Below are 114,228 nucleotides of genomic sequence, written 5' to 3'. Positions count from 1 at the left end.
TGCCGCAGGGTCGTTGCGTAGGCCATGCCGCTGTACTTCCAGGACAGCCGCTGGAACCGCGAGGTCATGGTGATCAAAACCTCCGGGTCGGCCTCCCTGGACGTCGCCGAGGACGCCACGTCCAGCATCGCCATGCGGTCACCGGGATCGTCGTTCACCAGAACGAGCCGATGCCCGACCGGGTCGTAGTAGTAGATGCCCTGGTCGATGCCGGTGCAGCGCTGGATGGTCAGGTACAGCTCCAGCTCGAAGGCCGAGCCCCCGTTGGGATAGGGGCGCGAGACGATCTCACTGCCCGGTTCGTCTCCCGGCGCCGGAACGTAATGGGTCCTGACCCTGGCGACCCGGTAGAGAAACTCGCCGATCTGCTCCGCTGTGAGCGGCTGCTCGCCGTAGCTGCGGAAAGACCTGCGGCCTTCCAGCACCGCCGTCAGACCGGGGTCGCGCCGCGCGATGTCTTCGAGGAGGGGGCGGTACAGCTCGACCGACGGCCCGTCGGGCGGAGGTTTGACCGCCGGGAGCGGATCGATCGTCCCCTTGTGCGGGAACACGCCCCCCAGGGGTTCGTCGAACCGTCCGTCGCGGATGCGTGAGTGGAACAGCAGGTCGTGAAAGTCCCACTGGCGCAGGACCGGATCCTCTTCCGCCTCGAAGTCCCCCTCCGCCGGACGTACATCGACGAATCCGGCGCCGGCCAGTACGCGCAACAGCGCGTGGATCTCGGTCTCCCCCAGGTCACTGCCGGTCGACTCGATCAGTTCACCGACGTGCCGGACGGCCGTGAGCGACGTCACGAACTCCCGGGCACCCCGATGGACCAGCAGCACCCTGATCCTTGCCAGCGGCGACTCCAGCACCAGTGTCCCGGACCTGCTGCGGCACAGGGCGAACCTGGACAGCCGCACGAAGCTCTCCGGGCTCACGGCGGCGGCCCGCGGCGCGGCGTCGTGCGCCGTGTGCTCGATACGGATCAGCTCCTGCCCGTCGGCCACGATGCCGGTCACGATCAGGCGTCCGATCCGGCCCAGCAGACGCTGGAACTGCGCGCGTTCGACGGGGCCGAGTCCCTCGAGTGCCTTGCCCACGGGAACGGGATTGCCGATGAGCAGTGAAAGCGCATCACGAATACGCCCCTCCGGAAGCCGCACGGCGAAGGTGCTCCCGGAAGTGATGAGGTTGACCGACGTGGCGTCGAACACGGCCCGGACATCGTCCCGGAAGCCCACGAGATACTCCATGTCGAGCCACGGGTCACCGGGTGGCATGCTGACCTCCGAAGATGCGGGTATGGCTGCCACATCGTCATCCACCCGATGCCGTCCATAGCAAGAATTCGATGACATCGGTCAGCTTCCCCGTGACATCGGTCATGACGTCGCCCGGCGTGCACAAAGCGGCTGCCGGAGTTCCTCTGTTCCGCGAACGATGATGATTGTCACCGGCCTGCGTGGGGCACTTGCGCCGGTCCTCCCGCCATCTCAGGATTTCAGCAGATCATGCGATGCGTCGGCCCCGGCTGGGTGAGTCGAGCTTCACCTGACAAGCGGATGGGGCGGGAATGTCTACTGCGCGGATAGTGAGTAGCCACACGACACAGACCCGGAAACAGACCCGGAACTATGTCCTGCGCATTCTGGAGGGGCTCGAAAGGGATCCGACGAGAATCGCCGTGCATTCCTGGGCCGGCGACCTCACCGCCGCGGAGTTCCGCGGGACCATAGCGGGCGCCGCGAGAGCCCTGGCGTGTGCCGGCACCGGCCCCGGTGACACCGTGGCCGTGCTCACCGAGCCGAACTGTGCCGTTCTGCTCGCCGCACGCTACGCCGCCCACCTGCTGGGTGCCACCGTGATCCACATCCGCTCCATGAACGCCCGGTCCGACGCGGAGGCACTGCCGGCGGCCGAACAGGAGCGGCTGCTGCGGGCTACGGGTGCGCGTGTGCTGGTGGTGGACGGCCCCAACGCGCCCTGCGGCCGCGCCCTGTGCGGGAACCGGGAGGGGACCACCCTCCTCACCCTCGCCGGAGACGACCTCGCGGACGTCACCGGCGATCTCCCCCCGGCCGCCTCCCACATGCCTCAGGAGGTGGCGGTTCTGGACCTCACCAGCGGCAGCACCGGCAGGCCCAAGCTCGTGCGCCGTTCGTTCGCAGTGAGAGACCGGCTCATCGACCTGTCGTTCGGCGCCCTGCCACCGGAACACCGGCCCACACTCCTGTCGGTCACGCCGGTCTGTCACACCACGGCGACGATGGCGGACGCGACGCTCACCGCGGGCGGCACGGTGATCCTTCACAACGGCTTTCGCACGGACGACGTGCTGCGGGCACTGACCGAGCAGCAGGTGACCGACGTGTACCTCGCGGTGCCCCACCTCTACCAGCTCATCAGCCGGCCCGGCATCGACGAAGCCGCCTTTCCGGCCCTGCGTCAGGTTCTCTACAGCGGCACGGCCGCCGCTCCCTCCCGCGTCGCTCAGGCCGCCCGGGTCTTCGGCAACAGCCTGGTCCAGCTCTACGGCAGCACGGAGGCCGGTGGCATCTGCACCCTGACGCCTCTGGACCACTGCGAACCAGAACTCCTCTCCAGCGTGGGCCGTCCGTTTCCATGGGTCGAGGTCGAGATCCGGCGGCCGGACTCCGGCGCGGTGGTGGAGCGGGGGGAAACCGGTGAGATCTGGGTCCGGTCGCCCACCGTCATGGACGGGTACGCCGGCGAGGAGGAGCCCGTCGCCCCCGTGCTACGGGAGGGCTGGCTCCAGACCGGGGATCTCGGCCACTGGGACAAGTACGGATACCTCCACCTGATGGGCCGAGTCGGCGACGTCATCAAGGCCAAGGGCATAAAGATCCATCCGTCGTCCGTCGAGGACGCTCTTCTGCGGCACCCGGACGTAGCGAACGCGGTGGTCTACGGAATCCGTGACACGGCGTACGTCGAGCACGTGGCAGCCGCCGTACAACCGCGAACCGGCGCACACTGCACCGACAGCGATCTGCGCACCCATGTAGCCGCCACGCTGTCGGCAGCGCACGTCCCGGAAGAGATTTCCTGGTGGGCGGAGATACCGCTCCATCCCTCGGGAAAACCTGACTTTGCACTGCTCAGAGGCCGAAAGGGTGCGCAATGAACTTCAACGGGCATTTCGCGCGGTCGTTGCGCTTGCGGCGGCTGTTCCGCCACTCCACGTCCGGACTGGTGATCACGCCCCTGGACCACTCGATCAGCGATGGTCCCGTCGTGCCGGGGAACAACTCGATCGACCGGCTCGCAGGGCAACTCACGGCAGGCGGCGTCGATGCGATCGTCGTGCACAAGGGCAGCGTCCGGCACATCCGCCCGGAGCGGTTCGCCGATATGTCGCTGATCATCCATCTCAATGCGAGCACAGGACAGGCACCGGACCCGGACGCCAAATACGTCGTCACCGAGGTGGAGGAGGCACTGCGCCTGGGCGCTGACGCGGTGAGCGTCCACGTCAATCTCGGCTCCGCCGACGAGCGTCACCAGATCGCCGACCTCGGCAGGATCTCCGACGCCTGCGATCGCTGGAATTTGCCGCTCATGGCCATGATGTACGCCCGCGGACCCCGCATCGCCGACCCGCACGACCCCGCGCTCGTGGCCCACGCGGTGACCATCGCGGCCGACCTGGGAGCGGACCTGATCAAGACGTCCTTCCCGGGCTCCCTGCCCGACTTGATGGCGCTCACCGGAGCCTGCCCCGTTCCGATCCTCATCGCCGGCGGCCCGCCACAGGCCACCGAGGAGGGCGTCCTCGCGTTCGTCGGCGAGGTCCTCGCGGGCGGTGCGCTCGGGGTGGCTATGGGACGCAAGATCTTCCAGTCCGCGGACCCGCAGCGGCTGGCGGGACGGGTGGCGCAGCTCGTGCACCGCTCGTCGGCCGAACAACCGGCAGAAGAAGTCGACCACCTGACGAGGGGACACCAGCGTGACGGACAGCAAACTGTGCTGGCTTGACATACGAGAAGCAGGCGACCTCGCGCCGGCGGTACTCGAAGAGGCCCTGCACCAGCGCATCGACGCCGTCGTCGCCGCCGACATGACGATGCTGGCCGATCTGCCCCCCACGATCCGCCGGGTCCTCCTGCACGACGCGGGCGAGCCGACAGACGGATTCACCGGTGCCGACCTGGTCCTGGTCGCCGGCGGTGCCGAGGACCGCGCCAAGCTGGCCCAGGCGCACCCGTCGATCGAATTCGGCCGCTACGTGGAGATCACCGATGCGGACAGCCTGGAGACGGCCTGCCTGTCGGCCCGGACGGAACAGTGGAGCCTGCTCGACTTCCGTGACCCCACGAAGATCCCGCTGGAGATCGTCCTCGCGGCTGCGGCCGGGTGTGAGGGGACCATCGTGACCACGGCAGCCGATGTGGAAGAAGCCCGGATCGTCTACGGAGTGCTCGAACTCGGTTCCGACGGCGTGCTCATGCCGGCGCGCGCCGTGGGCGACGCCACCGCGCTGCGGCAGGCCGCCGGAAGCACCGCGGGGCAGATCTCACTCGTCGAGCTGGAGGTCACGGCGACCACGCACATCGGCATGGGAGAGCGTGCCTGCGTCGACACCTGCAGTTACCTCGGCAAGGACGAGGGCATCCTGGTCGGCTCGCACTCGAAGGGCATGGTCCTCTGCGTCAGCGAGACACACCCCCTTCCGTACATGCCGACGAGGCCCTTCCGGGTCAACGCGGGAGCCATCCACTCCTACGTCGTTTCGCACCACGGTCGCACTCACTACCTCAGTGAACTCGTCGCGGGCAGCAAGGTGCTGGCCGTCGACACGCAGGGGCGCACCCGCGTGGTCAGCGTGGGACGCGTGAAGATCGAAACACGGCCTCTGATTTCGGTGGACGCGGTGGCGCCCCACGGGCAGACGGTGAACCTCATTCTCCAGGACGACTGGCACGTCAGAGTTCTCGGTCCCGGGGCAGCCGTACTCAACAGCACCGAACTTCGCCCGGGAGACAAGGTCCTGGGCCATCTGCCGACGGCTGATCGCCATGTCGGCTACCCCATTGACGAGTTCTGCCGCGAGCAGTGAATGCCGCCGTCGCAGCCTCTCCGGGACGGTGACGCCCGCGGGTGACCGACGCCGATCGAGTCCGCCGCCCCGTGGCCTCGTGGGACGTGCGAGGGCCGTGGCCGTCCTGCCCGTTCCGCCGAGCGCTGCGCATGGCGGAACGGGCAGGACGGCTCGGGCGCAGGCGGGTACGGCGCCGACGGCGATTCGCGTGAGAGCGCCGTAACGGCGGCTCATGCCGCGGCGAAGGGGCTCGGCGGGACCTGTGCCCCTTCGCCGCGGAGGCCTTTGCGGGTCGGTCGATCAGATCCAGCTTCGTTCGCTCGCGATGCGCACGGCGTCGTAGCGATTACGAGCCTCAAGTTTCTTGATCGCCGCCGAGGCCAGGTTGCGGATCGTTCCCGCGGACAGGTAGAGCTTCTCCGACATTTCCTTGACCGACGCTCCTGACGCCGTGAGGCGCAGCACTTCCGCCTCGCGTTCGGTCAACGGGCAGTCCTGACCACCCGCTACGGACAGCAGGCGTGGATCCATGAACACCTGCCCCACTGCCACGGCACGCACCGCCTCGATCAGTCGCTGCAATCCGGCGCTTTTGGGGGTGATGCTCAGCACGCCGGCCCTCAGGGCCCGATCCACGAAGGTGCGTGTGGGCGCGTCCATGGTCAGAGCCACGCCACAAGCGGGACGCGTCCGGTGTATTTCGTTTGCGACACCCAGGCAATCCCCCTCGATCCGCTCCGGGTCGATCAGGGCGACTCCCGCGTCCTTGCGCTCCACAGCTTCGAGTAACTTGCAGTAATTGCTGGCGACGGCCACCACATCAAGTCCTTGCACTCGGCTCAGTGAATCCGTCATCAGCTCCACCGTGAGCAATGATCTGCCGGCAATGACAATGCGACTGGCCATGTTGCTTCCCGTTTTGTGCGTGCGGCCTGTTACTTGAAAGCTCACAGACGACCCATGGCCACGCTAGGAGTTGGCGGTCATTTTGTCAGGACAATTGGAGAATGCTTTGCCAAGGTGACATCAGCGATTCACTTGAATTCATCCGAGTCACGGCGATACCCGCCGCGGCCGACGCGATGCCGGGTAAATGGTCCACTGTCGCCGGGTTCGGTGAAGTGTTCGCGGAGACTTGGAGGTGGACGTCGAATGCGGAAGTTTTGTTCGACAACGACGATCAGCATGCTCGTTTGCACGTCCGGCGTCGACGATCTCGAAGGGGCGTCTCCTGGAGCGTGCTCCCACACCCGGCGATCGCGCCCCCTCGGCGCCGGTCCGGCCTGCGGCAGCGTGGCACCGGCAGGTGCCCTGACGGCGGTCGAGGTGTCCCTGGAAATGCCGTACCGCATACGACGCCGGCCCGAGTCCTCCTCCGCGTACGACGACAAGTCACCGACGAGGTCATTTTTCAGTGGCAGTTCCCGTCTCGCGCCCGCCAGCCCCCGCCCGGACAGGGGGGGTAACCCCAGTGCGGCCGGCGCCCCGGCTTTCTACCGTGAGTGCCATGACCGGAATGGACGCGCGCGACACCGACCTGAAGAAGGAACTCGACGCCACCCTGCACGCGCGCAGGGATCTGGGCGAGGAGTACGAGTCCGCGCTGGTCGACTCGTTCCTGGAGAAGGTCGACCAGCGGATCGACGGCGCGGTGGAGCGTCGGGTGCGCCGGCAGCTCGCCGAGCAGCAGATGCAGACCGCCCGTGACTCCCGGGCACCGGGGGCCACCGACTCCTGGGGCGAGCGCTTCGGCTTCGGGATCGTCTCCCTCGTCCTCGCGATTCCGCTGTCCGCGATCGGCGGGGGCGTGGCCCATCTGCCCGGTCTGCTCGCCGCCTGGGCGGGCATCGTGGGCGTCAACGTCGTGCAGGCCGCCCGCACCAACCCCGGCCTGTTCGGCCGCCGCAGGTCCTCCCGGGACGGCGACTGGGAGGACTGAAACCGCTGCGGCGTCAGACCTGCCGGGTGGGCAGCGCGACGATCTGCCGCGGATTGACCCGCCGGGGCCGGCTCGTCACGTAGGCCACGAGGTCGGCGAGCTCGGGGATGCAGCTGATCCTGGACGGCATGGACCGCGACCCGGCCTACGTCCCGGACGCTCACGATCCCGGCGGCACCGGACCAGACGATCGTGGCCTGCACGCCGGAGCCGGGCTCGGAGACGGCGGAGCGGCTTGCGCTGCCGGGGAGCTGGGCGACGAGCCACGCGGGCTGACACCCCGTAGGGGAGAGCCGCTGCCCGTGAGAGACATGCGCGGGGACCGCCGCACCCCCTGAAAGGGGGGCGGGACGACGGCGGTCCCCGCGAGGGACGCGGGCCTGGTCAGGCCGGGCTTGCGCGTCTGTGACGTCGGTGGAGGTCCGGGAGCCGCTCCGGAGGTCCTTGACGCCAACGGCGCCGGCCGGGGCGGGGAGCCGCTCCCGCCCTGCCGACACCCACTAATGTGCAGGACCCGTGTTAAGCGGGTGCTGCGCGAACGTGTCGCGCTCGTACCACTTCCGCGAAGTCCACGAAGATCGCGGACGAACGGCAAGTTCACACGGTTCGCGGGCAGTTCACCGGACGTTCGCCGTCACTTCGCGGACCGGGCGAGGAAGGACAGCAGGTCCTGTCGGCTGACCACACCGGTCGGCTTGCCCTCGACGAGGACGATCGCCGCGTCCGCCTTGCCGAGGACGGCCATCAGGTCGCCGACCGGCTCACCGGAGCCGACCTGGGGCAGCGGGCCGGACATGTGCTTCTCCAGCGGGTCGTCGAGCGAGGCGCTCTTGCTGAACAGCGCGTCCAGAAGCTCGCGTTCCACGACCGAGCCGACGACCTCGGCGGCCATCACGTCGGGGTGGCCGGCGCCCGGCTTGACGACCGGCATCTGCGAGACGCCGTACTCGCGCAGCACCTCGATGGCCTGGCCGACCGTCTCCTCCGGGTGCATGTGGACGAGGGAGGGCATGCGGTCGCCCTCCTTGTCGTTCAGGACGTCGGCGACGCGGGCGCTGGGGCCGGTGTCCTCGAGGAAGCCGTAGTCGGCCATCCACTCGTCGTTGAAGATCTTGCTGAGGTAGCCGCGGCCGCTGTCCGGCAGCAGGACCACCACGACGTCGTCCGGGCCGAGCCGCTCGGCGACCTCCAGTGCGGCCACGACCGCCATGCCGCAGGAGCCTCCGACCAGCAGACCCTCCTCCTTGGCCAGGCGGCGGGTCATCTGGAAGGAGTCCTTGTCGGACACGGCGACGATCTCGTCCGCGACGGTGCGGTCGTAGGCGGTCGGCCAGAAGTCCTCGCCGACGCCCTCGACGAGGTACGGCCGTCCGGAGCCGCCGGAGTAGACCGAGCCCTCGGGGTCGGCGCCGATGACCTTCACCTTGCCGTCGCTGATCTCCTTCAGATAGCGCCCGGTGCCGGAGATGGTCCCGCCGGTGCCCACGCCCGCCACGAAGTGGGTGATCTTCCCCTCCGTCTGCTCCCACAGCTCCGGGCCGGTGGAGTGGTAGTGGGAGAGCGGGTTGTTGGGGTTGGAGTACTGGTCGGGCTTCCAGGCGCCCGGCGTCTCACGGACCAGCCGGTCGGAGACGTTGTAGTACGAGTCCGGGTGCTCGGGGTCGACGGCCGTCGGACAGACGACGACCTCGGCGCCGTACGCGCGCAGTACGTTGATCTTGTCAGTGCTCACCTTGTCGGGGCACACGAAGATGCACTTGTACCCCTTCTGCTGGGCGACTATGGCGAGCCCCACGCCGGTGTTCCCGCTGGTCGGCTCGACGATCGTGCCGCCGGGCTCGAGCGCGCCGCTCTCCTCCGCCGCCTCGATCATGCGCAGGGCGATACGGTCCTTCACCGAACCGCCGGGGTTGAAGTACTCCACCTTGGCCAGGACGGTCGCCCTGATGCCCTTGGTCACGCTGTTGAGCTTCACCAGCGGGGTGTCGCCGACGAGGCTGATCATCGAGTCGTGGAATCGCACCGTTGTCTCCGGATGCCGCGAAAGAAGTGGTCCTAGTGGTGCCGCCAGCCTAGGGCCTGGCCCGTGGTCCGTGACGGTCGTTCACTCCCCGTTGCGATTGGACCACGGTCCGTACGGGGCAAGCACTGGGTGTACGGCTTCGAGGAGGTGGCGGCGACGCATGTCGAGCATGTCGAGGGCGAGGGTGGCCCGGCGGATCGCGGCCGGTGCTGCGTACGGCGGCGGCGGGATCGGTCTGGCCGGGGCGGCCACGGTGGGGCTGGTGCTGGCGGAGCTGCAGCTGGCCCGTCGCCGGGTGGGCAACGGCAGGTCACCGCAGGTGCCGAACGCGGACGGGGTGTACGGGCAGACGTACACCACCGATGCGCCGATGCGGCTGACGATGCTGGGCGATTCCACGGCGGCCGGCCAGGGCGTGCACCGGGCCGGCCAGACACCGGGGGCGCTGCTCGCGTCGGGCCTCGCGGCGCTGGCGGAGCGCCCGGTGGAGCTGCGCACGGTGGCGATGCCCGGGGCCCGTTCGGACGACCTGGACCGCCAGGTGGCCCTGGTGCTGGCCGACCCCGGCCCGGTCCCGGACATCTGCGTGATCATGGTCGGCGCGAACGACGTCACCCACCGCATGCCCCCGACGCGCTCGGTGCGCTGCCTGTCCTCGGCGGTACGGCGGCTGCGCACGGCCGGCGCGGAGGTCGTCGTGGGCACCTGCCCCGACCTCGGCACGATCGAGCCGGTCCGGCAGCCCCTGCGCTGGCTGGCCCGACGGGCCTCCCGCCAGCTGGCGGCCGCCCAGACGATCGGCGTCGTCGAGCAGGGCGGCCGCACGGTCTCCCTGGGCGACCTGCTGGGGCCCGAGTTCGCCGCGAACCCGCGCGAACTGTTCGGCCCGGATAACTACCACCCCTCTGCGGAGGGCTACGCGACGGCGGCGATGGCGGTCCTGCCGACCGTCTGCGCATCCCTGGGCCTGTGGCCGGCCGAGGAGGAGCGTCCGGACGCCTCCCGCCGCGAGGGCTTCCTGCCGGTGGCGCGGGCGGCGGCGGAGGCCGCCTCGGAGGCGGGCACGGAGGTCGCGGCGGCCATGCCGACCGGCCCGAGGGGCCCCTGGGCCCTGCTGAAGCGCCGGCGCCGCCGGCGGGTACCCGAGCAGGAACCGGCCCCCGCCACACCCTCCAACTGACAACGGCAAAAGCAAGCGCTTGGAAACTGCGGTCAGGGTCACACCGCGACACCCGTGACCCAGGCCATACGTACGGGTAACTTCCCCAACAGCCCTGCCAGACCACCCGGTACGTCAATGGAGCCGTGATGCCCGAAGCCGTGATCGTCTCAGCCGCCCGCTCCCCCATCGGCCGCGCCGTCAAGGGCTCCCTCAAGGACCTCCGCCCGGACGACCTCACCGCCACGATCGTCCAGGCCGCCCTGGCCAAGGTCCCCGGGCTGGACCCGAGGGACATCGACGACCTGATGCTCGGCTGCGGCCTGCCCGGCGGCGAGCAGGGCCACAACCTCGGCCGCATCGTCGCCGTGCAGATGGGCATGGACCACCTGCCGGGCTGCACCATCACCCGGTACTGCTCCTCCTCCCTCCAGACCTCCCGCATGGCCCTGCACGCCATCAAGGCCGGCGAGGGCGACGTCTTCATCTCGGCCGGCGTCGAGATGGTCTCCCGGTACGCCAACGGCAGCTCGGACATGCCCGGCACGCACAACCCGCTCTTCGCCGAGGCCGAGGCCCGCACCGCCGCGACCGCCCAGTCCGAGGGCTCCACCTGGCAGGACCCGCGCGAGGACGGCCTGCTGCCCGACCCGTACATCGCGATGGGCCAGACCGCCGAGAACCTGGCCCGCGCCAAGGGCGTCACCCGCCAGGACATGGACGAGTTCGGCGTCCGCTCGCAGAACCTCGCCGAGGAAGCCATCAAGAACGGCTTCTGGGAGCGCGAGATCACCCCGGTAACCCTCCCCGACGGCACGGTCGTCTCCAAGGACGACGGCCCCCGCGCCGGCGTGACCCTGGAGGGCGTGCAGGGCCTGAAGCCCGTCTTTCGCCCCGACGGCCTGGTCACGGCCGGCAACTGCTGCCCGCTGAACGACGGCGCCGCCGCGCTCGTGATCATGTCCGACACCAAGGCCCGCGAGCTCGGCCTCACCCCGCTGGCCCGGATCGTGTCCACCGGTGTCTCCGGCCTCTCCCCCGAGATCATGGGTCTCGGCCCGGTGGAGGCCAGCAAGCAGGCTTTGCGGCGCGCCGGCCTGACCATCGACGACATCGACCTGGTGGAGATCAACGAGGCGTTCGCCGCCCAGGTGATCCCCTCCTACCGCGAGCTGAACATCCCGCTGGAGAAGCTGAACGTCAACGGCGGTGCCATCGCCGTCGGCCACCCCTTCGGCATGACCGGCGCCCGCATCACCACCACGCTCATCAACTCCCTCCAGTTCCACGACAAGCAGTTCGGCCTGGAGACGATGTGCGTCGGCGGCGGCCAGGGCATGGCCATGGTCATCGAGCGCCTCAGCTGAGCGCCTGACCGTAGCCGCCATAGCACGGACCGTGAGGCCTTGGCCCAGAACCCCGAAAACCCCGGGGTTCTGGGCTGTTTTGTGATCCAATCTCCCCCAGGATGTGACCTATCTCCCTTCACCCGGGGAGAACCGCAGGTCACAGGAGTCCCACCCTCTCCCCCGAGACCGAAGCCCTGTCCGTTTCGTGAGGTTACGCACTGACAGCTGGTTAGTCCGCCCTTCAAGCTGATGTAGGAAGTCGGGGGTCGACTTTGAACCGGGAGTACGTCAGTGAGCGCCATGCCGATCGCGTTGCTGGTCACCACGGCCGCCACGGGCGCCGTGGGCGTCGCCGTCCTGCGCACCGTGCTGCAGCTGCGCCGACAGGTCGCGGCCCTGCACACCGCGCTGGCCGAGAACCGCGCCGCCACCACCCGCGCACTGCTGCCCGCCGCCCGTACCTCTCCCGACACCGACGAGATACGGGCCGCCGTGGCGGCGGCACTCGCCGAGGAGCGGGAGCGTGAGCTCGCCGAGGCGCGCGCCTTCTGGGCCGCCCAGGAGGCACGTGACGCCTCCGACGCGCCGTCCCTGCTGGGCCTGCCCGACACCGATCTGTTCCTGCCCCGGCAGGCCGATTTCGCGGGTCTGGAGCCGGTGTCCGAACCCGGCGCGGACGCCGAGGAACCGGCCGGCGAGTCCCCGGAGCTGGCCGCGGCCCGCCGCCGTCACCCGTCCCATCCGGACTTCGTGCCGAACCCGTCGCCGGCCGTGAACGACCACGAGCGCACGGTCGCCACGTTGGAGGAACTGGCCGCCTCCCGCACCGAACTGACCGACGTCCGCCCGGGCCCCCTGGGCACCCTGGACGTCTACGTCTTCGCCGACGGCACGACCCTGTGCATGACGCCCGGCCACCGCGAGACCGCGGAACGCCTGGCCACCGCCCTCCGGGCGGGCGAGACCCCGACCCTCCTCGGCGGCTCAGGAGTCTCGGGCGCCTACACCCTGACCTTCGAGTGCGGCCAGGAGAACGTCTACATACTGGCCGACCGGGTCATCGCGTCCCTGTAAGGAAGCGCCCCAATGGGGCACGGGGGCTGTATCGATGTGCGGCTCCGCCGCGGAGGCGTGAGCTACCACAACGCACCCCGCCGACGAAACGGGTCACACCCCCGCCCGCTTCCGCGCCTCCTCGACCAACCGCACCGCTTCATCGACGTCGGCATCACTGGGCAGCACAACGGCCAGATCATGCCCGGCAACGGTGATCTGATCTGCGGCCGCGAACATCCCCGCATCGGGCATCACCCGAGGCTCCGCATCCGGAGCCTCCAGCACCTGCGCCCTCCGGGCCAACTCCCGGGCCAGCCCGAGAGCCTCGGCGGCAGCGCCCCGCTGCAACCGGCTCTGGGGCGCAGCCCGCAAACGATCGGCGAAGTGATCCACCGCACGGGTCAGAGGCGTCGTATCAACCACGCCGCGAGCGTACGCGTCGCACCGGGACTGTTGCCAACGGGCGAACACTCAGGCACGGTGACCTGAAGGACCGGCTTACATCCCAGCGTCCGGAGGCGCCGATGTCCCAAGTCTTCTCCGAAGAGACCCATCGCAATCTGCTCGCCCGCATTCCGCACTGCACCGGTCGTGAGATCTCCGACTGGCTCCGCACCGTCGAAGAAGGCCCGGCACTCTTCCGCTTCGAGGAAAAGGTCAGCTGGCTCCGGCACGAACACGATCTGGCGTACGGCCACGCCAAGGCGATCATCCACGAGTACGACCTGAGGAGGGCCGCGCGCAAACTGCTCTAGGCGCCCGACGGCCTGGACGACGACGAAGGGCCCCGGCCGGAGCCGGGGCCCTTCGCGCACGACTGGTCGGTGCTAGTCGTTGCTGTTGAGGATCGAGATGAGCCTCAGGAACTCCAAGTAGATCCACACCAGCGTCAGCGTGAGACCGAAGGCCGCGAACCAGGCCTCCTCGCGCGGGGCGCCGTAGGCGACGCCGTCCTCGACCTGCTTGAAGTCCAGGGCGAGGAAGCAGGCACCGAGGATGATGCCGATGACGCCGAAGACGACACCGAGCGCACCGCTGCGGAAGCCGAGGCCGTCACCGCCGCCGAACACCGCGAACAGCAGGTTCACGGTCATCAGCAGGATGAAGCCGAGCGCGGCCGCCATCACGAAGCCGTAGAAGCGGCGGTTGACGCGGATCCAGCCGGCCTTGTAGGCGGTCAGTACACCGGCGAAGACCGCCATGGTGCCGATCACGGCCTGCATCGCAGCGCCGTCGGCGATGCGGTTGTCGACGATGTTGGACACGACGCCGAGGAAGACACCCTCGAACGCGGCGTACGTCAGGATCAGCGCGGGCGAGGCCTTGCGCTTGAAGGACTGCACGAACGCCAGGACCATGCCGATCAGCGCGGCGCCGATACCGATGCCGTAGCTCCGGCTGATGTTGGCGTCGTCCACCGGCAGCAGGGCCCAGGAGAGCGCCGCCGTGAGGATGAGCACGCCGAGCGTGCTCGCCGTGCGCAGGACGACGTCGTCGATGGTCATCCGGCCGGTGGTGGCCGGGGCCTGCGGCGGCGCGCCGTACTGCAGGTCCTGCTGGGCGTAAGGGTTCTGGGCGTACGGGTTGCCTGTCGACTGCGCGTACGGGTTGCCCTGGGTGGCGACAGCGGGTCCCCCGGCCTGCGGCGCGGTGTTGAAGCCCGCGTAGCCGTTGTCGCGGCTGAACCCCCGTCGCGAGAAGACCGGGTTTCTGCTCCTCATTTCACTCCTCCATGGCCACACAGCATGGCCTTGGCTCAAGAGTAATAGGTAGGCAAAGGAATGACCCTACTGCCTGGGGAGGATCTTTCCCTCGTCGTGCAGCGCAACACGCTACGCCGCTTCCTGATTCCCCTGACCGGAGGGGCCCATTCATCACCGAGCTGCGACCTGTCCGGAACCGTTCGGTGATCATCCGCTGACGCGGGTCACACGTCTCACCCCAAGGGGAAGCCTGTGTACGCCTCGGCCAGGTCTGCCTCGGCGGAGCGGGAGGAGGCGATCCGCTCCAGCCGGGCGAGCTGGAGGCGGTCGTCGAAGGGCGTCGCGTCGGGGGCGCGGTGCAGCAGGACCGTCATGTCGAAGGAGAACCGCTCGGCCTGCCAGACGCGGCGCAGACAGGTCGCGGAGTAGGCGTCGAGCAGGTCCGCCGATCGGGTACGCCGCTGGTGGATCAGGGCACGGGCGAAGGTGACGACGTCGCCGACGGCGAGGTTCAGGCCCTTCGCCCCCGTCGGCGGGACGATGTGCGCGGCGTCGCCGGCGAGGAAGAGACGGCCGTGGCGCATGGGCTCGTGGACCCAGGAGCGCATGGGCGTGACCGACTTCCGGGTGAGGGGGCCGCGTGCCAGGCGCCAGTCGTCGTCGGTCTCGAAACGGCGCTCCAGTTCGTCCCAGATCGCCTCGTCGCTCCACGTGCCGGCGTCGGTGCCGTCGGGCACCTGGAGGTAGAGGCGGGAGACGGACGGCGACCGCATGGACAGCAGGGCGAAGCCGCGCTCGTGGCGGGCGTAGACCAGCTCGTCGTGGGAGGGCGGCACGTCGGCGAGGACGCCGAGCCAACCGAAGGGGTACGTCCGTTCGAAGACCTGGGTCAGCTCGGCGGGGATCGCCTTGCGGGCCACGCCCCACCAACCGTCGCAGCCGACGACGTACTCGCACTCCAGGACGTCCTCGCGGCCCGCGTACCGGAAGCGGATCCGCGGGACGTCGGTGGCGGCGTCCTCCACGGCCAGGGCCTCCGCCTCGAACAGCAGGGGGCCGCCCTCCCGCAGCTGCAGGGCGATGAGGTCCTTGCACACCTCGGTCTGGGCGTAGACCATCACGGACCGGCCGCCGGTGAGGGCGGGGAAGTCGACGCGGTGGCGCCGGCGGTCGAAGCGCAGTTCGATGCCGTCGTGGCGCAGCCCCTCCCGGTCCAGGCGCTCCCCGGCGCCGGCCGCGCGCAGCGCGTCCGCCGTCCCCTGCTCCAGGATCCCGGCGCGCTGCCGCTGCTCGACGTAGGCGCGGTCGCGGCTCTCCAGGACGACCGAGTCGATGCCGGCGTTGTGGAGCAGCCGGGCGAGGAGGAGGCCGGCCGGGCCCGCTCCGATGATGCCGACGGTGGTGCGCATCGAACGCCCTCTTCCCGTACGTTCGTCAGGTGAAGTTTTTTTCACCATTGAGTGGATGCGAGTCTCTGACGGCATGCGACCGCTGTCAACGGGCACGCCGCGAACTTCTCAATGGACCACACAGGGATCGGAAGGTGCCCGGAGCCGGACTCGAACCGGCACGCCCGCGAAGGGGCAGCGAGGTTTAAGCTCGCCGTGTCTGCATTCCACCATCCGGGCAGGCCATGGGCTCCGCATCCAGGTCCCGAGACTATCGGGACAGGTCCCCCGAACAGCGGAAGCATGGACCGATGTTGTCTTATTTTATTGACGTCTGAGGGTGCATCAGCACACGGAACGCGCCATCCGCACTTGCCAATAGCCTTGCGTGCGACGCTCGGCCGTGTATGCGGAATGACGGAATTTCACCGCTTGAACGAGGGCACTCCACCTGTTCTCGACACTCGGAGGCGTTCTTTCCCCAAACGGCGGGGTCCTTAAGGGGTGTTCGTCATCCCCAGGTATGACACCGCCCCGTGCGGTCAGACCGCAGTACGCCGTCGGAACCGGAACAACGGGTGACTACACGGCGTCGTGGGACCCGGACGATGGAACACGTCCTTCCCCCGTACGCCGTCCGACAGGAGAGCCATCCCGTGACCACCGCATCCCTCGCCGACCGGGCCACCACCGCGGCCGCGCGCGCCGCGGATCTGTCGAAGATCTACGGGCAGGGTGAGACCCAGGTGGTCGCCCTGGACCGGGTCTCCGTCGACTTCCGGCAGGCCGAGTTCACCGCGATCATGGGCCCCTCCGGCTCCGGCAAGTCCACCCTGATGCACTGCGTGGCCGGACTCGACACCTTCTCCTCGGGATCGGTGCGCATCGGCGACACCGAGCTCGGTTCCCTGAAGGACAAGCAGCTGACCAAGCTGCGCCGGGACAAGATCGGCTTCATCTTCCAGGCGTTCAACCTGCTGCCGACCCTGACGGCCCTGGAGAACATCACCCTTCCGATGGACATCGCGGGCCGCAAGCCGGACAAGCAGTGGCTGGACTCCGTCATCGCGATGGTCGGTCTGGCGGACCGGCTCGGTCACCGGCCCTCCCAGTTGTCCGGCGGCCAGCAGCAACGCGTCGCCGTGGCGCGGGCGCTGGCCTCCCGGCCCGAGATCATCTTCGGTGACGAGCCCACCGGAAACCTCGACTCGCGCTCCGGCGCCGAGGTGCTGGGCTTCCTGCGCAATTCCGTGCGCGAGCTGGGCCAGACGGTGGTGATGGTGACGCACGACCCGGTGGCCGCGGCCTACGCGGACCGGGTGATCTTCCTCGCGGACGGCCGGATCGTCGACGAGATGTACCGGCCGACGGCCGAGTCGGTCCTGGACCGCATGAAGGCGTTCGACGCCAAGGGCCGCACCAGCTGATCCCCCGTCAGGACCGACAGGACTGAGAAGAAGAACCCATGTTCCGTACCGCCTTGCGCAACGTGCTCGCGCACAAGGCCCGGCTCCTGATGACCGTCCTCGCCGTGATGCTCGGCGTGGCCTTCGTGTCGGGGACCCTGGTCTTCACCAACACCATCTCCGACGCCTTCCAGAAGAGCTCCGCCAAGGGCTTCGACCAGGTCGACGTCGCCATGACGGCGGACTACCGGGAGGCCGAGGGCGACCAGGTCGGCAAGCCCCACGACCTGACCCAGGCCGTCCTCGACACGAGCGAGCGGGTTCCCGGGGCCGCGTCCGCCATCGGGGTCGTGCAGGGTTTCACCGCCATCGCCGGCAAGGACGGCAAGCTGATCGGCGACGGCTTCCAGTCGCAGGGCGGCAACTACTGGGGCTCCAAGGACCCGCGCTACCCCCTGGTCAGCGGGCACGCCCCCAAGGGCCGGGGCGAGATCCTCATCGACTCGGCGACGGCGAAGCGCACCGGATACAAGGTCGGCGACACCGTGCGGATGTCGGTCGACGGGCCGGTCCTGACCCCGAAGATCACCGGCATCTTCACCACCGACGACGGCAACGTCGCGGCCGGCGGCAGCCTCACTCTGTTCGACACGACGACCGCCCAGAAGCTGTTCGGCAAGGCGGGCGTGTACGACCAGATCGACGTCAAGGCGAAGCCGGGCGTCACGCAGGCCGCGCTGAAGGCGGAGCTGGACAAGACGCTGCCCGAGGGCACCGTCGAGACCACCACCGGCAAGGAGCTCGCCGACGACCAGGCGGAGGCGATCGCCCGGTCGATGAGCGGCATGCAGACGGCCCTGCTGGTCTTCGCCGGCATCGCCCTGTTCGTCGGCACGTTCATCATCGCCAACACCTTCACCATGCTGGTCGCCCAGCGCACGAAGGAGCTGGCGCTGATGCGGGCGGTCGGCGCCTCCCGCCGGCAGGTGACGCGATCGGTGCTCATCGAGGCGTTCGTGGTCGGCGCGGTCGCCGCCGTGGCCGGGCTGGTCGCGGGCATCGGCATCGGAGCCGGACTGCGCTCCCTGATGGGGACGTTCGACGCGACCGTGCCGGACGGTCCGCTGATCATCAAGCCGGCCACGATCCTCGCCGCGCTCGCGGTCGGCATCCTGGTGACCATGCTGGCGGCGTGGCTGCCGGGCCGCCGGGCCGCGAAGATCCCGCCGGTGGCGGCCATGAACAGCCTGCACGCCAAGGCCACGACGAAGTCGCTGGTTCTGCGCAACACACTGGGCGCCCTGGTCTCGGCCGCGGGCATCGCGGTGGTCCTGGTGGCCTCGACGATGGACGGCTCGGACGGCCAGGTGCCCATGGGCTTCGGAGCGGCACTGCTGATCATCGGTGTGTTCATCCTGACCCCCCTGCTGTCCCGCCCGCTGATCGCCACAGCGGCGCCCGTGCTGCGCGCCTTCGGCATCTCCGGCAAGCTGGCCCGGCAGAACTCGGTGCGCAACCCGCGCCGCACGGCCGCCACCGCCTCCGCTCTGATGATCGGCCTGACCCTGATCACCGGCATGACCGTGGTGGCGGGCAGCCTCCAGCAGGCCATCGAGAAGATGGCGGCGGCTTCGATCAAGGCGGACTACGTGGTGTCCATGGCGAACGGCAACACGCTGTCGCCGGACGTCGAGAAGAAGCTGGAGCGGACCGACGGCGTCACCGCCACCAGCCCGATGCTCAACGCCGACGCCCGGATCGACGGCCGGACCGAGTACCTGACCGGCGTCAACGGCGCCGCGATCGGCGAGCTGGCCGGCCCGAAGGTCGACGCCGGTTCCTTCAAGGTCGGCGGCACCCAGGTCGTCGTGGACAGCGAGACCGCCAAGTCCTACGGCTGGAAGGCCGGTTCCTCCTTCACCGCCTCCTTCGAGGACGGCAAGAAGCAGAAACTGACGGTCGCCGGGACCTACGAGAGCAACGACTTCCTGAGCGGCATCCTGCTCGACCGGTCGATCCTCGCCGCACACGTGTCGGACCCTTACACCTTGAAGGTCATGGTGAAGACCGCGGGCGGCACGTCCGGCGCGACGCAGGACAAGCTGGAGAAGGCCCTCGGCGCCAACCCGGCCGTCAAGGTCCAGGACAAGCACGACATCTCCAACGAGATCGCGCAGATGTTCACCCTCATGCTGAACATGGTCTACGGCCTGCTCGCCATGGCGGTGATCGTGGCGGTCCTCGGTGTCGTCAACACCCTGGCCATGTCGGTCTTCGAGCGCTCCCAGGAGATCGGCATGCTGCGGGCGATCGGCCTGGACCGCAAGGGCATCAAGCGGATGGTCCGCCTGGAGTCCCTGGTGATCTCCCTGTTCGGCGCGGTGCTGGGCATCGGGCTCGGCGTGTTCTTCGGCTGGGCGGCCGGTGAACTGCTGGCCTCGAAGATGGCGACGTACGAACTGGTCCTGCCCTGGGCGCGGATCGGCGTCTTCCTCCTGCTGGCCGCGACGGTGGGTGTCCTCGCGGCACTGTGGCCGGCGCGGCGGGCGGCCCGGCTGAACATGCTGGAGGCGATCAAGGCGGAGTAGCGGGGACGCGCGAGGGCCCCTTCCCACCCGGGCGGAAGGGGCCCTCGGTCGTTCTCAGTTCCAGGTGCGGGCGCGCAGCGGCATGCCCGCCCCCCCGGCTTCGGGGGTGCGGACGGCCAGGACCTGGTTGACGCCGATGCGGTTGCGTTCGAAGGCGAGCGCGGAGGCGGCCATGTACAGGCGCCAGACGCGGGCGCGGCCCGGTCCGGCGAGCTGGACGGCACGCTGCCAGTCCGCCTCCAGACGGGCGACCCATCGGCGCAGGGTGAGGGCGTAGTGCTCGCGGATCGACTCCACGTCGCGCACCTCGAACCCGGCGCGCTCCAGCTGGGCGACGGTGATGCCGACGGGCTGCAGCTCGCCGTCGGGGAAGACGTAGGAGTCGATGAACGGGTCGACGCTGTAGGCCGTCTCGTCCCGCTGCGGGCGGCGGGCGATCTGGTGGTTCAGGAGCCGCCCGCCCGGCTTGAGCAGGGAGTACAGGTCGGCGGCGTACTCCAGGTACCGTTCGGCACCGACGTGTTCGGCCATGCCGATGGAGGAGATCGCGTCGTACGGCCCGTCGCGGACGTCGCGGTAGTCCTGTACGCGGATCTCGACCTTGTCGGTGAGGCCCTCGCCGGCGACGCGCTTGCGGGCGTACGCGGCCTGCTCATGGGAGAGCGTCACGCCGATGACGTTCACGCCGTACTCGCGGGCGGCGTGGACGGCCATCGAGCCCCAGCCGCAGCCGACGTCGAGCAGCCGCCGGCCGGGGCTCAGGCCGAGCTTGCGGCAGACGAGTTCGATCTTGTCGTGCTGGGCCTGTTCGAGGGTGCTGTCCGGAGCGGGCCAGTAGGCGCAGGAGTACACCATGGACGGGCCGAGGACGATCTCGTAGAAGTCGTTGCCGACGTCGTAGTGGTGGCTGATGGCGCGTCTGTCGGTGTGCTTGGTGTGCAGGTGGCGGCGGGGGCTGCGGGTCTCCTCGCGGGGCGGGGCCGGGGGCAGCGGACTGCCGGCGAGCTTGACGAGGCCGCGTACGGCGGAGCGCACCTCGGGGTCACGCAGGGCCTGAGCGAGGGTACGGGCGTCCTCGCCGCGCTCCCAGACGAGGCCGGCGAGCAGGTCCAGGGTGGTGTAGAGGTCGCCCTGGATGTCCAGGTCGCCCGCCACCCAGGCGCGGGCCAGGCCCAGTTCGCCCGGCTTCCACAGCAGGCGGCGCAGGGCCCGGCGGTTGCGCACGACCAGCATCGGCGCGCCCGGCGGGCCCGCCTGTGAACCGTCCCAGGCGCGGATGCGCACGGGGAGTGGTGCTCCCAGCACCTGTGCGAAGAGGCCCTGCAGCCGCTGCGCGGCGTCTGCCATGGTGTACACCTCCATGACGGGGAATCCCGGAATGTCCGACACCACGTAAACACCTGCGGCGCTTCACCGCAGCCCCCGGCACGCGTCATGACCGGGCGAAGCCGGTTCTTCCCCCGCCCGGCGGCGGGGCCCGGACACGCCGAAGGACCTCCCGCACCACGGATGGCGGGAGGTCCTTCGTCAGGCGGGTGCCGGACCGGAGGTCAGGAGGCCTTGGCCTTCTCCTCGGTCTTCTCCTTGGGCGCGGCGGCGACCGGGGCCGGCTTGGCGGCCTCGTAGAACTCCTCGCGCGGGGTCTCGATCGCGCCGAGGGAGACGACCTCGCGCTTGAGGAACATGCCGAGAGTCCAGTCGGCGAAGACGCGGATCTTGCGGTTCCAGGTCGGCATCGCCAGGCCGTGGTAGCCCCGGTGCATGTACCAGGCGAGACGACCCTTGAGCTTGATCTTCATCTTGCCCATGACGATCATCGCGACGCCCTTGTGGAGGCCGAGACCGGCCACCGCGCCCTTGTTGGCGTGCGCGTAGTCCTTCTGCGGGAAGCCCCGCATGCCGGACACCACGTTGTCGCCGAGGACCCGGGCCTGGCGCAGCGCGTGCTGGGCGTTCGGCGGGCACCAGGCGTTCTCGTTGCCCGCCTTGCGGCCGACGAGGTCCGGGACCTGCGCGTTGTCGCCCGCGGCCCAGATGTAGTCGGTGCCCTTGACCTGGAGGGTCGGCTCGCAGTCGACGTGTCCGCGGGGGCCGAGAGGCAGGCCGTAGCGCGCGAGGGCCGGGTTGGGCTTGACGCCGGCGGTCCAGACGATCGTGTTGGAGTCGACCTCGAGGCCGTTCTTCAGCACCACGTGGCCGTCGACGCAGGAGTCCATGGAGGTGGACAGGTAGACCTCGACACCGCGGCCCTCGAGGTGCTCCTTGCCGTACTTGCCGAGCTTGGGACCGACCTCGGGGAGGATCTTGTCGGCTGCGTCGACCAGGATGAAGCGCATGTCCTCACGGGACACGTTCTTGTAGTACTTGGCCGCGTCGCGGGCCATGTCCTCGACCTCGCCGATGGTCTCCGCACCGGCGAAGCCGCCGCCCACGAAGACGAAGGTGAGCGCCTTGCGGCGGATCTCCTCGTCGGTGGTGGAGTCGGCCTTGTCGAGCTGCTCGAGGACGTGGTTGCGCAGGCCGATGGCCTCCTCGATGCCCTTCATGCCGATGCCCTGCTCGGCGAGGCCGGGGATCGGGAAGGTGCGGGAGACCGCGCCGAGCGCGATCACCAGGTAGTCGAAGGGCAGCTCGTAGGCCTCGCCGACCAGCGGGGAGACCGTGGCGACCTTGCGGTCCTGGTCGATGGTGGTGACCCGGCCGGTGAGGACCTCCGCCTTGGGCAGCACGCGTCGCAGCGGGACGACGACGTGGCGCGGGGAGATGTTGCCGGCGGCGGCTTCGGGGAGGAAGGGCTGGTAGGTCATGTACGACCGGGGGTCGACGACCGTGACGGTCGCCTCGCCGTAGCGCATCTTCTTCTGGATACGCCGAGCTGCGTACAGGCCTACGTACCCACCGCCTACTACGAGGATCCTGGGACGCTCCGTGGTGCTCATGCCATCGAGTATCCACCCGCTTCAGGGGGGTGGCTCGTGCGCCCCTTCACAAGCTTGTCCAGGGTGTGTGCTATCCTCCGCGGCTCGCGTGATCCACGTCATGGTGACAACCGGGCTCCTTTGTGCACCCCGGACCGTTGTCAATGCCGCGTGAGCTGCCTCTCTGGCTTCGAGGACCCCCCGTGAACCCACCTCCGGAGGGCTGCCGGAACGCCCTCCCGGGGACCTCCATACCACGCTTCTGAACATGTTCAAAGGCCTGCTCAGCCCCCGGACGGGTCAACGGGACCCTTCTGATCGCCCGGAGGGGCCGAATTCCTTGTGAAGAACTTCACGAACTTTTCCGACGGACCGTCGCCGGGGGATCCCCCGAACCCCCCGGACGCGCTCATCCGTGATCCGTGCCTGCTCAGAAGCGGGCTAGGCCACCGACCACGCGATGCCGTCGAGGATGTCGTGCTCGCTGACGACGACCTCCTGCGCGCCGGTCCGCTCCATGATCGCAAGGAGCACGAGGGCCCCCGCTCCGATCACGTCGACCCGGCCCGGATGCATGGACGGCACGGCCGCCCGCTCGGCGTGGGTGGAACGCAGCAGCCGCTCGGTGATCTCGCGGACCTTCGCGTGGGAGACCCGGGAGTGGTGGATGGCGGTCGAGTCGTACTCGGGCAGTTCCTGGGCGATCGCCGACACGGTCGTCACGGAACCGGCCAGGCCGACCAGGGTGCGGGCCTCGCGCAGCGGAACCGTCTCCGCGGCCACGTCGAGGGCGGCCTCGATGTCGGCCCGCATCGCGGCGATCTGCTCCTTGGACGGCGGGTCGCTCACCACGCCGTCCCGGACCAGGTGCCGCTCCGTCATGCGGACGCAGCCGATGTCCACCGAGCGGGCCGCGCGGACCCGGTCGTCGCCCACGACGAACTCGGTCGAGCCACCGCCGATGTCCACCACCAGGTAGGGCTCGGGGAGGTGGTCGCCCCCGGCCAGCTCCTTGGTGGCGCCGGTGAAGGAGAACTCGGCCTCCTGGCTTCCGGTGATCACCTCGGGCTCCACGCCCAGGATGTCCAGCACCCCGCGCACGAACTCGTCGCGGTTCTCGGCGTCCCGGGAGGCGGAGGTCGCCACGAACCTCAGCCGCTCCGCCCCGTGCTCCTTGATGATCCCGGCGTACTCGCGGCACGCCGCGAAGGTCCGCTCCAGGGCCTCGGGGGCGAGCCGGCCGGTGCGGTCGACGCCCTGCCCGAGCCGCACGATCGTCATCCGGCGGTCCAGGTCGGTCAGCTCACCGGTGGCCGGATCGGCATCGGCGACCAGGAGGCGGATGGAATTCGTACCGCAGTCCACGGCGGCGACACGGGTCACTGTCCGTCCTCCTCGACCGGCTTGACGGCGAAGTGGCCCGAGTCCGTGCTCTCCACCCGCCATCCGTCACCGCTCGGCGGTCCGGCGGTCGTCACACAGGCGCCCTTGCGCCACCATTCCGGCAGCATGGCCAGCGCCTCGTCACCCAGCGGGTTCACGCCCGGCCCGGCGGCCAGCGAGTGCGCCACCAGTACGTGCAGGCACTTCACCCGGTCCGGCATGCCGCCCGCGCTCGGGAAGTTCCTCAGTTCCTCGATCTCGTCGCGGCGCCGGACGTAGTCCTCGTGCGCCGCCCGGTACGCCGCCGCCAGCTCCGGATCCGCGGCCAGGCGCTCGGTCATCTCCTTCATCACGCCGTTCGCCTCCAGCGTGCCGATCGCCGAGTTCGCCTTCGGGCACGTCAGGTAGTAGAGCGTCGGGAAGGGCGTGCCGTCGGGCAGGCGGGGGGCCGTCTCCACGACGTCGGGCTGTCCGCAGGGGCAGCGGTGCGCGATGGCCCGCAGGCCGCGCGGGGGCCGACCGAGCTGCTGCTTGAAGGCCTCGACGTCCGCGTCGGTGGGCTCGGTGCGCGGGGTGGTCGGCGGGGGCGTTTCCATGACTGTCTTCAGGCTGTCTTTCTCTGGGTGTTCTCTCGGGTCACGTTCACTGGTCGGAGGCGTCGGCCTCGTCGACCCCGTCCCAGACGTTCGCGTACCAGGGGCGGTCGGCCGCCCCCAGGTCGCTGCGCGACTGTTTCGCCGCGTGCGGGTCGACGACGATGAAGCCCGTCTCCCCCGGCATGACGTAGTGCAACCGCTGCCGGATCTGCTGCTCGGCGTACGCGTCGTCCTGCCAGCGCGCCTTTTGGTCGCGCAGTTGTTCGACCCGCTGCCGGGCCTGCTGCTGTTCCCGCTGGAGGTCCTCGATCTCGGCGCGCTGGGAGACGTACTGCCGCATCGGGTAGGCCAGGGCCACGATCAGCGAGCACATCACCAGGGCGAGCAGCGCGGCCCGGCCGGTCAGCCGGGAGCGGCGGGCCTGGCGCCTGGTCTGGGAACGGTAGACCCGGGCCGCGGTCTGCTCGCCGAGCAGCCGGATCCTGGTCGTGGTGGAGAAACGGTCCCGGTCCTTCACGGCCATGACTGTCCGCCTCCCGTTCCACCGTCATACGCGCGTACGTCCCCGGACACGGTACGGGACCGAGTACGGGGACGTACGTACGACCGGCGCAAGCCTTGACCCGGGCCGGGGACCTGCTTGACCCGGGGCGCGCCTTCTCGCGGTCAGCCCTTGAAGCGGGGGAAGGCGCTGCGGCCGGCGTAGACCGCGGCGTCGTCGAGGATCTCCTCGATGCGCAGGAGCTGGTTGTACTTGGCGACGCGCTCGGAGCGGGCCGGGGCGCCGGTCTTGATCTGGCCGCAGTTGGTGGCGACGGCCAGGTCGGCGATGGTGACGTCCTCGGTCTCGCCGGAGCGGTGGGACATCATGCACTTGAAACCGTTGCGCTGGGCCAGCTCCACGGCGTCCAGGGTCTCGGTCAGCGAGCCGATCTGGTTGACCTTGACCAGCAGGGCGTTGGCCGCGCCCTCCTCGATGCCGCGGGCGAGGCGCTCGGGGTTGGTGACGAACAGGTCGTCGCCGACGAGCTGGACCTTGTCACCGAGCTTGTCGGTGATGGTCTTCCAGCCCTCCCAGTCGTCCTCGAACAGCGGGTCCTCGATGGAGACGAGCGGGTACGCGTCGACGAGCTCCGCGTAGTACTCGGTCATCTCGGCGGCCGAGCGGTTCTTGCCCTCGAAGGTGTAGACGCCGTCCTTGTAGAACTCGGAGGCGGCGACGTCGAGCGCCAGGGCGATCTGCTCGCCGGGGGTGTAGCCGGCCTCGTTGATCGCCTCGAGGATGAGGTCGAGGGCCTCTCGGTTGGAGCCGAGGTTCGGGGCGAAGCCGCCCTCGTCGCCGAGGCCGGTGGCCAGGCCCTTGCTCTTCAGGACCTTCTTCAGCGTGTGGTAGACCTCGGCGCCCCAGCGCAGGGCCTCGGAGAAGGACTCCGCGCCGATCGGCGCGATCATGAACTCCTGGATGTCCACGTTGGAGTCGGCGTGCGAGCCGCCGTTCAGGATGTTCATCATCGGCACCGGCAGCAGGTGCGCGTTCGGGCCGCCCAGGTAGCGGAAGAGCGGCAGGTCGCTGGCCTCGGAGGCGGCGTGGGCGACGGCGAGGGAGACGCCGAGGATGGCGTTGGCGCCGAGGGAGCCCTTGTTGTCGGTGGCGTCCAGGTCGAACATGGCCTGGTCGATCAGGCGCTGCTCGGTGGCGTCGTAGCCGACCAGCTCCGGGCCGATCTGCTCGATGACCGCGAGGACGGCCTTCTCCACACCCTTGCCGAGGTAGCGGTTCGAGTCGCCGTCGCGGAGCTCGATGGCCTCGAAGGCGCCCGTGGAGGCGCCGGACGGGACGGCGGCACGGCCGGTGCTGCCGTCGTCGAGGCCGACCTCGACCTCGACCGTGGGGTTGCCTCGGGAGTCCAGGATTTCCCGGGCTACGACGACGTCGATGGACGGCACGAGCATCTCCTTCTTCATGTGACGCGGATACGCGGGTCACGTGGACCCGGCGAGGCGCGGGCCTCGGTGGCTCGCGACATGAGCCTAACCGGCTCCGGGCGATCGGCCACCGCGTCGCCCACCCCATGGACAGAACCGAGAGTAAATTGTTTCCGAACGGAACAAAGCCGTATCGCAAAGACCGGCGGAAAGAACCCCGCCCCGGTGCGTACGGGGGAGGACGCACCGGGGCGGGGAGCCCGTGAGGACGGGGGCGGGCCGCTGCTTACTTCAGGTGCAGCTGCTGGCCCGGGTAGATGAGGTCGGCGTCGTCGACGATGTCCTTGTTCAACTCGTAGAGCTTCTCCCAGCCACCCTTGACCTTCTTCTCCGTGGCGATGGTGCTGAGGGTGTCACCCTTGACGACCTTGTACTCGCCGTCGCCCTTCTTGACCTTCTTGCCGGTCGGCGTGGTGACGGTCTGCTTGGCGGCCGGGCGCTCCTCGGAACGGGAGGCCGGCTGCTGCTCCGTCTGGCGGGTCTCGGTGCTCTGCTGGTTCTGCTGCGAGGAGCTGCCCGAGTCGCTCGAGGAGCCGCCACCGGTGTAGCCGGCACTCGACAGGCCCTTGCCGCAGACCGGCCAGGCACCCTTGCCCTGGCTGGCGAGGACCTTCTCGGCGATCTCGATCTGCTGGGCCTTGGTGGCCTGGTCGGCGGTGGAGGCGTACTTGGTGCCGCCGTAGCCGGACCAGGTGGAGGCGGAGAACTGCAGACCGCCGTAGTAGCCGTTGCCGGTGTTGATGGACCAGTTGCCGCCGGACTCGCACTGGGCGACGGCGTCCCACTCGGAGGCGGTGGCGGCGGAGGCGTTGCCGGCCGCCATCAGCGGCGCGGCGACGGCGGCGGAGGCGACACCGGCGACGGCGATGGCACGGGTGGCCTTGGACGGACGACGGTGCTTGCTCTTGCCGGAAAACAGCATGAATGGATCCCCTCACCGACGCCTGCGAGGTGAGCTGTCGGGTTCGGGCCGGTCGAGTTGCCCGGCCACGTCCCTCACGGGACGCGGCTTCACCCCTAGCCCTTCCGGCGCAACTGGCCGGTCGGGCGCCTACCTTGGGTCCCCCGCTCCTGCCTACGGCGCTTTGACGCGACGACTGTTCCCGTGCGGCCGCTGGCAGGATTCGGCGTTGCGGCAGCCGGGGCTCGCGGTGACGAGCGATCACGACCGTAGACACGCGATCGCCGGAATTTCAAAGACGATCAGGGCTTCTGAGATCTATCTCTCACCGCACTTATACGGGACATTCACCGCGAATGGTGACGTGAACTCGCACGGTTTCGGGGCGACTTCCGCCCTCGTTTCCGCACTGCCCGAACGGCTACTCCTCGTCCGCTTCGACCCTTGTCGTGAGCGTCTGACCGGGGCGGATGAGGTCGGGGTCGGAGCCGACGGCCTCCTCGTTCCCGGCGTACAGCACGCGCCATCCGCCGCGGAGGTCAAGGGAGTCGGCGATGGACCAGAGGCTGTCGCCGGGGCGGACGGTGTAGGAGCCGTCCGAGAGCGCACGGGAGACGCCGTCGCCGCGCGAGGCGTGCCGGCCCGCGGAGTCGCCCGTACGGCCCATGCGGCTGTCCCCGGTCGCGGAGTCCCCGTCGGCGCTGGGTCCGCGGTGGCGGCCGGAGCCGATGTCGGTCAGGGCCGAGGAGTCGCTGCTCTGCCGCGAGTTGCCCGACTTGTCACTCTCGGGGGTGGCCGAGGGGGAGCTTTCAGCGTCTTGGTCCTGCGGCGCGGAGCTCTTGAATTCGAGCGACTTGCCGGACTTGTCGGTTTCACCCTGCTCGGTCGACCGGGCGTCGGAAGACGTGGATGCCGACGGAGAGGGCGACGGCGACGACTCGGAGGAGTCGAGCAATCCGGGCGAGTCGGTCGGCGTGGACGAGTCGGATGATTCAGAGGTGTCCGACTTCGAGCCCTGCTGGAGACCGGAGAGCAGTCCGCAGGTGCGCCAGGCGCCGACCCCCTGGTCGGCGAGGATTCTCTCGGCCACGGCTATCTGCTGGGAACGGCTTGCCAGGTCGGCGCTCGCGGCGTAGTCGAGGCCCCCGTGGTTCTCCCAGTCCTCCTGGGACAGCGCGAGGCCGCCGAAGTAACCGTTGCCGCTGTTCTGGCTCCAGGCGCCGCCGGTCTCGCAGTCCGCGACCCGGTCCCAGGTGGTGCCGTCGGCCGCGCTGGCACCGGAGGCCCCGAGGAGCGGGATCGCGATGGCGGAGCCGGTCACTCCGGCCGCGACGAGGAGAGCCGGAGCCTGGCGGGGGCGACGGTGCCGACCGTTCCCGGAGAGCATACGGAGACCTTTCGCGAGACAGCAGTGATCAACGCGGCACGAGTCCCGGGCCGCGTTGATGGGTGAACGTATCGGCACACGATCACTTGTCACAAGTTCATGCCGCGCAGATCACGTGAAGATCACAGACATGACGGCGTGTCATGTTTGGCCGATTCACTCGCTGGTCATGGCGGCCGTCACGCCGGTGTGAACTCGACGGGCAGGGTGCGCAGCCCGCGCATGATGAGGCCGCCGCGCCATCTCAGCTCGGCCGGGTCCGCCGCGAGCCGCAGGTCCGGGAGGCGGGTGAGGAGGGTGGCGAGCGCGGCCCGGCCCTCCAGGCGGGCGAGCGGAGCACCGAGGCAGTAGTGGATGCCGTGGCCGTACCCGAGGTGCTGGTTGTCGCGGCGGGAGAGGTCCAGCACGTCCGGGTCGGCGAACCGCTCCGGGTCCCGGTCCGCCGCGGCCAGGACGACCAGGACCGGGTCGCCGGCCTCGATGCGCTGCCCGCCGATGGTGAGCGGCTGCGTGGCGAAGCGCCAGGTGGCGAGCTCGACGGGGCCGTCGTAGCGGAGGAGTTCCTCGACGCCGGTGGCCAGGAGGCCGGTCTCCCCGGCGGCGAGGGAGGCCTGGAGCCGGGCGCGCTGCCCGGGGTGGGTGAGCAGGGCGTAGGTGCCGTTGCCGATGAGGTTCACGGTGGTCTCGAACCCGGCGAACAGCAGGATGAACGCCATGGCCGCCGCCTCGTTCTCGGTGAGGTGCTCACCGTGGTCGAAGGCGCGGATGAGGCCGGAGATGAGGTCCTCGCCGGGGGCGGGTTCGGCGGGCAGCGCCTCCCGCTTGCGGTGGATGAGGTCGGCGAGGTAACCGCGCATCTTCTTCACGGACCGTGCGACGCCGCCGCGGGGCCCGCCCTGGTGACGGATCATCATGCCCGCCCAGTCGCGGAAGTCGTCCTGGTCCTCGCGGGGGACGCCGAGCAGGTCGCAGATGGCGTAGATGGGGAGCGGGAAGGCGAACTCGTGGATCAGGTCGGCGGACCCCTGCTCCGCGAACTTGTCGATGAGCCCGTCGGTGAGCTCCTGCACCCGTGGCGCGAACTCGGCGACCCGGCGGGGCGTGAACGCCTTGGACACGAGCCGCCGCAACCGGGTGTGGTCCGGCGGGTCGATGTTGAGCAGATGCGTCATCAGCTCCGCCTTGCGCTCACCGGGGATCCCGGTCCTGCCCTTGGCGTGCGCGGGTTCGTCGTGATGCGCCGGGTTCTTGGAGAGCCGGTTGTCGGCGAGTGTCTGCTTGGCGTCCGCGTATCGCGTGACCAGCCAGGCCTCCACACCGCTGGGAAGCCGCGTCCTGTGCACGGGGGCGTGCTCACGGAGCCAGGCGTAGGCGGGGTAGGGGTCGGTGGCGAATTCCCACGAGAACAGTTCGGGCGCCCCGGGCACTTCATGTTGCATGCCACGACCCTACGCAGCGGCCGGTGGGGCGGTGGTCGCCGCTGTCAGCGGCAGGGGCTGTGAGCTACCTGGGCGCTTCGGCAACGGGAGGCGCGGTGCCAAGGCCGCGCGACCCGGGCGGGCACAGTGCATGGACCCCTGAGCGGCCCGCCGGGCCCGGCCTCACGGCCGTCGCTCTCCGCCTTCGGCCTCCCTGATCGCGTCCCGGTACGCGCGGGCCGCTGCCCGCAGGGCCGCCTCCGGGTCGACGCCCTCGGCCTCGGCGCGGACCGCGAGGGCCAGGAGGTCGTAGCCGATCCCCTCGACGGGCGGGAGGGGTACGTCGAGGGCGGCCGTGCGGGCCCGGGAGGCCAGCTTGGCGGCGAGGGCCAGGCCGGGCTGGCCCAGGGGTATGCCCTCGGTGACGGAGGTGCGCTGCTTCTCGACCGCCTTGGTGCGCAGCCAGTGGGCCTTGACCTCCTCGGGGGTCGTGGCCGTCTCGTCGCCGAAGACGTGCGGGTGGCGGTGGATGAGCTTGTCGACGATGCCGCCGGCCACGTCGTCGATGGAGAAGGGCGCCTCCAGGTCGTCCTCGGCGATCCGGGCGTGGAAGACGACTTGGAGGAGGACGTCACCGAGCTCCTCGCGCAGCTCGTCGCGGTCGCCCTCCTCGATCGCCTCGACGAGTTCGTACGCCTCCTCGATGCCGTACTTCGCCAGGCCCTTGTGCGTCTGCCGGGACGACCAGGGGCATTCGGCGCGGATGCGGTCCATGACCTGGACGAGGTCGAGGAGGCGAGCGCCCGGCAGGTCGTAGGAGGCGGGGAGCAGCTCCAGCTCGGGCATGGCGACACGGCCGCTGCCGGCGAGGCGGGCCAGGCCGTCCGTCAGGGCCGGCTCGCCCTCGCCGGTCGCCACGACGACCACCGTGCGGCCGCCGGCGCAGGCGTCGACGAGCTCCTGGGCGGTGGGGGACGCCTCGTCGACGGTGACGCCCGCCTCGCGCAGATACGGCAGCTGCGGGTGCGTGCCGTCGGCGCACAGCACCTGGTCGGCCGTGTGCAGTGCCTGCCAGGCGGGCCAGGAGAGCAGGCCGGGGGCGACGCGGTGGCTGGTGGTGAGCAGGACGATGCGGCCGGGGGCGGCGGCCGCGCCGGGGGCGGTCCGCTCGGGGCCCGGGGTGGCTTCGGGGCTGTTGGCGTTCACGATTCGAAGCTATCCCACGCCGCCGACGGTCCCGGAAGTCGTCCGCAGTCCCCGGAGATCGCCCTACATGGACTGCTGCGTCTGCGCCGCCGTCACGTCTCGTACCCACGGCGTCTTGGCGTCGGCGCGGCTGCTCTTCTGGACGTCCCAGGTGCCGTAGCGCGGGTTGAGGTCGATGTTCAGGTCCTTGGAGGCCTCGGACAGGGCCTTCCAGAACTCGGGCCGGTTCGTGTCGGTGCCGAGCTTCTCGGCGAGCTTCTGGGCCTCCAGCTGGAGGCGGAGGTTCTCCTCGAGGCGCTGCGGCGGGATGCCGTACTGCTGGAGCCAGGTCGTCTCCAGCGCCTTGGCGCCGCCGGCCTGCGCCTCCAGGCCGGAGCGCATCTGCTGGATCTCCCGGCGGGTGACGCTCACCCCGGCGTCCTCGGCGGCACGGTGCAGCACCCGGTCGAGGAGCATGGTGTGCAGGGTGTCGCGGGTGAGGGTGCCGGTCCTGGCGATGGCCTGCTGGTACTGGGCCTCGTCCCGCACGGCCGCCCGCTGGGCCGCCCGCACCTCGCCGACCCGCTCCTCCAGCTGGGAGACGGTGATCCGCTGGCCGCCCACCACGGCCGCCGCGCCGGGATGCGCGTCGTTCCCGCAGGCGGTGAGGAGGGGCGCCGCGGCGGCGATCGCGGCGGTGAGGACGAGCGCGGTGCGACGGCGGCGGTGCAAGGAGACCTCCTGAGGAGATTGCAATGACAGGTGCGGCGCGCAGCGCCTCCGCCAGGGGTGGTGGTCGGGCGACGGGCGGACGCACAAGGTCTTGCGATGATCGATGGTAGGCAGTGGACAAGCTCTGGCCAACCCATTCGACCAACGATTCACCGGGACTTCCGGCACCGCCGCGCCGCCCGCGATGCGGCCGTCAGCCCCGCACCTGCCCCAGCCAGTGGAGCGTCCTGCGGATCTCCGCCCCGAGCGGGTGGCCGGGGCCGTGGGTGCGATCCACGTCGTGCAGCAGCCGGGCCAGGGTGTCGTGGGCGGCGCCGCGGTCGCCGAGGGCGAGCAGCAGGTGGCCGATGCGGCGGCGGACGTCGTGCGCGAGCTCGGGGCCGCCGGCGGCGACGTACTGGTTCTCGTAGTACGGCAGCACCGCCCGGTACTCGGCGAGCGCAGCCGCCGGTTCGCCCAGCTGTTCCAGGCACTGGGCGGCCTCGTAGCGGAACCGCAGGCACTGCGGGTCGGCCTGGCCGGCCTCGGCGGCGCGTTCGTCGGCGAGGCGGCGCAGCTCGGGCAGGGCGCGCCGGTACTGGCCGTCGTCAAGGAGCGTGGCCGCGTACTGCCTGCGCAAGGTGCGCACGACCGGGGAGTGCTCGCCGTGCTGCTCGGCTGCGACGGGCAGGATCGCCCCGAGGATGTCGACGGCCTGGGTGATGCGGCCTTCGCCGAGGAGCCGTTTGACCTCGTCGACGGCCCGGGCGATGTCCGTGTTCCCAGCGGTCCCGGTGACGGGTGCTGCGGGCGAGGGCTGGGGCGCGGGGGTGCGCGCACGGTCCGGCCAGGGCGCGTGCGGGCGCAGGAACGGGCGGGTGGGGTCGAGGGGCGCTCCGGTGGGCGTGCCGCGCGCGGGCAGGAGCGGTTCCAGGTGCTCGTAGACCTCCTGGGCGGAGGCGGGCCGGTGCTGTGGGTCCTTGGCGAGCAGGCGCAGGACGAGGGTCTCCAGGGCCTCGGGCACTTCGGGGCGGATGCGGCGCACCGGCAGCGGCGGTTCGTACAGGTGCCGGTGCAGGACGCCGAGGGCCGTGGAGCCGGAGAACGGGACGTCGCCGCTGAGGAGTTCGTGGAGCACCACGCCGAGCGCGTACAGGTCGGTGTACGGGCCGACCGCGCCGCCCATCGCCTGCTCCGGTGCCATGTAGGCGGGCGAGCCGATGGGGGTGCCGGTGTGGGTGAGGCGGGTGGTGTCCGCCTCCATGACGGAGGCGACGCCGAGGTCGAGGACGGTGACCGTGCCGTCCTGCTTCACCATGACGTTGCGCGGCTTGAGATCGCGGTGGACGATCGGCACGGCGTGCACGGCGCTCAGCGCGGCGCACATCTGCGCCGCGACCGCGACCGCCCACAGCCAGGGGTACGGGGTGTGCTCGGCAAGGTGATCGGCGAGGTCCGCGCCGTCGATGTACTGCATGACGAGGAACAGCTCCTCGCCCTCGCTGCCCGCGTCGTGCACGGTGACCAGGCCGGGATGAGCGACCTGCGCGGTCACCCGGCACTCGCGCACGAAACGGCGGCGCAGTTCCTCCGCGTCCTGCCCGGCCACCTTGTCGGGGCGCAGCAGCTTCACCGCGACGCGCCGGTCGAGCCGCTGGTCGTACGCGGTCCAGACCTGACCCATGCCGCCCTGTCCCAGGAGCGTGGACAGTTCGTAGCGGCCGGCGACGACACGTCCTGCCGCCCCGCTCACCTGCTGCCCTCGGAGTCACCGGGGGTGCCGTCCGGCCGGCCTTCGTGCCGGCGCAGATAGTCGCTGAGTTCGTCGAGTTCGGCGCGCACCTGGTCGATGCGGGCGGGCGCGGGGCGCTGGGGAGCCGGGGGCCCGGGGTGCTGCGGCGGCTGCGGGACGGGCGTGGAGGCGGGTGCGTAGGGCGGCGCCGGGTGCGGATAGCCGTACGGGGTCTGTGAGGAGTGGACGGTAGGCGCCTGGGACGGCGGCGGGTGGCCGGCGGACCGGCGCGCCGCGCCGTGGTGGCCGATGTCCACGATGAGGAAGTGGATCGCGGCGCCCAGGCCGAGCAGCAAGATCACAGCCAGCGCTATGTCGGTGCGGTGGTCGCCCTCCGGCAGCGCGCCGATCACCACGAAGCAGGCGATGGACAGGGGCAGGCTCACCCAGGCCGCGACCCAGTCGAGTACCTTTCCGCGCAGGACGGCGACCCGGAACAGCGGTACGCAGGCCAGCACGCCGCACGTGAGGAATCCGGCTGCGGCGAACAGCACGCGCAGTGAGATGACCGTTGCCGCGCTGCGGGAGGGCGGCGCCGCGCCGTGGCCGTACATGACTGCTCCTGGACCGGTGTAGCCGATGGGAAAGGGACGTGCGAGTGGCAGAGCACGGATGGGAGTCCGAGCGTATAGCTCGACACGGACAACCGGTCACGGGTTGTACCGAACCGTTGTCGTGCTGATCACTTCGCCTGTCAGGAGCGGGGGCGGGACCTGGTGGGGTTCCGGCGCGTTCAGGGGAGGGCCCTCCCCGCAGGACACGTGGGGCCCGGGGCTCACAGGGCGTGCCGCATCCACACGTTGGGCTCGACGTACACCGCGTACCCGCGCTCCGGTTCGCAGCGCACCGGCACCAGACTGCCGGGCACCTCGATGTCGCCCGCGGTGTCGAAGGGCAGCCCCGTCCAGCGGCGCCAGTCGGCCAGGGAGGCGGCCACCGTCATGGACGCCGGTGCCACGGAGTCGATGGTGGCGCCGGCCCGGGCGTGGACGCGCAGCCACGGGTCCTGGGGCAGCCCGTCGGGGCGGACGCGGCGGGCGTACTCCTCCATGGGCGTGTGCGGTTCCAGGTGCTTGGCGTTGGGGCGGACCGGGGCGACGACCTCGCTGAAGCCGCGGGCCCTGGCGTTGTCGCGCATGGCCGAGAGCATCACCGCGGACAAGCCCCGGCCCTGCGCGTGCGGGGCGACGGAGACCGAGATCGCGCTGACCGTGTCGGGCCGGGCACCGCGGCGCAGGTCGGAGAAGGCCCACACGAGCACCGTGTCCCAGCCGCCCGCCGGCAGTTCGCCGCGTCCCGGGGCGCCGAGGGCGAAGGGCACGCTGTAGGCGCTGGCGACGACCTCGCCCCGCTCGTCCTCGGCGAACAGCACGTACTCGGAGAGTTCGGTGGCGATCCGCGGATAGTGCGCGGCGCCCACGAGGTCCTGGATCACGAACTCCGGCCAGCTGTCCGCCATTCCGACGACCCGCTCCAGCATGTCCGGGCGGTCGGCGAGGCTCGATATCTTCGGCTGCATGCGGTCACGGTAGGCACGCCGGACGCACGCCCGGAACCGAATGACCGTACCGGGGCCCGGTCCGCCGCCCGGGCCACCTGGCCAGGAGCCCGGCGATCAGGAACTCAGGCCGATGCCGAATCCGCCGGGTGCCGGCGCGCTGAGTCCACTCGGTGTCCGTCCCGCTCCCCGATCGAGCTCGACTCGGCTGATTCCTCGGGGACTTGCTGTCACCCCTCCGGGGCCCTACCCGCCGCACTGCCTCAGCATCATCTCCTTGTCCGCTGCCGTCACCGGAAGGTCGTACTTCAGCGACACCTGGGCGAAGCGCACCGAGTAGGCGCAGCGGATCCGCTTGTTGGGCGGCAGCCAGGAGGCCGGGCCGGAGTCTCCCTTCGAGCTGTTGGTCGGTCCGTCCACCGGTACGAGGTTGAGGGGGTCGTTGGCGATGGCCTCACGCTCGTCCTTCGTCCAGCGCGAAGCGCCCATCTGCCAGTCGTACGACAGCGGCATGACGTGGTCTATCTGGACCTCGGTCGCCCGGGACTTCTTCCACTCGATGACCTTCCCGGTGTACGGCTCGTGCAGCGTCAGCGAGACGACGATGCAGTCCGAGCCCGACCGGAAGCGAAGGTCCTCCCCGTCTCGCTTCAAGAGGTCGTTCCGTGAGTCGCAGCCGTTGTGCGAGTAGGGGACGTCGCGTGGCGCCGAGTCCGTCCAGGCGTAGCCGAACTTGTCCCGTTCGTATCCCGTACGGGGCCCGCGGCCCTTCGTGTCCACCTTCGCGATCAGGGCACGTGCCTTTGCCTTGTCCGCGGATGAAGTGATCGCCGCCAGCCCCGGCTTGGTGCCGTCCGGGTTGTCCAGCGGGTTCGCTGCGCGCCCGTCACCGGCGGCCGGGGCACCGGAACCGGAGGGGCCGCCGCCGTCCGCGGGCGGGGCCAGCCCCTCGCAGCCGGCCAGCGCCGACCCGGTGAACACCATCGCGACAGCCAGTGCCGCCCCGCCCCTCAGACGCCTCACCGTGCGCCCCTCCCTGCTTGCCGATTCCGCCTCCGCACGGCGGCCTGTGCCTGGTCCCACGGTAGCGGGACAGAGGTACAGACCACAGTGCGCTTCAAGGGGCGTTCCTCGCATGGCACGCGTATCGTCGGTTCTGAGTCACCTCCGGAAGGAGCTCTGAATGGGCATCTTCGACAAGTTCAAGAGCCAGGCGCGGAACAAGGGCAAGCAAGGCTCCGACACCGCGGAACAGAGGATCAACGAGAGGACCGGAGGCAAGCACGAGGACCAGGTCGACTCCGGCCAGCAGCGCGTCGAGGGCTCGCTGGGCATGGACCGCGACCGGAACCGGCCCGAGCAGCGGTAAGACCTCCGGTATGTCAGGCCGTCCGCGGAGACGCGCGCTCGACGCAGCTCCCGCGGGCGGCTTCTCGCGTGCGGAGCAGAAGCAGGGCGGTCCTCGCTCAGACCCTGCCTATGCCCAGCGTCGTCTCCGAGGGCAGCAGACCCGACGCCAGGACCGCGACCCAGAAGTCACCCAGCAGTGCGGCGAGGCGGTCGACACTCTCCGGGCCGAGCAACTGCCAGGGACCGGCGGCCAATCGGTCCGTCTGCCGCTCCACGCGGTGGCGCAGGGCGCGGCCCGCCTCCGTGGCCCCACCGTCCGCGTCGACCAGTCCCCTCGCGACCAGGCGGTCACGCGCGGCTGCCCACTCCTCGGGGCTCCAGCCCCGGCTCTCGAAGCGTGCCGCGGACGCGGCACCTGTCGCGGCGAAGGAGACGAGCGACTCCACCGGATCCAGGCCGGCCAGCAGCAGGGCCGCGAGATGGCCGTCGCCGCGGTGCTCGCGCAGGATCGTCGCCGCGTGCCACAACTGCAGGTGCGGGGCCCGGGGCCAGTCGAGCGCGGCGTTGGCCGCGGCGAGCGGGCGGGCGACCGCGTCCGCCGCTGCCGCCTCCGCCGCGCGCCTGGCGAGCGCGGACGCCTCCGCCAACTCGGAGCTTTCCACGCGGTCGCCGAATATGGCGCGGTAGGCCCGGTCTATCGCCCGCGCCCTCGCTGCGAGCACCGCGGCCGGGCTCGCGGTCCGCCAGGCCGGCTCGACGTACTCGGCTACCATGCGCGGACTGAAGCTGTAGAAGGCGGAGGCCACTCGCTCCGGACCGGCCTCCCCCAACGGGGCGGCCCGGTAAGGAAAGTAGCTCGGCCAGCGCTCCCCTGTGCCGTATCCGAGGGCGGCGGCCTCCTCGAAGGCTTCCGGCGCGTAGTACAGCACCGCGTGCAGGGGCTCCAGCAGGTGCCACATCTGCCGCACGCGCGCCGGCTCCACTGCGTCCTGCCCCGCCACCACGGCCTCGCCGATCTCACCGACCTGGTCGGTCTCGTCGACCTCGCCCATCCCGCCGAGATGTTCCGACATGGCATGCCTCCCGTCACGTCCAGCCCCCGTGGTGCACGCCCCCGTCACTTCCGCGGCCGGTCGCGCACAACTTGACACTGACAAGATTGCCGAGGCCTCCCGAACTTGTCAATGGCTAGATTCGGCGTAGGCTGCTGACCATGAGCTCCAGTGAGGGATCGGCGAAGGCCAAGCCCGCCGCCGGCCGCCCGTACCACCACGGCGACCTGCGTCGCGCCATCCTCAGCGCCGCCCTCGACGCCATCGCGGCGGACGGCCCGTCCGCGCTGAGCCTGCGCGACCTCGCCCGCCGCGCCGGCGTCTCGCACGCCGCGCCCGCCCATCACTTCAAGGACCGGGCCGGGTTGCTCACGGCGATCGCCGCCGAGGGCTTCGGGCTGCTCGCGGCCGCGCTCAGGGAGGCGGCGGATCTGAAGGAGGCGGGTGTGCGCTACGTACGCTTCGCGCGTGAGCATCCCGCGCACTTCCAGGTGATGTTCGCGCCCGGGCTGCTGCGTGCCGGCGATCTGGAACTGGCCACCGCCCGCGCCCTCGCCGGTGACGCCCTGCGTGAGGCCGTCACCGCCGTGCCGTCGGAGAGCCGTGGCAGCGACGCCCGTCTCGCCGGTGTCGCCGCCTGGTCCCTGGCCCACGGCTTCGCCACGCTGCTGCTCGGTCACAACCTGGACGACCCGGTGGGTGACCAGGATCCCGAGGAGGTGTTCCGCGAGCTGGCGGTGATGCTGTTCCGCAACACCTGACCGCGGCGGTCACCCACCCCGGGCCCACGCCCTTGACCATGACACTGGCGTCAGGGTCCGACGATCCCCCCATGGAAACCCCGAACCCGACGAGTCGGCGCGAGACTTCGCCCACGACCCCGCGAACCGTGATCGTCACCGGCGCCGGTACCGGCATAGGCCGTGCCACGGCCCACGCCTTCGCCGACGAGGGCGCACACGTCGTGGCGGTGGGCCGCCGCGAGGCGCCCCTGGCCGAGACCGCCGCCCACGACCCCTCCCGCATCACCCCACTGGTCGCCGACATCACGGCAGCCGACGGCCCCGGGACCATCGTCCGTACGGCACTCGAACGGCACGGCCGCATCGACGTCCTCGTGAACAACGCCGGGATCGTCAACACCCAGACCCTGCGCACGTACACGCGCGCGGCCGTCGAGCCGCAGCTCGCGACGAACCTCCTCGCCCCGGTCCTGCTCGCCCAGGCCGCGCTCCCGGCGCTGGAGGACAGCCGCGGGGTGATCGTGAACGTGACGACGTCGGTGGGGCAGCGCGGCTGGCCGGGCAACTCCCTGTACGCGGCCGGGAAGGCGGCCCTCGAAGTGCTCACCCGCAGCTGGGCGGTGGAACTCGCACCGCTCGGGATCCGCGTCGCCGCCGTGGCTCCCGGTGCGATCGACACCCCCATCGGCGAACACGCCGGTCACACCGCGGAGCAGCAGGCGGCGATCCGTGCCTGGCAGCTCGCGCACACGCCGATCGGCCGGGTCGGCCGCCCCGAGGAGGTGGCCTGGGCGATCGCCCGACTGGCCTCGCCCCGCGCCTCGTTCATCACCGGCGTGGTGCTTCCGGTGGACGGCGGCGCGGTCGTCACATGAGACTGAGGCACATGGCGGCACCTCGTATGCGGATCGGCGAACTCGCCGCGGTCACCGGCGCGACCCCGCGTGCCCTGCGCCACTACGAGCAGGCGGGACTCATCGCCTCCGAGCGGGCCGCGAACGGCTATCGCCTGTACGACGCCGGCGCGGCCGTCCGCGTCCGCAACATCCGGCAGCTGCTCGACATCGGGCTGACGCTCGATGACGTACAGGTGTTCCTGCCCTGCCTGGACGGCGATGTCACGGCCGGGCCCGCCTCGGACCAGGCCCTCCGGGTCGCCGCGGACCGTCTCGCGGTGCTGGACGCGCGTATCGCCGCGCAGGCCGCGGTCCGCGACCGCCTGGCGGAGGCCCTGCGCCAGGCCACCGGCGCACACGTGCGACCGGTGGCCTGACGGGCTTGGGCCATTGCCGCCCAGCCTCGCGAACCTCGGTCGACGGCCGACCTCAGGATCCCAGCACCGACGTCAGGAACTCCCCGACCCACGCCAGCAGGTCCCGCCCGACCAGCGGCTTCCCGCCCACCTTCGCGGTCTTCGGGCGCGGCACCAGCACCTGGTGCACCGCCGGCTTGATGACGACCCCCGGGTACAGCCGCTTGAGCCGCAGCTCCTGGGACTCGCGCAACTCCACCGGGGCGAACCGGATGTTGGTGCCCTGCAGCACGATCTCGCCGACGCCGCACGCCCGCGCGAACATACGCAGGCCCGCGACGAGCAGCAGGTTCTCCACCGGCTCGGGCAACTTGCCGTAGCGGTCGACGAGTTCCTCGCGTACGGCCTTGATGTCCTCCTCCGAGTTGGCGGAGGCGATAGCGCGGTACGCCTGGAGCCGAAGGCGCTCGCCCGGCGCGTAGTCGTGCGGGACGTGCGCGTCGACGGGCAGCTCGATCTTGACCTCGAGCGGCGGCTCCTCCTCGATCTCGCCGGTCTCCAGCTGGCGCCGGTAGTCGGCGACGGCCTCGCCGACCATCCGCACGTACAGGTCGAAGCCGACGCCCGCGATGTGGCCGGACTGCTCGCCGCCGAGGAGGTTGCCCGCGCCGCGGATCTCCAGGTCCTTCATGGCGACATACATGCCGGCGCCCATCTCCGTGTGCTGGGCGATCGTCGCGAGCCGCTCGTGCGCGGTCTCGGTCAGCGGCTTCTCCGGCGGATAGAGGAAGTACGCGTACCCGCGCTCGCGGCCTCGGCCCACCCGGCCGCGCAACTGGTGCAGCTGGGACAGGCCGAAGTTGTCGCCGCGCTCGACGATGAGGGTGTTGGCGTTGGAGATGTCGATGCCGGACTCCACGATCGTCGTGGACACCAGCACGTCGAACTTCTTCTCCCAGAAGTCGACGACGACCTGCTCCAGCGCCGACTCCGACATCTGGCCGTGCGCGGTGGCGATGCGCGCCTCGGGGACGATCTCGCGCAGCCGGGCCGCGGCGCGGTCGATCGACTCGACGCGGTTGTGGATGTAGAAGACCTGGCCCTCGCGCAGCAGTTCGCGGCGGACGGCGGCGCCGATCTGCCTCTCCTCGTAGGGGCCGACGAAGGTCAGCACCGGGTGGCGCTCCTCCGGCGGGGTGGTGATGGTCGACATCTCGCGGATGCCCGTGACCGCCATCTCCAGCGTCCGGGGGATCGGGGTCGCGGACATCGTCAGCACGTCGACGTTGGCCCGCAGCTTCTTCAGCTGCTCCTTGTGCTCGACGCCGAAGCGCTGCTCCTCGTCGACGATGACCAGACCCAGGTCCTTGAACTTCGTCTCGGACGAGAACAGCCGGTGGGTGCCGATGACGACGTCGACGGAGCCCTCGCGCAGGCCCTCCAGAACGGCCTTGGCCTCGGTGTCCGTCTGGAAACGGGACAGCGCCTTCACTTTCACCGGGAACTGGGCGTACCGCTCGCTGAACGTCCCGAAGTGCTGCTGCACCAGCAGGGTCGTGGGCACCAGGACGGCGACCTGCTTGCCGTCCTGGACGGCCTTGAAGGCGGCCCGGACGGCGATCTCGGTCTTGCCGTAGCCGACGTCACCGCAGATCAGGCGGTCCATCGGGACCGTCTTCTCCATGTCCTCCTTGACCTCGGCGATGGTGGTGAGCTGGTCGGGCGTCTCCGCGTAGGGGAAGGCGTCCTCCAGCTCGCGCTGCCATGGCGTGTCCGCGCCGAAGGCGTGCCCGGGGGCGGCCATGCGCGCGCTGTACAGCTTGATGAGGTCGGCGGCGATCTCCTTGACGGCCTTCTTCGCCCGGGCCTTGGTCTTCGTCCAGTCGGCGCCGCCCAGGCGGTGCAGGGTGGGGGCCTCGCCGCCGACGTACTTGGTGATCTGCTCCAGCTGGTCGGTGGGGATGTACAGGCGGTCGCCGGGCTGGCCGCGCTTGGCGGGGGCGTACTCGACGACCAGGTATTCGCGGGTGGCGCCCTGCACGGTGCGCTGCACCATCTCGATGTAGCGGCCCACGCCGTGCTGCTCGTGGACGATGTAGTCGCCCGGCTCCAGGGTGAGCGGGTCGATGGTCTTGCGGCGGCGGGCCGGCATCCGGGCGCCCTCGCGCCCGGAGGCTCTCTGGCCGGACAGGTCCGTCTCGGTCAGGACGGCGAGTCCGAGGGCCGGATCGACGAAGCCGTGCTCGATCGAGCCGCACGCCACGTGCACGACCGACGGGGAGATCTCGGCGAGCTCCGCGTCAAGGCGGGCGGCGATGCCCTCGCCGCCCAGCACCTCGACCGTACGGGCCGCGGGGCCGTGTCCCTCGGTGACGAACACCGTGCGCCAGCCGTCGGCGAGCCAGCCCTTGGTGTCGGCGAGGGCCTTGGCGGTGTCCCCGCGGTAGGTCTCCGGGGCGTGCATGCCGAGCTTGAGGGTGTCCTCGTCGAGCTCCTCGTCGGCGGCGAACGGCGACACCGACCACCACATCATGTTCAGCTCGCGGGCCCGGTCCCGGACGTCCGCGATGGACCACAGGGAGGCCGCGCCGACGTCGATGGGCGCCTCGCCGCCGCCCGCGGTGGCCGCCCAGGAGGCCTGCAGGAACTCCTGGGAGGTGGCCACGAGGTCCGACGCGCGCGTGCGGACCCGCTCCGGGTCGCACACGACGGCCATGGCGCCCGCGGGCAGCACGTCGAGCAGCAGCTCCATGTCGTCGACGAGGACCGGGGCGAGGGACTCCATGCCCTCGACGGCGATCCCCTCGGCGATCTTGCCGAGGAGTTCGCCGAGCTCGGGGTGCTGTTCGGCCAGGGCACGCGCACGCGTGCGGACGTCCTCGGTGAGCAGCAGTTCGCGGCAGGGCGGCGCCCACAGGCCGTGCTCGGCGACCTCGAGGGAGCGCTGGTCGGCGACCTTGAAGTAGCGGATCTCCTCGACGTCGTCGCCCCAGAACTCGACGCGCAGAGGGTGTTCCTCGGTGGGCGGGAACACGTCGAGGATGCCGCCGCGCACGGCGAACTCGCCGCGCTTCTCCACGAGCTCCACGCGCGCGTAGGCGGCGGCCGCGAGGGCTTCGACGATCTCGTCGAGATCGGCGCTCCGCCCCGACTTCAGGGAGACCGGCTCCAGGTCGCCGAGGCCCTTGACCTGCGGCTGGAGCACGGATCGGACGGGCGCGACGACCACGGAGACGGGGCCGGTCTCGGGGTCGTCGGGACGGGGGTGGGACAGGCGGCGCAGCACGGCCAGGCGGCGGCCGACGGTGTCGCTGCGGGGGCTGAGCCGCTCGTGCGGGAGCGTCTCCCACGACGGGTACTCCACGACCCCCTCCGGCGGGAGGAGGGAGCGCAGGGCGGCGGCCAGGTCCTCCGCCTCGCGGCCCGTCGCCGTGACCGCCAGCACCGGGCGGCCCGTGTCACGGGCCAGGGCGGCGATCGCGAAGGGGCGGGCGGCAGGGGGGCCGACCAGGTCGACGTGCATGCGGTTGCCGTCTGCGGCCGCCTTGATCGCTTCCGCGAGCGCGGCGTCCTTGGCTACGGCGTCGAGCAGACCGTGCAGGCTCATTCGGGGCTTTTTCCGTCCAGGGGTGGGCAACACGACGGGCCCGACGCGCGCTGCGGGCCGGGGGTCTCCAGCGTACGACGATGCGCGCCCGCGCGGCGGGCCTGTGGATGACGCCCGTTCTCCCCCGGGGCCCGTCCCCCGGCGGATCCGCGGGGCCACCGCATGCGGCCGGGCCCGCCCCGGAGGCGGAAACCTCCGGGGCGGGCCCGTCCCCCGCAACCCCCGTGTGCGGTGGTTTCCGGGCGGCTACTCGGTCGCGATCGCGTTGAGGACGTTCATCCGGCCCGCCCGGAACGCCGGGATCAGTGCCGCGAACAGGCCCACGAACGCCGAGCTGATGAAGACGCCGATGATCGTCGGCCAGGGGATGTCCAGGACCATCAGGCCCTCCAGGGCGAGCAGCTGCTGCGCGGTGGCGCCCCAGCCCATGCCCAGTCCGAGGCCCAGCAGGGCGCCGAAGAGGGCGATGACGACCGACTCCATCCGGATCATGCGGCGCAGCTGGCGGCGGGAGAGGCCGATCGCCCGCATCAGGCCGATCTCCCGGGTGCGCTCCACCACCGACAGTGCCAGGGTGTTCACCACGCCCAGGATGGCGACGATGATCGCCAGGGCCAGCAGGCCGTAGATCATGTTGAGCAGCTGGCCGATCTGGTCCTTCAGGGCCTCCTTGTAGTCGGTCTGGTCGCGCACGGTGTACTGCGGGTAGTCGTGCAGCGCCGACTTCAGGGACTTGTAGGCGGCGTCCTGCTTCCCGTCCTTGGCGCTGGCGAAGACCAGCGAGTCCAGCGGCATCTTGTCGGCCGGGACGTACTTGGCCATCGTCGAGATGGACGTGTACATCGCGCCCGCGTCGATCACGACGTCGCTGCTGGTGATCGCCCGGACCGTCAGGTCGGCCGCGGAGCCGTCCTTGAAGGCGACCTTGATCTTGGACCCGAGGCTGATGCCGTGGTCCTTGGCGAACTTCTCGTGGACCGACATCGAGTCGGGCTTGTAGGCGTCGGGGAGCTTGCCGGCGACGGTCTCGGTGCGCAGGTCGGTCGCGTACGACGGGTCGGCCGCCGTGATCGCCGTGTCCTTGAGCGTCTTGCCGTCGGGGGTGGTGAAGTCGGCCTCGGTCCACTTGTACTCGGTGACCCGCGCCAGGTCCGGCGACGACTTCACGGCCTTGACCGCCTGCGGGGTGATCAGCTGGCCGCTGTCGGACTGGATGATGAAGTCCGTGCCCACGGTCTTGTCGAGCTGGTCGGTGGCGGACGCCACCATGGAGGAGCCGACCACGGACAGGCTCGCCACCAGGGCGAGGCCGATCATCAGCGCGGCGCCGGTCGCGCCGGTGCGGCGCGGGTTGCGCAGGGCGTTGCGCTCGGCCATGCGGCCGACGGGGCCGAACATGCGGAGCAGCACGGCGCCCAGGACACGGACCACGGCACCGGCGAGCAGCGGGCCGATGACGACGAAGCCGATCAGCGACAGCACGACACCGAGGCCGAGCCACAGGGAGCCGTCCTTGGCCTTGTCGGCCGCCGCGGCGAGGTAGAGGGCGAAGCCGCCGGTCCCGGTGAGGAGCGTGCCGATCGCGGCGCGGATCCAGCCGGCCTTGGCGTCCGCGGGGGCTCCCGCGTCGCGCAGGGCGGCCATCGGGGAGATCTTGCCGGCGCGCCGGGCGGGCAGGTAGGCGGCCAGCACGGTGACGACCACGCCGAGGACGAGGCCGACCACCGGGGTCGTCCAGGCCACCGTGAGGTCGTCGGTGGACAGTTCCATGCCCATCTGGCCCATGAGCTTCATCAGGCCGACGGCGAGGCCGACGCCCGCGCCGACGCCGAGCACCGAGCCGACGAAACCGAGCAGCAGCGCCTCGGCCAGCACGGAGCGGTTGACCTGCTTGCGGGACGAACCGATGGCCCGCATCAGGCCGATCTCCCGGGTGCGCTGGGCGACCAGCATGGAGAAGGTGTTGATGATCAGGAAGATGCCGACGAGGAAGGCGATCCCGGCGAAGCCGAGCATCGCGTACTTCATGACGTTCATGAAGCCCGCGACGTCCTTCTGGCCGGCGTCGGCGGTCTCCTTGGCCGTCTTCACCTGGAAGCCGCCGCCGAGTTCGGCCGTGACGTTCTTCTTCAGCTGTGCGTCGCTGACGCCGGCGGCCGCGGTCACGTTGACGTTGGTGTAGACGTCGCTCTCGCCGACCAGCGACTGCTGGGCGGTCCTGGTGTCGAGGTAGAAGATCGCGGCGCCGGGGTTGGTCACGGTGAAGTCGGCGATGCCGGAGATCTTCGCGGTGTGGGTGCCGATGGCGCTGATGACGCCGATCTCGTCGCCGAGCTTCAGGTCGTGCTTGTCGGCGGTGTCGGCGTCGACCATGATCTGGTCGGCGCTCTGGGGAGCCGCACCGGTGGTGATCTTCATGGTGCGGGCCTCGTTGGCGTTCCAGCTGCCGACGATGGTCGGGGCGCCGCTGGAGGGCGACAGGTTGTCCTTGTCGGCGTCGACGACGGTGACCGAGGTGGAGAACACCGAGCCCTCGGCGGACTTCACGCCCTGCACCTTGCGGACCTCGCCCAGCACGGAGGCCGGCATGACCGGCGGCTTGCCGTTGTCCGCGGTCGTCTCACCGCCGTCGGAGGCACCCTTGGCGCTCACCGTCACGTCCGAGGACGTGGCCGCGAAGAGCTTGTCGAACGTGGTCGACATGGTGTCCGTGAAGACGAGCGTGCCGCAGACGAAGGCCACCGACAGCAGAACGGCGATCGCGGAGAGCGCCATCCGCCCCTTGTGCGCGAGGAAGTTGCGCATCGAGGTCTTCATGACGGTCATGACGTGCGCCCCCGGGCGTCGAAGTCCTTCATGCGGTCCAGGACGGCCTCCGCGGTCGGCTTGAACATCTCGTCGACGATGCGGCCGTCGGCGAGGTACAGCACCCGGTCCGCGTAGCTGGCGGCCACGGGGTCGTGGGTGACCATCACGATGGTCTGGCCCAGCTCGTCGACGGACCGGCGCAGGAAGCCGAGGACCTCGGCGCCCGCGCGCGAGTCGAGGTTTCCGGTCGGCTCGTCCCCGAAGATGATCTCGGGCCGGGCGGCGAGCGCCCGCGCCACGGCGACGCGCTGCTGCTGGCCGCCGGAGAGCTGGGTGGGCCGGTGCTTGAGGCGGTCGGCGAGCCCGACGGTCTCCACGACCCGCGTCAGCCACTCCTTGTCGGGCTTGCGGCCCGCGATGTCCATGGGCAGGGTGATGTTCTCGATCGCGTTCAGCGTCGGCAGAAGGTTGAACGCCTGGAAGATGAACCCGATCCGGTCCCGGCGCAGCTGCGTGAGCTTCTTGTCCTTCAGACCGGTGATCTCGGTCTCGTCGAGGTAGATCTGGCCGCCCGTCACGGTGTCGAGCCCGGCCAGGCAGTGCATGAGGGTGGACTTGCCGGATCCCGAGGGACCCATGATCGCGGTGAACTGGCCGCGTGCGATGTCCACGTCGACGTGGTCGAGGGCGACGACCCGGGTCTCACCGGATCCGTACGCCTTCACGACCTGTCGCGCCCGCGCGGCAACGGCCGTACGCCCTCCAGTACCCCCGTGCCTGGGAATGGTCACAGCCGAAGTCACGGTATGTCTCCTATATCGGTCAGCAGATGGTGAAGGCGGTCGCCCGTTCGGCAGCCGCTGTGCGCGGTGCCGGACCTGGAACCGGTCCGGCGTGTTTCAGTCTCGCGGCGGGGAGGGGTCCCGCGCCCTGGTGTTCAGCGCAGTCTTGTGCTGTGGAAAACCCCACCCCCGCCGGTGTGCCCACCGCCCCCCGGCGGCGTAAAGCCAGGTTAAGGACGGGCCCCTGCCCGTCTCGTCCTCCGCCGGTACGAACCCTCCCCAGGTCGTAGTACGGAGGTACCCCTAGGGGCACTCCACCGAAGGGTGGAGTCCGTCTCAGGGTCGGCTCCACCCGTGGGCTCACTCAGGCTCCACCCTCCCGCTGCGTCAGGGTCAAGTGGGAAGCTGTCCGCGGCAGGTAGGTGCAAGGGGCAGACATAAGCGACGGGGCCCGGGGCGAGGGTGTGGCCGGGGCGAGGGGGAGGACCGGGGTGGGCAGCACCAGTTCCGCGGAACGTGAGGCCGCACGTCCCGCCGCGGCCGGCCGGCGCGGAGCCGTCGTCGCGGCGCTGATGCTCTCGATGGCGCTGGCAGCGCTCGACGCGACCATCGTCTCGACCGCCGTCCCGCAGATCGTCGGGGACCTGGGCGGTTTCTCCGTCTTCTCCTGGCTGTTCTCCGGCTATCTCCTGGCCGTGACCGTCACCCTGCCCCTCTACGGCAAGCTCTCCGACACCTTCGGCCGCAAACCGGTCCTCATAGCAGGGTCGGTGCAGGCTCGGCGGCGCGGGCGACCTCGACTCGGTGACGCGGGCGCTCGACTCGGGCAGCGCGCCGGAGGCGACCCGGCGGGCGATCGCCGACGCGGTGCACGCGGTCTACCTGGGCTCGGCGTGCGCGGCGGCCCTGGCGTTCCTGGTGCTGCTGTTCCTCGCGCCCCGGAAATTCCCGGTGCTGAAGGACCGACCGTCCGTATCCTCCCGCGCATGGTGACCTTGGAGCCCTTGCGGGCGGAACACGCGGACGCGCTGCTGGCCTTCGAGCGGGAGAACCGGGCGTACTTCGCCCGCACGGTGCCGGACCGCGGGGACGCCTTCTTCACGGCGGCGGGGTTCGCCGCACGCCTCCGGGCGCTCCTCGACGAGCAGCACGCGCGCGTGTGCCGCTTCCACGTAGTCCTCGGGGAGGACGGCGAGCTGATCGGCCGGGTAAACCTGCTGGACCTGGTGGACGGCAGTGCCGAACTCGGCTACCGCGTCGGCGAACAGGCCGCCGGCCGGGGGGTGGCGACGGCAGCGGTCGCAAAGGTGTGCCGACTGGCCGCCACCGACTACGGCCTGACGTCCCTCACGGCGGTCACGACCCGGGACAACCCGGCGTCCATGACGGTCCTGGCCCGCAACGGCTTCACGCACGCGGGGGACACGACGGTGGGCGGCCGGCCCGGACTCCGTTACGAGCGCCGACTCCTGCCCGCCTGAACTCTCAACGCTCTCGCTCGAACCATGCCGTGCACTGCGGCAGGAACATCAGCACGAGCACGGGCCCTCCCAGCGCGATGCGCAGGGCGGCGTCGACGAACTCGCCCGGCGTCGCAGCACCGGCCACCTGCCTGAAGGAGCCGAGGAGGACGAAGACCATCATCACGACGGTCGTGATCCGGATCCCACCCCGCGCGCTGCCGTCGTAAGTCAGAGCGAGCAGCGCACAGACCCAGACAAGGAGCCACGGCGCCATCAGGCCGCCGAGCTCGTACGAGGTCGCCCCGCCCGACAGCGCCAACATCACGATCAGCCCGGAGAACGCCAGCACGTACACGAGCATTTGAGCGGCCCGGACCTGCCGTGGCATCACGGTCTCCTGGTGAACCTTGCTCATCATCAATCCCCCCTCGTGGCGCGGGAAGCCCCATCGAAATCCGCGCGCTCCTTGCCACCGGCCGTCAGCCCGGCCAGTGGCTGGTCACTGTCGCCCCGCTGACAGGCGGATGTCCTCCCCGGCTCGCGGTGCGAGCTGCCCGTCAGCCTGTGTCGGTGATTTCGGTCTGGCAGAGGTCAACCCTAGGCCGGTGGCAGGCGGTGGCGCACGAAGCCGACGGCAGACGAGCCCGGCCGGTCCCTCACGGCGCCCCGCCGCACGTCACTCGGCCGCCGCCTGCCCCGCCCACGCCGTCAGGCTGGTGTGGACGCGGTCGATGTGCTCCCGCATGGCGTCCCCCGACTCCGCGTGCTCGCGGAGCACCCGGTCCGTCTCCTGCTCGACGGACTCCGCCCGTCCCCGGGCCCGTTCCAGCAACTCGGCGGCACGCGCGCGTGCCTCGTCCTCGAGATGTCCGGCCGAGGCCTCCGCGTCGGCGAAGGCCTGCTCCGCCTCGGACACCGCGCCCTCGGCACGCGCCACCGCCTCCGCCTCGTCCGCGTCCAACGCCGCCCCCCGCGCGGCCTCCTCGTTCTCCGACTCCGTCCAGCGCTCGGCGCGTTCCTTCTCCTGTTCGGCCAGCATCCCGGAGGTGCGCTGCCGCATCTCGTGCAGCGCGGCCTGCGCCTCACCGCGCTGCTCCTCGGTCTCGCGCCGGGCCGCGCCCCGGATGTCGTCCGCCTCCGCGTGCGCCGCGAGCAGCCGCTGCCGGGCGCGTTCGTCGGCATCGGCGCGTACGGAATCGGCGTACTCCCGTGCGGACTCGTGCATGCCGGTCGCGTACTCGCGCGCCTCCTCCACGAGTTGACACGCCTCGCGACGCGCCTCCTCCCGTACGGCCGCGGCCTCCTCCTGCCCGAGCGCGAAGAGCCGCTGGGCCCGTTCCCCGAGTGACTCGTAGGCCTGCGGGGCCAGTCGCGCCACGGCCTCCCGCAGCTGCCCCAGTTCCTCCTCCATCCGCCGGGCGAGCACCGTCAGCCGGGCGGCCCTCTCCCAGGCCGCGTCACGATCCGCGGAGAGGGCCTCGGCGTACACGTCGACCTGCTCGGGACGGTAGCCGCGCCCCCGCACGGCCACGAAGCCGTGCGGCGACACCGATGCGCTGCTCATCCTGGGACCCCTCTCCACCACACCGACGCGCCGTCACACGAGAAATGGGACGATTTCGCGCACATCTTGGTGGATCAGACTGAAGTGCTCATAACGCGACACTCCGCACCGGGGTCACGGGCTCACGACCGGCCCGTACGGCGGTCAGCCCCACGTGGTGCCCGCGGGCTCCTGGATCGTCGTGTTGATGCGGTTGAACAGGTTCGTCAGCGCGACGGTGAGGATCAGCCCGGAGAGTTCCTTCTCGTCGAAGTGGTCGGCCGCCTCGTCCCACAGCGCGTCCGGCACCGACTCCCCCGAGAGGTCCGAGAGCCGCGTCATCGCCTCCGTCAGCCGCAGCGCGGCGCGCTCGGCGTCCGAGAAGAACGGCGCGTGCCGCCAGGCGACGACGGCCGCGATGCGCTCCTCGCTCACCCCGCCCTCGCGCAAGTTCGCGGTGTGCCCGTGGACGCAGGCACCGCAGCCGTTGATCTGGCTGGCGCGCAGCCCCACGATCTCCGCCAGGTCCTGCCTCAGGCCACCTTCCCCGATCGCCTGGAAGAGGGTGGCGATGCCCTTCATCGCACCGGGAAGGACGAACGCCGGGTTCTTCATCCGTGCCTGCATGATGCTGCCTCCTGCGTCGGCGGTGAGTCGCTGTCACTGCACTGACGGAGCGGCCGCAGAAGGTGTGACGGCACGACACGAGGATCTGCCGGTGCGGGCACGAAAGAGCCGGGCCCGGTCGTACGAGCGACCGAACCCGGCTCTTTCCGGCACGTCAGCGGCGGTGCGTCACAGCAGTCCGTCCCACATCTGCTCCAGCAGGACCGACCACCAGCTTTCCGAAGACCCCAGCGCCGCCGGGTCCAGCGCGGCCAACTGGGCTTGGAAATCAACGGTCCAGCGGCCCGCCTGCTCCTGGTTCAGCCCGAACCTGAGCCGCCACATCCGCCCGAGCAGCGCCAGGCAGCGCGCGAACTCCGGCAGCCCGGTGTTCACGAACTGCGGCGGTACGGGCGCCCCGCCCGGCCCGGCCTCCACCGGCACGGCGACGATGTTGGCCGTGCCGTACTGCACGCAGATCGCCTTGCCGAAGTCGCTGCCCATCACCAGATAGGCGCCCGCGTCCGAGGCCGGCTGCACACCGCGCTCGGCCGCCAGCTCCGCCAGCGTCGGAACGGGCCGCCCCGGCTGGGCCTGCGCCCAGAAGAACGGACCCATGTCCATCGGCAGACCGGCCGCCACCAACGTGTGCGCCACGACCGGCGGCACCCCCTGCCGGGACACCGCGGCCTGCTCGAACCGGAACACCCCCGGCCCGAACGCCGCCCCCAGCTCCTGCGCGATGCCCTCCGGCGGGATCGGCGGCGCCGCCTGCACCGGCGGCAGCGGAGCGCGCACCGGAGCCGGGCGCGCCGGGCCGTCCGCCACCTGGTGCAACTCGCCCTGGTGGGCCAGCAACTGCTGCATACCCTGCTGCCGGCTCGCGTGGTCCGTGCCGTACGGCGCGATGGACGTGATCCGCGCCTGCGGCCACTGCTCCCGGATCATCCGCGCGCAGTACGCACCCGGCAGCTCACACGACTCCAGCTCGGTGTGCAGCTCCAGTACCTGGTCCGGGGGCACGTTCATGGCGCGCAGCTCGTGGAAGATCTGCCACTCCGGGTGCGGCGTACCCGGCGCGGAGCGCCGGATCAACTGCTGCTCGGAACCGTCCTGCGCGCGGTAGCGCAGCACGGCCTGGTATCCGGGACCGACCGTCGGCAGCCCGGTGGTCTGCTGCGGATAGCCGTACGCCGGCGGCTGCCCGGGAATCGGCTGACCGGGCAGCGGCATCGCACCATGCGGCATCGCGCCCGGCGGCATCGGCGGAGCACCGGGCGCGCCAAGGGCACCCGGGGCGGCGGGTGGTGCGCCGGGGGCCTGCGGGGGCGGAGGCACGCCGGGGCCGCCCGCCGGGGGCGTGGCCAGCATGGTCTCCGCGTGGTGCACGGGCCCCGGGCCGCCGGGAAGACCGGGGGCACCCGGAGGCCGCGGCGCACCAGGCGTCCCAGGTGCGGAAGGCGCACCGGGCGCTCCCGGGGGGCCGGGCGGCTGCGGAGGCTGGGGCGCACCGGGGCCCGTCCGGCCCGGGTCGCCCAGCATGGTCGCGGCATGGTGGACACCGCCGGGGGGCGTACCGCCGGGGGCACCGGGCGGCTGAGGGGCGCCCGGCGCACCAGGGGGGCCAGGCGGAATCGGGGGCGGCTGCGGGACGCCGGGCGGCATCGGCGGCTGCTGCGGAGGCTGAGGCACGCCCGGGCCCTGGGCGACCCCGGCGCCCGAGGAACCCCCGGCACCACCGACACCACCGGCACCCTCAGAGCCCGGACCCCCCGGACCCCCCGGACCCTCAGGCCCGAGCGCCGGCACCATCTGCGTCGGCACGTACCCGCCCGCGGGCGTGCCCGGCGCCCCGGGCCCCGACGGCGGAAGCGTGCTGTCGGGTCGCGCGCCCGGCGTACCCGGGGCGCCCGGCGGAGGCGGCGCGGACGGACCCGCGCCCCGGCCGCGACCCGGCGGCGGTGCCGCCTTGCTGGTCGCGGCGTCGGCGATGTCCCCGGCGTTCGGGGCGAGCGGCCGCGAGGGCGTGGCATCCACCGCCCCCCGGGGGTGCCCGTACGACCCGCCACCCGACGTGGGCGCGGGCGCGCTTCCGTGCGGCACACCACAGGGCGGCGGCCCCGGCACACCACCGGGCAGCGTCCCCGGCAGGCCCTGAGCAGCGGAGGCAGCTCCCGGCCCGGGCGGATAGCCGTACCCCGGCCCGGAAGCCCCCGCCCCCAGCGCGTTCGGGTCGTCGATCGCCGGCGAGACCGCCGTCGGCGGGAGCCGGCTGCCGCCCGACATCAGGGCCGTCTTGGCGTCGGGCGTCGTCGACGGCGGCGTGTCGCCGTCGGCCTCGCTCAGCGGCGGCGCGAAAACCGTCGCGGGCAGCGGCACCGAACGGTCGTCGCCCGCATCGCCGTTGGTGTCCGTACCCGCCCAGGGCGTCGCCCCGGCAGGCGCGGCCGGAGCCCCGGAAGCACCCGGGTCGGCTCCCGCGTCGCTCCCCCCGGCAGCCGGCCACGCCGCACCACTCCCGGGCGCAACGGGCGCCCCCTGCGCCGAAGAACCCGAAGCAGCCGAAGCAGCAGGCTCCGGCGCGCGAGCCCCGGCAGCAGGAGCCGAGTCAGCGGCAGCACCCGAGCCGGCAGCGGGATCCGACGCGGCAGCCGCCCCGGAGCCATCGCCCCGCCGGTCCGGAATCCCCAGCTTGTCCGCCACGTCCTGCAACCACTCCGGCGGAGTCAGCAGGAACGACGTCTGGTTCAGATCCACCCGCGCGGCAGGCGCCGCCGGTGCCGGCTCCTGCGCCGCGTCCGGACGGCCGTGCTCCTCCTCGTACCGGCGGATCACCTCACCCACCGGCAGCCCGGGCCACAGCGTCGCCTCGCCGCTGTCCCGCGCGATCACCAGCCGCTGCGCGCCGCCCTCCGAACGCGGCCCGTCCGCACGGTCCTCGGCCCACACCACGAACCCGAGGCCGAACTCCCGCACCCGCACGTCGCGATGCTGGTACGCCGGCAGGTCCCCGTTGATCCACTCTTCCGCGCGCTCCTGCGCCTGTGCGAAAGTCACCATCGCTGACGTCACTCCCCCACGACCGAGGACGACACCGCGCCCACCGGCACCACACGCGCGAACCCGCCGTCCACCATCAGGTTCGCCACCGTCTCCAACTCCGGCGGATTGCCCGCCAGCCGCGACAGGAAGACGTCGAAGTCGTCCCCGCACGGCAGCAGCAGCCGTTCCACCCGCTCCGCCGGCGGCAGCGAGGGATCCACGTCCCGAACGTCGTCGTACGCGCAGAACCACACGGACCCGATCCGGTCCCCCTTCACCTTCACGGCGAGCAACCCGCCCTGAGCGAACGAGATCCCCAGGTAGTCCTTGGTCAGATGGTCACGCAGACATTTGTTGACGTACACCAGGTCGTTGACCGCCGCCTCGTCGCGCACCGTGAAGAACGGCTGGTCGACCAGCAGCCCGAGCCCCGCGTCCAGCGCGGCACCCACCGTCGCGCAGCCACCCGCCGCCTTCAAAAACGACCGGTACGCACCCGGCAGCCGGTAACCGAGGTCCTCCTCGACACCCTGCACCTGCGACTCGGTCACCGCCACACCCGACTTCGGCAGCCCGAAGTGCGCCGGACGCGTCTCCTGCAACGGCCGCGTGCCCCGCTTGGCATGGTCGACGCCCGACGTCGCCACCCCGCCGTGATGCCGCAGCAGCGCCTTCACCTCGACCGGAACCAGCTCCAGCCGCCGCGTGCCCGCCACGTGGTGCCACGTCCAGCCGTGCGGCGTCGCCACCGCCGGCACCGTGCCCCACAACTCGTGCCCGGACGCCGACAGCGCCGTGTTCGCCGACACGTAGTCCGTCAGCCGCAACTCGTCGACGCCGAAACCCTCCGGCGGCTCCGCGATCTCCACGGCCGCACGCGCGTAGGGCGAGAAGTCGGGGTAACCACGCTCGTCGACCCATACCCCTCTCGGGTGACGGGCCGCCCGGACCGGATCCGGGAAATGCACGACCTGCCCGGCGTAGGCCGCGTTCGGCGGCGCGGCTTGTCCCCCGGCCTGGCGGCCGGGAGGTGCCCCCAGCCCGAGCCGACCTGTCGTCATGGCGGTTGCCCCCTGCGGCACTCTGTACGACCCGTATTGACCACCTTTGGCGCACTACGGCCCGTATCGACTGTCACGTCTTCTGATGCGACTTCCCTGCACGTCACTGCACCCGCCGACCCCCACGGATCACCCTCCGGTTCACTGCATCGATCTCCGAACGGATCACCGCATCGCCCGCGGTGCCGACAGCCTATGCGGTACGACGACACCGGTCACCGGCACCGGCCGACGCCCCCTCCGCTCCCGTGACCAGCCGTCACCCCGCCGTCACGGCACAACCCTCTCCGGGCGTGTCGCCGCGCCCCAGCTTCCGCACCCGCCACGGCATTTGGCAGTCTGTGACCCCCGGGGGGATGCACGGAGGGGAATACGATCATGAACGCGACACAGACGGGACCACACACCGGCAGGTCCGCCGACCCACGAAACGGCGACCCACGAGGCGGCACCCCGCACACCGCCGACCCCCGAGGCGGCGACCCCCGCATCGGCTGGAGTGCCACCCAAGCCGCCCACACCCCCGTCCTCCACCACCGCCGCGACGGCATCCTCCCCACCATCGCCGCCGCCCTCTCCGTCCGCGGCGCCACCCTCACCGGCACCGCCGCCCGCGGCGACACACCCCCCACCCTGCACCCCCTCGTCCAGGACTTCCTGGACACCCTCACCAGCGCCCAGCGCGACCGCTACACCGGCCGCTGCGCCGAGACCATCCTCATCTCCCGCCACATCGCCGCCGCCGACGCCGCCCGCAGCAAACGCGCCGCCCGCAAACCCATGACCAACGGCGAGGCACGCAAAGCCCTCAAGCAGGCCAAACTCACCGCCCGACGCATCCGCGAGGACGGCGACCCCCTCCACGGCAGCTTCGCCACCCCCTGCCGCGCCTGCACCGCGCTCAGCGCCCACTTCGGCGTCCGCATAGTCGACCCGACGTCCCGGAACAACTGACGCCCCCCGACACCCCGCACGACCAGACACCCCGGCGCGCACCCACGCCACCCCATGACCTCGACGAGACGAAGGGCAGATGCACACCGACCGCACGTCCTCCCCCAAGCCCCCGAGTTCGTTCGGGCAGGGAGTACCCCCACCCCGCTTCGCCGTACCCGTCGACGCCGCCCTGCGCGCCGCCGGCTGGCAACCCGGACGCTGGGACATCAAACAAGCAGAGACCTGGGCCGACGCCCTGCGCGACCACGCCTCCCCCGCAGGCCACCGCCACACCGTCTTCCCCGCCGCCGTCGAAGCCTGGGCGGAATTCGGCGGACTGCGCATCGCCCCCACCGGACCCGGCCGCCAGGTCGCCCCCGCCACCCTCCACCTCGACCCCCTGCACGGCCTCCACATGGCCCGCACCCTCGGCGACCTCGGCCGCGCCCTCGGCACCCAGGTCTGCCCCCTCGGCGCCGAAACCGACAGCCAGGCCCTCCTCGCCATCGACACCGACGGCCGCGTCTACACCCTCGACCACACCGGCGACTGGTACCTCGGCGCCGACATCGACCAGGCCCTGACCACCCTCATCGCCGGCACCGAACCCGCACGCCTCACAGCAGGCTGACCACCGCAGCCCGCGACGAAGCGGCCTACGACACCGACGCCGGAATCACCGCCGACACCCGGAAACCCCCCGCCTCCGTCGGCCCCGACACGAACACCCCGCCCAACGCCGACACCCGCTCCTTCATCCCCACCAACCCGTTCCCCCCGGACGGCAACCGCGCCGACGACGCCGCCGCCTCAGGCGGCTCGTTCTCCACCTGCATCGCGATCTCCGACACCCGATGCGCCAACCGCACATACGTCTTCGCCCCCGCCGCGTGCTTGTGGACGTTCGTCAACGCCTCCTGCACCACGCGATACGCCGTCTGCTCCACCAGCGGCGCATACGACCGGGCCTCCCCCTCCACCGACAGATCGACCACCATCCCCGCCGCAGCCGACTGCCCCACCAACTCCTCGATCTCCGCCAGACACGGCCCCTCGTCATCGGCCGCCCGCGAAGCCGCCGCCGCGGCAGCCACCCCCACCGCCGCCAACGGCAACGACGTCACCTGCTCACGCCGCCCGTCCCCACCGCTGCGCAGCACCCCGAGCATCTCCCTCAGCTCGGTCAGCGCCTGCCGACCCATGTCCCCCACCAGCGCGGCGTTCCGCACCGCCTTCTCCGGATCCTTCCGCGCCACCGCCTGCAACGCCGCCGCATGCACCACCATCAGACTCACCCGATGCGCGACCACATCGTGCATCTCCCGGGCGATCCGCGTCCGCTCCTCGTTCCGGGCCCACTCCGCCCGCTCCTCCGCCCGCTCCGCGAGCAACTGAAGCTCCCGCTCCAAACTGTCCGCACGCTCCCGCAGACTCTCCATGAGCCGCCGCCGCGCCCCCACATACAGCCCCAGCAGCACCGGAGGCGCCGTGAAGCCCAGCGACATAGTGATCGCCGCGAAGGGCACGAACCAGTCCCCTATGTCCAAGTCCCCCCGCGACACGTCCTGCCGCGTCTTCACGAACGTCACGATCAACGTCCCCACCAGGGACATCCCCGCCAGCGAGGCGATGATCCGCCGGGGCAGCTCCGCCGCGGCCAGCGTGTACAGGCCGACCACGCCCATCAGGAAACCCATCTCGGCCGGCGTGATGGCGATCGACACCAGCACGACGGCGATCGGCCACCGCCGCCGCACCAGCAACACGGAACCGGCCACCAACCCGAACAGGACCCCCACCGCCACCGGAATCCCGGCGTCCCTGGCGAACGGCATCCCCTCCAGCGCGCACTCCAGGGCGGACACCACGGCCAGACCCACATCGAACACGGCACTGCGCCGCCTGGCCCACCACCACGGCCCTCCCCGGGCCGTCACATGGTCTTCCCCCGTCGCGGTCATGCCTCCAGCCTAAAGGCGCCCCCCGCCCGCTTTCCGGTGAGTTTCCGGGACTGGCCCGCACCACACTCCGTGACCGTTCGGATGCGATACCGCCCGATATCCCTCGAACTGCTGACTCGCTCACCGTTCGACCCCGGAAGCCTCCATTCCGCCCGGACGGTATGCCTATGACACATGCACTCGGCAAGTACGCCGACTACGAGGGGTTGCGGGAGAGGGCGGTGGCGCTGCGGCGCGCGGGCTACAGCCTTCGACAGATCCGCGACGAGCTGAAGATCTTCAACAACGACATCCTCAACCAACTGGTGAAGGGCGAGCCCCCGCCAGCCTGGACGAAGCGCCCGAACGCGAAGGACGACCTACGACAGAAGGCGAGGGAGCTCCGGCTCCAGGGCTGGACGTACGACCAGATCGAGGCGGAGCTGGGGTGTTCGAAGAGCTCGATCTCGCTGTGGGTGAGGGACCTTCCGAAGCCCGAGCGTCGCGACCCGGCGGAGCAGGCAAAGCTTGCGGCGCGCATGCGCTGGGAGAACGAACTGGCAGCGCGGGAAAGAGACCGACAGCGAACCAAGATTGCGGCTGCCGAAGAGCTCGGCGAGCTATCCGAACGGGAGCTGTTCGTCCTCGGAGTCGGCTTGTACTGGGCCGAGGGCACCAAGGACAAGCCGCACGCCCGACGCGAACGGGTCACTTTCGTCAATAGCGACCCCAGCATGATCCGTGTGTTCCTCGCGTGGCTCGACCTTCTCGGAGTTGAGAGGACCCGCATCACATACCGCGTGATGATTCATGAGTCGGCCGACGTCGAAGCAGCCGAGAAGTACTGGGCGGAGATCGCCCAGACCGACCGTGCCTCCTTCGGCAAGACGACTTTGAAGCGGCACAACCCGAAAACAGTGCGTAAGAACACCGGCGACGACTACCGGGGATGCCTCGTACTCACCGTGCGACAGAGTGCGGAGCTCTACCGGCGCATCGAGGGCTGGTGGAACGGCATCGTTGCCCACGTTCAAGCACGTCTCCGGTAAGGTCTGAGGCGCTGTCCCCCGTGGTGTAACTGGCAGCACACTAGATTTTGGATCTAGCAGGACAAGGTTCGAATCCTTGCGGGGGAGCCAGCGGCCCCCAGAGCCTCGGTTCGGGTCCTGACCGATCACCCCCCGGTCAGGACCCACACCCGCACCCCCCCACAAAACCCCCCGGTATCCTGCGGATGTCACCCCACCCCATCCACAGCCGAAGGGCATCCCGTGAGCGCCAACCGCCCGGCAGCCGTCGTCGTTCTCGCAGCGGGTGAGGGCACCCGTATGAAGTCGGCCACACCCAAGGTCCTGCACGAGCTCTGCGGCCGCAGTCTCGTCGGTCACGTGCTCGCCGCCGCGGGCGAGCTGCAGCCCGAGCAGCTGGTCGTCGTGGTCGGCCACGCCCGTGAGAAGGTCACCGCCCATCTCGGCGAGATCGCCCCCGACGTCCGCACGGCCGTACAGGCCGAGCAGAACGGCACGGGGCACGCCGTACGGATGGGTCTGGAGGAGCTGGGCGGGTCCGTCGACGGGACCGTCGTCGTCGTGTGCGGGGACACTCCCCTGCTGACCGGTGCGACCCTGCAGGCCCTCGCCGCCACGCACTCCGCGGACGGCAACGCGGTGACCGTGCTGACCGCCGAGGTGCCGGACGCGACCGGTTACGGCCGGATCGTCCGCGACGACGCCACGGGCGCTGTGACCGCGATCGTGGAGCACAAGGACGCCACCGACGCGCAGCGGTCGATCCGTGAGATCAACTCGGGTGTGTTCGCGTTCGACGGGCAGTTGCTGGCCGACGCGTTGAAGAAGGTGCGGACGGACAACAGTCAGGGCGAGGAGTACCTGACCGACGTCCTGGGGATTCTGCGTGTGGCCGGGCATCGGGTGGGCGCGTCCGTGGCCGGAGACCACCGTGAGATCGCCGGGATCAACAACCGTGTGCAGCTCTCCGAGGCTCGCCGGATTCTCAACGACCGGCTGCTCACCGAGGCCATGCTGTCCGGTGTCACGGTCGTCGACCCGGCGACGACCTGGCTGGACGTCACCGTGACCTTCGAGCAGGACGCCGTCGTTCACCCGGGCACGCAGCTGCACGGGGCGACGCACGTGAGCGAGGGCGCCGAGGTCGGACCCAACTGCCGACTGACCGATACCCGTGTGGGTGCGGGTGCGCGGGTCGACAACACCGTGGCCGTGGGCGCGGAGGTGGGGCCCGAGGCGACCGTCGGGCCGTACGCGTATCTGCGTCCGGGGACCCGGCTGGGCGCCAAGGGCAAGATCGGGACGTACGTGGAGACGAAGAACGCGTCGATCGGGGAGGGGACGAAGGTGCCTCATCTCTCCTATGTCGGTGACGCGACGATCGGTGAGCACACGAACATCGGTGCCGCGAGCGTGTTCGTGAACTACGACGGCCAGGAGAAGCACCACACCACCATCGGTTCGCATTGCCGCACGGGCTCGGACAACATGTTTGTGGCGCCTGTCACGGTGGGGGACGGTGCGTACACCGCTGCGGGGTCGGTGATCACGAAGGATGTGCCGGCGGGTTCGCTGGCCGTGGCCCGTGGTCAGCAGCGCAATATCGAGGGTTGGGTGGCCCGGAAGCGTCCGGGGAGCGCGGCCGCGAAGGCGGCGGAGGCGGCCTCCCGGGAGTCGGCCGAGGAGGGGTGACCGGAAAGCGGTGCCTCAAACACGGCGTACGGTGATAAGTGCACACCCGCACCCCCACCAGCTGAGACGGCCTCTCGCAAGCCGGCTGAGAGGTCTCTCGAAACCCCAGCTGCGACACCTCTGAGGAGACAGTGCTGTGACCGGGATCAAGACGACCGGCGAGAAGAAGTTGATGTTCTTCTCCGGCCGCGCCCACCCCGAGCTTGCCGAGGAGGTCGCCCAGCAGTTGGGTGTCGGGGTTGTCCCGACGAAGGCCTTCGACTTCGCGAACGGTGAGATCTATGTGCGTTATCAGGAGTCGGCGCGTGGTGCCGACTGCTTCCTGATCCAGAGCCACACGGCTCCGATCAACAAGTGGATCATGGAGCAGTTGATCATGATCGACGCGCTGAAGCGTGCGTCGGCCCGGTCCATCACGGTCATCGTGCCGTTCTACGGTTACGCGCGGCAGGACAAGAAGCACCGGGGACGTGAACCGATTTCGGCGCGTCTGATCGCGGACATGATGAAGACCGCGGGCGCGGACCGGATCCTGACCGTGGATCTGCACACGGACCAGATCCAGGGCTTCTTCGACGGTCCGGTGGACCATCTGTTCGCGTTGCCGCTGCTGGCGGACTACGTGGGCCGGAAGGTGGACCGGGAGAAGCTGACGGTCGTGTCTCCGGACGCGGGCCGGGTGCGGGTCGCGGACCGCTGGTGCGACCGGCTGGGCGCGCCGCTGGCGATCGTGCACAAGCGGCGGGACAAGGACATCGCGAACCAGGTCACCGTCCACGAGGTCGTGGGTGAGGTGAAGGGGCGCGTGTGTGTCCTGGTGGACGACATGATCGACACGGGTGGGACGATCTGTGCCGCGGCGGACGCGCTGTTCGCGCACGGTGCGGAGGATGTGATCGTGACGGCGACGCACGGTGTGCTGTCGGGTCCGGCGGCTGACCGGTTGAAGAACTCGCGGGTGAGTGAGTTCGTGTTCACGAACACGCTGCCGACGCCGGGTGAGCTGAGCGGGGATCTGGACAAGATCTCGGTGCTGTCGATCGCGCCGACGATCGCGAATGCGGTGCGTGAGGTGTTCGAGGACGGTTCGGTGACGAGCCTGTTCGACGACCAGTAGGAGTCCGCCGGTCGGACTCCTGTAGATCATTTTGGGTGCGGCCTCCCTCGCCGAGTAGACTGCTGAAGTTGCTCGGCGAGGGAGGCCGTTTCCCGTTGGTGGGATGCGGTGGTCCGTTATCGACGCGCTCTTCGTAGCAGGCCGTTCGTGGCCGGGTGACCACGTCCGTTCCTACTTCGAGGAGTGATTATGTCCGAGGTGAAGATCGCCGCCGAGACGCGCACCGAGTTCGGTAAGGGTGCCGCGCGCCGTATCCGTCGTGAGGACAAGGTTCCCGGCGTGCTGTACGGGCACGGTTCGGACCCGCTGCACCTGACGCTGCCGGGCCACGACCTGCTGATGGCGCTGCGTACGCCGAACGTGCTGATCGCGCTGGACATCGACGGCAAGACGAACGAGCTGGCGATTCCGAAGGCCGTGCAGCGTGACCCGCTGAAGGGCTTCCTGGAGCACGTCGACCTGCAGCTGGTCCAGCGTGGCGAGCAGGTCAACGTCGAGATCTACGTCCACACCGAGGGTGAGCTGGCCCCGGGCGGCAACCTGCTGGAGCACGTGCTGAACGCGCTGCCGGTGGTGGCCGAGGCGACCCACATCCCGGAGTCCGTGACCGTCTCCGTCGAGGGTCTGACGGCCGGTGACTCCATCCTCGCCAAGGACATCCCGCTGCCGAAGGGCACGACGCTGGACGTCGAGGAGGACACTGTCGTCCTGCAGGTCCTGGCCGCGCAGGCCGAGGAGCCCTCCGAGGGCGAGGAAGAGGGCTCAGAGGCCGCCGAGGCCTGATCCCTCGTCGTCGTTTCGTCGGCCGCTGCTCCCGTGCGGGGCAGCGGCCGACGCGTATGAAGGAGACATGGACGTGACGACCGATGCGGCCGCTCCCTGGCTGATCGTGGGGTTGGGCAATCCGGGGCCGGAGTACGCGGGGAACCGGCACAACGTGGGCTTCATGGTGGCCGATCTGCTGGCGGACCGGATCGGGGGGAGGTTCAAGCGGGCCGGGAAGGCGCAGGCGCAGGTGGTCGAGGGGCGGATCGGGCCGCCGGGGCCGGCGAACCGGCGGGTGATTCTGGCGAAGCCGATGTCGTACATGAATCTGTCGGGTGGCCCGGTGAACGCGTTGCGGGAGTTCTACAAGGTGCCGGTGGCCCATGTGGTGGCGGTTCATGACGAGTTGGACATCGACTTCGGCATGCTGCGGTTGAAGCTGGGTGGCGGGGACAACGGGCACAACGGGCTGAAGTCGATGACGAAGGCGTTCGGGTCGGACTATCACCGGGTGCGGTTCGGGATCGGCCGGCCGCCGGGGCGGATGCCGGTGGCGGATTTCGTGCTGAGGGATTTCTCGTCGGCGGAGCGCAAGGAGCTGGACTACTTCGTGGACCGGGCGGCTGACGCGGTGGAGTGTCTGGTGATCGAGGGGCTGGAGCGGGCGCAGAGTACGTACAACTCCTGACGTGTCACCCTCGGGAGTTGACCGGCCGTGCGGGTATGGCCAATGATCCCGGCCATGCCTGCCTCTGCCGCCGCCACTCGCCCGAGCGCTCATGCCGCCCTGCGGTTCGGGCGGTTCGCGGCGATGGGTGCGGTCGCGGTGCTGATCCTGATCGCGGGTGTGTGGGCGTCGTGGGGGACGGCCCAGCACGTGATGCTGACGAAGGGCCGGGAGCGGGGCACGGTCGAGGTGACGCGGTGCGGGCAGGACTCGTGCTCGGGCCCGTTCGCGCCGTTGTCGGAAGGTTCGCAGCCGCGGTCGAAGGTGGTCCTGGAGAAGTCGGTCGCGGTGCGGGAGGGCCGGACCTACACGGTGGTCTTGAAGCCCGGCAGCGATGACGCGGTGCGCTCGGGGCCGGCCGGGGTCCTGTATGCGTGGATTCCGCTGGGCGGTGCGCTGTTGCTGGCGTCGGTCGTGGTGGCGGGCGGTCTGCTGCGCACGCGGGCGGCGTGGGTGATGGCGTTGTCGGGGGTGGCGTTGCTGACGGCCGCTTTCGTGACTGTCTGAGGGGATTCCGGCGTTCTCCACTTCTGTGGAGGGACGAGCGTTGTCTCTTCGTGATTGACGAGGCGTCGGGCGAGGCTGGAAGCTGAGCCGCCCCCTCCACATCTTCCCGGTCACTTCTCGAAGATGGACTACTTCTCGATGCGAACCCTCATGCACACCGGCGCTGCCTGCGCCGCCGCTACGGCGGTCCTCCTGCTTGCTCCGGCCGCCCAGGCCGCCCCTCCCGGTGACAACGGCACGGTCAAGATCCATGATGCTTCGACCGGCGAGGAGCTGCGCCGCAACGAGCCGCACGTGTGCACGTTCTACCTGGACGCTTTCGGTTTCGACGGCGGCCAGGAGGTCGACTGGCACATCGACGCGATCCCCCCGAGCGAGAACAAGGGGGAGACGGTGAAGTCCGGCGCGCTGACGCTGGACGCGGCGGGCCACGGCCGTACCGAGGAGCTGTCGCTGCCGGACGGGCACTACAAGCTGTTCTGGACCTTCGACGGCGAGAAGGGTGCCGCCAAGCACAAGGTGTTCTGGACGGACTGCGAGGATGCGCAGGAGCCCGGCGGTTCGACGCCGTCCGGGGCGGCTTCCCCGTCGCCTTCGTCCGGGGCGTCGCAGGCGCCGTCGGCGCAGCCGGGGACGTCGGGGTCGCCGGGTTCGCCGGCCGGCGGGGGTGTGCCCGCCTCCTCGTCGCCGTCGCCGCAGGGCGGTGCCGGCGGTGATCTCGCCGAGACGGGCAACGGAGCCCCGGTGGGGCTGCTGTCCGGTGTGGCGGCGGTGCTGGTCGCGGGCGGTGGGTTCCTGGTGCTGCGTCGCCGCAGGCTCCACCGCGGCTGACGTGGAACGCACCGTGCCCCCGAGCCTGTGCGGGCTCGGGGGCACGGTTGTGTCCGGGAGCGGTTCAGCCGGTGTTGCGCAGGCCGGCTGCCACGCCGTTGACGGTGAGGAGCAGGGCGCGGGCGAGCAGCGGGTCGGGCTGTTCGCCGGCGGTGGCCGCGTCGCGCTGCCGCTTGAGCAGGGCGACCTGGAGGTAGGAGATGGGGTCGAGGTAGGCGTCGCGGATGGCGAAGGTCTGCTTCAGGACGGGCTCGGCGTCGAGGAGTTCGGTTTCGCCGGTGACGCGCAGGACTTCGCGGACGGTGAGTTCGTGTTCGGCCTTGATGGTGTCGAAGACGTGCTTGAGCTCGTCGGGGACGAGGGTGTCGACGTAGTGCTGGGCGATCCGCAGGTCGGTCTTGGCCAGGGTCATCTCGACGTTGGACATGAAGTTGCGGAAGAAGTGCCACTGCCCGTACATCTCGTCGAGCACGGTGTCCAGGCCGGCCTCGCGCAGTGCCTTGAGGCCGGAGCCGACGCCGAACCAGCCGGGGACGATCTGCCGGGACTGGGTCCAGCCGAACACCCACGGGATGGCCCTGAGTCCGTCGAGGCCGGCGCCGGAGTCGGGTCGGCGGGACGGGCGGGAGCCGAGGTGGAGGTCGGCGAGCTGGTCGACGGGGGTGGAGGCGAAGAAGTACGCCGGGAGGTCGGGGTCCTCGACGAGCCTGCGGTAGGCGGCGTGGGCGGCGTCGGAGACGACGTCCATGGCGGCGTCCCAGCGGGCGAGTGCCTCGACGGACTGGCGGGGGGCGGTGTGCAGGGCGGAGGCCTGGAGGGTGGCGGCCACCGAGAGTTCCAGGTTCTCCCGGGCCAGGGCCGGGATGAGGTACTTGTCGGAGATGACCTCGCCCTGCTCGGTCACCTTGATCTCGCCCTCGAGGGTGCCCCAGGGCTGGGCGAGGATGGCGTCGTGGGTCGGGCCGCCGCCGCGGCCGACGGTGCCGCCGCGGCCGTGGAAGAGGCGCAGGCGGACGCCGTAGCGGTGGGCGACGTCGCGCAGGCGGCGCTGGGCGCGGTGGATCTCCCACTGGCTGGTGGTGATGCCGCCGAACTTGGAGGAGTCGGAGTAGCCGAGCATGACCTCCTGGACGTCGCCCCGGAGCGAGACGAGGCGCCGGTAGGACGGGTCGGAGAGCATGTCCTCGAGGATGGTGTCGGCGGCCTTGAGCTCGTCGGTGGTCTCCAGCAGGGGGACGATGCCGATCTTGGCCCAGCCGGCGTGGAGGTCGATCAGTCCGGCTTCGCGGGCGAGGACGGCGGCGGCGAAGACGTCGTCGGCGCCCTGGCACATGGAGATGATGTAGGACTCGATGACCTCGGGTCCGAAGACCTCCAGGGCGCGCTTGACGGTCTGGAAGACGCCGAGGGTCTTCTCGCCGGGCGCGTCCACGGGCGCCGGGGTGGGCGCGAGGGGGCGGCGGGAGCGCAGTTCCTTGGCGAGGAGCTTGGCGCGGTAGTCGCGGGGCATGTCGGCGTAGCGCCAGGATTCCTCGCCGAGCCGGTCGAAGAGCTGGCCGAGGGCGTGGTGGTGGGCGTCGGCGTGTTCGCGGACGTCCATGGTGGCGAGCTGGAGGCCGAAGGCGGCGAGGGTGCGGATGGTGCGGGCGAGGCGGCCGTCGGCGAAGAGGCCGCCGCGGTGCTCGCGCAGGGAGTCCTGGATGATCCGCAGGTCGGCGAGGAGTTCGCCGGTGCCGAGGTAGTCGCGGCCGGGCACGTGGGTGGTGCTCTCGGCGAGGCGCTGCTTGGTGTTCTCCAGCTTCTGCCGGATGCAGGTGGCCTTGAGCCGGTAGGGCTCCTCGGCGTTGAGGCGCTTGTAGCGGGGGCTGATCTCGGGGAGGTTCTCCAGGTCGGCCTGGAGGGAGGTCAGCAGTTCCTCGGTGGCGCCGGCGTAGCGGATGGAGTTGGACAGGAAGCCGCGGAGTTCGTCGATCGTGTCCAGCGCGTCGTTGATGCCGTGCTCGTGCTGGAGGATGAGGACGTCCCAGGTGACCTGGGGGGTGACGTTGGGGTTGCCGTCGCGGTCGCCGCCGATCCAGGTGCCGAAGGTGAGGGGGCGGGTCTCGTCGGGGAGCTTGACGCCGGCTCGCTCCAGCTCCGCCGTCAGGTCCTCCAGGACGTCGCCCACGGCGCCCGCGTGGAGCTCGTCGAGGTAGTAGATGGCGTTGCGGGCCTCGTCGGCGGGCTCGGGGCGGACGACGCGGAGTTCGTCGGTCTGCCAGACGAGGTCGATGTTCTCGGCCAGGCGGGTGTCGAGGCGGCGGCGGTCGGACTCGATGACCGGGGTCTCGAGGAGCGCGGCGATGCGCCGGAGCTTGTTCAGGACCGACCGGCGCGCGGCCTCGGTGGGGTGGGCGGTGAAGACGGGGCGGACGTTGAGGTTGCGGACCGTCTCGCGCAGGTGCTCGGGGTCGGCGTCCTTGAGCCGGTCGGCCGTACGGGCGAGGAGTCCGCCCTCGGCGGCGCGCCGGGCGCGCAGCTCGCGGCCTCGGTGGACCTGCTCGGTGACGTTGGCCAGGTGGAAGTAGGTGGAGAAGGCGCGGACCAGCTTGGCCGCGGTGTCGAGTTCGGTGCCGCGCAGCAGCTCGGCGGCGGCCTCGCCGTCCTCCCGGGTGAGGCGGCGGACCTTCTCGACGAGTTCCAGCAGCTCGGGGCCCTCCTGCCGGACGAGGGTCTCGCCGAGGAGGTCACCCAAGCGGCGGATGTCGGCACGCAGCTCGCTGCTCGTCGTCGTGGTCTGATCGTCGGCACTGCTCACAGGTGCGGCTCCTTGCAGTGTTGAAGCTCGTCTGGGAGGGGAACCCGGACGGCGTCTCGCGGCGGCGGGGGGCCGCATACGGATCGGACATCCGGGAGGAAATCAGAGCGGACCGCGCTGTCCGACCGACACCAGGATAGGTGTCGGCCGTGACGCGCAGGCTCGCGGGCTCTTGCCGCCGGGCGACGCACTGCCATACTTACGACGCCGTAGGTTACGGGACCGTAGGAAGCACATGACGGTTCCCGTGGCCCGGCCACACCTTCTCCATCCACATACCCCCCAGGGGACGCGTATGACCAGTAGTTCCGACGTGATCCAGGACGCCCCGAAGGCTCCCGGTCAGGCCACCGACACCGCAGCATCCTCCGCCACTCTGGGCGGCGAGAAGAAGCGGTCCATCGAGCAGATCGCCCTCCTGCTCTTCATCACCGTCCCGTTCCTCGCGTTGCTGGCGGCCGTGCCGCTGGCGTGGGGCTGGGGAGCGAGCTGGCTGGACCTCGGTCTGCTGGTCTTCTTCTACTTCCTGGGGTGCCACGGCATCACGATCGGTTTCCACCGGCACTTCACGCACGGATCCTTCAAGGCCAAGCGGCCCCTGAAGATCGCCCTGGCGATCGCGGGCTCGATGGCGGTCGAGGGTCCGCTGGTGCGCTGGGTGGCCGATCACCGCAAGCACCACAAGTTCTCCGACGCGGAGGGTGACCCGCACTCGCCGTGGCGGTTCGGGGAGACGCTTCCGGCCCTGATGAAGGGCCTGTGGTGGGCACACATCGCATGGATGTTCGACGAGGAGCAGACGTCGCAGGAGAAGTACGCCCCGGACCTGGTCAAGGACAAGACGCTCTGCGCCATCTCCCGCCAGTTCGTCCTGTGGACGGTGGTGTCCCTGGCGCTGCCGCCGGTGATCGGTGGCCTGGTCACGATGTCCTGGTGGGGCGCGTTCACGGCGTTCTTCTGGGGGTCGCTCGTCCGGGTGGCCCTGCTGCACCACGTGACCTGGTCGATCAACTCGATCTGCCACGCGGTCGGCAAGCGCCCCTTCAAGTCGCGTGACCGGTCGGGCAACGTGTGGTGGCTGGCGATCCTGTCCTGCGGCGAATCGTGGCACAACCTGCACCACGCCGACCCCACGTCCGCGCGGCACGGTGTGATGCGCGGGCAGCTGGACTCCTCCGCCCGGCTGATCCGCTGGTTCGAGATGGCCGGCTGGGCGTACGACGTGCGGTGGCCGTCACGCTCGCGTATCGATTCGCGCCGTAACAGCGGGGAAGGCGGCTCCCCACGCGGGAAGGAGCCCGTCGAGGCGGCATGATGGTCGCTGTGGCGACCGACTCGAGCAGCACCCCCAGCAATGACAAGCCGCGGCGAGCGCGTCGCACCCGGATGACCGGTGCCGAGCGGCGTCAGCAGCTGCTGGAGATCGGTCGCACGCTCTTCGCCGCCAAGGGGTTCGAGGGCACGTCGGTGGAGGAGATCGCGGCGAAGGCCGGGGTCTCCAAGCCGGTGGTGTACGAGCACTTCGGCGGCAAGGAGGGCCTGTACGCGGTCGTCGTGGACCGTGAGATGCGGCGCCTGCTGGACATGGTGACCGGCTCCCTCACGGCCGGTCACCCCCGCGAACTGTGCGAACAGGCGGCCTTCGCCCTGCTGGACTACATCGAGGAGTACACGGACGGGTTCCGCATCCTGGTCCGTGACTCCCCCATCCCGCAGTCGACTGGTTCCTTCGCGTCCTTGATCTCGGACATCGCCACGCAGGTCGAGGACATCCTGGGCCGTGAGTTCAAGAGCCGCGGCTTCGACCCGAAGCTGGCCCCGCTGTACGCCCAGGCCCTGGTCGGCATGGTCGCTCTGACCGGCCAGTGGTGGCTGGACGTCCGCAGGCCGAAGAAGGCCGAGGTGGCCGCGCACCTGGTGAACCTGGCGTGGCACGGCCTGGACGGTCTGGAGGCCAAGCCGCACCTGATAGGGCGCCGCAAGGCCTGAGGCCTGTCGTCGGCCGACCGGGCAGCGGCGATCATCAGCCGTCCTTCCGGGCCACGGCGAACACCCGGCGGAAGGGGAACGGCGTGCCGTGGGGGCCCGCCGGATAGGCCTGGCGCAGAGCCGCCCGGTACTCGGCGACGAAGCCGTCCCGCGCGTCGGGGTCGTCGGCGAGGGCGGTCAGCACGGGCCGCAGCCCGGTCCCCTTCACCCAGTCGAGCACGGGGTCCTCGCCTTGGAGCAGGTGGATGTACGTCGTCTCCCACACGTCGGCCGTACAGCCGAGGGACGTCAGCCGCTCGTGGTAGGCCTCGGGAGTGAGGACGGCGTCGGCGTGACGCAGGGTGCCGTCGAGCCGGTCGCGCCGGCGCGGTGAGCCGGCGAGTTCGCGCATCAGCCGGTGGCTGGGGGCGTCGAAGTTCCCCGGCACCTGGAAGGCGAAGGTACCGCCGGGTTTCAGTCCGGCCACCCAGTCGGCGAACCGCTCGACGTGCCCGGGCACCCATTGCAGCGTGGCATTGCTGACGATCAGGTCGTACGGCTCGTCGGGCGCCCAGGTCCGTACGTCCGCGTGGGCGAAGTCGAGGCGTCCGCCGCCCGCGGTGGGGCCCTCGTGCTCCACGTGGGCCTTGTCGAGCATCTCGGTCGAGTTGTCGTAGCCGGTGATCCGGGCGGTGGGCCAGCGGTCGGCGAGCAGCGTGGTGACGTTGCCGGGGCCGCAGCCGAGGTCGGCGATGCGGGGCGGGTCGGCGGGCAGTTCGGGGACGCGGGCGAGGAGGTCGGCGAAGGGGCGGGCGCGGTGGTCGGCGTGGCGCAGGTACTGGGCGGGGTCCCAGGCGGGGTCGGCTGCGGGCATGGGTCCTCCTGGTGTCCTGGTGTCCTGGTGTTCCTGGTGTCCTGGTGTCCTGGTGTCCTGGTGTCCTGGTGTCCTGGTGTCCTGGTGTTGACCGTACGGGGGCGTGCACCCAGCGTGATCCCCGATATATCTCGACGTCAAGAAAATGGATGTCAAGAGACTCTACGTCGACACAACCACTACACTGATCGTCATGGAGGACGAGGTCGATCGGCTGGTCGCAGCATGGCGCCGGGAGCGCCCGGACCTCGACGTGGAACCGCTCGAGGTGCTCAGCCGCGTGAGCAGACTCGCCCGGCATCTGGACCGGGCGCGGCGGTTGGCCTTCTCGGAGCACAACCTGGAGCCGTGGGAGTTCGACGTACTGACGGCCCTGCGCCGCGCGGGCACGCCGTATCAGCTCTCCCCGGGACAGCTCCTCACCCAGACCCTGGTCACGTCGGGCACGATGACGAACCGCATCGACCGCTTGGCGAAGAAGGGCCTGGTGGAACGCCTCCCCGACCCCAGCGACCGCCGGGGCGTCCTGGTCCGGCTCACGGACGAGGGCAGGGACCGCGCGGACCAGGCCCTGTCCGGGCTGCTGGACCAGGAGCGCGCGATCCTCGCGGAGCTCTCCCGCGCCCAGCGCGGTGACCTGGCGGGGCTGCTACGCCAGCTGACCGCCCCGTTCGACAACATCCCCGGCTAGGTCGGCGGGCCCCACTCCGGCCCGCCGGGCGAGGGCGACGGCGGCGAGCGTGGAGTGCACGCCCAGCTTGCCCAGCACGTTCTGCATGTGCGTCCGCACCGTGTGCGGCGACAGATACAGGCGCTCGGCGACGGCCTTGCGCCCCAGTCCCGCCACCATGCACCGCAGCACTTCCCGCTCACGCGGAGTGAGGGACTCCACGAGCCGCTCGCTCTCGGTGCGGTGCCTGCGGGCGGCGGTGAGCTCGCGCAGCACGCCCGTCAGCAGGGCGGGCGGCAGATGGGTCTCGTCGCGCAGCACGCCGCGGATGACGGTGAGAAGCCGGGACAGCGAGCAGTCCTTGGCGACCCACCCCGAGGCGCCGGCCTGCAGGGCGAGCGCGGCGCGCCGCGGGTCGTCCCTCTCGGCGAGCACGACGATCCGTACGTTCGGCTGCGCGGACCGCACCCCCGTGACGAGGGATATGCCGTCCACGAGCCCGTCCTCATCGCCCTCCCGCACGGGTACGGCCGGGCGGGCGCCCGGCACCTTGCCGCCCAGGTCGGCGTCGACGAGCAGCACGTCGAACCGCCGCCCCTCGGCGACCGCCCGCTCCAGACTGCGCAGCGCCGCGGGGCCGCTGCCGGCCGCGGAGACGTCGACATCGGGCTCGGCGGCCAGGGCCGCGGCGAGTGACTCGGCGAAGATGCGATGGTCGTCGACGACCAGGACTCGGATGCGAACCACGTAACCCCCTTCCCCACGCTCCTGAGAGCAGGGGATTCCCCATCGTCGGACGACGACACCCGCGCGGGTACGACGCCGGGGTGTCCGGATCCGCCGCGTCCGTCCTTGCCGCAGCCGCACGGCCGCCGCCATGCAGAAACCGCTACCCCCACCCCGGGCGTCGTACCCGGCTGTCTCGCCCCCTGATCGGCACCGGCCCCCACCGGTGCTGTTCATCAGGGTACGGACGGTGGCCCGGAGCGGAAGGCTATTTGCAGAACTGACTGTCCGGCGCGTTTATGGTGTGCCGCATGTTCCGTCTTGAGACAGAAGTCGACAAGGCCCGACGTGATCTGCTCCGCACGCGCCTGCGGGACACGAACACGGTCGCCTCTCCGATCCTGCGATCCCTGCGGGGAACGCCGGACGAAAGGGACGTGCCCTTGCACGTGTGGGCTGTGAACGACACGGACGGCGACCTGGCGGGCGGCCTCGTCGGCTACACCTGGGCGACCTGGCTGCACGTGACGTACCTGTGGGTCGACGAACGCCACCGCGGCCGGGGCCTGGGCGCCCGCCTCCTCTCGGAGGCGGAACGCATCGCTTCCCGGGAACGCGCCTGCCGCTCGTCCCGCCTGGAGACCTGGGACTTCCAGGCGCCTCGCTTCTACGAGAAGCAGGGGTACGAGGTGGTGTGCGCGGTGCCGGACTATCCCCCGGGGATCACGGAGTACTCGCTGACGAAGAGGCTGTGGTAGGACCGCCGCGTCAGCGCATCCGGCGGGCTCCCGCCGACGGCACCGCCTCGAAGACACGGGGAGCCGAGTAGCCCGCCGCGGCGAACGCCGTCGTCACTGCCTTCGTGATGGCGTCCACGTCCGCTTCCTCCGCCAGGACGATCGCCGAGCCGCCGAAGCCGCCGCCCGTCATGCGGGCACCGAGCGCGCCGGCGGACAGGGCCGTGTCGACGACCAGGTCCAGTTCCGGGCAGGAGATGCGGAAGTCGTCGCGGAGGGAGGCGTGGCCCTGGATGAGGACGGGGCCGATCGAGCGGGTCTCGCCTGATTCGAGAAGGGAGACCACCCGTTCGACCCGCTCGTTCTCCGTGACGATGTGGCGGACCAGGCGGCGGACCTCCTCCTCGTCGCCGAGGCGGGCCAGGGCCGCCTCCAGGTCCGCGTACGGCACGTCCCGCAGGGCGTCGACGCCCAGCAGGGCCGCGCCCTTCTCGCACCCCGCGCGGCGCTTGCCGTACTCGCCCTCGCTGTGGGAGTGCTTGACCTGCGTGTCGACGACCAGCAGGCGCATGCCCTCGGCCGCCAGGTCGAAGGGGATCTGGCGCTGCGCGAGGTCGCGGGTGTCCAGGAACAGCGCGTGGCCTTCCTCGCAGCACGCCGACGCCGTCTGGTCCATGATGCCGACCGGGGCACCCACGTAGACGTTCTCGGCCCGCTGGCAGAGGCGGGCCAGTTGCCAGCCCCGGAGTTCCAGGGAGAAGAGATCGTTCAGGGCGAGCGCCACCACGACCTCCAGGGCCGCCGAGGACGACAGGCCCGCACCCGACGGGACCGTGGAGGACAGGTGGATGTCCGCGCCGGTCACCGCGTGGCCGGCCTCGCGCATGGCCCACACCACGCCCGCCGGGTACGCCGTCCAGTTCTTGTCCGACTCGGGGGACAGCGCATCGAGGTCCAGTTCGGTCACTGAGTCCTCCACGTCCGCCGAGTGCAGGCGAAGGACGCCGTCCGCGCGGCGTGACACCGCCGCCACCGCCGTGTGCGGCAGGGCGAACGGCATGACGAAGCCGTCGTTGTAGTCCGTGTGTTCGCCGATGAGGTTGACGCGGCCCGGCGCCGCCCACACCCCGTGCGGCTCGGCTCCGTACAGCTCGGTGAACCGTTCGGCGACCGTCTCGGCAACAGCCTCGCTCATGCCCTGACCCCTGACTCTTCCGTACGTACTAGTTGCCGCGCCGCTGCGCGAAGTCCCACGCGTCGGCGACGATTCCCGCGAGATCCGCGCGGGACGGGTTCCAGCCCAGCTTCTCGCGGGCCGTGGCGGCCGACGCCACCAGGACCGCCGGGTCGCCGCCCCGGCGCGGGGCCACGACCTCGGGGATCGGGTGGCCCGTCACCCGGCGGACCGTCTCGATGACCTCGCGGACGGAGAAGCCGTTGCCGTTGCCGAGGTTGCAGATCAGGTGTTCACCGGGCGCTGCGGCCCGCAGCGCCAGCAGGTGGGCCTCGGCCAGGTCCGCGACGTGGATGTAGTCGCGCACGCAGGTGCCGTCCGGCGTCGCGTAGTCGTCGCCGAAGACCGAGATCGCCTCGCGCCTGCCCTGCGCCACCTGGAGCACCAGCGGGATCAGGTGGGACTCGGGGTCGTGGCGCTCGCCGAACTCGCCGTACGCGCCCGCCACGTTGAAGTAGCGCAGCGAGACCGCGCCCAGGCCGTGCGCCGTCGCCTCACCGGTGATCATGTGGTCGACCGCGAGCTTCGAGGCACCGTAGGGGTTGGTGGGCTTCGTGGGGGCCGACTCGACGATCGGGACCTGCTCCGGTTCGCCGTACGTCGCCGCCGTGGAGGAGAAGACGAGCTTGCGGACGCCTGCCTCCCGCATCGCCTCCAGCAGGGCCATCGTGCCGCCGACGTTGTTGTCCCAGTACTTCTCGGGCTTCACGACCGACTCGCCGACCTGCGAGGACGCGGCGAAGTGGAGGACGCCGTCGAAGGAGGAGTCCAGCCATTTGGCGGCGTCGCGGATGTCGCCCTCGACGAAGGAGGCACCCGCCGGTACGCCCTCGCGGAAGCCCGTGGAGAGGTTGTCGAGGACGACGACCTCGTGACCGGCCTCCAGCAGGTGCTGGGCGACCACGCTGCCGACGTATCCCGCGCCACCCGTCACCAGGTACTTCCCGCTCATGAACTCGCTACCTCTCGCAGTCGCTCGGCCGCGCGCTCCGGCGGCACGTCGTTGATGAACACGTTCATGCCGGACTCGGAACCCGCGAGGAACTTCAGCTTGCCGGAAGTGCGGCGGATGGTGAAAAGCTCGAGGTGCAGCGCGAAGTCCTCGCGCACGACCCCGTCGAACTCCTCCAGCGCGCCGAAGGGGGCCTGGTGCCAGGCCGCGATGTACGGGGTCGGAGGCTCGCCCTCACCGAAGATCCGGTCGAAGCGCCTCAACAGTTCCAGATAAATCTTGGGGAACTCTGTGCGCGCGGCCTCGTCGAGCCCGAGCAGGTCGGGCACGCGGCGCTTGGGGTACAGGTGGACCTCGTACGGCCAGTGTGCCGCGTACGGCACGAAGGCCACCCAGTGGTCACCCTCCAGGACGACCCGCTCGTCGGTGAGTTCGCGCTCCATGACGGCGTCGAAGAGGTTCTCCCCGCCCGTCATCTCCTTGTGCGCCGCGACGGAGCGGAGCATCGTCGCGGTGCGGGGGGTGGTGAAGGGGTAGGCGTAGATCTGCCCGTGCGGGTGCTGGAGGGTCACGCCGATCTCGGCGCCCCGGTTCTCGAAGCAGAACACCTGCTCGACGGAGGGGAGGTGGGACAGCTCCGACGTCCGGTCCGTCCACGCCTCGAGCACCAGGCCCGCCTGCTCCTCGGTGAGTGCGGCGAAGGACGCGTTGTGGTCGGAGGTGAAGCAGACGACCTCGCAGCGGCCCGCGTCGCCGGCGAGCGAGGGGAAGCGGTTTTCGAAAACGACGACGTCGTACGAGGAGTCCGGGATCTCGCTCAGCCGGTCGCCCTCGGAGGGGCACAGGGGGCATTCGTCGGCCGGCGGATGGTAGGTGCGGCCCTGGCGGTGCGAGGCGATGGCGACGGAGTCACCGAGCAGGGGGTCGCGGCGGATCTCGGACGTGGTGACGGTGCGGTCCAGCGGGCGGCGGTCGGCCGCGTCCCGCACGGTGTCGTCACGCAGGTCGTAGTAGATGAGCTCGCGACCGTCGGCCAGTCGGGTCGAGGTCTTCTTCACGCCGGACTCCTCATCCTTCAAACATAACCCAACATATAAAAACACCACCCACCACAACCGTCAACATCACAATCAAACAAAGAGCCCAAAACGGCGTGTTCAATGACTGAACGCGGAGAAGGAGATTCCGCTAGGTATCGGTTCGGGCAATGAAGCGAGGGCTCATGCATCCCCCCACGTACCTGTCAGCCGAGCTGCGGCTCCCCACGAACTGGCTCGACTACACGATCCTCGGCATCTACTTCGTCGTCGTCCTCGGCATCGGCTTCGCCGCCCGCCGGTCGGTGAAGACCAGCCTCGACTTCTTCCTCTCCGGCCGTTCCCTGCCCGCCTGGGTCACCGGACTCGCGTTCATCGCGGCCAACCTGGGCGCCACCGAGATCCTGGGCATGGCCGCCAACAGCGCCCAGTACGGCGTCTACACCACCCATTGGTACTGGATCGGCGCCATCCCGGCCATGGTCTTCCTCGGCCTGGTGATGATGCCCTTCTACTACGGCTCCAAGGTCCGCTCGGTCCCCGAGTTCCTGCTGCTGCGCTTCGACAAGGCGGCGCACCTGCTCAGTTCGGTCCTCTTCGCCTGCGCCGCCATCCTCATCGCCGGCGTCAACCTCTACGCCCTGGCCATCGTCGTCGAGGCGCTCCTGGGCTGGCCGCAGTGGGTGGCGATCGTGGTCGCCGGCTTCTTCGTCCTGGCGTACATCACGCTCGGCGGCCTGTCCTCGGCGATCTACAACGAGGTTTTGCAGTTCTTCGTCATCCTCGCCGCGCTCATCCCCATCACCGCCCTCGGGCTGAAGAAGGTCGGCGGCTGGGACGGCCTGTCCGACTCCCTCACCGAGAGCCGCGGCGCCGACTTCATGACCTCCTGGGGCGGCACCGGCATCGGCAGCGACAACCCACTGGGCGCGAACTGGCTGACCATCGTCCTCGGCCTCGGATTCGTCCTCTCCTTCGGCTACTGGACGACGAACTTCGCCGAGGTGCAGCGGGCCCTGTCCGCGAAGAACCTCTCGGCGGCCCAGCGCACCCCGCTGATCGCCGCCTTCCCGAAGATCTTCATCGTGTTCCTGGTGATGATCCCGGGTCTCGTAGCCGCCGTCCTGGTGCCGAAGCTCGGCACCTCCGGCTCCGACCTCCAGTACAACGACGCGATCCCCTACCTGATGGAGCAGCTCCTGCCCAACGGTGTGCTGGGCATCGCCGTGACCGGCCTCCTCGCGGCTTTCATGGCGGGCATGGCGGCGAACGTGTCGTCCTTCAACACCGTGTTCACGACGGACATCTGGGCGAGGTACGTCGTCAAGGGCCGCGAGGACGCGTACTACGTGGGCTTCGGCCGCCTCATCACCGCGATCGGCGTCCTGGCCTCCATCGGCACGGCGTTCCTGGCGTCGTCCTTCTCCAACATCATGAGCTACCTCCAGACGTTGTTCTCCTTCTTCAACGTGCCGATGTTCGTCGTCTTCATCATCGGCATGTTCTGGAAGCGGGCGTCCATGAAGTCCGGCTTCTGGGGGCTGATCACGGGCACCGCCGCCGCGATGGTCAACTACTTCGTCGTCTACAAGCAGGGCATCATCGACATCCCCTCCGACCAGGGGGCCAACTTCGTCTCGGCGATCGCCGGGTTCGTCGCGGGCGCCGTCGTGATGGTGGCGGTGTCGCTGTTCACCGCGCCCAAGCCGGCGGAGGAGTTGCAGGGGCTGGTCTACGGCACGACGTCGCCCGGCCTGGCGGAGCCGCCCGCGCCCGGGGACGAGGCCTGGTACCGCAAGCCGGCGCTGCTGGGCTGGGGCGCGGTCGTCCTGGCCGCGGCCTGCTACATCCCGTTCTCGTTCTGACCGAGGGAGGATTGACAGATGTCCGAGTTCTACTCCGACAAGGACGTGCAGCGGGAAGTCACCGAGCTGCAGGGCAAGTCGGCGACGGCCGCGCGACTGTTCGACATCCGCCGCATCATCGGTGGGCTGTTCGTGGTCTACGGCGTCATCGTCACGATCGCCGGGTTCACGGCGTCCGACGCCGACATCGACAAGGCGGAGGGCGTCAACATCAACCTGTGGACCGGGTTGGGGATGCTCGCCCTTGGTCTGTTCTTCCTTGCGTGGCTGAAGCTGCGGCCGGCCGCTCCGCCACCGCCGGATGTCGTGCCGGAAGACGAACCGAGGGAGTGACGGCGGGCGGCCGGTTGCGCGACCGGGCGCCGGCGTCCGCAGGGGCGGTTGTGACGGGTGAGCCGGCGGCCGGGGAGGGCGGGGTCCGTGGTGGTACTGCCGTACCACCATGAGGGCGCGGACGGAGTCCGCGTCAGCCCCGGCCGAGGACGCAGAACTCGTTGCCCTCCGGGTCGGCCAGGACGACCCAGGAGACGTCACCCTGCCCCACGTCGACCCGCGTCGCGCCGAGACCTTCGAGCCGGGCGACCTCCTTCGCCTGATCCTCGACACGGTCGGACATCACATCGAGATGGACGCGGTTCCATACGACCTCGTCGTCCGGCGTACGGCGGAACTCCAGGTACGGCCCGACGCCCTTGGCGGAGCGCAGCAGGGCGCGGTCGTCGGTCAGCTCGTGGACGGTCCAGTCGATCGCCTCGCCCCAGAACCGGACCATGGCCCGTGGGTCGGCGCAGTCGACGACCACGGCGGCTATCGGCCCGGTGTCCCGGTAGAGCTCCCGGGGCTCCAGGACGCTGAACACGTTGCCTTCCGGGTCGGCCATCACCGTCCACGGCGCGTCACCCCGGCCCACATCGGCGGGCGTCGCCCCGAGCTCCTTCAGACGTGCGACCAACTCCGCCTGGTGGGCGTCGGAGGTGGTGGCGAGCTCGATGTGCACGCGGTACTTCACCGTCTCCGGGTCCGGGACGCGGACGAGATCGACGCAGACGGCGGACGGGTCCGGCCAGTCGAAGCCCACGGGTTCCAGGTTGGTGACACCGGGCCCTTCGCTGGAAACACCCCAGCCGAGCGCCTCCGCCCAGAACCGGCCGAGCGTCGAATCGTCCCGGGCCTTGAAGTTCACCTGAACAAGCTGCAGCGTCATGCCGCGTACCTTAGGTGATCCCCCATCGGTCGGGGGCCGCGCAGAGCAGAGATCGACGCGAGAAAACCCGCCCCACGCCTCACCGTTCGGCGTGCGGCTGGTCAGGCCCCCGACCCCGTCTCCGGGTCCGGGTCCGGCGTCACGATCCGCGGTAGTGCCCCCGCCCGGTCCAGCAACCCCGTCCGAGCCGCCAGTGCCGCCGCCTCCAGGCGGGAGCCGACGCCCAGTTTCATCAGGACCCGCTGGACGTGCGTGCGGGCCGTGGAGGGCGCGATGCCCATGCCCGCCGCGATCAGGCGGGTGTCCTCGCCGTCCGCGACGCGGACCAGGACCTCCACCTCCCGCGGCGTGAGCATCGACAGCAACCGCTGCCCCTCGTCGTCCGGTTGCGCCGCCGGGTTCAGCAACTCGCTGAACGCACCTTGCAGCAGCTGCGGCGCCACCGCCGCCTCCCCCGCCCTGGCCTTCATGATCGCCCGCTCGACACCCTCTATGCGCTCGTCATGCCGGACGTACCCCGACGCCCCCGCCGCGAACGCCGCCGCGATACCCCGCGGATCGGGCACCGGCCCGAGCACCAGCACCGCCACCTGCGGCCGCTCCCGCTTGATCCGCACCACGGGGTCGAAGATCCCCGGCTCGGCCGGCGTCGCCGTCCCCAGCAGGCACACCTCCGGCGCCCGCGTGATCACCAGCTCCGCCGCCCCCGCCGCCGGCGCCGCCGCGGCCAGCACCCGGTGCCCCCGCAGCTTCAACGCCGAGGCCAGCGCCTCCGCCAGCAGTCGGTGGTCGTCGACCACCATGAGCCGCACTCCCATCGAGCAACCCCCCAGTCACCCAGTCCCCCCACGGAAGCCCCCCGGCTCCCCCGCCTTCATGCCCCCGGAAGCTACACGCTTGTTCGACGTTGCGCTCCCCTACCCGCGAGAATCGCCCCGGATCGCCGACATTCCTCTCGTTCGAGGTTGACTGACCCGAACGCGAACGGCCCCGCCCCTGAACAGGGACGGGGCCGCACCGGCCACCAGTCGATCAAGAACCGGTCGGCAACCGATCAGCTCGTGCCGAAGCCGACCGCCAAGTACTCCTTGTCACCCGTGCCGACGCTGGACCTCTTGCTCGCGAACACCCTGGACATGAACAGGTGCCCGTCGGCGAACAGGTACTCGGAGTAGACCGGTGACATCCTGGTCTCCACGTTCCGCACCTGGCGCGTAGCGGGGTTCTCCAGCAGCTTGGTCTGCTTGAAGCTGCCTCCGTCGATGCTCACGATCTGGCCGCCCTTGTCGTACGGCGGCCGCTTGTAGGCGATCAGGTTGCCGCCGTCCATGCGCAGCGGCGAGAGCGTGTAGCCGTCGCCGGCGTCGGCCCGCTGCCCGGTCTGCCTGCCGGTGGCGAGGTCGAAGGCGACGACCTCGTTGGTCTTGCTGTACTTGCCGCTGCCGTCGTGCTCCTCGGTCGGCAGGTAGATCCGGTCGTTGCCGACGGCCAGACCGTTGCAGTACTCGATGCGGGTGATGCCCTCGCAGCGGGCCGCGAACTGCTCGCCCGGCGCTGAGATGCGCGTGCGCAGCTTGCCGGTTCTGTTGTCGATGGAGAACAAGTCGGAGATGCCGCTGCCGTCGCCCGCGGAGTCGCCGACGTCGGCGGCCACCACGAGCGGGTCGGTCGACACGACGCTCGCGTACTCGATGCCCTCGGTCAGCTTGTACTCGGAGATCACCTTCCCGGACTTCGGGTCGATGGTCTGGATGTGCAGCTGCCGCTGCTCGTACGAGCCGCACTTGCGCACCGCGACCAGCTTCTCGCCGCCGCCGTACCCGGCGTCGTAGCAGGAGTCGGAGGGCTTGGGGCTCCACAGGAGCTTGCCGGAGACGTCGAACGCGGCGCCCCCGCTGGTGCTGCCGACGGCGACGGTCTTCCCGCTGATCGTGACGTTGTCGAAGGTGATCGGATCCCCATCGGCCTTGACCGTCCTGGTCCACAGCTCCTTGCCCGCGTCGAGGTCGATCAGGGCGATCTGGCTGCACCCGTGCGAGGGCTCGGCCTTGGTCGGCATCGCGGGCTGGTAGAGGATCGCCGTCTTGTTGTCGTCGGTGACATGGCGGCCGGCCTGGCAGACCGGGCCGTCCAACGGGATCGTCCACAGCTCGCCGCCCTTGTCGCGGTCGTAGCCGACGATCTTGGCGACGCCACTCTTGACGTACGCCTTGTCGGTGAGCCACGAGCCGGAGACGACGACCGTGCTGTCCACCTCGGGCGCCGGGACCTGGAAGAGGACCTTGGCGCTGGGGTCGGCCGGGGCCTTCTCCTTGCCGCCGGGGCCGGCGCCGCCGTTGCCGTCGTCCGTGCCGCCGGTGCCGCCGCTGGAGCCGGCGGTGTCGTTCGTCTTGCCGTCGTCCTTGCCGGAGGAGGCGTACCAGACGCCACCGCCGATGATCAGGGCGATCGCCACGACCGCGGCGACGATGATGACCATCCGCGCGGTGAACTTGCCGCCGCCGCCCGGCATCTGGGCCTGCGGCTGGAGCGGCATGGTCGGCTGCGGATAGCCGTAGCCGGGCTGCTGCCCGTATCCGGGCTGCCCGTATCCCGGCTGCCCGTAAGGCACCGTGGGCGGTGGCCCGTACGGCCCCGGCTGCTGACCGGGGTGGCCGTAACCGGGCGGGGCCTGCGGAGGCTGGGGCGCCTGCGGGGCCCCCTGCGGATAGCCGTACATCGGCTGGGGCGGGGCCGGCGGAGCGGCCGGCGGGGGCGTCTGCGGAGCCTGCGGGTCGCCGTACCCGGGCTCCGGTGCCTTGCCGAGGTTCGGCCCGTCGGCGGGCGGCGGGCCCTGCGGAGGCTGAGGCTGGTCCTGCGGCGGCCCGAAGCCGCCCCCCTGCGGGGGCTGCTGGGGCGGCTGGGGCGGCGGCTGGGTCATGACGTGAGCACCTCGGGGAAGGGGACGGACGACGAAAGCAGAGCGGGCGACCACGAAGGGGGAAGTGTCACTTGCCGTAGGCGAGCATCAACTTCTCCTTCGTGTCGTCGTTTCCGCTCAGCCGGGTCGCCGAGATGTAGAAGCGCCCGTCGACCCAGTCGACGTCCTTGGAGAAGAAGCCGTCCTCGATGTCCGCGGCGCCCTGCGGGTTCTGCAGCAGCTTGGCCGGCTTGTGGCTGCTGCCGCCGGTCGGGATGGCGACGATCTGGCCGCCCGCGTCGTACGACGGCTGCACGTAGGCGATGAGCTTGCCGCCCTCGACCTTCATCGGCAGCATCGACTCGTCGGCCGGGGACTTCACCCGCCACTTCTCCTTGCCGTTCGCCAGGTTGACCGCGACGATCTCGTTGGCGCCGGTGGTCGCCTCGGTCGGCAGGTAGAGCGTGTCGCCGTCGACGACGACGCCCTGGCAGCCCTGGAGGTCGCGCTCGAGGATGGCCCAACCGCACTGGGGAGCGAAGTCCTCGTCGAAGCCGACCTGCGAGCGGAACTTGCCACCGGAGGTGAAGGTGGAGATGTTCCAGGCCTTCTTGTCCTTGTTGGTGCTGTAGACGACCAGCGGGCTCACCGAGTAGGTGCGCGCGACCCGCCAGCCCTTGTCGAACTTCTGGGTCCAGCGGACCTTGCCGGTCTTCGGGTCGAGCTCCTGCACCTCGTCGTGTTCCTTGTCGGTGCCCGCGCCGCAGGAGGAGACGGCGATGAGCTTCTCGCCGCCGGCGAACGCGGCCGGGAAGCAGGAGTCGCCGTAGCGCTTCTTGTCGAAGAGCTTGTCGCCGTTGGTGACGTCGTACGCCGTGCCGGACTGGGAGCGGCCCACCATCAGCGTCTTGCCGGTGACGGACAGTTCGACGGAGAGCATGGAGTCGAACAGGGCGCCCTCGGCGGCCTTCTTGGTCCAGCCCTTCGCCCCGGTGTCGAGGTCGATCTCCTGGAGCTGGTTGCACTTGGCGCGGTCGCTGCTGCCGCTCATGTACGCCACGACGATCTTGTCGTCGGCGGTCTGCTGCGGGGTGGTCGCGCAGATCTTCTGCGGGAAGGTGATCGGGTCCCAGGCCGGCTTGCCGTCACCGACGTTGAAGGCGGAGAGCTGCTTGTACGCGGCCTTCACGGCGGTCTTGCCGGTGATCCACATGCCGGGGGCCTCGGCGCCGGAACCGGGCGCGTCGGGTGCCTCCTTGTACCAGAGGACCTTGGCCTCGCCGGCCTGGCGGCCCTCGTTGAGGTTCTCCGGGTCCTCACCGCCGTCGCCGTCGCCGGGGTCGACCGGGGCGGAGGAGCCGGCCTTGGCGTCGTCGGTCTGCCCGGCGACCGGCTTCTTCTTGCCCTTGCCGTCGTCGCCGCTGGTGACGGCCCACACGGTGCCGCCGACGACGAGCAGCGCGGCGACGGCCGCGCCGATGATGACGGCCGGCTTGCCCTTGAAGGGGTTGCGCGAGCCGCCCCCGGGCGCACCGGGGTACTGCGGCTGCGGCGGGTAGCCGTAACCGGGCTGACCGTACGGACCGGGCTGCTGCGGCTGGGCGTAGGGGCCTGAGGCGTACGGCCCCGGCTGCCCGTACGGCCCCGGCTGCCCGTACGGCCCGGGCTGCTGCGGGGGCTGTCGCGGGTAGCCGTAGCCGGGCTGCGGCGGGCCCTGCGGAGGCGGCGGTGCCTGGGGCGGCCCCTGGGGCGGCGGCGGGGTCGGTGCCCCGAAGCCACCACCCTGCGGTGGCTGGTCCTGCGGTGCTCCGAAGCCACCGTGCGGTGGCTGGTCCTGCGGTGCTCCGAAGCCACCGTGCGGTGGCTGACTGGGCGGCTGGGCCATCAGCAACTTCCCCCGTTCGATCACTGATTTTTAGCCACGCCCTGAGGTACGCGATGGGCTCAGAGTCGCTTCATGAAGTTCTAAGACGGCTCTTTCTATCACCCGGTGCCGACAGCACACCCGGTCGTGTATCCCCTGTTCCCAACGGAGGACCGGCCCGTGATGCCGCCGTTACGCGTCTTCACGCACCCTTCACGCGTCCTCGGCGAGTTCCAGCCAGCGCATCTCCAGCTCCTCGCGCTGACCGGCCAACTCACGCAGCCCTGCGTCCAGTTCGGCCACCTTCGCGAAGTCCGTGGCGTTCTCGGCGATCCGGGCGTGCAGCTTGCTCTCCTTCTCGGAGACCTTGTCGAGCTGCCGCTCGATCTTCTGCAGCTCCTTCTTGGCGGCACGCTGGTCGGCGGCGCTCTTCTCCGGGACCGCGGACTGCTGGGGCGCGGCGGCGGGGACCGAGGCGGCCGCGGCCTCCTCCATGCGCTGCCGCCGCTCCAGGTACTCGTCGATGCCGCGCGGCAGCATCCGCAGGGCGCCGTCGCCGAGCAGGGCGAACACGCGGTCGGTGGTGCGCTCGATGAAGAACCGGTCGTGGGAGATGACGATCATCGAGCCGGGCCAGCCGTCGAGGACGTCCTCCAGCTGCGTCAGCGTCTCGATGTCGAGGTCGTTGGTGGGCTCGTCGAGGAAGAGGACGTTGGGCTCGTCCATGAGCAGGCGCAGCAGCTGGAGCCTGCGGCGCTCACCGCCGGACAGGTCCCCGACCGGCGTCCACTGCTTCTCCTTGGTGAAGCCGAACGTCTCGCACAGCTGCCCCGCGGTCATCTCGCGTCCCTTGCCGAGGTCGACGCGCTCGCGCACCTGCTGCACGGCCTCCAGCACGCGCGTGGCCGGGTCGAGTTCGGCGACCTCCTGGGAGAGGTAGGCGAGCTTGACGGTCTTGCCGACGCGGATGCGCCCGCCCACGGGCTGGGCCTCGCCGTCGGTCCGGGCCGCCTCGGCCATCGCCCGCAGCAGGGACGTCTTCCCGGCGCCGTTGACGCCGACGAGACCGATCCGGTCCCCCGGCCCGAGCTGCCAGGTGACGTGCTTGAGGAGGACCTTGGGACCGGCCTGGACGGTGATGTCCTCCAGGTCGAACACGGTCTTGCCGAGCCGCGTGGACGCGAACCGCATCAGTTCGCTGCTGTCCCGGGGCGGCGGTACGTCCTTGATGAGCTCGTTGGCGGCCTCGACGCGGAAGCGCGGCTTGGACGTACGGGCGGGTGCGCCGCGCCGCAGCCAGGCCAGCTCCTTGCGGACGAGGTTCTGCCGCTTGACCTCCTCGGTCGCGGCGATGCGCTCGCGCTCGGCCCGGGCGAAGACGTAGTCGGAGTAGCCGCCCTCGTACTCGTAGACATCTCCGCGCTGGACGTCCCACATGCGCGTGCAGACCTGGTCCAGGAACCAGCGGTCGTGGGTGACGCACACCAGCGCCGACCGGCGGTTCTGGAGATGCCGGGCGAGCCAGGCGATGCCCTCGACGTCGAGGTGGTTGGTGGGCTCGTCGAGGACGAGCAGGTCCTGCTCCTCGATGAGCAGCTTGGCGAGCGCGATGCGCCGCCGCTCACCGCCGGACAGCGGACCGATGACGGTGTCGAGCCCCTTGGGGAACCCCGGCAGGTCGAGCCCGCCGAACAGGCCGGTCAGGACGTCCCTGACCTTGGCGACGCCCGCCCACTCGTGGTCGGCCATGTCACCGATGACCTCGTGGCGGACGGTGGCCTCGGGGTCGAGGGAGTCGTGCTGCGTGAGCACGCCGATGCGCAGACCGCCGGAGTGCGTGACGCGCCCGGTGTCGGCGTCCTCCAGCCTGGCGAGCATGCGGATCAGCGTGGTCTTGCCGTCGCCGTTGCGGCCGACGACACCGATGCGTTCCCCTTCGGAGACGCCGAGGGAGACGCCGTCGAGCAGGGCGCGGGTGCCGTACACCTTGCTGACGTTCTCGACATTGACCAGGTTGACGGCCATTTCTCTCCTGCCCAGGGGGACGGTCAGCCTCCCAGCGTAGTCGGGCACACCGGCAGCTCGTCGCCCCCGTCTCCCCGGCCCCTTGCCCGGACGCAGGAAAACCCCGGACGTGCGCCCCGGGACGGCATCCCCGGGGCGCATTTCCGTTCGGCGTCAGCGGCGGGCGGCCGCCGCGCGGACCTCGGCAAGGAGGTCGTACATGACCTGGCCGGGGCACTTGGTGTCGAAGTAGTCGCGGTGACCGCCAACCGTGTGCGTGTCCTTCTTCGTGCCGGTGACGGGGTTGGTGTAGGTCACCCTCGCCTGCGGGTCCAGGCCCTTGAACCGGGAGATCACCTTGATCAGCCGGATCAGGGACGCCTTGGCCGCGTCCGTGGGAGCCTGCTGGTCGAGGCTGCCGATCAGGGCGATGCCGAGGGCACCGGAGTTGTAGCCAACGGAGTGGAAGCCGGTGACGAGGTCGCCGTCCGGGTTGAAGGCGGGGATGCCGTCGTCGCCGGAGTAACGGCCCTCGTAGACCGTGCCCGCCTCGTCGATGAGGAAGTGGTAGCCGATGTCGCCCCAGTCGTTGGTGATCGCGTGGTACTCGTAGATCGCGCGCACCGTCGCGGCCGGGTCGGGATCGTTGTTCGGCGTCTCGGTGTGGTGGACCGTGATGATCTGGAGCGGGTAGTACGTCTCGGGCGAGTTGACCTTGCCGTCCTTGTACCGCTTGGACTCGTCGGCACCCCAGGCCGGGCGCGACAGGTAGCCGACGCCACGCACGCGTGTGGGCTCGCTCGGCACCTTGAAGGTGCGGTGGGGGCCGTCGGTGGTGTCGATCGCCAGCGAGTGGAGGCCGTCGATGTCGCTCGGGGCCTTCACGGCGTACGCGGTGGCGTTGGCGGCGGCGACCAGGGCCGTGCCGCCGCCCTCGACGGTCGCGCAGCCGCTCGCGAGGGTCTGCCAGTCGCCGTCCGCGAGCCGGATGGCGGCGCCCTCGTTCGCGCCGGACCAGCGCACCCCGACGTAGGAGGCGGCGAAGGCGGTGGTGGCCTCGCCGGTGCCGGCGGCAGCCTTGGTCCGGGTGGCGGGGAACTTCTCCGGCGTCGTACCGGAATCACCGGAGCCGGACGTGGAGTTGCCGGTCTCACCGGAGTCGGTGGACGCGAACACCATCGGCGTGATCGCGGCTCCGGCGGCCACCGCGCCGCCGGCGGCAATCATGCCGCGGCGGGACAGGGAGCGCTTTCTACGGTGGGACGGCTGGGCGGGAGTGGGGGATTCGGACACGGAAGTGTCCCCTTCCAGAAGTGCACTTGAGGGGGGAGGCGCCGCCGCATGCCGAGGGCAGCCTGGGGCGGCCTGGCTGACGCCGGCGCTTGAAAGGTCAAGCAACATTAACCACCCCACCGGCCCCAGGCGTACTCCGATCGCAGTACTTTCGTGTGAAGGTCGGGCAAAGAAGCCCTACTTGTGAGTACTGCCTCACGCTCCGGCGTCATCCGCCCGCCGCTGCGGGATCAGCGCCGCAGCCGGAGCAAGCCCCGCCCGTGGACCGCCTGTTCGCCCACCGGCATGTCGTCGCGCAGCAGGTTCTCGGGGACGAGGACCGCCGCCGTGACACCCCGTTCGGCGACGCCCGCGGCTCGACCTTCCCAGACTGGATCCTGCGGTTGGCGTCGGCGAAGGAGGCGGGCAGCAGCCAGTTCCGCCGGGATGCGCCGTCCGCTTCAATTGCCCTGACGGGGCACCGTCCCGGCGTCCGGCACCTACAGCGCGTGGTCCATGTGCCTCATGGCAGGCCAGGTGGGACTCACCGGCCGACCACCGTGGCCCCGGGCACCGATCCGGACGCCGTACGCACCGCCCGGCACGTGCCCGACGACCGTAGAGTTTCGGCCACCTTCACCGCCGACGCGGGGTCACGGGCGAGGAACGCCGTCGTCGGGCCCGAGCCGGAGACGAGTGCCGCGAGCGCGCCCGCGGCGCGGCCGGCGGCGAGGGTGCCGGCGAGTTCCGGGAAGAGGGAGAGGGCGGCGGGCTGGAGGTCGTTGGAGACGGCGGCGGCGAGCGCGTCCGGGTCGCCCTTGGCCAGGGCGGCGAGGAGTTCCTGGGAGGCGACGGGCTCGGGGATGTCCGTGCCCTCGCCGAGCCGGTCGAACTCCCGGAAGACGGCCGGGGTGGACAGGCCGCGGCCGGCCATCGCGAACACCCAGTGGAAGGTGCCGCCGACCTCCAGGGGCGTCAGCTGCTCGCCCCGCCCGATGCCCAGCGCCGCCCCGCCGACCAGGCTGAACGGCACGTCGCTGCCCAACTCGGCACAGATGTCGAGCAGTTCCTCCCGGGAGGCGCCGGTCTCCCACAGCGCGTCGCAGGCGACCAGCGCGCCGGCGCCGTCCGCGCTGCCGCCCGCCATGCCGCCGGCGACGGGGATGTCCTTGGCGATGTGGATGTGGACGTCGGGCGTCCGGCCGTACCGCTCGGCGAGCGCTTCGGCCGCCCGCGCGGCCAGGTTCGTACGGTCCAGGGGGACCTGGTCGGCGTCCGGGCCCTCGCAGGTGAGGCGGAGCTCGTCGGCCGGGGTGACGGTGACCTCGTCGTAGAGGCCGACCGCGAGGAAGACGTTCGCCAAGGGGTGGAAGCCGTCGGGGCGGGCGGGGCCGACCGCCAGCTGGACGTTGACCTTGGCGGGGACCCGGACCGTCACGCTCACGCGGACTCCTTCTCCTGGTGCTGGTTCTGCTTGTGCTCAGCGATCCGCGCGAACTCCTCCACGGTCAGCGACTCGCCCCGCGCCTGCGGTGAGACCCCGGCGGCGACGAGGGCCTCCTCGGCCGCGGCGGCGGACCCGGCCCAGCCGGCGAGCGCGGCCCTCAGCGTCTTGCGGCGCTGGGCGAAGGCGGCGTCGACGACGGCGAACACCTCGCGCCTCGAGGCCGTCGTCTTCAGCGGCTCGGCCCGGCGGACGAGGGAGACCAGGCCGCTGTCGACGTTGGGCGCCGGCCAGAAGACGTTCCGTCCGATGGCGCCGGCCCGCTTGACCTCGGCATACCAGTTGGCCTTGACCGACGGGACGCCATACACCTTCGAGCCGGGCGGGGCGGCGAGGCGGTCGGCGACCTCCGACTGGACCATGACCAGGGTGCGTTCGATGCTCGGGAATGCTTCGAGCATGTGCAGCAGGACCGGGACGGCCACGTTGTACGGGAGGTTGGCGACCAGCGCGGTCGGGGCGGGGCCGGGCAGCTCCGTGACGTGCATCGCGTCGGAGTGGACGAGGGCGAACCGGTCGGCGCGGTCGGGCATGCGGGCCGTGATGGTCGCGGGCAGCGCGGCGGCGAGCACGTCGTCGATCTCGACGGCCGTGACGTGGTCGGCGACCTCCAGCAGGGCGAGCGTCAGTGACCCGAGGCCCGGGCCCACCTCGACGACCACGTCGTCGGGGTGGACCTGTGCGGTGCGGACGATACGGCGGACGGTGTTCGCGTCGATCACGAAGTTCTGGCCGCGTTGTTTGGTGGGGCGTACGCCGAGGGCTGTCGCGAGTTCGCGGACGTCGGCGGGGCCCAGGAGGGCGTCGGGGGTGGGGCTGGTCACGGGGACAAGGGTACGGGGGGTTTTGCTTGGCCGGGTTTCCCGGTGCTCGGCGTGCGGGCTGGGGCGGGGTGGGTCCGCAGCCCGGCGGAGGGGATACCGCTCCTTCGGGACGGGCGCCGCCCCAAGCGGCACGACTGCCCGCAGCTGAGGCGTCATCCGTGCAACCGGCCCCCGCAGTGCGGCCACGGGCTTGCGCCCCTCCGTACGTACAGCTTCTTCGCGCGGTACGTCTGCTCCGCCGCCGGGGCGTCCTGGGGGCGACCCTTGCCGCCGAGGGCCTGCCAGGTCTGGGTGTCGAACTGGTACAAGCCGCCGTAGGTGCCTGACGAGTCGACCGCGTCGGGGCGGCCGCCGGACTCGCAGGCCGCGAGGCCCTGCCAGTCGAGGTGGTCGGCGCCCTGCACGGACATCGGTCGGGGCTTCGTGCCGACCTTCACCAGCTGTGGGCTCGGTTCGCGCACCACCTCGGATCTGATCCGGCGCGGCTTCTGCTTGACGCCGTTGACGGTGCGCAGGGAGTAGGTGACCCGGCGCAGGCCGGGCCGGCCCGCCTCTTCGACGACCTCCGTGCCACGGAACAGGGTCGGGTCGTCGGTCCGCCGCACCTGGAACGGGATCGGCTCCTCGCGGACCTCCTTGCCGCCGGTGATCCGCAGCACCGTGACGGTCTGCCCGTCGCGCGGGAAGCTCCCCTGCGGGACCGACGTGGTGTCCTGGCCGCGCAGGGTGATCCCGGCCTCCTCGACGGCCTCCCGCACGGTCGCCGCGTTGGTGCGGACCGTGCGGGCGCGGCCGTCCGCCATGATCGTGACCGTGCGTTCGGTCCGCACGTCCAGCGCGAGACCTTCCCGCCCGATACGCCGGGAGCGCGACGTGGACACGTACGCGCCCTCTTGGCGCACCCCCAACTGCCGGAGCGCTCCCTCCACGGTGTGTGCCGTCGTCCACACCTCGCTCCGCTGTCCGTCGAGGGTGAGCCGCACGGGGCGGCCGTAGTGCACGGCGACCTCGTCACCGCTGGTGATCTCCGTGCCGGGCACGGGTGCCACCACGTCGTGGGCGCCGACCTCGACGCCCTCCTCCGCCAGCAGCTCGGTGACGTCGTCGGCGAAGGTGTGCAGCGTGCGCGCCTTGCCGTCGACGTTCAGCTCGATCGCCTTGTCCTTGGCGACGAACGCCGTGGTGCCGCCCGCCAGGAAGGCGACGACCAGGGCCTGCGGGAGCAGCCGTCGCATGGAGCCGTCGCCCGGTCGCTCGACGTACCGCACCTTGCGCCGACGCGCGGATCGCCGGTGCGAGCCGGCGCGCGACGCGGCGCGGGCTTCGGCGCGCGCCTCCGCACGCGTTGGGCGCGCGCCGGTCACGGGTGGTGCGGCAGCGTCGTCCGGGGCCCCCTGCCGGGGCAGCCCGGGCAGGGTCGACACCTCGTAGGCGGGCCGATAGGTGTCCTCGTAGGCGACGGGCGCCCCGGGCGTCGTGTACCCGAGCGTCCCGGCGCTGTGCAGATCGGCGGGCGGCGCGTCGAAACCGCCGTACACCGGGTCCGCGTAGGCCGGGCCATACGACTCGTACGTCTCGTACTGCGAGTTGCTCACGCCGACACGCTCCAGGGGCCGGAGGGTCCAGAGGGGTCCGGATCGGGCCCCCAGAACCTAGCGGAGCGTCTGTCACTCTCCAAAGCGACGCGACTACGCACAGTCGTGCGGCGGAGTGCGTGGGGAGCAGCCGGGTCAGTAACCGAAGGCGCGCGCCGTGTTCGCCGCGAGAGCCGTCGCCAGCGTGTCCTCGTCGATGCCGCGCACCTCGGCCATGGCACGCACCGTGATCGGCACGAGGTAGGGGGCGTTGGGCCGGCCGCGGTACGGCACCGGCGTGAGGAAGGGCGCGTCCGTCTCCACGAGCAGCAGCTCCGGCGGGGCCACCGCCACCGCGTCCCGCAGGTTCTGGGCGTTCTTGAAGGTGACGTTGCCGGCGAAGGACATGAAGTAGCCCGCGCTCGCGCAGATCTCCGCCATCTCGGCGTCGCCGGAGTAGCAGTGGAAGACGGTCCGCTCGGGGGCGCCCTCCTCCTTCAGGACGCGCAGGACGTCGGCGTGGGCGTCGCGGTCGTGGATGACCAGGGCCTTGCCGTGCCGCTTGGCGATCTCGATGTGGGCGCGGAAGGACCGCTCCTGCGCCTCCTTGCCCTCGGGCCCGGAGCGGAAGTAGTCCAGGCCCGTCTCACCGACGCCCTTGACCTGCGGCAAGGCGGCCAGCCGGTCGATCTCGGCGAGCGCGTCGTCCAGGGCCGCCTGTCCGCCCGGTTCGCGGGCGCCCTGCCGCGACCAGCCGTCGGGGTCGCCGTGGACGATCCGGGGCGCCTCGTTCGGGTGCAGGGCGACCGTGGCGTGGACGGCGTCGTGCGCCGCCGCCGTCTCCGCCGCCCAGCGGGAGCCCTTGAGGTCGCAGCCGACCTGCACGACCGTCGTCACTCCGACCGACGCCGCCTTCGCCAGCGCCTCCTCGACCGTGCCGGACTGCATGTCGAGGTGGGTGTGGGAGTCGGCGACCGGCACCCGGAGGGGTTCCGGCAGCGGGGGCGCGGCGTGCTTGTCGGAGTCGTTCGAAGGCATGCCCCGATCCTACGAAAGGGCGACGCCCTCCCCGACGAGGGAGGAGGAGCGGGGAGGGCGTCGACAAGGAGAGCCGGACGGGTCAGCTCGCCTTGCGCTGGAAGGGGTGCAGCAGGTCGGACAGATGCCAGTGGTGGTCGCGCTGCTCCTGCTCGGCTGTTCCCCCGGCCCCGGCGTCCGCCGTCGGCGCCTCCACGGGCCCGGCGGGGGGCGGCACGCGGCGGGGCCGGTGCGCCGCTTCGCGCGCCGACGCGACCCGCCCGGGCCGCATGATCCGCACGACGTGACCATCGCAGTTCTGACACGTGGGCCTGCTCAACGGAGAGGGCACGACCTTGTCGTCCACGACGTAGAGGACGAACTCGTGCCCCGCGGCGTCCGTGTGGTGCTCGATCTCGTACGACTGCTCCCAGCCGTGCCCGCAGCGCATGCAGGCGAAGGAGTACGACTCGTTGACGACGGCACTCGCACCGGCGCGGAGCCCGGTCTGCCCTGCGATCTCACTCATGCCAGCTCCTGTTCCGCTGTGGCGTGGGGACGGTTCCGCCCCCGCAACCCAGTGGACTCCTCAGCCGGAGCGAGGGCAGCAGACCTGTCGACTGTTGGCCCCGATTTGGGCCTCCCTTGTCCCAGACCCCCGGCGCCTTTGCCCACTCATGGGGCGCACGCTCAAACGAAAAGCGCCCTGCTCAGAGGCTGTTCAGCGCCGCCTTGTGGAACGCGCCCCGAAGGGGCGCGGGCTGTACTCCCATGCGGCTCCGCCGCGTGGACAAGCCGCGAACAGCCGTCAGCCGGCGTTCTTCGCAGCGACCACCGCATCGAAGACCACCCGCTTCGGCACCCCGGCCTCGACCGCCACCGCGGCAATGGCCTCCTTGCGCCGCTCCCCCGCTTCCTCCCGGACCCGGACCCGCCGCACCAGCTCCTCCGGCCCGACCTCCTCCGGCCCCTGCTCCGGCGCGCCCTCCACCACCACGGTGATCTCCCCGCGCACACCCTCCGCGGCCCACGCGGCAAGCTCCTCCAGCCCGCCCCGCCGGACCTCCTCGTACGTCTTGGTCAGCTCCCGGCACACCGCGGCCCGCCGCTGGGGGCCGAACACCTCGGCCATCGCCGCCAGCGTGTCGTCCAGCCGGTGAGGAGCCTCGAAGTACACGAGGGTCCGCCGTTCCCCGGCCACCTCCCGCAGCCGCCCCAGCCGCTCCCCCGCCTTCCGCGGCAGGAAGCCCTCGAAGCAGAACCGGTCGACGGGCAGCCCGGACAGCGCGAGCGCGGTGAGCACCGCGGACGGCCCGGGCACGGCGGTGACCCGCACGTCCCGCTCGACGGCGGCCGCGACCAGCCGGTACCCGGGGTCGGACACGGACGGCATCCCCGCATCCGTGACGAGCAGCACCCGCGCCCCACCCACCAGTTCCTCGACCAGCTCCGGCGTCCGCGCGGACTCGTTGCCCTCGAAGTACGACACCACCCGCCCCTTGGGCGTCACGCCGAGCGCCTGGGTCAGCCGGCGCAGCCGCCGCGTGTCCTCGGCGGCGACGACATCGGCTCCGGCCAGTTCCTCGGCGAGCCGGGGCGGGGCGTCCGCGATGTCGCCGATGGGGGTGCCTGCGAGTACGAGGGTTCCGGTCACGCCCCCATCCTCCCAGGGGCCGGGTAGGCACACTCCTCCCAGGGGCGGAGGATGCGGACGCATACCGGCCATGCACGGGACTCACACAGAACGGTTCCCTACGATGGCGCGGTGACCAGTACCGCGTCCTCCACGGACACCCGGCAGGGCCAGGCGCCGCACGAGCAGCGGCCGCCCTGGCAGCAGCGGCTGCGCCGCTTCGGCTACCAGGGGCAGCCCAGAAGCGACGCCCGTGACGTCCGTGACCGCCTGGTGCCGCCGTACGCCGAGCCCGGCCCGCGCCTGTGGGCGGCGCTCGGTATCCCGCACACGCTCGCGGGGCGGCTGGTGCGCTGGTCGGGCTGGATCGGCCCGCTGCTCGTCACACTGCTGGCGGGCGTGCTGCGGTTCTGGAACCTGGGCAGTCCCAGGGCGGTGATATTCGACGAGACGTACTACGCCAAGGACGCGTGGGCGCTCGTCCACCGCGGCTTCGAGCTCAACTGGGACAAGAACGCCAACGACCTGGTCCTCTCGTCCGGCGGGCACGTCACGCTGCCGACGGACGCGGCGTACGTCGTGCACCCGCCGATCGGCAAGTACGTCATCGGCCTCGGCGAGCTGATGTTCGGCTTCGACCCCTTCGGCTGGCGGTTCATGACGGCCCTGCTCGGCACGCTGTCGGTGCTGCTGCTGTGCCGGATCGGCCGCCGCCTGTTCCGCTCCACGTTCCTGGGCTGCCTCGCGGGCACGCTGATGGCGCTGGACGGCCTGCACTTCGTGATGAGCCGCACGGCGCTGCTCGACGGCGTGCTGATGTTCTTCGTGCTGGCCGCGTTCGGCTGTCTGCTGGTCGACCGGGACAAGGCCCGCACGAGGCTGGCCGCCGCGCTGCCGGTGGACGCCGACGGCCGGGTCCGTCCCGACCGGCACACGGCCGAGACGACCCGTCTCGGCTGGCGTCCCTGGCGCTGGGCGGCGGGTCTGATGCTGGGCCTGGCCATCGGCACCAAGTGGAACGGCCTCTACATCCTGGCCGCGTTCTGCCTGATGGCGGTGTTGTGGGATGTCGGCTCGCGCCGCGTCGCCGGCGCCCGGCACCCGTACTCGACGGTCCTCAGGCGCGACACGGGCCTCGCGTTCCTCGCCACGGTCCCCGTCGCCCTCGTCACCTACCTCGCGTCCTGGACCGGCTGGATCCTCTCCGCCACGAACGGCTCCGGCGGCTACCTCCGCAACTGGGCGGCGACCGACGGCAAGGGCGGCAACTGGACCTTCCTGCCCGACTGGCTGCGCAGTCTGTGGCACTACGAACACCAGGTGTACGAGTTCCACGTCGGCCTGTCCTCGCCGCACACGTACCAGTCCAACCCGTGGAGCTGGCTCGTCCTCGGCCGCCCGGTGTCGTACTTCTACGAGTCCCCGAAGCCCGGCAAGGAGGGCTGCCCGGCCGACGCGGGTGAGAAGTGCGCCCGCGAGGTCCTGGCCCTCGGCACGCCGCTGCTGTGGTGGGTCGCCTGCTTCGCGGTCCTCTACGTCCTGTGGCGCTGGTTCTTCCGCCGCGACTGGCGCGCGGGCGCCATCGCCTGCGGCATCGCGGCCGGCTACCTGCCCTGGTTCATGTACCAGGAACGGACGATCTTCTTCTTCTATGCCGTCGTCTTCCTGCCGTTCCTCTGCCTGGCGGTGGCCATGCTCCTGGGCGCGATCATCGGCCCACCCCGCTCCACCGACACCCGCCGCGTCGCCGGCGCCACGGCCGCGGGCGTCCTGGTCCTGCTGATCGCCTGGAACTTCATCTACTTCTGGCCCCTCTACACGGGCACCGCCATCCCGATCAGCGACTGGCGGTCACGGATGTGGCTGGACACCTGGGTCTGATCTATGTTCGGTCAAAAATCGAAACGCCCGTCCCTTGAGCAACCGCTTGTGCATAGAGTGCTGCCGGATCGAGCTTTCTGAACGCGTTCAGTGGAGCGCGTGAGGCTCAACGGGGAGGGGACCGCCCTATGGGCAAGGGGGTCAGGGCCGCTGTCATAGGCGGGGTGTTCGCGGCGATGGTGGGTGGGGCCGGATACGGCGCCTTCAACATCATGAGCGCGCTGAACGGTGACGGGGGCGGCACGAGCGGGGTGGCCTCGGAGAAGAAGTCGGGGCCGCCCGGCAAGGACGAGGTCGAGGAGACCACGGCCAGGTTCTTCGCGGCCTGGCAGTCCGGCGCGGCCGCTAAGGCGGCGTCGTACACGAACAACGACGCGGCCGCCGAGCAGCTGCTGACCGCCTTCAGCGACGACGCGCACATCACCGACGTGAAGATCACGCCCGGCGCCCCGAAGGGCACCACGGTGCCGTACCGCGTGAAGGCCGAGGTGGCCTACGAGGGGAAGTCCGAGCCGCTGAGCTACCGGAGCGAACTGACCGTCGTGCGGGGGCTGACCACCGGCCGGGCGCTGGTCGACTGGCAGCCGTCCGTCGTGCATCCCGAGCTGAAGAAGGACGACACCCTCGTCACCGAGCAGTCGGCCACACCGCCGATCGACGCCGTGGGCCGCGACGGCTCCGAGCTGACGAAGGAGAAGTACCCCTCCCTCGGACCGATCCTGGACGCCCTGCGCGACAAGTACGGCAAGGAGGCCGGCGGCACCCCCGGCGTCGAACTGGTCATCCGGCACACCGCGGGGAACGCTCCCGACACCCCGCTGCTCACCCTCGCCGAGGGCAGACCCGGCAAGCTCACCACCACGATCAGCCCAAGCGCCCAGGCGGCGGCCGAGAAAGCGGTCAAGCGGTTCGCCCAGTCTTCGGTGGTCGCCGTCAAGCCCAGCACCGGTGAGGTCCTGGCCGTGGCCAACAACCGCACGGACGGCTTCAACGCCGCCTTCCAGGGCGAGGCCGCCCCCGGCTCCACCATGAAGATCATCACTGCGGCGATGCTCATCGACAACGGCGTGACGTCGATGAACGGCCCGGCGCCCTGCCCCGACACCGCCGTGTGGCAGAGCCAGACGTTCAAGAACCTGACGGGCATGAGGGCCGACGAGAACGCCACGCTCGCCAACAGTTTCATGCGGTCCTGCAACACCGCGTTCATCAAGCTCATCGACGAGAAGCCGCTGACGGACGCCTCGCTGACCCAGGAGGCCGAGCGGCACTTCGGGCTCGGGCGGGACGACTGGCAGACCGGCATCGCCTCCTTCGACGGCAGCGTCCCCACGGTCAGCGGCCCGGACCGGGCGGCCGGCGCCATCGGGCAGGGGCAGGTCCAGATGAGCCCGCTGAACATGGCCTCGGTCACGGCCACCGCGATCACCGGCAGCTTCCGCCAGCCCTACCTCGTCTCACCGGAGCTGGACGGCCGCCGGCCGGCGCGGGCCGAAGGCCTGAGAGCGAGCACGGCCGCCCAGCTGAAGCAAATGATGCGGCTCACCGCCACCCGGGGCACCGCCGTGGAGGCCATGCGCGGGCTCGGCGGCGACATCGGCGCCAAGACCGGTTCCGCGGAGGTCGCCGGGAACGCCAAGTCCAACAGCTGGTTCACCGGTTTCCGGAACGACATAGCGGCAGCGGCCATGACCGAGCAGGGCGGCCACGGCGCAGACGCGGCCGGGCCGATTGTCGCAGCCGTGCTACGAACAGGTGGCTGATCTCACCCGCGCCGAACGGGACTCTAGGGTGGTGCCCGTCGTTGGGACAGCCGAGGGCAACGGGGACCCTGGGGATTCGCGGAGGAACGAACAGCAGTGGGCAACAGAAGGCGCGTCGCCGAGCGACGGAAGACGAAGCCCGTCGTGATCGGCGGGATGATCGCCGTGGTCCTCGGCGGCGGCGGGTTCGGCGCCTACGCGCTGTTCGGTGGCGGCGCCGCGGCCGACGACGGTACGCGCGCCGCGAGGGACCAGAAGTCCGAGGTGAAGACCGGCCCGCTGTCGCCGGCCGAGGTCACCAACACCGCGCGTGCCTTCCTCACCGCCTGGCAGTCGGGCAAGGTCACCCGGGCCGCCGCCGCCACCGACGACGCGGCCGCGGCCGCGGCCCTGCTCACCGGCTACACCAAGGACGCCGGGATCAAGGACGTCACCCTCACCCCTGGCAGACCGACCGGCGACAAGGTGCCGTTCTCCGTCAAGGGCACGGTGTCCTACAAGGGGACCGAGAAGCCGCTGGCGTACGACAGCGCCCTGACCGTCGTACGCCGCGCCGGCGACGGAAAGCCCCTGGTCGACTGGCACGCGGCGGTCGTCCACCCGGATCTGAAGGACGGCGACGAGCTGGTCACCGGCGAGGCGGGCACGCCCCCGGTCAAGGCGCTCGACCGGGACGGCGGCGAACTGACCAAGGCGAAGTACGCCTCGATCGGCCCGATTCTCGACGGGCTGCGCGAGAAGTACGGCAAGGAGGCCGGCGGCAAGGCCGGCATCGAGCTCCGGGTGGTGCGCGGGAAGGCCGCCAAGGCGAAGGACCTGTCCGACAAGACCCTGCTGGAGCTGAGCGAGGGCACCCCGGGCACGGTGAAGACCACGCTGGACCCGGCGCTGCAGGCGGCGGCCGAGAAGCAGGTCGCGAAGAAGGCCCGGTCGTCGGTGGCCGTGGTGCGGGTGTCGACCGGCGAGATCCTGGCCGCCGCCAACGCCTCCCCCGGCTTCAACACCGCCTTCCAGGGCTCCCTGGCCCCCGGTTCCACGATGAAGGTCATCACCTCGTCGCTGCTGATCGAGAAGGGTCTGGCCTCGGCGGACAAGAAGCACCCGTGCCCGAAGTACTTCACGTACGGGCACTGGAAATTCCAGAACGACGACAAGTTCGAGATCAAGGACGGCACCTTCAAGGCGAGCTTCGCCCGATCCTGCAACACGGCCTTCATCAGCCAGGCGCCGAAGCTGAAGGACGACGACCTGACCAAGCAGGCCCAGCAGGTGTTCGGCCTGGGGCTCGACAACTGGGCGATCGGGGTGCCGTCCTTCGACGGTTCGGTGCCGGTGCAGTCGGCGGCCCAGATGGGTGCCTCGCTGATCGGTCAGGGCGGGGTGCGGATGAACCCGCTGAACATGGCGTCCGTGTCGGCGACGGTCAAGGCAGGCACCTTCCACCAGCCGTACCTGGTCTCCCCGGAGGTGGACGGGCGCGAGCTCGCGACGGCCTCGCGCACGATGTCGGCGGGCACGCTGGCGCAGTTGCGTGAACTGATGTCGTACACGGCCGCGGCCGGCACGGCCGCGGAGGCGATGGCCGGGGTCGGCGGCGACGTCGGCGCGAAGACCGGGTCCGCCGAGGTCGACGGCCAGAAGAAGCCGAACGGCTGGTTCACCGCCTACCGGGGCGACCTTGCGGCGGCGGGTGTGGTCCAGCAGGGCGGGCACGGCGGTTCGACGGCCGGTCCGATCGTGGCGGCCCTGTTGAAGACGGGCAGCTGAGCCAGGAGTTCAGTGGGTCACGGGTGCCGCGGCGGCCATGTAGGTCCGCCGCAGGAACCGCAGCAGCGCCTGCCGCTCGAACTGCACCACGGACACGCCGTGCGCGGAGTGGAACTCCACGACGGCCTGCACCCGGCCGCACGGCCACACCCGCACCTCACCACTGCCCGCCGGGGCCCGCAGCCCCTCTTCCAGCAGCCGGCGGTCGAAGCTCCACTCCCGTCCCCCGGCTCCGGGCAGCCCGATCCGCACACGGAGGGGATCGCGCTCGGGGTCGTACCGCAGTGTGACCGGGACCGCTTCCAGCTCGTCGACCAGCGTGACGGCCGTGTCCGTGACGATGTGGGCTCGCGCGTACTGCTCGACTACGGACATCCGGCGGTCCCTTCACCGTGCGCTACCTGTGGGGAAACTGTGCGTCCATTCCCTCTCCAATGTCGCATATTTTGCGGATTGCGCCCCTGGATGCCGCACATATCACGGATGAGATAAAACGAGCGTCACGCTCTTGCAAATGGTTCGCATCTAGCCACATCATCGAACGGTGCATGTACCTGACGGATTCCTCAACGCCCCCACCTCCGCCGCCACCGGCGTGATCGCCGCGGGCGCCATCGCCGTGAGCCTGCGCGGCGCACGCCGGGAACTCGACGAGCGCACGGCGCCGCTGGCCGGGCTCGTCGCGGCGTTCATCTTCGCGGTGCAGATGCTGAACTTCCCCGTGGCGGCGGGGACCAGCGGCCATCTGCTCGGCGGTGCGCTGGCCGCGATACTGGTGGGTCCCTACACAGGGATCCTGTGTGTCTCCGTCGTCCTGCTCATGCAGGGCATCCTCTTCGCGGACGGCGGCCTGACCGCGCTGGGCGTGAACATCACCAACATGGCCATCGTCACCGTGATCGTCGCCTACGCCCTCTTCCGCGGCCTGGTGACGGTACTGCCCCGCACCCGCCGCTCGGTCACCGCGGCCTCCTTCGTCGCCGCCCTGGTCTCGGTCCCGGCCGCCGCGCTGGCCTTCACCCTGATGTACGCCATCGGCGGCACCACCGACGTCTCGATCGGCAAGGTCGCCACCGCCATGATCGGCGTGCACCTCCTGATCGGCATCGGCGAAGCCGTGATCACCGCGCTCACCGTCGGCGCGGTCATCGCCGTACGGCCCGACCTGGTGTACGGGGCGCGCGGCCTGACGCAGAGGCTCAAGCTGCGGGTGAACGGCGAGCTGGTCGACGCGCCGGAGGTCGAGCCGGAGCCCGCGCCGGTGACCGCCCGGGCGTCCCACCGCAAGGTGTGGGCGGCAGGTCTGGTCACGTCCTTGATCCTGGCGGGATTCGTCAGCTTCTACGCCTCCGCGGACCCGGACGGCCTGGAGAAGGTCGCCACCGACCACGGCATCGACAAGAAGGCCGAGGAGCACGCCGTGGCCGACTCCCCGCTCGCCGACTACGGCGTCAAGGACGTCGACGACGCCCGCCTGTCCGGGGGGCTGGCGGGCGTCGTCGGCGTGGGGGTCACGGTCGTCGCGGGCAGCGCGGTCTTCTGGGCCGTCCGCCGTCGCCGCACGGACGACGCCTCCCCGTCGAACACGTCGGACGCGCCGAACACGTCGGACGCGTCGGACCCGACGAGCACCACGAGCGTCTGACATGGGAGCGGGGCACGCGCACAAGCTCTACCGGCACGGGCACTCGCCCGTGCACGGACTGCCGCCGCACACCAAGCTCGCCGCGGTCTTCGCCTTCGTGGTCGTCGTGGTGTCGACGCCGCGGGAGGCGATGTGGGCGTTCGGGCTGTACGCCGTGCTGCTCGCGGTCGTGGCGTACGTGGCGCGCGTGCCCGCCGGGTTCCTGCTGCGCCGGCTGCTGATCGAGGTGCCGTTCGTCGCGTTCGCCGTGCTCATGCCGTTCGTGGCGGAGGGCGAGCGGGTCGACGTCCTCGGCCTGTCCCTGAGTGTCAACGGCCTGTGGGGTGCCTGGAACGTGCTCGCCAAGGGGACCCTCGGCGTCGCGGCCTCGGTGCTGCTGGCCGCCACGACCGAACTGCGCGAACTGCTCCTCGGCCTGCAGCGCCTGAAGCTCCCGCCGCTCCTCGTGCAGATCGCGTCCTTCATGATCCGTTACGGCGACGTCATCACGGACGAGATGCGGCGCATGCGGATCGCCCGGGAGTCACGCGGCTTCGAGGCGAGGGGGGTCCGGCACTGGGGCGTACTCGCCAAGTCGGCGGGCGCGCTGTTCATCCGCTCCTACGAGCGCGGCGAGCGCGTGCACCTGGCCATGGTCAGCCGCGGTTACGCCGGTTCCATGCCGGTCATCGACGAGGTGACCGCGTCCCGGGCGCAGTGGTCGTACGCCCTCGCCCTCCCGAGCGCGGCTCTGGTCGTCTGTCTGCTGGGATGGACCCTGTGACACCTTCCCTCGAAGTGGCCGGACTGGCCTTCGCCTACCCCGACGGGCACCAGGCCCTCTTCGGCGTCGACTTCTCGATCGCGCGCGGCGAGCGGGTCGCGCTGCTCGGGCCGAACGGCGCCGGCAAGACGACCCTCGTGCTGCATCTCAACGGCATCCTGACCGGCGGAGCCGGCACGGTGCGGGTCGCCGGGCTGCCCGTGGACAAGCGGCACATGGCCGAGGTCCGGCGCCGGGTCGGCATCGTCTTCCAGGACCCGGACGACCAGCTGTTCATGCCGTCGGTCCGCGAGGACGTGGCGTTCGGACCCGCGGCGGCCGGGCTGAAGGGCCCGGAGCTGGAGCAGCGCGTGGACCGGGCGCTGGAGCGGGTCGGCATGGCGGAGTTCAAGGACCGGCCACCGCACCACCTCTCCTTCGGGCAGCGCCGCCGGGTGGCCGTGGCGACCGTGCTGGCGATGGAGCCGGAGATCCTCGTCCTCGACGAGCCCTCCTCCAACCTCGACCCCGCCTCCCGCCGCGAACTGGCCGACATCCTGCGCTCGCTCGACGTGACCGTGCTGATGGTCACGCACGACCTGCCGTACGCCCTGGAGCTGTGCCCGCGCTCCTTGATCCTCAGCGAGGGCGTGATCGCGGCGGACGGCCCGACCGGCGAGCTGCTCTCCGACGAGCAACTGATGCGGGCCCACCGGCTGGAGCTGCCGTTCGGCTTCGATCCGCGTTCCGTGCCGGCCGCTCCGGCCCGTCCCTGACAATGAGCGCGTGCGCCTCGACTACGGCACGGTCTCGCCGCTGCTGAAGCGGCTGGAGTCGGCGGGCCTGGTGCGGCGTGAGCGGTCGGCCCGGGACGAGCGGTCGGTGCTCGTGGCGTCGACCGGGCGCGGCGAGGAGCTCCGGGAGCGGACGGGGCGGGTGCCCGACGCGCTGCTCACGGCGGTCGGGCTGGACCAGGCGGAGGTCGCGCGGCTCCGCGAGGAGCTGTGGCGGCTGGCCGAGCGGGCGGAGTCGGCGGCGGGCCGGGTCCGCTGATCCCGGGTTACCCCGGGTTGCCACCCCTGGTGGCCGCAGGCTGGTTACCGGTCAGTACCTTGTGCACGATGTACCTGCGCGCACCTGTTCCTGGGGAAGGCCCACCATGACCGACGGCACCGCTGCCGCCACCTGCGACACCCGTCCCACGAAGATCCTTTACGTCGCCGAGGCCACCGCCCACGGGGGCAGGGAAGGCTATGTCACCACCCAGGACGGGCAGCTCGACCTCAAGCTCGCGATGCCCGCGCGGCTCGGCGGCGACGGCAACGGCACCAATCCGGAACAGCTCCTCGCGGCCGGCTACAGCTCCTGCTTCCACGACGCCCTGATCCTGGTCGGCAACCGCGAGGGTTACGACCTCACCGGCTCCGCCGTCTCCGCGAAGGTGGGCATCGGTCCCAACAAGCAGCGGGGCTACGGTCTCGCGGTCGCCCTGAGCGTCTCCCTGCCGGTCGTCGACCCGGGCCTCGCGACCAAGCTGGTGGACGCCGCCCATGAGGTGTGCCCGTACTCGAACGCGACCCGCGGGAACATCGACGTGACCATCCTGCTTGGGTGAAGGGGAGCATCACGGCGAGACGAGGAGTTGCGGGCGTGGACGTGCACGGCACAGTGGCCGAGGGCTTCGAGCCGGTGAGGGAAGCGTTCGTACGGAACTTCGCCACGCTCGGGGACCGGGGCGCGGCGGTCGCCGTCTACCGAAACGGGCACAAGGTCGTCGACCTGTGGGGCGGCACGAAGGACGTCGACGGCACGGACCCCTGGGAGCGGGGAACCGCCCAGGTCGTGCGCTCGGCGACCAAGGGCGTGGCCGCCGCCGTGGTCCTGCTGCTGCACCAGCGCGGGCAGCTGGACCTGGACGCGCCGGTGGGGCACTACTGGCCGGAGTTCAAGGCGCGGGGCAAGGAGCGCGTGCTGGTCCGGCACGTGCTGAACCACCGGGCCGGGCTCCCCGTTCTCGACCGGCCGCTCAGCCCGCAGGAGGTCCTCGACCCGCTGAAGGGACCGCAGGCGGTCGCCGCGCAGGCCCCGGTCTGGGAGCCCGGCACCGACCACGGCTACCACGCGCTGACCTACGGCTGGCTGCTCGACGAACTCGTGCGGCGGGTGACCGGGCAGTCCGCCGGCGCGTGGCTCACGGAGCGGATCACCGGCCCGCTGGGCCTGGACCTCTGGCTGGGGCTGCCCGCCTCGCAGGCAGGCCGGGTGGGACGCGTGGGCCGCGTGGAGGGAGCCGAGCCGGCCGGCGGCCTGCGCGCCCGCCCCAAGCGTTCGGTGACCCAGGCCTACCAGGACCCGGCCTCCCTCACGCGCCGGGCCTTCGCCGCGATCACCCCGTTCCCCGAGCAGAACGACCCCGCCTACCGCGCGGCGGCCCTCCCCGCGACCAACGCGATCGCGACGGCGGACGGACTCGCCCGCTTCTACGCCACGCTGATCGGCGACACGGCCGGTGCCGCACGGCTCTTCACGCCCGAGACGGTCGAACTTGCCCGGGCCGAGGAGTCCGCGGGCCCCGACCGGGTCCTGGTGGTCGGCACCCGCTTCGGCCTCGGCTACATGCTGCACGGCGGCACCTCGCCCTTCCTCACCCCGGGCTCCTTCGGCCACCCGGGCCGCGGCGGCGCACTGGGCTTCGCCGACCCGGAGACCGGGGTCGCCTTCGGCTACGTCACCAACGGCTTCCGCAAGACGGTGACGGCGGACCCGAGGGCGCAGGGACTGGTGCGGGCGGTGCGGGGAGTGCTGGGCCTCTAGACGTGAATGGGGTGGGAGGTCCGCCCGGACGCCTGGTCGATCTCCTCGTGCGCCTTCGTCAGCAACCGCATGGCGATCTCGTTGAGCGCCCGGGCCCCGGCGATCTCCTCCCCGACCCTGGGCTGATTGGCATCGGACCGGTGCCGGTTCGCGTGCCCTTGCGCCCGTACCTCGGTGCCGTCGGGCAGACGGACCATCGCGACGGCCCGCGTGTGCTGGTCGTCCTCCATGAACTCCATCTCGACATGCCATCCGACTGTGGTGTGCATCATGACGATCACCTCCGGAACACCTAGTTCCAGGGTGCTCCCGAGCGAGGACGAGCGCACCCGCCTCACCACGAGGCGTGGAAGAGGCCGGTGAGGGCGCCCCGTCCCCACGGAGCCCTCACCGGCCGGTCCTCGGAAAAGGTCGGGCCGTCAGGCCCGTACCAGCTCCCGGTCTTCGCCTGCGCCGTCGGTCAGGGCGCGCAGCCCCTCGCCCTCCACGTCCACGTTCGGCAGGGCCCGGTCCAGCCACTTGGGCAGCCACCAGGCCTTGCGGCCGAGGAGCGCCAGGACCGCCGGGACGATGGCCATGCGGACGATGAACGCGTCGAAGAAGACCGCGATCGCGAGGCCGAAGCCGATCATCTTGACCATCGACTCGGACGAGCCGATGAAGCCGGCGAAGACGGCCATCATGATGACGGCGGCGGCGGTGACGACCCGGGCGCCGTGCCGGAAACCGGTGACCACGGCCTGCGCGGGCTTCTCGCCGTGCACGTAGGCCTCCCGCATGCGGGTCACGAGGAACACCTCGTAGTCCATGGCCAGGCCGAAGACCACGCCGACCATGAAGATCGGCATCATCGACATGACCGGGCCCGTCTGCTCCACGCCCATCAGGTCCGCCAGCCAGCCCCACTGGAACACCGCGACGACCGCGCCGAGGGCCGCCATCACGGAGAGGAGGAAGCCGAGGGCCGCCTTCAGGGGGACCAGGATCGAGCGGAACACCACGATGAGGAGGAGGAAGGCCAGGCCGACGACGAGGATCAGGTAAGGCACCAGCGCGTCGTCGAGTTTCTGGCTGACGTCGATGTTCATGGCCGTGCTGCCGGTGACCAGGACGTTCGCGTCCGTGTCGGCCTTGATGCCCGCGCCCGCGTCCCGGATGCCGTGCACCAGGTTCTCCGTCGTGACGGACGACGGCTTCGAGCCGGGGACGACGGTGATGGTGGCGGTGTCACCGGCCTTGTTGGGCGCCGGTGGCGTCACGGTGACGACGTTTTTCAGCCCCTTGATCTCGTCGCCGACCGCCGTGAACGCCGCCTTCGGGTCGTCGCTGCCCTTGGCGTCGACCACGACCATCAGCGGACCGTTGAAGCCCGGCCCGAAGCCCTCGGAGAGGAGGTCGTAGGCGCGGCGCTGGGTGGTGGAGGTGGGCTGGGAGCCGTCGTCCGGCAGGCCCAGTTCGAGGCTCGCCGCCGGGACGGCCGCCGCGCCGAGGCCGATGACGCCGAGCAGCAGCACCGCGATCGGGCGGCGTACGACGAAACTCGCCCAGCGAGTGCCCAGGTTGGGCTTGGCCGGCTTGTCCTGTGCCGTGGCCCGGCCGAGCAGCTTGCCCTTCTCTCTCGCCGGCTTCACCTTGCGACCCGCGTATCCGAGCAGCGCGGGAATCATGGTCAGCGCGATCAGCACCGCGATGGCCACCGTGCCCGCCGCCGCGACACCCATCTTCGTGAGCATCGGGATGTTGACGACGGCCAGGCCGACGAGGGCGATCACCACGGTGAGGCCCGCGAAGACGACCGCGGAGCCGGCCGTGCCGGCGGCCCGGCCGGCCGCCTCCTCGCGGTCGCGGCCCTCGGCCAGTTCGGCGCGGTAGCGAGAGACGATGAAGAGGGCGTAGTCGATGCCGACCGCGAGGCCGATCATCGTGGCGAGGGTGGAGGTGGTCGTGCCCAGGTCCAGGGCGCCGGCCAGGGCGGTGATCGTGGAGACGCCGATGCCCACGCCGATGAGGGCTGTCAGCAGCGGCAGCCCGGCCGCGACCAGCGAGCCGAAGGTGATGACGAGGACGACCGCGGCGACCGCGATGCCGATGATCTCGCTGGAGCCGGTGTGCGGTACCGCCTGGAGCGCGTCACCGCCGATCTCGACGGTCAGTCCGGCCTTCCGCGCGTCCCGCGCGCTGTCCTGCAGGGCGTCCTTCGCGCCGTCGTCCAGCTCCATGCCGGAGACCTTGTACGACACCTGCGCGTACGCGACCGTGCCGTCCTTGCTGACGGCCTTCGCCTGGTAGGGGTCGGTGACGCCGGCGACCTCGGAGCCGTCGCCCAGTTCCTCGACGGTCGCCTGGACGGTCGCCTTGTTGCCCGGATCGGTCATCTTCTCCCCGCTCGGCGCCTTGAAGACCACGCGGGCGGTGGCGCCGTCGGCGCTGGCACCGGGGAAGCGCTGCTCCAGCAGGTCGAAGGCCTTCTGGGCCTCGGTGCCGGGAATGGAGAACGAACTGCTGCCCGCGGCGGGTGCGCCGGCCGCGCCGACACCGGCGAGGGTCAGCAGGGCCACCCATATCAGGGCGACGAAGTGCCGTCGCCGGTACGAGAGCCGGCCGAGTTTGTAGAGGAATGTGGCCACGAGGGCGTACTCCCGGTCAGTCGTGGGGTTTTCAGGGCAGGGGTGATCAGCCCGACGACGTGAGCGGTGACGTCAGGTGGGGGCTAGCCGAGGGGGCTACTCGGTGGGTACGCCGAGGGCGGGGAGGACCACGGCGTCGATGTACGAGGCGAGGAAGGCCTGCGTCGGCGGCTGGTCGTCGATCAGCGTGCGGGTGGCGAAAGCGCCCACGAGCATGTGCACGACGTAGTCCAGAGCCGGGCAGTCGGCGCGGACCTCGCCGCGGTCGACGGCCCTGCGCACCACCCGGTGGAACTCCTCCATCTCCGGCTCGATGAGCAGTTCCTTGAACGCCTGGAGGAGGTCCGGGTTGCTGTGCACCGCCGTGAACAGACCCCGCATCAGCGCGGCGTTCTGCTGCATGGTGCAGTCGTCCTCACGCGAGGTGAGGGCGTGCAGGTCGCCCCGCAGGGACCCTGTGTCGACGTCGGCGACGTTGCCCGGCTTGTTGTGCCGGATCGCCTTCGCCACCAGCTCCGGCTTGCCGCCCCACTGGCGGTAGAGCGTGGCCTTGCTGGACCGGGTGCGGGCGGCCACGGCGTCCATGGTGAGGGCGTCGTAGCCGACTTCGCGGAGCAGGTCGAGCACGGCAGCGTACAACTCGGCCTCCCGCTCGGGGGTGATCCGACTGCGACGCACGGCGGCGACCTCAGCCATCTCTCTCACCTTCCTGCTCCGAACGACACGGTTTCGTACGGCACGAAGGTAGCGCATACCCTATGAAAACGAAACGGTTTCGTACGTGCCTTGCGTCACGGCAAGGCCACCACTGCCCGTTTGTCATAACTTGCTCCACCTCCTCCCCCGGCAAAGCATGAAGACGTGACCTATCTGCGTCTGCCGCACCTCCATGACGACCTGCTCTGCTTCGTGGCCGAGGACGACCTCTGGCTCGCCCCGCTCGACGGCCCCGGCCGCGCCTGGCGGCTCACCGTCGACCGCACCAAGGTCGGCCACCCCCGCCTCTCGCCCGACGGCCGGCACCTCGCGTACACGAGCTGGCGCAGCCTGGTGTCCGAGGTCCATATCGCCCCGGTGGACGGCGGCCCCGCCCGCCAGGTGACCCACTGGGGCAGCGCCGACACCCGGGTCTGCGGATGGACCCCGGACGGCGAGATCCTGGCCGTGGCCTCGCACGGGGAGCCGTTCTCGTTCTTCACCTGGGCCTACAAGGTCTCCCCGGACGGCGACCCGGGCAGGAAACTCCCCTGGGGTCCGGTCGCCGACATCCAGGTCGCCGATCTGGAGGGGGAGCGCAGATCCCTCCTTCTCACCGGCACCCCGCCGCACGAACCGGCCGCCTGGAAGCGCTACCGGGGCGGGGCCACGGGCAGGCTGTGGCTGCACGGCGAACGGCTGCTCGAAGGCCTCGGCGGCCATCTGCACTCCCCCATGTTCGTCGGCGGCCGGATCGCCTTCCTCTCCGACCACGAAGGCGTCGGCAACCTGTACTCCTGCGCCTACGACGGCTCCGACCTGCGCCGCCACACCGACCACGACGCCTTCTACGCCCGGCACGCCGCAGGCGACGGCAGCCGGGTGGTGTACCAGTGCGCGGGCGACCTGTGGCTTGTGGACGATCTGTCCCCGGACTCCGAGCCGCGCCGGCTGGACGTGCGGCTGAGCGGGCCGCGCGCGGGGCGGCGCCCGTACCAGGTGGCGGCCTCCCAGCACGTGGACGGGATCTCGGTCGACGAGACCGGGCGGGCCGGCGCGGTCGTGGTCCGCGGCAGCCTGTACTGGCTCACCACCCGGGACGGCCCGGCCCGCACCCTCACCGACACCCCGGACGTGCGGGTGCGGATGCCGGAGATGCTCGGCGGGAGCGGGCGGGTGGCGTACGTGACGGACGCGGAGGGCGAGGACGCGATCGAGATCGCCTTCCTGCCCCGGGCGAGCGGCGACCGGGCGCCCCGGCGGCTCGCCTCCGGCGAGCTGGGGCGGGTACGGGAACTGGTCTCGGACCCGGAGGGCGAGCGGCTGGCGGTCGCCTCGCACGACGGACGGCTGCTCCTCGTGGACGTGACCGAGGACTCCGGCGGCGAGGTCACCGAGCTCATCCGGTCGATCAACGGGCCCGTGCGGGACCTGGCGTTCTCCCCGGACGGGGCGTGGCTGACCTGGTCCCACCCGGGCATCGGGCGGACGCTGCGGCAGATCAAAATGGCCCGACTCGCCGGAACGGCAGAAGGGGACCGGTTCGTCGTCGACGTCACCGACGGCCGTTTCGAGGACGAGAACCCGGTCTTCACGCGCGACGGCCGCTACCTCGCCTTCCTGTCCTGGCGCGGCTTCGACCCGGTCTACGACGTGCACACCGGCGACCTGTCCTTCCCGCTGGGCTGCCGCCCGTACCTCGTGCCGCTGTCCTCGGCGACCCCCTCCCCGTTCGCGGTGAACCCGGAGGGCCGTCCGGCCGCCGGGGGCCTGGACCCGGTGGAGGACGAGGAGAACGGGGACACCGGGGCGGTGACGGTCGAGGTCGAGGGGCTGGAGAGCCGGGTCACGCCGTTCCCGGTGTCCGCCTCCAAGTACTCGGCGCTGCACCCGGTGGCGGGCGGCGGACTGGTGTGGCTGCGCTGGCCGATCTCCGGCGCGCTGGGCGAGACGTTCGCCAATCCGGACGACACCAGCGGCCGGCCGACCCTGGAGCACTTCGGCATCACCAAGGCCAAGAAGTCCGAACTCGCCCAGCACCTGGACTGGTTCGCGGTGAGCGGCGACGGCAGCCGACTGGTGATCGTCGACGAGGGCGAACTGCGCGCGGTGCCGGCCACCGAGCCGGGCGACTCCGACTCGACGGTGTGGATCGACGCCCGCCGCATCCTGCACACGGTCGAGCCGGCGGCGGAGTGGCGGCAGGCGTACGAGGAGGCCGGGCGGCTGATCCGGGCGTACTTCTGGGAGCCGGGCATGTGTGGCATCGACTGGGACGGGGTGCTGGAACAGTACCGTCCGCTGGTCGAACGGGTCGCGTCCCCGGACGAGTTCGCGGACCTGCTGCGCGAGGTGCTGGGTGAACTGGGCACGTCCCACGCGTACGTCACCGCCGCGCGGCGCAACGAGGGCCCGCCGCACTACCAGCGCCGGCAGGGCCTGCTGGGCGCCAACTTCGTACGCCGGGACGGCGGCTGGATGGTCAAGCGGATCCTGCCCGGCGACTCCTCCGACTCCAAGGCCCGCTCTCCACTGGCCGGTACGGGCATCCGGCAGGGCGCGGTCCTCACCCATGTCGACGGCCGCCCGGTGGATCCGCATGCCGGCCCCTATCCGCTGCTGGCGGGGGCGGGCGGGACGACGGTGGAGCTGACCTTCACCCCGGCGGAGGGCGAGGGCCCGCCCCGGCGGGTCGCGGTCGTGCCGCTGGTCGACGAGCGGCCGTTGCGCTACCAGGACTGGGTGGCCAAACGCCGGGCCGTGGTACGGCGGTTGAGCGGGGGCCGATGCGGCTACCTGCACATCCCGGACATGGGCGGTTCGGGCTGGGCGCAGTTCAACCGGGATCTGCGCATGGAGGTGTCCCGGCCGGCGCTGATCGTGGACGTCCGGGGCAACGCGGGCGGTCACATCAGCGAGCTGGTCATCGAGACCCTCAGCCGCACGATCCTGGGCTGGGACCTGACCCGCGACGCCCAGCCCGTGTCGTACACCTCGAACGCGCCGCGTGGCCCGGTGGTGGCCCTGGCGGACGAGGCGACCTCCTCCGACGGCGACATGATCACCGCGGCGTTCAAGCTGCTGAAGCTGGGCCCGGTGGTGGGGCAGCGCACCTGGGGCGGTGTGGTCGGCATGACCGGCCGCCACGAGTTGGGGGACGGCACGGTGATCACGGTGCCGATGAACGCGGCCTGGTTCGACGCCTACGGCTGGTCGGTGGAGAACAAGGGCGTCGCCCCCGACATCGACGTCCTGCGCACCCCGCTGGACTGGGCCGAGGGCCGGCACGCCCAGCTGACCGACGCGGTGGAACTGGCCCTGGGGCTGCTGGAGACCGACCCGCCCGCCACACCGCCGACCTACAGCGACGTACCGGACCGCTCCCGGCCGAAGCTCCCGCCGCGGACGCGGCCCGGGACGTGAGGAAGGGGTGCCCCGCGCGGGGCACCCCTTCCCTTCAGCACGCAACGTCAGGCGTCGTAGTCCTGGTCGAAGCGGTCGTCCTGCTCGCGCTCACGCTCACGCTCGCGGTCGCGCTGCGGCTGCGGCTGCGGCTGCGAGGGGTCCATGTCCTCGTCCCGCCGGCGGCCGCGGCCCTGCATCTGCTCGCGAGCCTGGCCCGCCTTCTCGCGGGCCTGGTTCTGCCACTGCTCGGACTTCTCCTGGAACTGGTCCTTCATACCCATGTGGGTCCACTCCCGTTGGGGGTGAGGGGATCTGGCTCGATCAGATTCACACGCGCCGTCACCCTGCGCATGTCGATCATTCACGGAGCGTAGTACGCCGCTGCTCATCGGCCGCTCCACCCGCCCCGACCAGGCCCGTGGGCATGCCCGTCAGCCGGTCCGCGAACCGCCGCATCTCGCGCCGGCCCACCGTCCCGATGACCCCGGGCAGATAACCGCGCACGCCCTGCATCCCGCGCAGCCACCACTGACCGTACACATGACTCGACCGCCGCTCGATCCCCGCCACGAGCCGGTCCACCGCCGGACTGAGCGGGTACGTCTTGTTCGACGGCCACGGCAGCCGCTGCCTCAACTCCCGCATGACGTCCACCTGATCGGCACCGCGCACCATGTCGGTGTCGGTCCACGACAGGTACCCGACGCCGACCTGCACGCCCCGGTACCCGACCTCGGCACGCAGGCTGTGCGCGTACGCCTCCACGCCCGACTTGGACGCGCAGTACGCGGTCATCATCGGCGCCGGGGTGATCGCCGCGAGGGACGCGATCTGGAGCAGATAGCCCCGGCTCTCCAGCAGCAGCGGCAGGAAGGCGCGGGCCGTCACCGCCGAGCCGACCAGGTTGACCTCGATCACCCGCCGCCAGGACTCGGGGTCGGAGTCGGCGAACGGACCGCCCGTGGCCACACCGGCGTTGGCGACCACGATGTCGACCCTGCCGAAGCGCTCCTCGACCTCACTCGCGACCCGGGCCATCGCCTCGTGGTCGGTGACGTCGGCGTGCCAGTGGTCGCTGTCGCTGTGCAGCCGCCCGGAGACCTCCTTGAGCGCCTCCGGTTCGAGCCCGACCAGCGCCACCCTCACACCGCGTGCGGAGAGCTTGCGGGCCAGCAACTCCCCGACGCCGCGCGCCGCCCCGGTCACCACGGCGACCCTGCCTTCGAGGCTCACCCTGCTCATGCGCTCTCCTCGGTTGCGACCTGGACGTGTGCGTGGACGAGTTCACGTATCCTCTTGGTGACCAGCTCGGGCGCCTCGATGGGCGTCATGTGGCCGATGCCGGGCAGCTCGGTCAGTCCGGTGCAGTGCGGCAGCGCCTCGGCCAGCGCCCGGGCCTGCACCGGCGGCGTCAGCCGGTCCGCCGTACCGACGACGACAGCCGCGGGCACCCGCAACTCCCGTACGCCGAGGTCGAGGTCGAGCAGATCCAGCACCTGCGACCAGGTGTGGCGGACCTTGCGGGGGCAGGCGTGCACGACGCGGGCGCAGGCCTCGACCATGTGCGGTGCCGAAGCGGGGCCCATGGTCCCGTACTTGAGGATCCGGCGGGCCAGTGGTGTGACGGGACCGAGCGGGGCGCGGGAGCCGAGGATCCGCCGGGTCAGCCAGGTCCGCAGCCGACCGGGCCGCATGGGGACGACGGTGGAGGCCGCGACCAGCTGCGAACTGCCCGTGCTGCACAGCAGGACGGCCGCGGTGTGCGCGCGGAAGGCGGCTCTCCCGGAGGCCGCCATGACGGTCATGCCGCCCATGGAGTGCCCGGCGATCACGGCCTGTTCGCCGGGTGCCAGGGTGGCTTCGAGGACGGCTTCCAGGTCGTCGGCGAGCGCGTCGGTGCTGCACACGGGGCTCGCGGGGCTGCGGCCGTGGCCGCGCTGGTCGTAGGCGACGACCCGGTGGTCGGCGGCCAGTTCGCGGATCTGGGCCGCCCAGAAGGCGGTGGAGCAGGTCCAGCCGTGGGCGAGGACGACGGCGGGCGCGCCCTCGGGCCCGTGGACCTCGACGTGCAGCCGGGCGCCGTCGGCGGAGACGGCGGTCAGTTCACGCACCGGGACGGGCGGGGCGTAGGGGCCGGAGTCGACGGACAGCAGGCGGCTCACGCGTCCACCCCGGCCTGCTCCGCGGCTTTCTCCGCCGGCTGCTCGGCCGCCGGGGCCCTCAGGACGTCGTACTCCGCGAGGTCGACCCGTCGCGTCGCCCGCCGGAACTCGCCTGTCGTGCCGGGCCAGATGGTGGTGTTGCGGCCGCTCGCGTCGAGGTACCAGCTGGTGCAGCCGCCGGTGTTCCACACCGTGCGCCTCATCCGCTCCTGCACCCGGTGGTTCCAGGCACTCACGGCGCTCGGACGGGCGTCGAGGGCGACCCGGCCGCCGAGGACGTCGAGCTGGCGGACGAAGTCGGCGAGGTAGTTCAGCTGGGACTCGATCATGAGGATCATCGAGGAGTTCCCCAGGCCCGTGTTGGGCCCGATGATCGTCATCCAGTTGGGGAACCCGGCAGCCGAAGCGCCGCGCAGGGCCTCCATGCCGCCCTTCCAGGTTTCGGCGAGGGTGTGCCCGTCGGCGCCCACGACCCGGTCGGCGATGGGCATGTCGGTGACGTGGAACCCGGTGCCGAAGACGATCGCGTCGACCTCGGCCTCACTGCCATCGGCGGCGACAAGGGTGGAACCGCGGATTTCGGCCAGCCCACTCGCGACGACGTCCACATTCGGCCGGGCGAGCGCCGGGTAGTACTCGCTGGACAGCAGGATCCGCTTGCAGCCGATGCGGTAGTCCGGGGTGAGCTTCGCCCGCAGGGCCGGGTCCTTGATGGCACGGGCCATGTTGCGCCGGGCCAGCTTCTCGACCAGACCGAGCTCGTCGGGGCGCTTGGTGAACGCCTGGACCTGCAACTCCCGGATGCCCCACAGCAGTCCGCGCCGCAGCTGCGAGGTGAAGGGCAGCTGCCGGTGGAGCCACCGCTCGGCGCCGCTGATGGCCCGGTCCATCCGCGGCATCACCCACGGCGGGGTGCGCTGGAAGAGGGTGAGCCGGGAGACGTCCGGCTGGATGGACGGCACGATCTGGACGGCCGAGGCGCCCGTGCCCACCATGGCGACGCGCTTGCCGCGCAGGTCGTAGTCGTGGTCCCAGCGGGCGGAGTGGAACACCTTGCCGGGGAAGGAGGCCAGGCCGGGGATGTCCGGCACCTTCGGGTCGGACAACGGCCCGGTGGCGGAGACGACCATGTCCGCCGACAGGTTCCCGCCGGCGGTCTCGATGTCCCAGCACAGCCGCTCGCCGTTCCAGCTCATCCGCTTCACCTCCGAGTCGAAGCGGATGTGCGGCCGCAGCCGGAACGTGTCCGCCACGTGCTCCAGGTAGGCGCGGATGTGCTCCTGCCCCGAGAAGGTGCGCGGCCAGTCGGGGTTGGGCGCGAAGGAGAAGGAGTACAGGTGGGACGGCACGTCACACGCGCAGCCCGGGTAGCTGTTGTCCCGCCAGGTGCCGCCGACACCGCCGGCCCGCTCCAGCACGACGAAGTCGGTGATCCCCTCCCGGCGCAGCCGCACGGCGGCCCCCAGCCCGCCGAACCCGGACCCGACCACCACGACCCGCACATGCTCGTGTTCGCGCTCGCCCATGCCGACACCTCCACACACCACGAGAACCGCGCCAGTGAACACTGGCGCAATGGGAGCGTAGGGCAGCGGCGTACCGATGGGTAGGGGGCGGGACCAGGAAAGTTACCCACGGTACGCCTTAGGGGTCCTTGCACTATGCCCGCCCGGGTCGCGTGGTCTGGCAACGCGGCGCTCGAACTTCGCCTTCGCCACTGGGGTCCTCCTGTGGAGTGGTTCTGGTACGCCTTACTCATCGGCGCCAGGTGATCTTTGCTGGAAAGCCC

The 114,228-nt window shown here is 70.9% G+C and carries 96 protein-coding genes, 2 tRNA genes, 3 pseudogenes and 1 riboswitch (1 of these 102 only partly in view); of the genes and pseudogenes, 43 read left to right on the top strand and 58 right to left on the bottom strand.

The features are described 5' to 3' along the window. Positions 1–1,265: the 5' portion of a SagB family peptide dehydrogenase gene (locus ACWD1U_RS27720; RefSeq protein WP_451111516.1), read on the bottom strand. Its footprint begins 259 nt before the window's first position; the window shows 1,265 of its 1,524 coding nt (coding positions 1–1,265); it begins with the start codon at positions 1,263–1,265; its stop codon lies off the left edge, out of view. A 293-nt stretch (positions 1,266–1,558) separates the two neighbouring features. Between ACWD1U_RS27720 and ACWD1U_RS27715 the strand changes: the two genes are divergently transcribed. Genes ACWD1U_RS27715 through ACWD1U_RS27705 form a run of 3 tightly spaced genes read left to right on the top strand, consistent with a single transcriptional unit; the run spans position 1,559 to position 5,062 of the window. Further along, positions 1,559–3,130: a class I adenylate-forming enzyme family protein gene (locus tag ACWD1U_RS27715; protein ID WP_451111515.1), complete on the top strand. Its 1,572-nt coding sequence runs from the start codon at positions 1,559–1,561 to the stop codon at positions 3,128–3,130. Then, entirely contained in the window at positions 3,127–3,981 is an 855-nt protein-coding gene (locus ACWD1U_RS27710) for a 2-amino-3,7-dideoxy-D-threo-hept-6-ulosonate synthase (RefSeq protein WP_451111514.1), read from the top strand. Before ACWD1U_RS27715 ends, ACWD1U_RS27710 begins: the two co-directional genes overlap by 4 nt. Beyond that, positions 3,953–5,062, top strand: coding sequence for a 3-dehydroquinate synthase II family protein (locus ACWD1U_RS27705; protein ID WP_451111512.1), 1,110 nt, complete (start codon positions 3,953–3,955; stop codon positions 5,060–5,062). Before ACWD1U_RS27710 ends, ACWD1U_RS27705 begins: the two co-directional genes overlap by 29 nt. A 282-nt stretch (positions 5,063–5,344) precedes the next feature. Here ACWD1U_RS27705 and ACWD1U_RS27700 read toward each other — a convergent pair whose 3' ends face one another. Continuing rightward, a complete protein-coding gene (locus ACWD1U_RS27700; protein WP_451111511.1) occupies positions 5,345–5,950 on the bottom strand; it encodes a response regulator transcription factor in 606 nt (201 codons plus the stop codon). Positions 5,951–6,560: 610 nt separating this feature from the next. Between ACWD1U_RS27700 and ACWD1U_RS27695 the strand changes: the two genes are divergently transcribed. Continuing rightward, positions 6,561–6,983, top strand: coding sequence for a hypothetical protein (locus tag ACWD1U_RS27695; RefSeq protein WP_451111628.1), 423 nt, complete (start codon positions 6,561–6,563; stop codon positions 6,981–6,983). A gap of 156 nt (positions 6,984–7,139) precedes the next feature. Continuing rightward, positions 7,140–7,259 (top strand): annotated as a pseudogene (locus ACWD1U_RS27690) (transcriptional regulator); the annotation flags it as partial. A 358-nt stretch (positions 7,260–7,617) separates the two neighbouring features. On the opposite strand, the gene ACWD1U_RS27685 reads toward ACWD1U_RS27690, so the two are convergent. Continuing rightward, positions 7,618–9,006: a cystathionine beta-synthase gene (locus ACWD1U_RS27685; protein ID WP_451111509.1), complete on the bottom strand. Its 1,389-nt coding sequence runs from the start codon at positions 9,004–9,006 to the stop codon at positions 7,618–7,620. Positions 9,007–9,166: 160 nt separating this feature from the next. Between ACWD1U_RS27685 and ACWD1U_RS27680 the strand changes: the two genes are divergently transcribed. The 3 genes from ACWD1U_RS27680 (at position 9,167) to ACWD1U_RS27670 (ending at position 12,588) form a co-directional block, all read left to right on the top strand. Continuing rightward, the gene (locus ACWD1U_RS27680) at positions 9,167–10,186 is read left to right on the top strand and encodes an SGNH/GDSL hydrolase family protein (RefSeq protein ID WP_451111508.1); all 1,020 of its coding nucleotides are present in this window, start codon (positions 9,167–9,169) and stop codon (positions 10,184–10,186) included. 128 nt (positions 10,187–10,314) lie between these two features. After that, on the top strand, positions 10,315–11,532 hold the full coding sequence (locus ACWD1U_RS27675) for an acetyl-CoA C-acetyltransferase (protein ID WP_451111506.1): 1,218 nt from the start codon (positions 10,315–10,317) through the stop codon (positions 11,530–11,532). Between the two features lie 273 nt (positions 11,533–11,805). Continuing rightward, positions 11,806–12,588, top strand: a complete 783-nt coding sequence (locus tag ACWD1U_RS27670; protein ID WP_451111505.1) for a hypothetical protein — start codon at positions 11,806–11,808, stop codon at positions 12,586–12,588. A gap of 93 nt (positions 12,589–12,681) precedes the next feature. On the opposite strand, the gene ACWD1U_RS27665 is transcribed toward ACWD1U_RS27670, so the two are convergent. Then, the gene (locus ACWD1U_RS27665; protein WP_451111503.1) at positions 12,682–12,993 is read right to left on the bottom strand and encodes a hypothetical protein; all 312 of its coding nucleotides are present in this window, start codon (positions 12,991–12,993) and stop codon (positions 12,682–12,684) included. A 101-nt stretch (positions 12,994–13,094) separates the two neighbouring features. Here ACWD1U_RS27665 and ACWD1U_RS27660 point away from each other — a divergent pair, with 101 nt between their 5' ends. After that, a complete protein-coding gene (locus tag ACWD1U_RS27660) occupies positions 13,095–13,325 on the top strand; it encodes a DUF4287 domain-containing protein (RefSeq protein ID WP_451111501.1) in 231 nt (76 codons plus the stop codon). Between the two features lie 72 nt (positions 13,326–13,397). Here ACWD1U_RS27660 and ACWD1U_RS27655 read toward each other — a convergent pair whose 3' ends face one another. The 3 genes from ACWD1U_RS27655 to ACWD1U_RS27645 all read right to left on the bottom strand — a co-directional run bounded on the left by ACWD1U_RS27655 (position 13,398) and on the right by ACWD1U_RS27645 (position 15,901). Further along, the gene (locus ACWD1U_RS27655; protein ID WP_451111499.1) at positions 13,398–14,291 is read right to left on the bottom strand and encodes a Bax inhibitor-1/YccA family protein; all 894 of its coding nucleotides are present in this window, start codon (positions 14,289–14,291) and stop codon (positions 13,398–13,400) included. A gap of 215 nt (positions 14,292–14,506) precedes the next feature. Beyond that, positions 14,507–15,682: a 4-hydroxybenzoate 3-monooxygenase gene (locus ACWD1U_RS27650; protein WP_451111498.1), complete on the bottom strand. Its 1,176-nt coding sequence runs from the start codon at positions 15,680–15,682 to the stop codon at positions 14,507–14,509. A gap of 135 nt (positions 15,683–15,817) precedes the next feature. Next, positions 15,818–15,901, bottom strand: a tRNA-Leu gene (locus ACWD1U_RS27645). 416 nt (positions 15,902–16,317) lie between these two features. On the opposite strand from ACWD1U_RS27645, the gene ACWD1U_RS27640 reads away from it, so the two are divergent. Then, positions 16,318–17,088, top strand: coding sequence for an ABC transporter ATP-binding protein (locus ACWD1U_RS27640; RefSeq protein ID WP_451111496.1), 771 nt, complete (start codon positions 16,318–16,320; stop codon positions 17,086–17,088). 38 nt (positions 17,089–17,126) lie between these two features. Beyond that, the gene (locus ACWD1U_RS27635; protein WP_451111494.1) at positions 17,127–19,655 is read left to right on the top strand and encodes an ABC transporter permease; all 2,529 of its coding nucleotides are present in this window, start codon (positions 17,127–17,129) and stop codon (positions 19,653–19,655) included. Between the two features lie 54 nt (positions 19,656–19,709). Here ACWD1U_RS27635 and ACWD1U_RS27630 read toward each other — a convergent pair whose 3' ends face one another. From ACWD1U_RS27630 to ACWD1U_RS27560, 15 genes are all read right to left on the bottom strand, one after another. Beyond that, the gene (locus ACWD1U_RS27630) at positions 19,710–21,002 is read right to left on the bottom strand and encodes a class I SAM-dependent methyltransferase (protein ID WP_451111492.1); all 1,293 of its coding nucleotides are present in this window, start codon (positions 21,000–21,002) and stop codon (positions 19,710–19,712) included. A 203-nt stretch (positions 21,003–21,205) separates the two neighbouring features. Next, positions 21,206–22,594, bottom strand: a complete 1,389-nt coding sequence (locus ACWD1U_RS27625; RefSeq protein ID WP_390986850.1) for an NAD(P)/FAD-dependent oxidoreductase — start codon at positions 22,592–22,594, stop codon at positions 21,206–21,208. Between the two features lie 420 nt (positions 22,595–23,014). Continuing rightward, entirely contained in the window at positions 23,015–23,956 is a 942-nt protein-coding gene (locus ACWD1U_RS27620) for a Ppx/GppA phosphatase family protein (RefSeq protein ID WP_451111491.1), read from the bottom strand. Then, complete coding sequence (locus ACWD1U_RS27615) at positions 23,953–24,552, bottom strand: DUF501 domain-containing protein (RefSeq protein WP_451111489.1); 600 nt, start codon at positions 24,550–24,552, stop codon at positions 23,953–23,955. The genes ACWD1U_RS27620 and ACWD1U_RS27615 overlap by 4 nt, the downstream gene beginning before the upstream one ends. A 46-nt stretch (positions 24,553–24,598) precedes the next feature. Then, entirely contained in the window at positions 24,599–25,075 is a 477-nt protein-coding gene (locus tag ACWD1U_RS27610; protein ID WP_451111488.1) for an FtsB family cell division protein, read from the bottom strand. A 143-nt stretch (positions 25,076–25,218) separates the two neighbouring features. After that, positions 25,219–26,499, bottom strand: coding sequence for a phosphopyruvate hydratase (gene eno / locus ACWD1U_RS27605; protein WP_451111626.1), 1,281 nt, complete (start codon positions 26,497–26,499; stop codon positions 25,219–25,221). A 265-nt stretch (positions 26,500–26,764) separates the two neighbouring features. Continuing rightward, on the bottom strand, positions 26,765–27,460 hold the full coding sequence (locus ACWD1U_RS27600) for a transglycosylase family protein (RefSeq protein WP_451111487.1): 696 nt from the start codon (positions 27,458–27,460) through the stop codon (positions 26,765–26,767). A gap of 4 nt (positions 27,461–27,464) precedes the next feature. Continuing rightward, positions 27,465–27,631, bottom strand: a riboswitch (cyclic di-AMP (ydaO/yuaA leader). A 229-nt stretch (positions 27,632–27,860) separates the two neighbouring features. Beyond that, a complete protein-coding gene (locus ACWD1U_RS27595; protein WP_451111485.1) occupies positions 27,861–28,826 on the bottom strand; it encodes a transglycosylase family protein in 966 nt (321 codons plus the stop codon). Between the two features lie 179 nt (positions 28,827–29,005). Then, positions 29,006–30,265, bottom strand: coding sequence for a cytochrome P450 family protein (locus ACWD1U_RS27590; protein ID WP_451111484.1), 1,260 nt, complete (start codon positions 30,263–30,265; stop codon positions 29,006–29,008). Positions 30,266–30,427: 162 nt separating this feature from the next. After that, positions 30,428–31,450: a nucleoside triphosphate pyrophosphohydrolase gene (locus ACWD1U_RS27585; protein ID WP_451111482.1), complete on the bottom strand. Its 1,023-nt coding sequence runs from the start codon at positions 31,448–31,450 to the stop codon at positions 30,428–30,430. 63 nt (positions 31,451–31,513) lie between these two features. Further along, entirely contained in the window at positions 31,514–32,161 is a 648-nt protein-coding gene (locus ACWD1U_RS27580) for a SurA N-terminal domain-containing protein (RefSeq protein WP_451111480.1), read from the bottom strand. Positions 32,162–32,354: 193 nt separating this feature from the next. Further along, a complete protein-coding gene (locus ACWD1U_RS27575) occupies positions 32,355–33,851 on the bottom strand; it encodes a protein kinase domain-containing protein (protein WP_451111624.1) in 1,497 nt (498 codons plus the stop codon). 38 nt (positions 33,852–33,889) lie between these two features. Next, positions 33,890–34,486, bottom strand: coding sequence for a hypothetical protein (locus ACWD1U_RS27570; protein WP_451111478.1), 597 nt, complete (start codon positions 34,484–34,486; stop codon positions 33,890–33,892). Between the two features lie 221 nt (positions 34,487–34,707). Then, a complete protein-coding gene (locus ACWD1U_RS27565) occupies positions 34,708–35,451 on the bottom strand; it encodes an N-acetyltransferase (RefSeq protein WP_451111477.1) in 744 nt (247 codons plus the stop codon). A 225-nt stretch (positions 35,452–35,676) separates the two neighbouring features. After that, positions 35,677–36,453 (bottom strand): HNH endonuclease family protein, encoded by a 777-nt coding sequence (locus ACWD1U_RS27560; RefSeq protein ID WP_451111475.1) that lies wholly within the window; start codon positions 36,451–36,453, stop codon positions 35,677–35,679. A 160-nt stretch (positions 36,454–36,613) separates the two neighbouring features. Between ACWD1U_RS27560 and ACWD1U_RS27555 the strand changes: the two genes are divergently transcribed. Further along, a complete protein-coding gene (locus tag ACWD1U_RS27555; protein ID WP_451111473.1) occupies positions 36,614–36,799 on the top strand; it encodes an antitoxin in 186 nt (61 codons plus the stop codon). Between the two features lie 97 nt (positions 36,800–36,896). Here ACWD1U_RS27555 and ACWD1U_RS27550 read toward each other — a convergent pair whose 3' ends face one another. Next, a complete protein-coding gene (locus ACWD1U_RS27550) occupies positions 36,897–37,739 on the bottom strand; it encodes an SCO6745 family protein (protein WP_451111622.1) in 843 nt (280 codons plus the stop codon). A 254-nt stretch (positions 37,740–37,993) separates the two neighbouring features. On the opposite strand from ACWD1U_RS27550, the gene ACWD1U_RS27545 reads away from it, so the two are divergent. From ACWD1U_RS27545 to ACWD1U_RS27535, 3 genes are all read left to right on the top strand, one after another. Beyond that, positions 37,994–38,593: a TetR/AcrR family transcriptional regulator gene (locus ACWD1U_RS27545; protein WP_451111472.1), complete on the top strand. Its 600-nt coding sequence runs from the start codon at positions 37,994–37,996 to the stop codon at positions 38,591–38,593. Positions 38,594–38,664: 71 nt separating this feature from the next. Next, positions 38,665–39,450 carry an SDR family NAD(P)-dependent oxidoreductase gene (locus ACWD1U_RS27540; RefSeq protein ID WP_451111470.1) on the top strand — a complete coding sequence of 262 codons (786 nt, stop codon included), beginning with the start codon at positions 38,665–38,667 and terminating at the stop codon, positions 39,448–39,450. 26 nt (positions 39,451–39,476) lie between these two features. Then, complete coding sequence (locus ACWD1U_RS27535; RefSeq protein WP_451111621.1) at positions 39,477–39,848, top strand: MerR family transcriptional regulator; 372 nt, start codon at positions 39,477–39,479, stop codon at positions 39,846–39,848. Positions 39,849–39,900: 52 nt separating this feature from the next. Here ACWD1U_RS27535 and mfd read toward each other — a convergent pair whose 3' ends face one another. From mfd to ACWD1U_RS27520, 3 genes are all read right to left on the bottom strand, one after another. Continuing rightward, positions 39,901–43,434 carry a transcription-repair coupling factor gene (gene mfd / locus ACWD1U_RS27530; RefSeq protein WP_451111468.1) on the bottom strand — a complete coding sequence of 1,178 codons (3,534 nt, stop codon included), beginning with the start codon at positions 43,432–43,434 and terminating at the stop codon, positions 39,901–39,903. A 246-nt stretch (positions 43,435–43,680) separates the two neighbouring features. After that, positions 43,681–46,260 (bottom strand): ABC transporter permease, encoded by a 2,580-nt coding sequence (locus tag ACWD1U_RS27525; RefSeq protein WP_451111466.1) that lies wholly within the window; start codon positions 46,258–46,260, stop codon positions 43,681–43,683. Beyond that, positions 46,257–47,045: an ABC transporter ATP-binding protein gene (locus ACWD1U_RS27520; protein ID WP_451111465.1), complete on the bottom strand. Its 789-nt coding sequence runs from the start codon at positions 47,043–47,045 to the stop codon at positions 46,257–46,259. The genes ACWD1U_RS27525 and ACWD1U_RS27520 overlap by 4 nt, the downstream gene beginning before the upstream one ends. A gap of 470 nt (positions 47,046–47,515) precedes the next feature. Here ACWD1U_RS27520 and ACWD1U_RS27515 point away from each other — a divergent pair. Next, positions 47,516–47,794, top strand: a pseudogene (locus ACWD1U_RS27515) (MFS transporter); the annotation flags it as partial. Between the two features lie 216 nt (positions 47,795–48,010). Further along, positions 48,011–48,505, top strand: coding sequence for a GNAT family N-acetyltransferase (locus ACWD1U_RS27510; RefSeq protein ID WP_451111619.1), 495 nt, complete (start codon positions 48,011–48,013; stop codon positions 48,503–48,505). A gap of 4 nt (positions 48,506–48,509) precedes the next feature. Here the strand turns inward: ACWD1U_RS27510 and ACWD1U_RS27505 are convergent, their stop codons facing one another. From ACWD1U_RS27505 to ACWD1U_RS27485, 5 genes are all read right to left on the bottom strand, one after another. Continuing rightward, complete coding sequence (locus ACWD1U_RS27505) at positions 48,510–48,836, bottom strand: hypothetical protein (protein WP_451111463.1); 327 nt, start codon at positions 48,834–48,836, stop codon at positions 48,510–48,512. Positions 48,837–49,163: 327 nt separating this feature from the next. Beyond that, positions 49,164–50,051: a cellulose-binding protein gene (locus tag ACWD1U_RS27500; protein WP_451111462.1), complete on the bottom strand. Its 888-nt coding sequence runs from the start codon at positions 50,049–50,051 to the stop codon at positions 49,164–49,166. A 144-nt stretch (positions 50,052–50,195) separates the two neighbouring features. Beyond that, a complete protein-coding gene (locus tag ACWD1U_RS27495; protein WP_451111460.1) occupies positions 50,196–50,657 on the bottom strand; it encodes a carboxymuconolactone decarboxylase family protein in 462 nt (153 codons plus the stop codon). Between the two features lie 168 nt (positions 50,658–50,825). After that, positions 50,826–53,696, bottom strand: a complete 2,871-nt coding sequence (locus tag ACWD1U_RS27490) for an SUKH-4 family immunity protein (protein ID WP_451111458.1) — start codon at positions 53,694–53,696, stop codon at positions 50,826–50,828. A gap of 8 nt (positions 53,697–53,704) precedes the next feature. Further along, positions 53,705–54,739, bottom strand: coding sequence for an SMI1/KNR4 family protein (locus tag ACWD1U_RS27485; protein WP_451111457.1), 1,035 nt, complete (start codon positions 54,737–54,739; stop codon positions 53,705–53,707). A gap of 378 nt (positions 54,740–55,117) precedes the next feature. Here ACWD1U_RS27485 and ACWD1U_RS27480 point away from each other — a divergent pair, with 378 nt between their 5' ends. After that, positions 55,118–55,693, top strand: coding sequence for a YwqJ-related putative deaminase (locus ACWD1U_RS27480; RefSeq protein WP_451111455.1), 576 nt, complete (start codon positions 55,118–55,120; stop codon positions 55,691–55,693). Between the two features lie 79 nt (positions 55,694–55,772). Then, a complete protein-coding gene (locus ACWD1U_RS27475; protein WP_451111453.1) occupies positions 55,773–56,306 on the top strand; it encodes an SUKH-3 domain-containing protein in 534 nt (177 codons plus the stop codon). Between the two features lie 25 nt (positions 56,307–56,331). Here ACWD1U_RS27475 and ACWD1U_RS27470 read toward each other — a convergent pair whose 3' ends face one another. After that, the gene (locus tag ACWD1U_RS27470; RefSeq protein WP_451111452.1) at positions 56,332–57,636 is read right to left on the bottom strand and encodes a sensor histidine kinase; all 1,305 of its coding nucleotides are present in this window, start codon (positions 57,634–57,636) and stop codon (positions 56,332–56,334) included. A 167-nt stretch (positions 57,637–57,803) separates the two neighbouring features. On the opposite strand from ACWD1U_RS27470, the gene ACWD1U_RS27465 reads away from it, so the two are divergent. From ACWD1U_RS27465 to ACWD1U_RS27430, 8 genes are all read left to right on the top strand, one after another. Continuing rightward, positions 57,804–58,664: a hypothetical protein gene (locus tag ACWD1U_RS27465; protein WP_451111450.1), complete on the top strand. Its 861-nt coding sequence runs from the start codon at positions 57,804–57,806 to the stop codon at positions 58,662–58,664. Positions 58,665–58,678: 14 nt separating this feature from the next. Beyond that, positions 58,679–58,754 (top strand) — tRNA-Gln (locus tag ACWD1U_RS27460). A gap of 132 nt (positions 58,755–58,886) precedes the next feature. Further along, entirely contained in the window at positions 58,887–60,335 is a 1,449-nt protein-coding gene (gene glmU, locus ACWD1U_RS27455) for a bifunctional UDP-N-acetylglucosamine diphosphorylase/glucosamine-1-phosphate N-acetyltransferase GlmU (protein WP_451111448.1), read from the top strand. A 136-nt stretch (positions 60,336–60,471) separates the two neighbouring features. Continuing rightward, a complete protein-coding gene (locus ACWD1U_RS27450; protein ID WP_451111447.1) occupies positions 60,472–61,452 on the top strand; it encodes a ribose-phosphate diphosphokinase in 981 nt (326 codons plus the stop codon). Between the two features lie 189 nt (positions 61,453–61,641). Beyond that, positions 61,642–62,235: a 50S ribosomal protein L25/general stress protein Ctc gene (locus tag ACWD1U_RS27445; protein ID WP_451111445.1), complete on the top strand. Its 594-nt coding sequence runs from the start codon at positions 61,642–61,644 to the stop codon at positions 62,233–62,235. Between the two features lie 67 nt (positions 62,236–62,302). Next, positions 62,303–62,905 (top strand): aminoacyl-tRNA hydrolase, encoded by a 603-nt coding sequence (gene pth, locus ACWD1U_RS27440; protein ID WP_451111443.1) that lies wholly within the window; start codon positions 62,303–62,305, stop codon positions 62,903–62,905. Positions 62,906–62,947: 42 nt separating this feature from the next. Further along, positions 62,948–63,451 carry a hypothetical protein gene (locus ACWD1U_RS27435; protein WP_451111618.1) on the top strand — a complete coding sequence of 168 codons (504 nt, stop codon included), beginning with the start codon at positions 62,948–62,950 and terminating at the stop codon, positions 63,449–63,451. A gap of 138 nt (positions 63,452–63,589) precedes the next feature. Continuing rightward, positions 63,590–64,282, top strand: a complete 693-nt coding sequence (locus tag ACWD1U_RS27430; RefSeq protein ID WP_451111616.1) for an LPXTG cell wall anchor domain-containing protein — start codon at positions 63,590–63,592, stop codon at positions 64,280–64,282. Positions 64,283–64,346: 64 nt separating this feature from the next. Here ACWD1U_RS27430 and ppc read toward each other — a convergent pair whose 3' ends face one another. Further along, positions 64,347–67,079, bottom strand: coding sequence for a phosphoenolpyruvate carboxylase (gene ppc / locus ACWD1U_RS27425; RefSeq protein WP_451111441.1), 2,733 nt, complete (start codon positions 67,077–67,079; stop codon positions 64,347–64,349). Positions 67,080–67,374: 295 nt separating this feature from the next. Here ppc and ACWD1U_RS27420 point away from each other — a divergent pair, with 295 nt between their 5' ends. Both ACWD1U_RS27420 and ACWD1U_RS27415 read left to right on the top strand, forming a co-directional pair. After that, complete coding sequence (locus tag ACWD1U_RS27420) at positions 67,375–68,394, top strand: acyl-CoA desaturase (protein ID WP_451111439.1); 1,020 nt, start codon at positions 67,375–67,377, stop codon at positions 68,392–68,394. Further along, positions 68,391–69,068, top strand: coding sequence for a TetR/AcrR family transcriptional regulator (locus ACWD1U_RS27415; protein WP_351359334.1), 678 nt, complete (start codon positions 68,391–68,393; stop codon positions 69,066–69,068). The genes ACWD1U_RS27420 and ACWD1U_RS27415 overlap by 4 nt, the downstream gene beginning before the upstream one ends. 34 nt (positions 69,069–69,102) lie before the next feature. Here ACWD1U_RS27415 and ACWD1U_RS27410 read toward each other — a convergent pair whose 3' ends face one another. Beyond that, a complete protein-coding gene (locus ACWD1U_RS27410) occupies positions 69,103–69,921 on the bottom strand; it encodes a trans-aconitate 2-methyltransferase (RefSeq protein WP_451111437.1) in 819 nt (272 codons plus the stop codon). Positions 69,922–70,114: 193 nt separating this feature from the next. Here ACWD1U_RS27410 and tamR point away from each other — a divergent pair, with 193 nt between their 5' ends. Then, positions 70,115–70,612: a MarR family transcriptional regulator TamR gene (gene tamR / locus ACWD1U_RS27405; protein WP_451111435.1), complete on the top strand. Its 498-nt coding sequence runs from the start codon at positions 70,115–70,117 to the stop codon at positions 70,610–70,612. On the opposite strand, the gene ACWD1U_RS27400 is transcribed toward tamR, so the two are convergent. Continuing rightward, entirely contained in the window at positions 70,571–71,338 is a 768-nt protein-coding gene (locus ACWD1U_RS27400; RefSeq protein ID WP_451111433.1) for a LuxR C-terminal-related transcriptional regulator, read from the bottom strand. The two genes, tamR and ACWD1U_RS27400, sit on opposite strands and share 42 nt — an antisense overlap. Positions 71,339–71,616: 278 nt before the next feature. On the opposite strand from ACWD1U_RS27400, the gene ACWD1U_RS27395 reads away from it, so the two are divergent. After that, entirely contained in the window at positions 71,617–72,075 is a 459-nt protein-coding gene (locus ACWD1U_RS27395) for a GNAT family N-acetyltransferase (RefSeq protein WP_451111431.1), read from the top strand. Between the two features lie 10 nt (positions 72,076–72,085). On the opposite strand, the gene galK is transcribed toward ACWD1U_RS27395, so the two are convergent. From galK to galT, 3 genes are read right to left on the bottom strand one after another with little or no spacing between them, the layout of a single operon-like run. Further along, a complete protein-coding gene (gene galK / locus ACWD1U_RS27390; RefSeq protein WP_451111429.1) occupies positions 72,086–73,249 on the bottom strand; it encodes a galactokinase in 1,164 nt (387 codons plus the stop codon). A gap of 28 nt (positions 73,250–73,277) precedes the next feature. Then, positions 73,278–74,240 (bottom strand): UDP-glucose 4-epimerase GalE, encoded by a 963-nt coding sequence (gene galE, locus ACWD1U_RS27385; RefSeq protein ID WP_451111427.1) that lies wholly within the window; start codon positions 74,238–74,240, stop codon positions 73,278–73,280. Next, positions 74,237–75,298, bottom strand: coding sequence for a galactose-1-phosphate uridylyltransferase (gene galT / locus ACWD1U_RS27380; protein WP_451111425.1), 1,062 nt, complete (start codon positions 75,296–75,298; stop codon positions 74,237–74,239). Before galT ends, galE begins: the two co-directional genes overlap by 4 nt. A gap of 164 nt (positions 75,299–75,462) precedes the next feature. Here galT and ACWD1U_RS27375 point away from each other — a divergent pair, with 164 nt between their 5' ends. Together ACWD1U_RS27375 and ACWD1U_RS27370 are read left to right on the top strand one after the other, a co-directional pair. After that, entirely contained in the window at positions 75,463–77,142 is a 1,680-nt protein-coding gene (locus ACWD1U_RS27375) for a sodium:solute symporter family protein (protein ID WP_451111423.1), read from the top strand. Between the two features lie 18 nt (positions 77,143–77,160). Beyond that, complete coding sequence (locus ACWD1U_RS27370; RefSeq protein ID WP_451111421.1) at positions 77,161–77,475, top strand: hypothetical protein; 315 nt, start codon at positions 77,161–77,163, stop codon at positions 77,473–77,475. A 133-nt stretch (positions 77,476–77,608) separates the two neighbouring features. Here the strand turns inward: ACWD1U_RS27370 and ACWD1U_RS27365 are convergent, their stop codons facing one another. The 12 genes from ACWD1U_RS27365 to rsmI form a co-directional block, all read right to left on the bottom strand. Next, complete coding sequence (locus ACWD1U_RS27365) at positions 77,609–78,346, bottom strand: VOC family protein (protein ID WP_451111420.1); 738 nt, start codon at positions 78,344–78,346, stop codon at positions 77,609–77,611. A gap of 101 nt (positions 78,347–78,447) precedes the next feature. Continuing rightward, a complete protein-coding gene (locus ACWD1U_RS27360) occupies positions 78,448–79,164 on the bottom strand; it encodes a helix-turn-helix transcriptional regulator (protein ID WP_451111418.1) in 717 nt (238 codons plus the stop codon). A gap of 236 nt (positions 79,165–79,400) precedes the next feature. Further along, on the bottom strand, positions 79,401–81,266 hold the full coding sequence (locus tag ACWD1U_RS27355; RefSeq protein ID WP_451111416.1) for an outer membrane protein assembly factor BamB family protein: 1,866 nt from the start codon (positions 81,264–81,266) through the stop codon (positions 79,401–79,403). A 67-nt stretch (positions 81,267–81,333) separates the two neighbouring features. Further along, complete coding sequence (locus ACWD1U_RS27350; protein WP_451111414.1) at positions 81,334–83,130, bottom strand: outer membrane protein assembly factor BamB family protein; 1,797 nt, start codon at positions 83,128–83,130, stop codon at positions 81,334–81,336. Positions 83,131–83,322: 192 nt separating this feature from the next. Then, complete coding sequence (locus ACWD1U_RS27345) at positions 83,323–85,134, bottom strand: ABC-F family ATP-binding cassette domain-containing protein (RefSeq protein WP_451111412.1); 1,812 nt, start codon at positions 85,132–85,134, stop codon at positions 83,323–83,325. Positions 85,135–85,287: 153 nt separating this feature from the next. Then, positions 85,288–86,406 (bottom strand): peptidoglycan recognition protein family protein, encoded by a 1,119-nt coding sequence (locus tag ACWD1U_RS27340; protein WP_451111410.1) that lies wholly within the window; start codon positions 86,404–86,406, stop codon positions 85,288–85,290. Positions 86,407–86,929: 523 nt separating this feature from the next. Then, a complete protein-coding gene (locus tag ACWD1U_RS27335; RefSeq protein WP_451111408.1) occupies positions 86,930–87,829 on the bottom strand; it encodes a 4-(cytidine 5'-diphospho)-2-C-methyl-D-erythritol kinase in 900 nt (299 codons plus the stop codon). Continuing rightward, entirely contained in the window at positions 87,826–88,713 is an 888-nt protein-coding gene (rsmA, locus tag ACWD1U_RS27330; protein ID WP_451111407.1) for a 16S rRNA (adenine(1518)-N(6)/adenine(1519)-N(6))-dimethyltransferase RsmA, read from the bottom strand. Before rsmA ends, ACWD1U_RS27335 begins: the two co-directional genes overlap by 4 nt. 152 nt (positions 88,714–88,865) lie before the next feature. Next, positions 88,866–90,308, bottom strand: coding sequence for a ubiquitin-like domain-containing protein (locus ACWD1U_RS27325; RefSeq protein WP_451111406.1), 1,443 nt, complete (start codon positions 90,306–90,308; stop codon positions 88,866–88,868). A gap of 135 nt (positions 90,309–90,443) precedes the next feature. Continuing rightward, complete coding sequence (locus ACWD1U_RS27320) at positions 90,444–91,325, bottom strand: TatD family hydrolase (protein WP_451111404.1); 882 nt, start codon at positions 91,323–91,325, stop codon at positions 90,444–90,446. A gap of 82 nt (positions 91,326–91,407) precedes the next feature. Continuing rightward, positions 91,408–91,833, bottom strand: a complete 426-nt coding sequence (locus ACWD1U_RS27315) for a hypothetical protein (protein ID WP_451111402.1) — start codon at positions 91,831–91,833, stop codon at positions 91,408–91,410. A gap of 279 nt (positions 91,834–92,112) precedes the next feature. Then, positions 92,113–92,958: a 16S rRNA (cytidine(1402)-2'-O)-methyltransferase gene (rsmI, locus tag ACWD1U_RS27310; protein ID WP_451111401.1), complete on the bottom strand. Its 846-nt coding sequence runs from the start codon at positions 92,956–92,958 to the stop codon at positions 92,113–92,115. A gap of 111 nt (positions 92,959–93,069) precedes the next feature. Here rsmI and ACWD1U_RS27305 point away from each other — a divergent pair, with 111 nt between their 5' ends. The 3 genes from ACWD1U_RS27305 to ACWD1U_RS27295 all read left to right on the top strand — a co-directional run bounded on the left by ACWD1U_RS27305 (position 93,070) and on the right by ACWD1U_RS27295 (position 98,348). After that, positions 93,070–94,818, top strand: coding sequence for a dolichyl-phosphate-mannose--protein mannosyltransferase (locus ACWD1U_RS27305; RefSeq protein ID WP_451111399.1), 1,749 nt, complete (start codon positions 93,070–93,072; stop codon positions 94,816–94,818). Between the two features lie 128 nt (positions 94,819–94,946). Then, positions 94,947–96,581 (top strand): penicillin-binding transpeptidase domain-containing protein, encoded by a 1,635-nt coding sequence (locus ACWD1U_RS27300; RefSeq protein WP_451111398.1) that lies wholly within the window; start codon positions 94,947–94,949, stop codon positions 96,579–96,581. Between the two features lie 96 nt (positions 96,582–96,677). Then, positions 96,678–98,348 (top strand): penicillin-binding transpeptidase domain-containing protein, encoded by a 1,671-nt coding sequence (locus ACWD1U_RS27295; RefSeq protein ID WP_451111396.1) that lies wholly within the window; start codon positions 96,678–96,680, stop codon positions 98,346–98,348. A gap of 9 nt (positions 98,349–98,357) precedes the next feature. Here ACWD1U_RS27295 and ACWD1U_RS27290 read toward each other — a convergent pair whose 3' ends face one another. Then, a complete protein-coding gene (locus tag ACWD1U_RS27290; protein WP_451111394.1) occupies positions 98,358–98,723 on the bottom strand; it encodes an SsgA family sporulation/cell division regulator in 366 nt (121 codons plus the stop codon). Between the two features lie 169 nt (positions 98,724–98,892). Between ACWD1U_RS27290 and ACWD1U_RS27285 the strand changes: the two genes are divergently transcribed. From ACWD1U_RS27285 to ACWD1U_RS27260, 6 genes and pseudogenes are all read left to right on the top strand, one after another. Continuing rightward, complete coding sequence (locus ACWD1U_RS27285; RefSeq protein ID WP_451111392.1) at positions 98,893–99,993, top strand: energy-coupling factor ABC transporter permease; 1,101 nt, start codon at positions 98,893–98,895, stop codon at positions 99,991–99,993. A 1-nt stretch (position 99,994) separates the two neighbouring features. After that, positions 99,995–100,756, top strand: coding sequence for a cobalt ECF transporter T component CbiQ (gene cbiQ, locus ACWD1U_RS27280; protein WP_451111391.1), 762 nt, complete (start codon positions 99,995–99,997; stop codon positions 100,754–100,756). Then, positions 100,744–101,511 (top strand): energy-coupling factor ABC transporter ATP-binding protein, encoded by a 768-nt coding sequence (locus ACWD1U_RS27275; protein WP_451111389.1) that lies wholly within the window; start codon positions 100,744–100,746, stop codon positions 101,509–101,511. The genes cbiQ and ACWD1U_RS27275 overlap by 13 nt, the downstream gene beginning before the upstream one ends. Positions 101,512–101,521: 10 nt before the next feature. After that, positions 101,522–101,788: pseudogene (locus ACWD1U_RS27270) on the top strand (MarR family winged helix-turn-helix transcriptional regulator); the annotation flags it as partial. Positions 101,789–101,894: 106 nt separating this feature from the next. Continuing rightward, entirely contained in the window at positions 101,895–102,350 is a 456-nt protein-coding gene (locus ACWD1U_RS27265; RefSeq protein ID WP_451111387.1) for an organic hydroperoxide resistance protein, read from the top strand. A gap of 35 nt (positions 102,351–102,385) precedes the next feature. Continuing rightward, positions 102,386–103,549, top strand: coding sequence for a serine hydrolase domain-containing protein (locus ACWD1U_RS27260; protein ID WP_451111385.1), 1,164 nt, complete (start codon positions 102,386–102,388; stop codon positions 103,547–103,549). Here the strand turns inward: ACWD1U_RS27260 and ACWD1U_RS27255 are convergent. The 3 genes from ACWD1U_RS27255 to ACWD1U_RS27245 form a co-directional block, all read right to left on the bottom strand. Next, positions 103,546–103,821, bottom strand: a complete 276-nt coding sequence (locus tag ACWD1U_RS27255; RefSeq protein ID WP_451111384.1) for a DUF1876 domain-containing protein — start codon at positions 103,819–103,821, stop codon at positions 103,546–103,548. The genes ACWD1U_RS27260 and ACWD1U_RS27255 overlap by 4 nt on opposite strands. A 147-nt stretch (positions 103,822–103,968) precedes the next feature. Further along, positions 103,969–106,176, bottom strand: a complete 2,208-nt coding sequence (locus ACWD1U_RS27250; RefSeq protein WP_451111382.1) for an MMPL family transporter — start codon at positions 106,174–106,176, stop codon at positions 103,969–103,971. 96 nt (positions 106,177–106,272) lie between these two features. Then, entirely contained in the window at positions 106,273–106,872 is a 600-nt protein-coding gene (locus tag ACWD1U_RS27245) for a TetR/AcrR family transcriptional regulator (RefSeq protein ID WP_451111380.1), read from the bottom strand. Positions 106,873–107,037: 165 nt separating this feature from the next. On the opposite strand from ACWD1U_RS27245, the gene ACWD1U_RS27240 reads away from it, so the two are divergent. After that, positions 107,038–110,295 (top strand): S41 family peptidase, encoded by a 3,258-nt coding sequence (locus tag ACWD1U_RS27240; protein ID WP_451111379.1) that lies wholly within the window; start codon positions 107,038–107,040, stop codon positions 110,293–110,295. Positions 110,296–110,342: 47 nt separating this feature from the next. On the opposite strand, the gene ACWD1U_RS27235 is transcribed toward ACWD1U_RS27240, so the two are convergent. The 4 genes from ACWD1U_RS27235 to ACWD1U_RS27220 form a co-directional block, all read right to left on the bottom strand. Further along, the gene (locus ACWD1U_RS27235) at positions 110,343–110,558 is read right to left on the bottom strand and encodes a hypothetical protein (protein WP_451111377.1); all 216 of its coding nucleotides are present in this window, start codon (positions 110,556–110,558) and stop codon (positions 110,343–110,345) included. Positions 110,559–110,634: 76 nt separating this feature from the next. Next, entirely contained in the window at positions 110,635–111,519 is an 885-nt protein-coding gene (locus ACWD1U_RS27230; RefSeq protein WP_451111375.1) for an SDR family oxidoreductase, read from the bottom strand. After that, positions 111,516–112,439 carry an alpha/beta fold hydrolase gene (locus tag ACWD1U_RS27225; protein ID WP_451111374.1) on the bottom strand — a complete coding sequence of 308 codons (924 nt, stop codon included), beginning with the start codon at positions 112,437–112,439 and terminating at the stop codon, positions 111,516–111,518. Before ACWD1U_RS27225 ends, ACWD1U_RS27230 begins: the two co-directional genes overlap by 4 nt. Beyond that, positions 112,436–113,965 (bottom strand): flavin-containing monooxygenase, encoded by a 1,530-nt coding sequence (locus ACWD1U_RS27220; protein WP_451111372.1) that lies wholly within the window; start codon positions 113,963–113,965, stop codon positions 112,436–112,438. The genes ACWD1U_RS27225 and ACWD1U_RS27220 overlap by 4 nt, the downstream gene beginning before the upstream one ends. Between the last annotated feature and the right edge of the window lie 263 nt (positions 113,966–114,228).

It is taken from the genome of Streptomyces sp. NPDC002788 (assembly GCF_053592115.1).
The sequence above is the reverse complement of the archived record's forward strand: the minus strand, read 5'-3'. Positions and strand labels throughout refer to the sequence as shown.

Bases quoted from the DNA above. Each gene is read 5' to 3' on its own strand.
- ACWD1U_RS27300 (WP_451111398.1), top strand. From the start codon at position 94,947: ATGGGCAAGGGGGTCAGGGCCGCTGTCATAGGCGGGGTGTTCGCGGCG.
- ACWD1U_RS27540 (WP_451111470.1), top strand. From the start codon at position 38,665: ATGGAAACCCCGAACCCGACGAGTCGGCGCGAGACTTCGCCCACGACC.
- ACWD1U_RS27265 (WP_451111387.1), top strand. From the start codon at position 101,895: ATGACCGACGGCACCGCTGCCGCCACCTGCGACACCCGTCCCACGAAG.
- mfd (WP_451111468.1), bottom strand. From the start codon at position 43,434: ATGAGCCTGCACGGTCTGCTCGACGCCGTAGCCAAGGACGCCGCGCTC.
- ACWD1U_RS27485 (WP_451111457.1), bottom strand. From the start codon at position 54,739: ATGACGACAGGTCGGCTCGGGCTGGGGGCACCTCCCGGCCGCCAGGCC.
- ACWD1U_RS27410 (WP_451111437.1), bottom strand. From the start codon at position 69,921: ATGCCCGCAGCCGACCCCGCCTGGGACCCCGCCCAGTACCTGCGCCAC.
- ACWD1U_RS27565 (WP_451111477.1), bottom strand. From the start codon at position 35,451: ATGCAGCCGAAGATATCGAGCCTCGCCGACCGCCCGGACATGCTGGAG.
- ACWD1U_RS27315 (WP_451111402.1), bottom strand. From the start codon at position 91,833: ATGAGTGAGATCGCAGGGCAGACCGGGCTCCGCGCCGGTGCGAGTGCC.
- ACWD1U_RS27345 (WP_451111412.1), bottom strand. From the start codon at position 85,134: ATGGCCGTCAACCTGGTCAATGTCGAGAACGTCAGCAAGGTGTACGGC.
- ACWD1U_RS27535 (WP_451111621.1), top strand. From the start codon at position 39,477: ATGCGGATCGGCGAACTCGCCGCGGTCACCGGCGCGACCCCGCGTGCC.
- ACWD1U_RS27415 (WP_351359334.1), top strand. From the start codon at position 68,391: ATGATGGTCGCTGTGGCGACCGACTCGAGCAGCACCCCCAGCAATGAC.
- ACWD1U_RS27220 (WP_451111372.1), bottom strand. From the start codon at position 113,965: ATGGGCGAGCGCGAACACGAGCATGTGCGGGTCGTGGTGGTCGGGTCC.
- ACWD1U_RS27480 (WP_451111455.1), top strand. From the start codon at position 55,118: ATGAACGCGACACAGACGGGACCACACACCGGCAGGTCCGCCGACCCA.
- ACWD1U_RS27700 (WP_451111511.1), bottom strand. From the start codon at position 5,950: ATGGCCAGTCGCATTGTCATTGCCGGCAGATCATTGCTCACGGTGGAG.
- ACWD1U_RS27630 (WP_451111492.1), bottom strand. From the start codon at position 21,002: ATGGCAGACGCCGCGCAGCGGCTGCAGGGCCTCTTCGCACAGGTGCTG.
- tamR (WP_451111435.1), top strand. From the start codon at position 70,115: ATGGAGGACGAGGTCGATCGGCTGGTCGCAGCATGGCGCCGGGAGCGC.
- ACWD1U_RS27435 (WP_451111618.1), top strand. From the start codon at position 62,948: ATGATCCCGGCCATGCCTGCCTCTGCCGCCGCCACTCGCCCGAGCGCT.
- ACWD1U_RS27695 (WP_451111628.1), top strand. From the start codon at position 6,561: ATGGACGCGCGCGACACCGACCTGAAGAAGGAACTCGACGCCACCCTG.
- ACWD1U_RS27350 (WP_451111414.1), bottom strand. From the start codon at position 83,130: ATGGCCCAGCCGCCCAGTCAGCCACCGCACGGTGGCTTCGGAGCACCG.
- ACWD1U_RS27275 (WP_451111389.1), top strand. From the start codon at position 100,744: ATGGACCCTGTGACACCTTCCCTCGAAGTGGCCGGACTGGCCTTCGCC.
- ACWD1U_RS27610 (WP_451111488.1), bottom strand. From the start codon at position 25,075: ATGGCCGTGAAGGACCGGGACCGTTTCTCCACCACGACCAGGATCCGG.
- cbiQ (WP_451111391.1), top strand. From the start codon at position 99,995: ATGGGAGCGGGGCACGCGCACAAGCTCTACCGGCACGGGCACTCGCCC.
- ACWD1U_RS27375 (WP_451111423.1), top strand. From the start codon at position 75,463: ATGCATCCCCCCACGTACCTGTCAGCCGAGCTGCGGCTCCCCACGAAC.
- ACWD1U_RS27355 (WP_451111416.1), bottom strand. From the start codon at position 81,266: ATGACCCAGCCGCCGCCCCAGCCGCCCCAGCAGCCCCCGCAGGGGGGC.
- ACWD1U_RS27550 (WP_451111622.1), bottom strand. From the start codon at position 37,739: ATGTGGCACCTGCTGGAGCCCCTGCACGCGGTGCTGTACTACGCGCCG.
- ACWD1U_RS27595 (WP_451111485.1), bottom strand. From the start codon at position 28,826: ATGCTCTCCGGGAACGGTCGGCACCGTCGCCCCCGCCAGGCTCCGGCT.
- ACWD1U_RS27475 (WP_451111453.1), top strand. From the start codon at position 55,773: ATGCACACCGACCGCACGTCCTCCCCCAAGCCCCCGAGTTCGTTCGGG.
- ACWD1U_RS27555 (WP_451111473.1), top strand. From the start codon at position 36,614: ATGGGCATCTTCGACAAGTTCAAGAGCCAGGCGCGGAACAAGGGCAAG.
- ACWD1U_RS27445 (WP_451111445.1), top strand. From the start codon at position 61,642: ATGTCCGAGGTGAAGATCGCCGCCGAGACGCGCACCGAGTTCGGTAAG.
- ACWD1U_RS27715 (WP_451111515.1), top strand. From the start codon at position 1,559: ATGTCTACTGCGCGGATAGTGAGTAGCCACACGACACAGACCCGGAAA.
- ACWD1U_RS27600 (WP_451111487.1), bottom strand. From the start codon at position 27,460: ATGCTGTTTTCCGGCAAGAGCAAGCACCGTCGTCCGTCCAAGGCCACC.
- ACWD1U_RS27420 (WP_451111439.1), top strand. From the start codon at position 67,375: ATGACCAGTAGTTCCGACGTGATCCAGGACGCCCCGAAGGCTCCCGGT.
- ACWD1U_RS27525 (WP_451111466.1), bottom strand. From the start codon at position 46,260: ATGACCGTCATGAAGACCTCGATGCGCAACTTCCTCGCGCACAAGGGG.
- ACWD1U_RS27545 (WP_451111472.1), top strand. From the start codon at position 37,994: ATGAGCTCCAGTGAGGGATCGGCGAAGGCCAAGCCCGCCGCCGGCCGC.
- ACWD1U_RS27430 (WP_451111616.1), top strand. From the start codon at position 63,590: ATGCGAACCCTCATGCACACCGGCGCTGCCTGCGCCGCCGCTACGGCG.
- ACWD1U_RS27465 (WP_451111450.1), top strand. From the start codon at position 57,804: ATGACACATGCACTCGGCAAGTACGCCGACTACGAGGGGTTGCGGGAG.
- galK (WP_451111429.1), bottom strand. From the start codon at position 73,249: ATGAGCGAGGCTGTTGCCGAGACGGTCGCCGAACGGTTCACCGAGCTG.
- pth (WP_451111443.1), top strand. From the start codon at position 62,303: ATGGACGTGACGACCGATGCGGCCGCTCCCTGGCTGATCGTGGGGTTG.
- ACWD1U_RS27615 (WP_451111489.1), bottom strand. From the start codon at position 24,552: ATGGAAACGCCCCCGCCGACCACCCCGCGCACCGAGCCCACCGACGCG.
- ACWD1U_RS27650 (WP_451111498.1), bottom strand. From the start codon at position 15,682: ATGCGCACCACCGTCGGCATCATCGGAGCGGGCCCGGCCGGCCTCCTC.
- ACWD1U_RS27490 (WP_451111458.1), bottom strand. From the start codon at position 53,696: ATGGTGACTTTCGCACAGGCGCAGGAGCGCGCGGAAGAGTGGATCAAC.
- ACWD1U_RS27675 (WP_451111506.1), top strand. From the start codon at position 10,315: ATGCCCGAAGCCGTGATCGTCTCAGCCGCCCGCTCCCCCATCGGCCGC.
- ACWD1U_RS27255 (WP_451111384.1), bottom strand. From the start codon at position 103,821: ATGATGCACACCACAGTCGGATGGCATGTCGAGATGGAGTTCATGGAG.
- galE (WP_451111427.1), bottom strand. From the start codon at position 74,240: ATGAGCGGGAAGTACCTGGTGACGGGTGGCGCGGGATACGTCGGCAGC.
- ACWD1U_RS27500 (WP_451111462.1), bottom strand. From the start codon at position 50,051: ATGAGCAGCGCATCGGTGTCGCCGCACGGCTTCGTGGCCGTGCGGGGG.
- ACWD1U_RS27570 (WP_451111478.1), bottom strand. From the start codon at position 34,486: ATGTACGGCCACGGCGCGGCGCCGCCCTCCCGCAGCGCGGCAACGGTC.
- ACWD1U_RS27680 (WP_451111508.1), top strand. From the start codon at position 9,167: ATGTCGAGCATGTCGAGGGCGAGGGTGGCCCGGCGGATCGCGGCCGGT.
- ACWD1U_RS27655 (WP_451111499.1), bottom strand. From the start codon at position 14,291: ATGAGGAGCAGAAACCCGGTCTTCTCGCGACGGGGGTTCAGCCGCGAC.
- ACWD1U_RS27230 (WP_451111375.1), bottom strand. From the start codon at position 111,519: ATGAGCAGGGTGAGCCTCGAAGGCAGGGTCGCCGTGGTGACCGGGGCG.
- ACWD1U_RS27235 (WP_451111377.1), bottom strand. From the start codon at position 110,558: ATGGGTATGAAGGACCAGTTCCAGGAGAAGTCCGAGCAGTGGCAGAAC.
- ACWD1U_RS27590 (WP_451111484.1), bottom strand. From the start codon at position 30,265: ATGCAACATGAAGTGCCCGGGGCGCCCGAACTGTTCTCGTGGGAATTC.
- ACWD1U_RS27360 (WP_451111418.1), bottom strand. From the start codon at position 79,164: ATGGGAGTGCGGCTCATGGTGGTCGACGACCACCGACTGCTGGCGGAG.
- ACWD1U_RS27635 (WP_451111494.1), top strand. From the start codon at position 17,127: ATGTTCCGTACCGCCTTGCGCAACGTGCTCGCGCACAAGGCCCGGCTC.
- ACWD1U_RS27365 (WP_451111420.1), bottom strand. From the start codon at position 78,346: ATGACGCTGCAGCTTGTTCAGGTGAACTTCAAGGCCCGGGACGATTCG.
- ACWD1U_RS27320 (WP_451111404.1), bottom strand. From the start codon at position 91,325: ATGCCTTCGAACGACTCCGACAAGCACGCCGCGCCCCCGCTGCCGGAA.
- ACWD1U_RS27710 (WP_451111514.1), top strand. From the start codon at position 3,127: ATGAACTTCAACGGGCATTTCGCGCGGTCGTTGCGCTTGCGGCGGCTG.
- ACWD1U_RS27495 (WP_451111460.1), bottom strand. From the start codon at position 50,657: ATGCAGGCACGGATGAAGAACCCGGCGTTCGTCCTTCCCGGTGCGATG.
- ACWD1U_RS27625 (WP_390986850.1), bottom strand. From the start codon at position 22,594: ATGAGCACCACGGAGCGTCCCAGGATCCTCGTAGTAGGCGGTGGGTAC.
- ACWD1U_RS27510 (WP_451111619.1), top strand. From the start codon at position 48,011: ATGGTGACCTTGGAGCCCTTGCGGGCGGAACACGCGGACGCGCTGCTG.
- ACWD1U_RS27470 (WP_451111452.1), bottom strand. From the start codon at position 57,636: ATGACCGCGACGGGGGAAGACCATGTGACGGCCCGGGGAGGGCCGTGG.
- ACWD1U_RS27395 (WP_451111431.1), top strand. From the start codon at position 71,617: ATGGTGTGCCGCATGTTCCGTCTTGAGACAGAAGTCGACAAGGCCCGA.
- ACWD1U_RS27660 (WP_451111501.1), top strand. From the start codon at position 13,095: ATGTCCCAAGTCTTCTCCGAAGAGACCCATCGCAATCTGCTCGCCCGC.
- ACWD1U_RS27290 (WP_451111394.1), bottom strand. From the start codon at position 98,723: ATGTCCGTAGTCGAGCAGTACGCGCGAGCCCACATCGTCACGGACACG.
- ACWD1U_RS27370 (WP_451111421.1), top strand. From the start codon at position 77,161: ATGTCCGAGTTCTACTCCGACAAGGACGTGCAGCGGGAAGTCACCGAG.
- ACWD1U_RS27245 (WP_451111380.1), bottom strand. From the start codon at position 106,872: ATGGCTGAGGTCGCCGCCGTGCGTCGCAGTCGGATCACCCCCGAGCGG.